The sequence below is a fragment of the Streptomyces sp. JK94 genome (assembly GCF_053613315.1).
On sequence record NZ_JBSICH010000040.1, the window covers coordinates 1 to 98,801 of the forward strand.

Genomic DNA, 98,801 nt, shown 5'->3' on the forward strand with positions numbered 1-98,801 from the left:
GCGTGGGAGTGGCGGGGCAGTTCGACGACGGTCAGGCCCTGGTAGCCGCTGGCCGTCAGGGCGTCGAGGACGGGCGGGAAGTCGATCTCGCCGTCGCCGAAGGGGAGATGCTTGTGGACGCCGCGGCGCATGTCCTCGATCTGGACGTGCCGCAGCCAGGGGGCGGCGTCGCGCACGCAGTCGGCGGGGGACGCGGGCTCCAGGCACTGGCAGTGGCCGATGTCCAGGGTCAGGCCCAGCGGGGCGGGGTCGCCGAGGTCGGTGCGCAGGCGGTGGAAGCCGGCGAGGGTGGACAGCAGATGACCCGGTTCGGGTTCCACCGCGAGGGGCACGCCGGTGTCCTCGGCCGCGTCCAGCACCGGGCCCAGGGCGTCGGCGAGGCGTTTCCAGGCGGTCTCCTCGTCGGTGCCCGCCGGGGTGGGGCCGCTGAAGCAGTGCACGGCGTGGGCGCCGAGGTCGGCGGCGACGCGGACGGCGCGGATCAGCAGGCGGATGCGTGCCCAGCGGGCGTCCGGGTCCTCGTCCAGCAGGGAGGGGCCGTGTTTGCGGCGCGGGTCGAGCACGTAGCGGGCGCCGGTCTCCACCGTGACGCCCAGGCCGAGGGCGTCGAGGCGGCGGGCGACCCGGCGGGTACGGGCGGCCAGGTCGGGGGCGAGCGGGTCGAGGTGCATGTGGTCGAGGGTCAGGCCGACGCCGTCGTAGCCGAGGTCGGCGAGCAGGGCGAGGGCGTCGTCCAGGCGCAGGTCGGTCAGCCCGTTGGTGCCATAACCCGGGCGCAGCCGGTTCATGTGGTGCTCACCTTCCGTGCCAGGCGTGCGGCCAGGGGGGCGAGCGCGGTGGTCAGCGCGCCGGTGACGGGTGCGCCGGCCCGGGCCGTCAGTGCGCCCTGGACGGTGATCGTGGCGCGGATGCCCGCGGTGACGGCCTGCTGGGTGAGGTGCGGGGAGGGGTTGAGCACGGCGTGGGCCAGGGGGCGGGCGAAGGCGGCGGCGTAGGAGGCGGCCAGGACGGTGCGTACGGCGTCGGTGGGGGTCCAGGGCGTGTGGGGGCGGCCGAGGAGCGCGCCGGTGGGGCGGCGGCCGGCGAGGGTGGCGGTGAGGGCGCCCGCGCCGGCCAGGGCGGCGAGGGGGGCGGCGCGGGAGCCTCCTTCGGCTTCGCGGCGGGAGACCAGGGTGACGGCCAGGGTGTGGCCGGCGAGGACCGTGGCCGGGGTGAGTGCGGCGCGTGGGGTGCCGGTGGTGGCGGCGGCGCCCAGCAGCAGGTCCAGGAAGCGGGTGGCGGCCATCGCCGCGGGGCCCGCGGGGGTGTGCTTGAGGCCCAGGTCGTACGCCCAGACGGTGACGGTCAGCGGGGCGGCGACCGCGAGGGTGCGCGGGCCCGCGCAGGCGGCGAGGGCGAGGCCCGCCGCGGACAGCGTGCCCGCGGCGGCGAGGGCGGCGCCGGGCCGCAGGCGGCCGGAGGGCAGTGGCCGGTGCGGGCGGGCGACGGCGTCCTCCTCCCGGTCCGCCCAGTCGTTGAGGGCCATGCCCGCCTCGTACAGGCACAGGGAGGCGCCGACGGCGAGGGCGGTGTTCCGGGTGGGCCGCCGGCCGGTGGCGGCGGCGCCGGCGAGGACGTCGCCGGGCACGGTGAACGCGGCCGGGGCGCGCAGCAGTTCGGCCCATGCGCGCAGCCGGCCACCGGGCGCGGGGGCGGGTGCGGGGCGGTGGACGGCCGGGGCGGGCGGGTGTGTCGTCGGGGCGGGCGGGCGGCGGGTGCGGTCGCGGGCGGCGGGCGGGTGGGCGCTCACCGGGACTCCCCCAGCCGTGCGGCGAAGGCGAGCAGCCGCGTGTACTGCTCCGTGAGGGCCGACTCGTCGCCGTCGGGGTCCTTGAAGTAGAAGCCGAGTTCGGGCCGGGGACCGGACAGGCCCCTCTCGTGGGCGCGGGCCAGCAGCCGGGCCAGGTCGAGGACGAGCGGGGCGGCGAGCGCCGAGTCGCAGCCCTGCCAGATGGTCTGCAGGACCATGCGGGTGCCGAGGAATCCGTCGAAGGCCACGTGGTCCCAGGCGGTCTTCCATTCGCCGAGGGCGGGCACGTCGTCGATGTGGACCTCGCCCTGGGGCGCGGCGCCGAGGGTGTCGGCCAGCACGCGTTCCTTGCCCGCGTTCTTGGCGGCGGCCGCCGCGGGGTCGGCCAGGGCTGCACCGTCGCCGCCGCCCAGCAGGTTCGTGCCCGACCAGGCCCGCACCGCCAGGGCCCGCTGGGCGAACATCGGGCCCAGCACGGCCCGCAGCAGGGTCTGCCCGGTCTTGCCGTCGCGGCCCGCGTACGGCAGGCCCGACGCCCGGGCCGCTCCCTGCAGTTGCGGGTGGCGCAGTCCCGTGGAGGGTGTGAAGTCGGCGTACGCGCAGCCCGCCCGCAGGGCCGCCGCCGCGTACAGGGAGCTGGCCGGCCACGTGCCGCGGGCCGGTTCGGGTTCGGTGGAGGCGACGTTGACGACGACCGTGCGGGCGACGCCGGTGTGCCGGGCGAAGTCCCTGAGGTCGGTGGCGAAGTCGGCGATCAGTTCCTCGGGGGTGCGGGTGTCGCCGGGGAGCGGGCCGCCGGTGCGGATGCGTTCGTCGGCGGCGGTCAGTTCGCCCTGGACGGCGGCGGGCAGCCAGTGCGGCAGCACGCCCTGGGCGGCCAGTTCCTCGGCGCGTTTGGGCAGTGGGGTGCCGGCGGTGTCGTGGCCGGCGAACACCAGCGAGGCCAGGGCCGGCAGGCCGCTGTCCGCGAAGGCGGGGGTCTCGGTGACCAGGCCGGTGGGCGGCAGCAGTCCGGCGGCGAGCGCCGCGCAGCCCGACACGGCCGTCGTGGCGACCGAACCGCGGGCCCCGACCAGCCACACGCCGGTGGGGGCGCCGGCGGCTGAGGTGGTGGCATGTTGGGTCACGGGCAGCCTCCCTGGGTGTCGAACGTGGGTGTGGTGAGCGGATGCCCGGCCAGGATGCCGAGCCGGGCGGGGGGCGGGGGGCGTCCTCCGCCGGTTGTCGAGCGGCCGCCGAGCGGTTTCCCATCCGCCGGCCGGGCGCACGAGGGCCCCGCCGGTCGCGGGGACCGGCGGGGCCTGGCCTGCGGCGTGCGCGGGGCGCGCGGCGGCGTCAGTAGGTCACACGGACCAGTTCGCCGTTGGTGCCGAGGGTGTTGTTGGTGACGTAGACCTTGCCGCACCGGTCGACCGCGAGACCGGTGGGCTGCTTGAGCCGGTCCCCGGTCGGGATCACGGAGACCGCGCCGGTGTCGGTGTCGACCTCGGACAGGGTGCCCGGCTGCGGCGGGCCGGCCAGCGCGGCGGCGCTGTAGGACAGGGCGAGCAGGTCGCCGTGCCGGTCCAGGGCCAGGTCGACCAGGTTGGTCAGTCCGGTGGCGAGGACCTCGGGCTGCTCGCCCGGGGCGATCTTCCAGACGCGGGAGGCGCCGACGCGCCCGCCGCTCATGTCGGCCACGTACACGGTGCCGTCCGCGGCCTTGGTGATGCCGGTGGGCACGGTCTCGACGGCGCCGGCCGGCAGGTCGTTCTTGGGCAGCAGGTACTGGGTGGTGGTGGTGCCGTCGCCGGTGGAGCGGACGACGGTGTTGGCGCCCGCGTCGGTGGTGAGGTAGCCGCTGCCGCTGCGGACGAGCCGCCACGGGTTGGCGTGGACGTCGCCGCCGTCGGGGTTGAGGCGGGTCTCGTGGTCGGTGAGGTCGGCCAGGACCTTGCCGTCCCGGGCGCGGAAGACCGTGCCCAGCGTCCTGGCCTCCTCACCGAGGGCCGCGCGCGACTCGGTGGTGCCGCCCAGGGCGCTGACGACGACGTAGCGGCCGAAGCGGTCGGTGACGACGTCGCTGGGGCCGTTGGCGGAGACCGGGGCGCCCGGGGCGACGCCCTGGGCGGAGGAGGCGAGGCCGGTGGCGACCCGGCCCTTGAAGTTGCCCCGCACCTTGTAGACGGACCCGGTGGCGCCCACGCACATCTCGCCGACCGGGCAGCCGGCCAGTCCGCTGCCGGACTCGGCCACCAGGACGCTGCCGTCGGGCAGCGCGGTGACGCCGCGCGGGTTGTTCAGCTGGGAGGCCACGACGGTCAGGGTCGCCTCGGTGGGGGTGTGCGTGTGGTGGTGGCGGTGGGCCTGGGGCTGGGCCTGGACGGGGCCGGCGGTCAGCGGGACCGCGACGGCGCCGGCCGCGCCCGCCGCCAGAAGTATCTTCGTCCAGGAACTGCGCGAGTTCGGCATTTCTCTCCTCGGTTCCATTGCTCCCCCCATATTTCCGGAGAGCGGATGCGAAATCAGCGCCACCCTAGGGCAGTCGCCGGGTTTACCGCGTCAAATGTTCCGCAGGAAATTCCCTGCGAACCCATAAACCACCGGCGTTCGAGCAGGCCTCGAGAATGCTTCGACCTTTTTACCTATCGTGGTAGTCCGGGTCCCTTCCGGCGGTTGGGACAGACCATGCACTCCTGCAACGGAGGAATCTCATGCCCGAATTGCCGCCCCCGCACGTCGTCCGGGAAGCGGAGAAAGCCCGAGCGGATCTGCAGCGGCAGAGCCGGGAACTCGCGCCGCCGCCGTTCGCCCTGCTGGAAATGATCATGGGTGTGATGGTCACGCGGGCGGTGCACGTCGCCGCCGAGCTGAAGGTGGCCGAGGCGCTCGCCGAGGGGCCGCTGTCCGCGAAGGAACTGGCCGGGCGGGTCGGCGCGGACGCGGACGCGCTCGGCCGGGTGCTGCGCCTGCTGGCGAGCAACGGGGTGTTCGCGACCCGTGCGGACGGCACGTTCGAGCTGACGCCGATGGCGGACGCGCTGCGCGCCGACCACCCGATGTCGATGCGCCCCATCGCGCTGCTGATGGGGCACCCGATCCACTGGGAGGACTGGAGCGGCTTCCCCGAGACCGTGGTCACCGGTGAGCCGGCGCTGCCGAAGCTGCGCGGCATGCACGCCTTCGAGTTCCTGACGCAGAACGCCGAGTACGGCCAGGTGTTCTTCGAGGGCATGGGCAGCATGTCCGCGTCGGAGACCGGGCCGATCGTCGCGGCGTACGACTTCTCGCGGTTCGGCACGGTGGTGGACTTCTGCGGTGGCCAGGGCGGGCTGCTCGCGGGCATCCTGGCCGCGTCTCCCGGGACGAAGGGCGTCCTGTACGACCCGCGGGTCGAGGAGAACGGGTCGGCGCAGTTCCTCGCCGCGCAGGGCGTCGCCGACCGGACCACGCGGGTGGCCGGCGACCTGTTCGAGGTGCCGCCGGGCGGAGCGGACGCCTATGTCCTCAAGCACATCGTGCACGACTGGCCCGAGGAGCAGGCGCTGCAGATCCTGCGCAACGTGCGCGCGGCGATCAAGCCCGGCGGCCGGCTGCTGATCGCCGAGATGGTGATCCCGGAGCAGGGCGACGAGCCGCACTCCGGGAAGCTGGTCGACCTGTGGCTGATGCTCCTGGTCGGCGGCCGCGAGCGGACTCCCGGCCAGTACGCCGGTCTCCTGGAGCGTGCCGGGTTCCGTCTGGAGCGCGTCGTGGAGACGGCGGCGGCGATCTCCCTCGTGGAGGCCGTCCCCGTCTGATCCTCCCCTGATCGGAAGGCCCCGCCGCGCGTTGAGGGACCGCGGCGGGGCCTTCCCGTGCGCGGTGGGGTCTTCCCGTACGCGGCGCGGCGCGGCCGGCTGCGGCTGCGGCTGCGGCTGCGGCTGCGGCTGCGGCTGCGGGGCATGGTGCTGCCGGAGGGGTGGCTCCCTCCCGGGGCTCTCCCGAGGGTCCTCCCGGGCCCTCCCGGACTCTTCGGGGGCTCTTCGGGGGCTCTTCGGGGGCTCGGGGGCTCGGTGCCGGTGGGGGGCGTGGTGCCGCCCCGGGCGGGGGCATGGCGTCGCCCCGAGGGGGGGCGTCCGCCTCAGGGGGGTGCGGTCTGGGGCGTATGGGTGGCCGGTGGCCGTGTCCGGTGGGACGTGGGGTGCCCCCGGCGTGCCGCACACACGCCGGGGGCACCGGGAGGGGGAGGTCAGCGGGAGGGTCCGAACCAGCGTTGCAGTGCGGGTTCCAGGCCCTGGGCCGAGGTGCCCGCCCAGGCGACGTATCCGTCCGGGCGGACCAGTACGGCGGTGGCCCCGGCCAGGGCGTCCGCGCCGTCGGCGGGTTTGGCGGCGACGGTGGCCACGTCCACCCGGTCCCGCCGGCCGGCCGCTGCCCGGCGTACCTCGGGGTCGTCGGCCAGGTCGAGCAGCACGCCGTGTCCGGTGTGCAGCAGGCGGGCGGTGGTGGTCTCGCCGTGGGCGCCGACGAGCTGCCGCGGGGGCATCCGGCGGCCCACCAGGGGGTGTGCCGCGCCGGTGCCGGTGTCGTCGGTGGTGGTGAGGTCGTAGCGGATGTCCAGGTGGCTGACGATGCCCGCCAGGTGGCGTTTGACGTCGTCGTACTGGACGAGTTCGGCCATCAGTTCGCGCAGCGGGTCGCATTCGGGTCCGCCGAGGAAGACGATGCCCTGGGCGCGGGTGTTCATCAGCAGGCGGGCGCCCACGGGGTGGCGTTCGGCGTGGTAGGTGTCCAGCAGGGCCTCGGGGGCGTCGCCGCGGATGACCGAGGCCAGTTTCCAGCCGAGGTTGGCCGCGTCCTGCACGCCGGTGCTCAGGCCCTGGCCGCCGGCCGGGAGGTGGATGTGGGCCGCGTCGCCGGCCAGGAAGACCCGGCCGCGCCGGTACTGGGAGGCCTGGCGGGTGGCGTTGGTGAAGGAGCTGACCCAGCTCGCGGCGCCGTGGCCGATGTCCTCGCCGGTGATGTCCCGCCAGGCGCCGGCCACTTCCTGGAAGGTGACGGTCCGTTCGCGGTCGGGTGCGGGGCGGCCGTCGGGGCAGACGATGATGCGCCACACGCCCTCGGACAATGGGGCGGCCATCACCATGCCGTGCCCGAGGCGTTCGCCGAGGAAGCGCGGGGTCAGTTCGACGCCGGTGATGTCCGCCAGGTACATGCCCTGGGTGGCGTCGGTGCCGGGGAAGTCGAAGCCGGCCGCCCTGCGTACCCGGCTGGAGCCGCCGTCGCAGCCCACCAGGTGGGCGGCGCGCAGGGTGCGTTCCTCGCCCTGCGGGGTGCGGGCGGTGATCTCGACGGTGTCGCCGTCCAGGTGGCCGTCGGCGAGGGAGACGAACTCCCAGCCGCGCCGGATGTCCGCGCCGAGTTCGGCCGCCCAGGTCTCCAGGACCGCTTCGGTGTCGCCCTGCGGGATGCCGCGGGCCCCGAAGTGGGCGTCCTCGAGGACGGTGAAGTCGAACTGGGCGCCGCCGAAGTGCCCCATGGGGCTGGTGGCGAGGGTGTCGCCCTGGCCGAACCGCGGCAGCAGTCCGCGCTCGTCGAACGTCTCCATGGCGCGGGCGGTGAAGCCCAGGCCGCGGGACTGCCCGGTGGGGGCGGCCAGCTTCTCGATGACGACGACGCGGGCCCCGCCCAGGCGCAGTTCGCCCGCGAGCATCAGTCCGGTGGGGCCGGCTCCGACGACGATGACGTCGGTGTCCGCCGCTGTCCCTTCCATGGTGGTCCTTCCTGGCAGTGGGGTCGGTTCGGGCCCGGCGTTGGTGGGTGGGGGGCGGCTGGTGGTGCGGCGCCGGTGCCCCGCCGGGAAGGGGCACGGCGGGTCAGCGGGGAGGTCCGAACCAGCGGGTGAGGGCCTCGGTGAGGCCGTCGGTGCCCGATCCGGCCCAGGCGACGTGGCCGTCGGGGCGTACGAGCACGCGGTCGGTGCCTTGCAGGGAGCTGCCGGGCGAGGGCTGGGCGGACAGTTCGGTGACGCGGTCCGCCCAGCCGTCGGTGCCGGGGGGCCGGCCGCCGCGCCCGGCGGTGAGGTCGAGCAGGACTCCCCCGCCGGAGCGCACCAGGCGTGCGCTGGTGACCAGGCGGTCGCGTACCCGCAGTTCGGTGCACGGCAGGCGGGCCCCGAGCAGCGGGTGGGCGGGGCCGCCGACGTCGTAGCGCACGTCCAGGCCGCTGATCATGCCGGCCAGGTGGCGGCGTGCGTCGTCCTGGGTGATCAGTTCGCCCAGCAGGGTGCGCAGCGGGCCGACCTCGGGGCCGCCCAGGAGCATCAGTGCCTGGGCGCGGATGTTGGCCAGGACCCGCCGGCCGACCTGGTGGCGTTCGGTGTGGTAGCTGTCGAGGAGGGTGTGGGGGGCTTTGCCGCGGACGACCAGGGCGAGTTTCCAGCCGAGGTTGAAGGCGTCCTGGAGGCCGAGGTTGAGGGCCTGGCCGCCGATGGGCATCTGCTGGTGGGCGGCGTCGCCCGCGAACAGGATGCGGCCGTGCCGGTAGTGGGTGAGCTGGCGGGAGGCGTCGCCGAAGGCGTTGACCCACAGGGGGGTGCCGGTGCTGATGTCCTCGCCGGTGACGCGTTTCCACACGGCGGTGATCTCCTCGAAGGAGGCGTCGCCGTGGGGGCGGTGCTGTGCGGTGGAGCCGAATTCGTGGGCCATGACCCGGGTGACCCCGTCGGGGCGGCGGGCGGCGATCGCCAGGCCGTGCTCCAGGCGTTCGAAGCGCCGGCCCGGTATGTCGATGCCGGCGACGTCGGCGCGCAGCAGTTCCCGCGTGGCGTCGCGGCCGGGGAAGTCGGCGCCGGTCAGGCGGCGTACGGTGCTGTCCTCGCCGTCGCAGGCGATGAGGTAGCGGCAGTCCAGGTGCAGGGGGGTGCCGTCGGTGCCGACGGCTTCGGCCTCGACCCGTTCGCCGTTCGCGCGGACGGCGGTCAGTTCGTGCCGGCACTGGAGGCGGGCGCCCAGGGACAGTGCCCATTCCTCCAGGATCACCTCGGTGCGGGTCTGCGGGACCTTCCACTGGCCGGGGTGGGAGGTGGGCAGGGTCAGGTCCAGGGGGATGCCCCCGAAGTGGCCGCGGGGTTCGTTGGGGGGCTTGCCGAACTCGGGCAGCAGGGCCCTGCTGTCGAGGATCTCCATCGTGCGGGCGTGCAGGGTGGAGGCCCGTGACTCGGTGTTGGGGGCGCGCCGTTTTTCCACGAGGACGACGCCGACGCCGCCGTGGGCCAGTTCCCCGGCGAGCATCAGCCCGACGGGTCCGGCCCCGACGACGACGACGTCGGTGCTCAGGCGGTCCGCTGCCACGGCTCAGGCCTTTTTCTGCTCGGCGTGGGCCTTGGCGTGGGTGAGGGTGGCGCGGCTGTTGGTGGACAGGGCGGTGTGCACGTAGGCGCGGGCGTCGGCGACGGTGGCCTGTTCGCCGAGGATGCGTGCGATGTTGGCGGTGTTGAGGGTGACGGTGTGCTGGGAGGAGGCGGTGGTGCCCGTGTCGTCCTCGGTGAAGGTCCATTCGCCGGTGTGCAGGGTCATCAGCGCGGGCAGTGTGACCTGCTTGTAGGCGATCTTGTGGTGCGGGAAGACGACGCGGTAGGACTTGGTGGTGTGCACCGAGCCGTCCTTGGCGCGGGTGTCCATCTCCAGTTCCTGCAGGCCCGGGGTGTCTTCGGTGAGGCGGACCACGGCGACGTGCGGGAGCCGCTCGGACCACAGGTGGGCGTCGTTGATGAAGTCGAAGACGTCCTTGGCGGCGCCGGTGACGTGCACGGTGTCGGTGAAGGAGAACGTCAGGTCCTCGGTGGCGGCGGTGTGTGCGGCCTCCACGTTGACCTTGAGGGCGGCCAGTTCCGAGGTGCTGTTCTTGTCGACGGCCCGTTCGATCCACAGCAGGTCGTGCGGGTCGTCGCCGAGGGCGCTGTAGTCGTGCAGCAGCCGTACCCGGGACTGGTGGTCGCCGAGCGGTTCGATGATCCAGGTGCCGCCCATGTGCTTGACGGGGGCGGCGGGGATCTCCTGGCGGAAGGTGATGGTGAGGGCTTGGGCGTCCAGGGTGCGGCGGGAGGTCCAGTCCTTGGGCTGCCCGTTGGCGGTGGCCCAGATGCGGATGCGTTCCTCCTCGCCGCTCGTCTCGAGGCGGTCCACGTGGATGGTGGGCGGGAAGATGCGCGGCCAGTTGGTGACGTCTGCGAGCAGTGCGTAGACCGCGGCGGCGGGTGCGTCGACCGTGGTCTCGTGCTCGACCTCACGCGTCGTCATGAGGCTGTCTCCTCGTAGAAGGGCGGGGTGCCGGGAGGGGTTCAGAAGTTGCCGAGGCCGCCGCAGACGTTCAGGGCCTGGGAGGTGATGGAGGCGGCGGTGTCCGAGGCGAGGTAGCCGACGAGGCCGGCGACCTCCTCGGGCGTGGAGTAGCGGCCGAGGGGGATCTTGGCCTGGAACTTGTCGAGGATGGCTTCCTCGGAGGTGTCGTAGGCGGCGGCGTAGCCCTGGCGTACGCGCTGGGCCATCGGGGTCTCGACGTATCCGGGGCATACGGCGTTGACGGTGATGCCGGTGGGGGCGAGTTCGTTGCCGAGTGCTTTGGTGAAGCCGACGACGCCGTGCTTGGAGGCCGAGTAGGGGGCGCCGAGGACGACGCCCTGCTTGCCGGCGGTGGAGGCGACGTTGATGATCCGGCCGCGGTCCTTGGTGCGCAGGCCGCCGATGGTCAGGGCGGCCCGGGTGACGCGGAAGACGCTGTTGAGGTTGGTGTCGATCACGTCGTCCCACAGGTCGTCCGCGAGGTCGGCGGTGGGGCCGCCGCCGGAGCGGCCGGCGTTGTTGACGACGACGTCGAGGGTGCCGAAGCGGTCGACGGCGGCCTGGATCCAGCCGTTGACGGAGCCGGTGTCGCGGACGTCGACGACCGCGCCGTCGACGTCGAGGCCCTCGTTCTGGAGGGTCTTGACGGTGGCGGTGACGTTGTCGGCGCTGCGGGCGCCGATGAAGACCTGGTGGCCCGCTGCGCCGAGCAGCCGGGCGCAGGCCAGGCCGATGCCGCTGGTGGCGCCGGTGATGACGGCGACCCGCTGGGTGGTGGTGTCGGTCATGGGGGTGCTCCTTCAGGCGGCCTGGGCGGGCGCGAGCTGGGCGTTGACGACCTCGATGAAGGTGCGGGGTGTGTTGGCCTCGCCGACGGCCTCCTCGTCGAGGGATATGCCGTATTCGCGTTCGATGAGGCTGCCGGTCTCCAGCAGGGCGAGGGACTCGTAGCCGATCACCTCGAACTCGGTGTCGAGGATGTCGCCGTCCAGGTCCACGCCCTCGGCGACGCCCGCGGCGTCCCGCAGGGTGCGCTTGAGGTCGTCGAGGGTGAAGGGCTTGCTGGCCATGGTGGGTCCTTTCGTCGTACGTGGTCCGGTTCGGCGGTGTCGGTCGTGGTGCGGTGGCCGGCGGTCCTCACAGGGCGCGCACGGCCACGGCGGAGTTGAAGCCGCCGTTGCCGCGGGCCAGGACCAGGGCGGTGCGCAGCTGTGCCGGGCGGGGTTCGCCCAGGACCAGGTCGAGGGGGTAGTCGGTGCACGGGTCGATGTGCACGGTGGGCGGGATGACGCCGTCGCGCAGGGAGAGGAACGCGGCTGCCAGGTCCAGGGGTGCGCCGCCGGAGTACAGGCGTCCGGTCATCGTCTTGGGGACCGTCACCGGGACGCCCCGGTCGCCGAAGACGGCGCTGAGGGCGTCGGCCTCGACGAGGTCGCCGGCCGGGTCGCCGGCGCCGTCGGCGTAGACGACGTCGATGTCGGCCGCGCTCAGGTGGGCGTCGGCCAGGGCGGTCTCGATGGCCTTGCGCAGGCCGGGCGGGCGTTGGCTGCCGGGGGCCGGGTCGATGGTGGCGCCGTAGCCGGCGATCTCTCCGTAGGGGCGGGCGCCGCGCCGGCGGGCCGCTTCGGCGTCCTCGGTGATGAGGATCGCGCCGCCCTCGCCGGGGACGTAGCCGTGTGCGTCGCGGTCGAAGGGCAGGTAGGCGTGGTCGGGTTCGTCGCTGGTGGACAGCTTGCCGCCGGCCAGCTGGGCCACCCAGCCCCACGGGCACAGGGAGGCGTCGACGGCGCCGGTGACGATGAGGGAGGTGCCCTTGCGGATCTGGCGGCGGGCCTGGGCGACGGCGTCGAGGCCGCCGGCGCCTTCGCTGACGACGACGCCGGCGGGGCCCTTCATGCCGTTGCGGATGGAGATCTGGCCGCTGTTGACGGCGTAGAACCAGGCGAAGGACTGGTAGGCGGAGACGTACTGGCTGCCCTTGCTCCACAGGGCCTGCAGTTCGCCCTGGCCGAACTCGAAGCCGCCGGCGGCGGACGCGGTGATGACGCCCATGTCGAACTCGGGCAGGGTCTTGGGGTCGGCGCCGGCGTCGGCGAGGGCCCAGTCGGTGGCCACCAGGGCCAGCCGGGTGACCCGGTCGGTCTGCGGCAGCAGCCGGCTCGGCAGGAGCCGGCCGGCGTCGAAGCCGTCGATCTGCCCGGCCAGGCGGGCCGGGTAGCCGGTGGGGTCGAAGCGGGTGATGCGGCCGATGCCGTGCTTGCCGCCGAGGGTCGCCGCCCAGTAGTCCTTCAGTCCCAGTCCGTTGGGCGAGGCGACGCCCAGGCCGGTCACCACCGCGGAGGCGGTCATACGAGGCTCCTTTCCGGGCTGGCGAGCACCATCGCGCTCTGGAAGCCGCCGAATCCGCTGCCGACGGTGAGGACGGCGTCGATCAGCTGGTCGCGGGCGACGAGGGGCACGTAGTCGAGGTCGCACTCGGGGTCGGCCGTGTGCAGGTTGGCGGTGGGCGGGACGACGTCGTACTCCATGGCGAGGGCCGAGGCGGCGATCTCGATGGAGCCGATGGCGCCCAGTGAGTGCCCGACCATGGACTTGATGGAGCTGACCGGGGTGCGGAAGGCGTGGTCGCCCAGGCTGCGCTTGAACGCGGCCGTCTCGTGCCGGTCGTTCTGCTTGGTGCCCGAGCCGTGGGCGTTGACGTAGTCGATGGCGTCCGCGTTCAGCCGGGCCTCGTCGAGGGCGAGGTTGATCGCCTCGGCCATCTCCGCGCCGTCGGGGCGCAGTCCCGTCATGTGGTAGGCGTTGGAGCGGGTGGAGTACCCGGCGATCTCGGCGTAGATGTGGGCGCCGCGCTTGCGGGCGCTCGTCAGTTCCTCCAGGACGAAGAAGGCGGTTCCCTCGCCGAGGACGAAGCCGTTGCGGGTCTTGTCGAAGGGCCGGGAGGCGCACTCGGGTTCGTCGTGGCGCGGGGTGGTCGCCTTGATCGCGTCGAAGCAGGCCATGGTGATCGGGGAGATCGGCGCGTCGGAGGAGCCGGCGATCACGACGTCGGCGGAGCCCTCGCGGACCAGTTCGACGGCGTAGCCGACGGAGTCGATGCCGGAGGTGCAGCCGGTGGAGACCACGGTGCTGGGGCCTTCGGCGCCCACCGCCCAGGCGACTTCGGCGGCGAAGGAGCTGGGCACCATGTAGTCGTACAGGTGCGGGACCGCGTAGGTGTGGTCGACGGCGTCGAGGCGGCCGCCGTCGCTGACGACGCGGTACTCCTCGTCCAGGCCCATCGTGGCGCCGACGGCGCTGCCGACGGTGACGCCGACGCGGTGGGGGTCGAGGCCGGCGATGTCGAGGCCGCTGTCGGCGACCGCGCCGCGCGAGGCGACGACGGCGAACTGCGCGGCCCGGTCCAGGCGGCGGACCTCCTGCGGGCTCAGGCCGTGCGCGAAGGGGTCGAAGTCGGCCTCGGCGGCCACCCGGGAGCGGAAGGGGGCGGGGTCGAAGAAGGTGATGCCCCGCGTGGCGGTGCGGCCGGAGCTCAGCAGGTTCCAGAAGTTCTCCCGGCCCACTCCGCCGGGGGCGATCACCTCGATCCCGGTGATCACGACGCGTCGCCTGCTCAACGGGAGGCCTCCCAGTCGTAGAAGCGGGTGGCCATGGCGTCGGCCGGCGAGCGCCAGGTCTGGGGGTCGTAGGCCTCGATGAACGGTTTGAGGTCCTCGCTGATCCCGACGAAGCGCGGGTCGGCCTTGGCCGCCTCGATCAGCTCGCCGCCGTTGTCCTCGTCGAAGTCCTGGAGGTGGAAGTACAGGCCCCGGTAGGAGAACAGCTGGCGGCGCCGGGTGCCCATGCGGTGCGGCATCTCGGTGGCGTCGAAGTCGGCGAACAACGCGGCCACCTCGTTGCTGGAGGCGGCTGCCATCCGGGCGACGATCAGCGTGCTGTGCATAGGGTTGGCTCCTCGGCGGTTGCGCGGAAGGGTTGGCGGAGCGGGCGGAGGGGCCCGGCACGCGGCCGGGTGGACGACGCCGTCGCCTTACGACGGTGCGGCCCGGCGGTAGCGCCCCGCACGGGGCCTGCCTGAGCCGTGGCGGAGCCGGGTGCGCGGTGCGCGGTGCGCGCAACGCCCGCGGACCTCCGCCCCCCGTTTTTCTCGTGCCCCGGGGGGGGGACGTCCGCGGGCGGGCCGGGGCCCCTACGCCGTCCGGTGCGCCGGGCTCACTCGCCGGCCGAGCGCGTGTGCACGACCCGGTAGGTGTTGCTGTACGGCTCACCGGCGACCACCGCGCGCACGCGGGCCACGGCCGCCTTGCGGGCCTCGTCCTGCTCCTGGGGGGCCTGGTCGCGGTAGGTCTCCCAGGCCTCCTTGCTGTCCCACTGGGAGTAGGAGATGACGAAGGCGCCCTCCAGGCCGCGGGCGCGCAGTCCCTTGAGGACGACGTGCGCGCGGAAGCCGGGCACCTGGGCGAGGAACTGCTGGCCGGTGCCGAGGGCGTCGACGGCCTCGTCCTGTCCCTGGGGGGTGACCGGGAAGACGGTGAAGACGGTGTAGTCGTCGCGGTCCGGGCCGATCTCGATCTTGCCGCCGAGGGCGTCGGAGGTCAGCGTGTGGGCGACCTCGTTCTGCATCAGGCGGATCGAGGTGGTGATCTCCCCGAACACCGGCAGGGTGCGGTGCTTGAACTCCTCGCCCGCGTACCGCTTCTCGAGGTCCTCGCCGCTGCGCCACTGGATGAAGTTGAGGGTGCCGTAGCCGTCGACACCGGAGTGGACCGTGGAGGACATCCAGCCCTCGTACGTGGCCGCGTCGACGATCTTCGTCATCTCCTCGATCAGCTTGGCCTGCTTTTCGGGAGTGTCCGTGGTGAACAGGTTCAGTACGGTGAGGTGCTTGTCCTCGGCGGAGATGATGGGCATGGGTCCTTCGCTTCCTTCGAGAGTGCGGACGGGTGTCACGGCACGGCACACCACGGCGCGGCCCGTGGGCCGGCCGGGATGCCGGGCGGGGGCCGGCCGGGTTGGCCGGGATGCCGGGCGGGTTGGGCGGGGGTCAGGCGGTGGGGCCGAACCAGCGCTCCAGGGCGGTGGTGAGGCCGCCGGCGCCGGCACCGAGGGCGGCGACCCAGGCGACGTAGCCGTCGGGGCGGACGAGGATGCCGTCCACCGGGGCCTCGCAGCCGTCGAACTCGGCGGCGACCAGGTCGACCCGGTCGGCCCAGCCGGCGGCCGCGGTACGCAGACCGTGGTCGCCGCCGAGCTCCAGGAGCACGGCGCGGCCCGAGCGCAGCAGCGTGTAGAAGGGGATCTTCTCCCCGTCGACGACCAGTTCCCGGTCCGGCAGGCGGCGCCCGAGCAGCGGGTGGTCCCCGTCGCCGACGTCGTGCCGGATGTCCAGCCCGGTGACCATGCCGACCAGGTGGCGCTGTACGGAGGTGTGGGCCCCCATCAGCTCGGCCAGCACCTCGCGCATCGGGGTGATCTCGTCGCCGCCGAGGTAGAGGATGCGCTGGGCGAGCGTGTTGGTCAGGATCCGGGCCCCGACCGGGTGGCGCTCGGCGTGGTAGGTGTCGAGCAGCCCGTCGGGGGCCTGGCCCTTGACGTCCAGGGCGAGTTTCCAGCCCAGGTTCACGGCGTCCTGCACGCCCGCGCTCATGCCCTGCGCGCCGATCGGCAGGTGGATGTGCGCGGCGTCGCCGGCCAGGAAGACGCGGCCCTTGCGGTACTGGGCGGCCTGGCGGCTGACGTCGGTGGTGGAGCTCACCCACAGCGGGGTGGCCCCGCCGATGTCCTCGCCGGTCAGCCGCTGCCAGGTACGCGCGACCTCCTCGAAGGTGATCGGGTCCGGGCCGGTGCGCAGCGGCTCGGAGCTGTCGAAGTAGATGACGCGGCAGCGGTCCGGGCCCATCGGGATGACCATGACCATGCCGCCGGGGACGCGTTCGCCGCTGAACCGGGGCCGCAGCTGGACACCGGAGACGTCCGCGAAGCGCAGCTCGATCGCCGGCTCGGTGCCGGGGAAGTCGATGCCGGCGAGCTTGCGCACGCTGCTGCGGGCGCCGTCGCAGCCCACCACGTAACGGGCGCGCAGGGAAAGGGGACCGTCGGCGTGCTCGGCCCGGACGGTCACCGAGCCGTCGGCGTCCTCGATCGCGGTGACCTCGTACCCGCGGCGGACCTCGGCGCCCAGCTCGCGCGCCCAGCCGCCGAGGATGCCTTCGGTGCGGGCCTGCGGAATGCCGCGCGCCCCGTACGAACCGCCCTCGACCACCTGGTAGTCGAGCGGTACGCCGCCGAAGTGGCCGACCGGAATGACTCCGACCTCACCGAACCGGTCCATGAGGCCGCGCTGCGCGAACTCCTCGATGGTGCGGGCCGAAAATCCCAGCGCCCGGGATTCCTTAATCGGCTCGGCAAGTTTGTCCAGGACCACCACCGAGACTCCAGCAAGCCTCAATTCACCTGCGAGCACCAGACCGGTGGGACCGGCTCCCACGACAATGACATCTGAATCGTAGAATTCCATCTGCCCTCTTCTCACTGGTGTTCCGCCAGTATGGCGAGGCATTTCGGCGGCCGTAAATAGGCGCTATTACAGGTCTTGTGCAGCGAATGCCAGAAAACCGTGCGGTACGTCAGAGCTTCGACAGGCGCTCTTGCCCCGGGTGAGCCGGATGACGGCATTCTCAGACATGACTTCCACCCTGACGAACGATCAGCCGGCAGCCGAGTCCGCCGCCGCCGGTGCGCGGGCCGAGATCGCGGGCCTGCTGCACCGCTACCTGCTCTCGCTCGACGACGGGGAACTCGACGACGCCTGGAGCGCCGGCCTGTTCACCGAGGACGCGGTCGTGGCGTTCCCCGTCAGCCGGCACGAGGGCGCCGACGGCATGGCCGCCTACCACCGGTCGGCGCTGTCGGCGTTCGCGGCCACCCAGCACCTCGGCTCCCCGGCCGTGGTCGAACTGGACGGGGACCGGGCCACGTTGCGGGCCAACCTGATCTCCACCCATGTGCACCACGCCCACCACGCACCGCCGCAGGGCGACGTGCCCCCGCTCTTCGCGACGGGCACCTTCGTCGACGGCGAGGCCCGCCGCACCGCGCGGGGCTGGCGGCTGAGCCTGCTGGCGTTCCGGCTGCTGTGGGCGGACGGCTCGCCGCCACCCGCACGGTGAGAGGCGGCACGCCGGCGCGGCGGTACCGGAAGGCTCCGGCACCGCCGCGCCGGCGTGCGAGGGGGAGGCGGTGGTGCGGGGAGGCGGGTGCACCGGCCGGGAGCGGGAGGCCCCGGGTACACCGGCCGGGTACGGAAGAGCGGGTGCGGGTGGGCGGGTGCACCGGCCGGGTGCGAGGGGGTGCGGGTGGGCGGGTGCACCGGCCGGGTGCGGGTGGGTAAGTGCTTCAGGCGTTCAGGCTGAGGACGCGGTCGACCGCGATCTCGATGACCACCCGGCCGGGCGGGGTGGGCGGCGCGGACCAGTACCGCCGGGCGTACAGCCGGGCGCCGAGTTCCACCCGCGCGGGGTCCGTCACCACCGTGGCGGTGCCCTCCAGTGTCACCCACCGGAAGCCGTCCACCTGGCACAGCGCCACCCGGCTGCCGGGCGCGGCCAGCAGGTTGCGGGCCTTGCGCGAGGAGGAGACCGTCATCACCCGCGCGAGCCCGGCGGCCGCGTCCCAGGTGAACCGCACGGGGGCCACGTGCGGTGCGCCGTCGGGCCGCAGCGTCGTGAACGCGGCGACGTGCACCGTGGCGGTCAGGAACGCCTCGACCGGGTCGGGCACCGTCACGGCGTGCGGGCGCTGCATCGGCGGCGGCATACGCGGGTCCTCACTTCCAGGGGCACGTCACGGGCGGGGCCGGCGGGGCGGTCGCCGTGCCCGGGCCAGCATGCCGCCGTCCGCTCGAACCCGGGTGGACCGGCGGACGTCCCTCGCCCCTCCCGGGCCGCCGCGTCGGCACCGCGGAGCGGACGGTGCCCGGCACGTTCTCGGCCGTCACCGTCGCGTACGGGGCCCGGCAGGGGCCGGCCGGGGGCGTCGAGACGTACGAGACGCAGGTGACGCCCGCCCCCGCCCCCGGCCGGGGCGGGCGTCAGGGCTCGCGTGGGGTCCGGCCCGGGGCGGCCCGGCCTGCCGCGGGGCGCGGGCGCAGCCGGGCCGCGGCGCGTTGCCGGGGCGCGATGCGCGGCAGCGCCTGGCCGGCGAGCACGTCCAGCACGGCGGCGGCGGTGGCCCGCTCGCCGGTGGCGGGCAGATGACGCAGCAGCCGGGCGCAGTGGTCGGCCAGCAGGTGTGCGTCGCCGTCGGAGACGCGGCTCTGGTCGTGGGCGACGGTGAAGGTCAGGGAGCCGTCGCCGCCGCGGTGGACGAGCAGGGCGAGGGGAAGGCCGCGGTGGGCGCCGCTCGCCCGCTCCGGCTGCAGGCCGACGCCGGCGTCGCCGAGTGCGGCACGCGCGCCGGCGAGCGGGCGCGGCACGCTCTCCACCGAGACCAGGCTCTCCAGCAGTTCCGCGCCGGCCGCGCGTCCGGTCCACCGGTGGATCCGGGCGGTGGAGACCCATTCGTAGGCGGCCATGTCCAGGGCGCCGTCCCGCAGCGCCGCCAGCAGCCGGCCCAGGGGCTCCTCGGGGTCGACGCGCACCACCATCGGCAGGCAGTTGCGCATCGGCCCGGGCAGCCGCCCGGCGCCCTCCAGCGCGATGCCGCGCCCGGAGACGGTGACGCCGAAGCCCACCGTGCGGGCCCCGTCGTGCCCGGCCGCGCGGTACAGCAGCAGGGCCCAGACCGTCTGCAGGGCGCTGGACTCGGGCACCGAACGCAGCGCGGCCCAGCGGTCCAGCCGTCCGGCCTCGGCCGGGCTCAGCCGTACCTCGACCCGGCCGCGGCCCCGCTGCCGGGTGCGCGGGCCGGGCCGGGCCGGCAGTACGGCGACGGGGCCCGGGGGCACGGTCCTCGTCCAGAAGTCCCGCGCCGGCACGGGGTCCTGCCGCTCCAGCCAGTCCACCCAGTCCCGCAGGTCGGGCCGGCGCTCACCGCCGGGCAGCGCGCCGCCCGCGAGGTAGGCCCGGCAGAACTCCTCCATCAGCAGGTGCACGCTCCACGCGTCCAGCAGCGCGTGGTGGAAGGTGAGCACCACCCGGGCCGGGCACGGCGGGCCGGTGTCCGCGGGGCCGCCGGCCGGGGCGACGAGGGTGACGCGCAGCGGGCAGGGGCGGCGCAGGTCGAAACCGCGCCGGCGCTCCCGCTCCAGCAGCCTCTCCCAGCCGTCGGTGCCCGCGCGGTGGTGTACGACCTCGGCGCGGGCGCCGTCGCAGAAGACCAGGTGCGGTTCCGGTTCCCGCACGAAGGCGGCCCGCAGCACGCTCTCGCGGTCGACGACGGACTGCCAGGCGGCGGTGAACCGCTCGACGTCCAGCGGCCCGTGCCAGAGCCAGGTCAGCTGCCCGACGGGCCGTGCGGGTTTGGGGTGCGCGCCGGGGCCGCGCGGCAGGTCGTGCTGCGGCCAGATGACCGGTACGCCCGGCCGGCGTGCCGCACCGGGGCGGCCCCGTACGGCACGCGGACGGTTCTGCCTGGCCATGGGACGCCCTCCTCGGGTCGCTGTCTGCTCCCGCGTGGGCTGCGCCGGCCGTGCAAGTCGCGGGGAACGGCTGTGGGGGCGCGGTGCTCCCCGGGCATCGTGGCAGAGGCGGCTGCCGGGGTCCTGACGGCGTGCTGACGCGGCTCGCAGCCTGGCGGAGAAACGCTTCTGCACTGGCGGAGCGCCGGGCAGGAGTGCAGGTGCCCGGGGCGCCCGGCGGCGTGGACGGCGCCGGCCCCGTGCGGGTACCGGGGCGGGGCAGTGCGGGGCCGGTACCGGGACGGAGCGGGCCGGGGTGGGGTGGGGTGGGTGGGGTTATCCGGGGGGTGTGTCGGGTGCCGGGTCGGCCATCGCGGCCAGGAATCCCTGGTCCAGCATGGTGCCCGCGGAGGTGTCGCCGGCGGTGCTCAGTCCGGCGTCGTGGCAGGCGACGCTGAGCAGGTAGCGGTCCATCACCGGGTAGGTGGCGAATCCCCATTCCCCGCCGGCGACGACGCTGCCGTCCGGGGCGCTGAGCCGGCCGCCGCTGAAGCCGAACTCCTTGAAGCCGAGCCGCAGTCCCTGGCCGAGGGCCTTGCTGTAGGCCTCCTTCAGGGTCCACAGGTGCAGCGCGCGGGCGCTGCGTTCGTTTGCGGGCAGGGCGGCCAGTTCCCGTGCTTCGGCGGGGGTGAAGACCTGGGTTTCGAGCAGTTCCAGGCGTACGGGCCGCTCCGCGGGTTCCACGTCGACCCCGATGCGGCCGATGCGGCTGAGGCCGACGGCGATCAGGTCGCCGGTGTGGCTCAGGCTCAGCTCGATCTGGTCGAAGCCGCGCAGGTAGGGGCGTCCGCCCAGCCGGTAGGCGAGGTCCAGGTGTTCGGGCGGGACGGCCAGGGCCGCGGCGGCGGTGTTCTTGATCAGCAGCCGGGACGCGGCGAAGCGGTAGCGCACCACCGCGTCGGGGGTGCGGCGGTAGCGCTGCCAGTCCGCGCCGAGCAGGTGGGGCAGCCCGCGGGTGGTGAGCACGCTGGGCAGCCATTCGCTCCAGGTCGTGCAGACCAGCGCGTTGCCGAGCCTGGCGAGGTTCTCCCGGACTCCGGGCCAGGGCCCGGACGGCCGTGGCACGTGAAGGGGTACGGCGCACGTGACCCGGTCCATCGTCGTCTCCCTGCGTGTGGTCCTTTGGCCGGTCCTCCCGGCGGGGCCGGGGGTGGCGTGCCGCGGCCCGGCGTCCCCCGTGGCCCGGACGTCCTGGGCGGGTGTTCGCAGCCCGTGGGTGTCCGTGCTGTTGTGCCGGTGCCCGTGCTGTTGTGCCGGTGCCCGTGCGGGCCCGGGGCGGGCCCGGGGGGCGGGGCGTCCGGGTCCGTGCCCGGTCCGTTTGCGTGTCATCGTGGCTCAGCAGGCCAGGGGTGTGCCGTACAGGTCGAGGCTGCGGCCGTGGCGGCAGCGCTCCAGTACTTCGGCCAGGACCGTCTGTTCCACGCCGGCCGGCAGGTCCGGTACCGGGGCGCCGAGTCTGCGGCCGATGCGGCTGAGGACGAGGACCGCCCAGGCGGGGTCGGCCAGGAAGGTGTCGCCGCCGGCCTGGCCCTCCCACACGCCGAGGCAGGCGGCGGCGGACAGGACCAGGGCGTAGCGGTCGGCCAGGGCGCAGGCCAGGGGGTCGACGGCGGTGGTGGAGGTGGCGGGCAGGGCCGCGCACCGTGCGCGCAGGACCCGCAGCTCCCCCACCAGGGTCCGTGCCAGGCCGGCGAGCGCGGTGTGCAGGGGTCCGGCCGCCGTCCGTCCGGTCAGGCGTTCGGCGGTGCCGATCAGTGTCGCGGCGAGCAGGTCGTCGGTTCCGCAGTGGGTGAGCCCGGAGTGGTCGAGCGGCGGCAGCGGGGCGCCCGGTGTGAACAGTGCGGCCGGCGGTTCCTGGGAGCGGAACCAGGCCGTGCGGGCCAGCGCCGGCAGCTGCGGTACGAGTACCGCCTGGCACACGGCCGTTCCCGAGTGTCCCAGGCCGGCCACGGGCAGGTCCCGGGCCAGTTTCTGGAAGCCGCCGTACAGCGGTCCGCGGTCGTATCCGCGTGCGCCGAGGACGGCGGCCAGTTCTTCCAGGTCCTCGCGCAGCAGGTCCGGCATCGTGTATTTGACGGCCGCCGCGAGCAGGTAGGCGTCCTGCGGGACGAGGCTGAGGGCGCGCAGTGCGGTGACGGCCATGGCGTCGCAGGCCAGCAGGTCCGCGAACACGCCGCTGAGTGCCTTGTGCCAGCGCCGGGCGGGCCGGCGGCCGGGCCGGTTCTCGGTGGCGGCGCGTACGGCCAGCCGCAGCACGCCGTCCACGCCCGCCAGGACCGTGCCGGGGATGAGGCAGTGGCTGATCTGGAAGCTGCGCAGGGCCAGGGTCACGCCCTCGCCCAGGGAGCCGACCAGGGCGCTGTCGGGCAGCCGCACGTCGGTGAGGCGCAGTCCGTGGAAGCGGGCTCCGCGCATGCCGGGCATCTCCACCCGGGCCAGCCGGTGCACCTTGCCTGCGGCGGGTGCTTCGGGCAGCAGGAGCACCGAGTGGCTGTCCAGTCCGTGCCGGGGCGAGGTGCGGGCGTAGACGACGAAGGCGTCGGTGCGGTCGGCGTTCATGACCGCGTCCTTGCTCCCGTTGAGGAGGAAGGCGCCGTCCGGTGTGCGTACGGCGCCGACCTCGCGGCGCAGGATGGCGTTGGCGTGGGCGACTTCGCGGTGCACGATCGCGACCCGGCCGCCGGTGAGGAGGACGTCGGCGAGGGCTGTGCGCTGGGCGGTGTCGCCCGCGGTCCACACCGAGGAGGCGGCGAACAGCGAGGTGACGCCGAAGCCGTAGCCCAGGGCGAGGTCGCGGCGGAACAGGGGGCGCAGCACGCGGGCGAGCTGCTCGAGGTCGGTCAGGCGTCCGCCGAGGTCGTGGGGGACGAATTCGGCGCTCAGTCCGTGGCGGGCGAGCAGTTCCTCGGTGGCCGCGGGGGCCTCGCGGTCGTCGTCGGCCCGTACCAGTGCCAGGTGCCCGTGCGGGTTGCCGGGGTCGAAGGGGTCGCCGAGTGCGGTCTCCAGGCGGGCGGCGCGTGCGGGTTCGCCGGTGTCCGGGGGCGGGGCGCGGTGCTGTCCCGCCGGTGGGGTGGCCGTGGCGGCGGTGGCGGTCACAGGACCCGCACCGCGCCCAGGGCGTGGCGTGTGGCGTGGGCCAGGACGTGCCGTCCGGCGTGGGCCAGTTCGTCGCGCACCCGCCGGGCGGCGCCCTGGCGGGGGCCGGCGGCGTCGTCGCTCAGCAGGACGTGGTGGCGGACGCTGACGTCGATGCCCGAGGTGTGGGGGTCGATGGTCCATTCGCCGGTGTAGGCGGCCAGTGGTCCGGTGGTGCGCAGGTGCTTGTGCACGAGGCGGCCCGCGCTCGGGAAGCAGATGCGTACGGCCCGGGTGCCGGCCGCCGACCGGCCGTCCAGGGCGAGTGTCTGGACGCCCGGGGTGTCCTCGTGCACCGCGAGGGGGCGGGTGTGGGCGAGGTCGTCGGGCCAGTCCGCGGCCCGGTAGAGGAAGTCGAAGACCAGCTCGGGGGGTGCCTTGACCCGTACGGTGTCCTCGAAGGTCACCACGAGGTCGTCCAGGCGGGTCCAGCGCTCGGCGAGCCAGGCCAGGCTGTCGAGCTGGGTGCGGCTGTTGGCTCGGGTGACGTGCCTGGCCCAGGTCACGTCGGCGGGGGTGTCGCCGACGATGGTGAAGGCGTGTTCCAGCCGTACCCGGCAGACGTCGCCGGCGGGGCGCACGGTCCACACGCCGGTCATCGACTCGATGGGGCGGGAGGGCAGTTCCTGGTGGAACTCGACGCGCCGCTGTGCGACGTCCAGGCGCCGGTGCGACACCCAGGAGCTGACCCTGTCCCCGGCCAGCGCCCACATCCGCAGCCGTTCCCTGGTGCCGTCGAAGTCCAGTTGCTCCACGTGGACGCACGGGGGGAAGAACAGCGGCCACGCGGTGGCGTCGGCGATCAGTCCGTACAGCACTCCGGCCGGGGCCGGAACGCTCATTTCACAGGCAGTACGGTGCACTCGCGTATCCGGCATCGTCCACACCCTCCGTCGTCCAAGGCGTCGCCGCCGTGCCGGATCCCTGTTCGACCGCACGCGTGCCGCGGTCCCGGGGCGGGCGCGGCGGCCCGTTGTGCTGCGGCTGTCCTCGAGCCTGTCCGGAACCGCTCGGGATGTGCACGGGCCGTGCTCGTGTCCGTCTGGAGTGCTGCGCCGGGGCTGGGGCTCCACTGCGGTTGGGCGCGTTCTCGAGGCAGGCGGCGGAGCGTGGCCTCCCGTGCGTCGCCGCCGGGTTGTCCGGGAGGGGAGCGCACCGGTCACACGAGCGATCCGGGAGGTGGCAGGGATGGAGTTCTCCCGCCTGCGCCGATTCGTCCGCGGCCTGTGGGAAGGGCTGGTCACCTACGGCAGGCTGTGCGCCGGCGGCGAGGGGACGCCCTGTGAGGAGGCGCGCCCGCAGGAGGCGCGCCCGCAGGAGGTGCGTCCGCGGGAGGTGCGTCCGCGGGAGGTGCGTCCGTGGGGGGTGTGGGGTGATCCGCCTCCGGGCCATCCGGAACGGGTGCGCGGCGATGTGCCCCTGACCGACCTGGAACGCCGTCTCGCCCGCGAGCTGAGCGGCGGGACCTCCGAGGGCCGCGACGCCGGATAGTCCCGGCCGCCCGCACCGCCCCTTTGCCTCCCTCCTCTCCCCCGCCCCCTGCCCTGCTGCGGGGGCGAGTGCGGGCGCGGGCGCGGAGGTGAGTGCGGGCGGGCGGGTGTGTGTGGGGGGTGGGTGTGGGGGGTGGATGTGGGGGGGTGGGTGTGTGTGGGGGGGGTCAGTCGGTTGTGGGGGTCTGGAGTACGGCGGCCGAGTTGAATCCGCCGCGTCCGCGTGCGAGGACCAGGGCCACGCGTAGTCGGGGCAGTTCCCGTGGGGTGGTGACCAGGTCCAGCGGGCAGTCGTCCGCGGTGTGTGTGGTGCCGGTGGTCGGTGGGACGACTTTCGCGGCCAGGGTGAGGAGGGCTGCCGCCACGTCCAGTGCCGCTCCTCCGGCGCCCAGCCGTCCCGTCATCGTCTTGGGCACGGTCACGGGCACCCCGTGGGGCCCGAACAGGGCGCACAGGGCTCGGCTCTCGGCGAGGTCGTCGCTGCGCCGGGCCGCGCCGTCGGCGAAGACCACGTCCACCTGGGCGGGGGTCAGGCGGGCCTGTGCCAGCGCCAGTTCGGCCGCTTCCCGCAGCCGTGGGCGGTGCGGTCCGTCGAAGGTGGAGGCGCAGCCGGCGACGACGCCGTAGCCGGTGGCGCCGCGGCGGGCTGCTGTGCGGGTGTCTTCCAGGACCAGCAGGGCGCCGCCCTCGCCGACCGTGTGGCCGTCGGCGGTCGCCGCGAACGGCCGGTAGGCCTGTGCGGGGTCGCCGGTGCGGCTCAGCCGGCCGTCCGCCAGGTGGGCGGCCCAGCCCCACGGGCACAGGGTGGAGTCGACTCCGCCGGTGACCATGAGGGGGGCGCCGTCGCGGATGCGCCGTCGTGCCCGGGCGAGGGCGTCGATGCCGCCGGCCTGTTCGCTGATGACGGCGGAGCCGGGGCCGTGCAGCCGGTGCTGGATGGAGATCTGTGCGGGGGCCGCGGCGTGGAAGGAGGCGAACGACTGGTAGGCGCTGACGTGGGCGGCGCCTTTGCTCCACAGTGCGGCCAGTCCGCGCTGGCCGTACTCGGCGCCGCCGGCGGAGCTGGCGGTCATCACGCCGGCCCGGTTCGCGGACGTGTGGGGGGCTGCTTCGGCGCCCGCGTCGTGGAGGGCTTCCTGGGCGGCGGCCAGGGCGAGGCGGGTGCTGCGGTCGGTGGAGGGCAGCAGCCGGCTGGGGATGTGTTCCTCGTCGGTGAAGTCGGTGATCTCGCCCGCGATGCGCACGGGGTAGGCGGTGGCGTCGAAGCGGGTGAGGGGGCCGATTCCGCTGCGGCCGTGGAGCAGCGCGTCCCAGAAGGCGGGGGTGCCCAGGCCGTTGGGTGCGACGACGCCGATGCCGGTGACCAGGGCCCGGGGTGGGCCGGTGCGGTCCGGGCGGGCCGGTCGGGGCGGGTGTGCGGGGCGTGCGCGGGGGGTCATGCCGCCTCCCTCAGCCGTGGTCGGGTGAGGACCGCCGCGGTGTGGAATCCGCCGAATCCGCTGGCGACGCTGAGGACGGTGCTGGTGCGCTGTTCGCGTGCGAACAGGGGTGTGTAGTCCAGGTCGCAGGTGGGGTCGGGTTCGTGCAGGTTGGCTGTCGGCGGCACGATGCCGTGCCGGATGGCCAGGGCGCTGGCCGCCAGGTCCAGGGCGCCGGCGGCGCCGAGTGCGTGTCCGATCATCGATTTGATGGAGCTGACGGGCACCCGGTGGGCGTGGTGGCCCAGGCCGGCTTTGAAGGCGTGGGTCTCGTGCCGGTCGTTGTGGCGGGTCCCGGCGCCGTGGGCGCTGATGTAGTCGACGTCCGCCGGGTTCAGCCGGGCCTGGTCGAGGGCGCCCCGGATGGCGGCGGCCATTTCCTGGGCGCCGGGCCGCAGGCCCGTCATGTGGTGTGCGCTGCTGTGTGCGGCGATGCCGGACAGTTCGGCGTACGGGTGGGCTCCGCGGCGGCGGGCGTGTTCCTGTTCCTCCAGGACCAGTACGGCCGCGCCTTCGCCCAGGACGAATCCGTCGCGGGTGCGGTCGAAGGGGCGGCTGGCGGTGGCGGGATCGTCGTTGCGGGCGCTGGTGAGCCGGATGCGGTCGAAGCAGGCCATGGCGATGGGGGCGATGGGTGCCTCCGCTCCGCCGGCGACGACGAGGTCGGCGGTGCCTTCGCGGATCAGGTCGGTGGCGTGTCCGATGGCGTCCAGGCCGGAGGTGCAGCCGCTGGAGATGAGGCCGACGGGTCCCTGGGCGCCGCAGTCGCGGGCGATCTGGGCTGCCAGTGAGCTGGGTACGAAGTAGTCGTAGAGGCAGGCGGCGGCCTCGGCGTGGTCGAGTTCCCAGGTGTTTCCGAAGTCGCTGAGGAGGGCGTACTGGGTGGCCAGGGCCGTGGTGCAGCCGATCGCGCTGCCCAGGCTGACGCCGGTGCGCAGCGGGTCGCGGTCCGGGTGGTGGCCGATGCCGCTGTCGGTGACCGCTTCGCGTGCGGCGGTCAGGGCGAACTGTGCGACCCGGTCGAGGCGTTCGGTGTCGGCGCAGGCGAAGCCGTGTGCGGCGGGGTCGAAGTCGACTTCCGCGGCGATGCGTGAGCGGTAGGGGCCGGCGTCGAAGAGGGTGATGCGGCGGGTGGCGGTGCGGCCGATGGTCAGCAGGTCCCAGAAGTTCTTGGTGCCCACTGCGCCGGGGGCGACGACTCCGATGCCGGTGATCACGACGCGTTTCACCGGGTGCCTCCGGCCGGCTGGGCGCCGGCGTGGTCGCGGCAGGCGCGGCCGACGTGTGCGGCCAGGCTCACCGAGCCGGCGAAGAAGTGGCCGCCGGCGACGGTGTGCAGTTCGGTGGGGCGGGTGGTCCACTGCTGCCAGTGCCGCAGGGCGGCGGGGGCGGCGAGCGGGTCGTCGCTGCCGGCGAAGACGAGGACGGGGACGTCCACGGGTCCTCCGGTGACCGGGTCCAGGGCGGCGTTGCGCAGCGATTTGGCCAGTCGCAGGTCGTCGCGGAGCACGGGCAGGAAGGTGCGCCGCCACAGTCCGCCGGGCAGCGCGGAGGCGCCCGGGGGCAGTGAGCCGATGCTGTCGAGCAGGGGCAGCAGGTCCTCGTCGGGCAGGTCCGCTCCGTCGACCAGGGCGGTGGTGGTGTGCGGGGGCGGGCAGGCCCCCACCGCCAGGAACAGCGGTGGGGCGCCGGCGTCGGCCAGGGCGCGGGTGAGGGTGTATCCCACGAGGGCGCCCATGCTGTGGCCGTAGAGCGCGTAGGGGCCGCGGTGCGCGCTGTGCAGCAGGCCCGGCAGCAGGTCGGCGAGCAGGGCGGACCGTTCGGTCAGGCGTGGTTCCCGGCGGCGTTCGTCGCGGCCGGGCAGGGGCCAGGCGCTCACGTCGACGCCGTCACCGACCGCCGTCGACCAGCCGCGGTAGCTTGCCACGCCCGCGCCCGCGTGGGCGAGGCAGTGGAGGGTGACCCGGGCGGGTTTCGGCTGGCGGGCCTTGGTACGGGAAGCCATCCGTCGCCTTCCTCGTGAGCGGCTGTGTCCCGGGGGGCCGGGTCGGGGCGGCGCCACGGTGCGGTGCCGCGCGGTGCCCGCCCCCGGCGCCGGAGGCCGGGGGGCGGGGGTGCCGCCCGGTGCGGGCGGGGGTGCTGCGAGCCTCGCCCCGGCGGCTCGTGCGGCGCTCGACCGGGCACCGGCGCCGGCCTGCCCCCCGCCGGCCTGCGGCGCCCGGTGCCCGGTGTGCGGCGGCCGGCACGTCATGCCGCGTACAGGTCGAACGTGGAGGAGCGCCGGGGTCCGGCGACGACGTCCAGCTGCGGGTCGACGGCGAGCATCGCCTGGTGCAGCCGCTGCAGTTGCGGGGAGGGCTCGACGCCGAGTTCGCCGATGAGCCGCTGGCGCAGTCTGCGGTACACGTCGAGGGCGGCGGCCTGCCGTCCGGAGCGGTACAGGGCCACCATGGCCTGGGAGTGCAGGCCCTCGTGCTGGGGGTGGCGGGCGACCAGGTCGGTGAGTTCGGCGATGAGTTCGACGTGCCGGCCCAGGCGCAGCTCGGCGTCGATGCGGCGTTCGCGGGTGACCAGGCGGCTCTGTTCCAGGCGCATCACCTCGATCTCCAGGATCGGTCCGACCCGTACGTCGACCAGGGCGGGCCCGTCCCACAGGTCGAGGGCCGTGCGGAGCACCGCGGCGGCCCGTTCGTCCTCGCCGTCCTCGAACGCCTGCCGGCCCTCGACCACGAGCCGCTCGTAGCGGAACGCGTCGACCGCGTCGGCGGGTATCTGCAGCAGGTAGCCGCCGTAGCGGGTGGCGAGCACGTCCTTGGCCGAGCCCGGTACGTCCGGGCCCATGGCCGTGCCCAGCAGGCGGCGCAGCTGGAGGATGTAGGTCTGCAGTGTGGTCATCGAGCTCTGCGGCAGTTCGGTGCCCCAGATCTCCTCCATGAGGGTGGGCACCGGCACGACGCGGCCGGGGCACAGGGCGAGCAGCGTCAGGATCTGCCGGGGTTTGCCCGCGGTGGGGACGACCGGAATTCCATTGAATTCGGCGTTCAACGCACCCAGGACTTGTATTTTCACGATTCCCTCCGCAAGTTGTCAGGGCGGTCGGTTCTGAGCCGTTGACAGAGCCATTAGATACTGTCGCGTCGTGGCTTCCCGTGTCATTCCCGCCACTCCGCGGGAAGAGGAACCGGACGTTTCTTAGATCGGTGCGCGAGAGCGGCTCGAGCAGTGCTCCTGCCGTGCCCGGCGGGCAGGGCGGGGTGGTGTGCCGGTCCGTTGCCGGTGTACCGGCCGTGGGCGGGCCTTTCGCGTGCCGGGGCGAGGGGGCGGTCGCCGGGGTGCGGTTGTTTTCCGGCCTGGCGGTGGCATCCCGGAGCGCGGCCGGCATCGGAGCGCGGCCGGCGCCGGGAGGGGGCCGGGGACCGCGCGGGGGCGGATCGCGGGGGGGGCAGGGATCGGGGGGCGGGGATCGCGGGGCGGGGATCGCGGGGCAGGGACCGCGGGGCGGGGGGCGCAGGGGTGAGGGTTGTGGGGGGCAACGGTCTGTTGGCGGGGACCGTTGGGGCACGGTCCGTGAAGGCGCGGTCCGTGAGGGCTCCACGGCCGGTGAGGGCACCACGGTCGGTGAAGGCGGGAGCGTGGCGGAGTGAGACGGGGGCGGGAGCGGGAGCGGGGTGGGGTGGGGTGGTCGTCCGGTTCCTGCCGGGTCGCCCGGTCGCGCCCGGGTGGGCGTGGCGGGTGGGGTGGATGGGGTGGGGCGGGGCTGTCCGGTACCGGGTCCGTGTCTGCCGCGGTGACGGGCGCGCCGGGTGCCCGGCGCCGCCGGAATGTGGGGGGGGGTGGGGGGTGTGGGACCCGGTGTCCTGGTGTTGTGTGAAGCGGCCGGGGCGGTGAGGGCTGAAGAATCCTCGAGGATTTTTCCACACCGGTGTGCGGTCGTCTGGAGAATCCTGTTGGGGAAACAGTGGTCGGCTAGTGTGCGGCCGGAAGGAAGTGCATCTGCTATTCGTGAGGGAATACCAGGGCCGTGATCCGGGTCGGTGGATACGGAACCGGGTGCTTCCCGGGCAAGGGCGAGATGGAGTTTCGGATTCTTGGTTCCGTCCAGATTCACGACGAGCGGGCCGGTGTGCGGATCGTTCCCAGGGGGGCCAAGCAGCGTGCGCTGCTGGGTGCTCTGATCGTGCGGGCCGGTCAGGTGGTGCCCCGTGAGCGGCTGGTGGACGAGTTGTGGGGTGCGCGGCCCCCGGCCGATGCCGCCAACGCCCTGCAGGCCCATGTGGCCCGGCTGCGCCGTCTGCTGCCGGTGCCGGTTCCCGTGTCCGGTCCGGGCGCGGTGTCCCATGCGTGGCTGGAGACCTCCCCGCTGGGCTATGTGCTGGCTCTGGGGCCGGCGACCACGGACGCGCAGCGTTTCCACCGCCTGGCCGCGCGGGGCAGGGCGCTGGCCGCCTCCGCTCCGGGCCGGGCGGCCGATGTGCTGCGGGAGTCTTTGGCGCTGTGGCGCGGGCCGGCCCTGCAGGGCAGTGGCCAGGGGCCCGTCTGCTCGGCCGAGGCGGCCTTGCTGGAGGAGAGCCGGCTGCTCGTCCTGGAGTCGCTGTTCGACGCCAGTCTGCGGGCCGACCGCTGTGCGGAGATCACCGGTGAGCTGCAGGAGCTGGTGGCCGTCCATCCGCTGCGCGAGCGGTTTCACGAGCAGTTGATGGCGGCGCTGTACCGGTGCGGGCGGCGGGCGGAGGCGCTGGGTGCCTACGACCGGGCGTGCCTGCGGCTGGCCCGTGATCTGGGGGTGGGGCCGGGGCCGGTGCTGCGCGGCCGCAGGGAGGCGATCCTGCACCGGCACACCCCCGAAGGGCCCGGGCCGGCACCGGCGGGGCCGGAAGGGCCCGGGCCGGCACCGGCGGGGCTGCTGGAGGAGCGGGGGGCGTTGCGTGCGGAGCTGGCTGCGCTGCGCGGCCGGCTGGAGGTGCTGGGCCGGGAGCAGCGGGAGCTGTCCGAGCGGCTCGCCCGGCTCACGGCACGTCATGGGTGCGGCCTGTGAGGGTGCGGGGCCCGTTCAGCGGGTGACGAGCCGGCCGCCGCCGGCGGGGGTGGCGGCAGCAGTGGGGGTGGGGGTGGCCGGGACGTCGGGGCGGGTCATGAGGATGGAGCGCTGGAGGCGGCTGAGTGCGGTGGAGGGCTCCAGGCCCAGTTCGCTCACGAGCGTGCCGCGCAGGCGCTGGTAGACGTCGAGTGCCTCGCCGCGCCGGCCGGAGCGGTGCAGGGCCAGCATGAACTGTCCGTGCAGGCTCTCGTGCATCCGGTACTGGCTGACCAGCACCGTCAGTTCCGACAGCAGTTCGCGGTGGCGTCCCAGGCGCAGGTCCGCCTCGATGCGCTGGTCCAGTGCGCACAGCCGGGCCTCTTCCAGCCGCTTGATCTCCGTGTCGATGAGGAGGCCGGCCTGGATATCGGTCAGGGCGTGCCCGTTCCACAGGGAGAGCGCGTCGGCCAGCCGGCGGGCCGCGCCGGCGTAGTCCTCGGCGTCCATGGCCCGGTAGCCGGTTCCCGCGCGCTGGTCGAACTCCCGGTAGTCGACGTGTCCGCCGCGTGTGCGCAGGCGGTAGCCGCCCGGGACGGTGGCCAGGATGTCCTTGGCGGTGCAGCGCTCGCCGGTGTCGTGGTGCAGGGCCTGGGCGATCAGCTCGCGCAGTTGCAGGACGTAGGTCTGCAGGGTGGTCCGGGCGCTGCGCGGGGGGTTGTCCCCCCACAGTTCGTCGATGAGTGCCGACACGGGGACCACCTGGTCGGCGTTGAGGGCGAGCAGGGCCAGTACCTGCCGCGGTTTGGGAGCCGTCGGCACGACCGGCACTCCGTGTTCGCGTACCGACAGCGCACCCAGCACTTGGACGTCCACGTTTCCCCCATGAGTCAGGCCGCAGGCCGGGTGATCGGCCGGTGCGTCTCCCGGTGACCGGGAGCCGGTGCGCGGCTCCAGACCTGATAAAAAAACAGCACAGTCGGTTTGTCAATGTGGATCGGATATGCCGGCCCGTGAGCGCCGCGATCCGGTCACGCGCTGATCGAACGTGTGCCCGCTCTCCTTCGCCGAGCAGGCAGTCTTGTCTTCGAGGCCGTCGCGGGTGCGCCACCGGGAGGCGAAAACGCGCCCTGGGCAGCGGAGGGAGACGTTGGCCGAAAATATTCGCCATGCCGAGCGGGAGCGGGGGAACAGCGGGGGCGCACGGAAGCACCCTTGGTCCGCATATGACCGGATCGTTTGGGTGTCAGAGAGACCGGGATCGACTGGGAACCGACCTTGCGGTCTTGATCTAGCGGGGTGCGGAGCCCTCGGCCTCCAGACAGCCGAGGAAGGAGTGCGAGGCGAGGGTGGGCAGCAGCAGCAGCCAGAACTGGGAGACGGTGCGCCGGGAGAGCCAGACCTCGTCACGGGTGCCCAGGACCTCGAACCCCACGGTGGCGGCCACCACGGCGGCGGCCACGCCCTCCTGGGCCACGTTCTCGCGCAGCTCGCCGTGGCGCGCCGCCCGGTCGACCATGGCGGTGACCCAGGCGTGCCACCGCAGGCGCAGGTCGGTGCGGGCCGCGCGGCACGCTTCCCCGCTCAGTTCGAACCCCGCCCGCAGGACCACGTCCTGCTGCAGGTGGCGGGCGAGTTCGTGCGTGGCGTCGACCAGACGCTGCAGGGTGCTGGGGGCCCTGGGGCCGCGGGGGCCGGTGATGGTCTGCAGGACGCCGGCGGCGGCGCTCTCGACCGCGTCCGCCAGCACCGCCTTGCTGGCGAAGTGGAAGTGCAGCGCGCCGTTGCTCACGCCCGCCCTGGAACTGATCAGGGTGAGCGAGGCGGCGGTGAAGCCCTCGTGGTGGAAGACCTCGGCCGCGGACCTGATGAGGGCCTCGCGCGTGCGCACCGCACGTTCCTGTCTGACCATCGCTCACTCCGTCACTGCGGTGGATTGCCGTGCTTGCGCGAGGGCAGGTCGGCGTGCTTGGTGCGGAGCATCGCCAGGGACCTGACCAGCACCTCGCGGGTCTCGGCGGGGTCGATGACGTCGTCGACCAGGCCGCGCTCGGCCGCGTAGTAGGGGTGCATCAGCTCGGCCCTGTACTCCTTGACCATGCGGGCCCGCATGGCCTCGGGGTCCTCGGCGCCGGCGATCTGACGGCGGAAGATGACGCCCGCGGCGCCCTCGGCGCCCATCACGGCGATCTCGTTGGTCGGCCAGGCGTAGGTCAGGTCCGCACCGGTGGACTGGGAGTCCATGACGATGTAGGCACCCCCGTACGCCTTGCGCAGGATGAGCGAGATGCGGGGCACGGTCGCGTTGCAGTACGCGTACAGGAGCTTGGCGCCGTGGCGGATGATGCCGCCGTGCTCCTGGCCCACCCCCGGCAGGAACCCGGGGACGTCCAAAAGGGTGACGACCGGGATGTTGAAGGCGTCGCACATCTGCACGAAACGGGCGGCCTTCTCACTGGCCTCGATGTCCAGGACACCGGCCAGCGCACGGGGCTGGTTGGCGACGATGCCCACCACCTGGCCGCCCAGCCGGGCCAGGGCGCAGATGATGTTGCGCGCCCAGCGCTCGTGGACCTCCAGGTACTCGCCGTCGTCGACGATCTCCTCGATGACCGCGGTCATGTCGTAGGGGCGGTTGCCGTCCGCCGGGACCAGGTCCAGCAGCACCTCGCAGCGGCGGGCGGGCGGATCGGTGCAGGCAACGCAGGGCGGGTACTCGCGGTTGTTCTGCGGCAGCAGCGACAGCAGGTAGCGGACCTCCGCCAGGCAGGTCTCCTCGTCGTCGTAGGCGAAGTGCGCCACCCCGGAGGTCCCGGCGTGCACGTCCGCGCCGCCGAGCCCGTTGTGGCTGATCTCCTCGCCGGTGACGGCCTTGACCACGTCGGGGCCGGTGATGAACATCTGCGAGGTGTCGCGGACCATGAACACGAAGTCCGTCAGCGCCGGACTGTAGGCCGCACCGCCCGCGCACGGGCCGAGCATCACACTGATCTGCGGGATGACCCCCGACGCCCTGGTGTTGCGCTGGAAGATACCGCCGTAACCGGCCAGGGCGCTCACGCCCTCCTGGATCCGGGCGCCGGCCCCGTCGTTCAGCGACACCAGCGGCGCACCCGCCGCGATCGCCATGTCCATGATCTTGTGGATCTTCGTCGCGTGGGCCTCGCCCAGCGCACCGCCGAAGATCCGGAAGTCGTGCGCGTAGACGAAGACCGTGCGCCCCTCCACCGTGCCCCAGCCGGTGACCACACCGTCGGTGTACGGCCTCTTCGCCTCCAGACCGAACCCGCTCGCCCGGTGCCGGCGCAGCTGCTCGACCTCCTGGAAGGAACCCGGGTCCAGGAGCAGACCGATACGCTCACGCGCGGTCAGCTTGCCCTTGGCATGCTGCGCCGCCGTCGCCTTCTCCCCCGGCCCGGCCAGCGCCTGCGCACGGACCGCGTGCAACTCCGCCACCCGCCCGCGCGCACCCGAAAGCGGTGCCGCCACCTGGGGAACGTCATTGAGGACTGTCACGATGCCTCCTCCCTCACGGCGTCACCGACCACCCCAGCATAACAAACCGCGCGTGCGGTTTTTAGGGGGGGGTGTGCGGTGCGCACATGAATCAGCCATGGAAAACGCCTGCCGGCCGTCACCCACCGGCGCGCGGCCGGCCTAGCGCCAGCTGTACGGGGAGCGGTAAAGGACGCCGAAACGCTCACCCCGCCACGACGGGATGCGCGGCGGGGCATCCCCGCCCCCCTCCGGACGGGCGGCCAGCACCGCGCAGAGCACCACGGCGACCGCGGCCAGCTCTTCCTCACCGGCCTCACCGCGCTCGATCCGCAAGACACCCTCCGACGGCCCCATGTCCGCTCCTCTCGACCTTCGGCCACCGTCCGCCAGAGAGCTACAGGAACGCTCATGCCCCGGTCGAGAAGAACCCCACACCCGGCCCACACCACACAAACCCCACAGACCGCAGACCACACCCGCCCCACCAACCCCGGAGGCCGGCCGCCGCACCACACAGAACCCCCGGAAACCCCCGGCCGCACCACCACCGACCCCGGGGACCGGCTGCCGCCCCGGAAACCCCGGCCGCACCACCAACCCCGGGGGCCGGCTGCCGCCCCGGAAACCCCCGGCCGCACCACCACACGGCCCCGGAGACCTCGTCCGCCCCACCACGGCCCCCGAGGGCCGGCCGCCGCCCCGGAAACCCCGGCCGCCGCACCACGCCCATCCCTGGAGGCCGGAGACCGGCCACCGCACCACACGGACCCCGGAGGCCTGCTTCCGCACCATGCGGGCCCCGGCGGAGGCACCGCGGCCCGCACACCCGCACCCGCACCCGCACCCGCACCCGCACCCGCACGGTCGTACCTCTTGTCAGGCAGAGGCCGCGATCCGCCCGTCCACCCCCACCGCCGGTACCGCCGGAGCCGCCTCCCCGCCACCCCGGCCGCCGCCCCAGCTGCCGTCCCGGTCGTCGTCCTGGCCGTCCCGGTCGCCGTGGTGGCTGTCGTCCCGGTCCTCGAGGAGGGAGTCGCTCGCGGCCCCCAGCCGGGCCGCCCGCTGGACGGTGATGTCGAGACTGCTCAAAACGGCGGGCACCGCGATACTGGGCAGCAGATGCCGGAAGAGCGCCACCACCCGGGCCTCCAGATCCTCACGCCCGGCCAGGATCTGCGAGTAGAGCTGGGTACCGGTCCACGCCGCGGAGAACAGCCACGCGGCCTCGGCCGGCGCCACATGCGGCAAGAGCTCACCCTGCTCCTTCGCCGCACCCAGCAGCACCTCGGACGCCCCGATCCACTGCCGGATCGCCGACGAGCCGTACTCCGCACGCAACTCCTGCTCCAAGGACAGCCGGGCGACCGCACTCACCAGCGGATCACGCCGCATCCGGTAGGCCACGATCAGCCCCGTGTCCACGAACTCCTGCAGCCTGCACGGACCCGGCTCCACCCTGATCACCGAGAACTGCTGCTCCAGCACACCCTCCGCCAGAGCCTGCTTGGAGGGGAAATGAAAATACAGCGCACCCTTGGTCACACCCGCCCGTCTGAGGATCTCCCCGATGGTGGCAGCCTCGTAACCATAGGAGTCGAACACCTCAGCCGCAGCCTTCAGAATCGACAACTGGGTACGGATCGCTCGTTCCTGCCGAGCCACGGGACCTCCCGACGGTCTTTGCCTCAGAAGCGCCGAGGCACCGCCGCTCCCTGCCAAAACAAAACCAGGGAGTCCGTATTTTCGCAAGCCTGCACGTGTCAGCATCACCCCGCACCCGGCACCCCACACCCGACCGGCCCCCCAGAACACCCCCATCACTGGCTGCAGGAACACCCGCCTCCACCCCACCACACAAAACCCACGCCATCCCCGCACAACCGGGCCCCCGGAATTCAACCACCCGAAAAAACCGGCCGCCCCGCACAAAAACAATCCACCCCGACATCCCACCCGCCCCGGCACCCGGTCCCACCCACCCCGCACACCCCCGACACGCGACTGCCCGACAGCCGCCCGCCACCCGGGCGCACCCCGGACCCCACGGCCACGGCCACGGCCACGGCCCGGGGCCCGGGACCCGGGGCCCGGGCGCCCGCACAAGGACACCGGCACAGCACCCGCCGCACCCGCCGCACCCGCCGCACCCGCCGCACCCGCCGCACCCGCCGCACCCGCCGCCAACCTGTCGGGGGTACGCGCCGGTTCCATCCCCAGGGCCACCGGGCCAGGACCCTCACCCCGGCCGGGAACCCGCCACACCACCCCGCGCAGGGACGACGCCACGGCACCACCCCGCACCCCGCGTGAACCGCGCCCCGCCAACCATGCGGGGGCACACGCCCGGTCCACGGTGTCCTACTCACAGGACTCGGCCACCGGAAACGCCTTGCCCACCCGAGCACCGGCCAGGCCGTCGTGACAGGCCGTCAGAGCCCCGCAGCCGGCTTCCCTCCCGAACCCCGGTCCTGGCTCAGACCGCAGGGCCGGTGACGCAGCATGCACAAAGACAGGACCGATGCCTGACGGTGACCTGCCACAGGGGGTGACTCATGGGACATGATGACCGGACGTTACTGCCGGCAGCGAAGGAGCCCCGAATGCGCGGACCCGGTGACGAGGTGCCCGCGTCGCCCGAGTCCAGCGAAGACCCTGCTCGGGCACGCAGCGGACGGATCATCTTCCTGAACGGAACGTCCAGTTCGGGAAAGTCGAGTATTGCGCAGGCCCTGCTGCAGATCCTTGACGGAGACCCCTGCTTCCACCTGCCGGTGGACGCCTTCCACGCGATGCGAGCTCGTCGAGAGGTCTCCTGCGAGGCAATGCCCCAGCTTCTCCGACGTACGTGGAAAGGCTTCCACCGGGCTGTCGCTGGTATGGCCGCAGCCGGCAACAACGTGGTGATGGACCACGTCCTGAGTGAGGAATGGCGGCTGCTGGACTGCCTCGGACTCTTCAAGGCCAAAGAGGTGGTCCTGGTAGGGGTGCACTGCTCGCTGGAGGAACTGGAACGCCGCGAACGAGAACGCGGGGACCGCCCGCCGGGCCTCGCAGCCCGCCAGTTCCATCACGTACACGCACACGGCCTGTACGACATCGAATGCGACACGACCACAACCAGCGCAATGGACTGCGCCCGGCAGATCAGCAACTTCCTGCCCCACCAACCAGTACCCACCGCGTTCGAACAGCTCACCGCGGCCCTGCGCCCCGACCTGCCGACCGCCGACTGAGCTTCTTCGAGCTGGCCACCGATCGGGGTGAATGCGGCTGAGCGCTTCAGTGTCGAGTGGGCGGTTGCAGCGTCCGGTGCCAGCAGCTTGGTGAGCCGGGACAAGCATCCACTCGAGCTGGCCGGCCCGAACGCCAACCCGGCGGCAAGGGCCGGTGAGCGACGATCAAGCTGTTGCCAGCCGCTGGCCCTAAGGTCGGCCTTATGACATCAGACCTGGTCCGCGACTCATGGACTCGCATCGACGCGTGGCTAGGCGAGCACGCGCCCCGCACTTTTGCCACGCTTCGGCCGCCCGCGGGAGACGAGGAGATCGCAGCAGCGCAACAGGAACTGGGGGTCACCTTTCCTCCGGACCTGGTCGCTTCACTCCAGCGGCACAACGGGGCGCTGAAGGGGCCCGAGGCCTTCCGGTTCAGTACGGGCGACCGGCTGCTCGAAGTGAGCGGAATCCTCGGGGACACCGGGTCATGCGCGGTATCGACCAGGGCCTCGACGGGGAGACCGAGGGCTACTGGCTTCACGACTACGTCACGTTCGGTTCTTACGACGTGACGTCGGACGGTCTCCTGATGGACTGCCGTACTGAGCGCGGCTCCTTCGGTGCGATCGGACGGTTCTTCGACGAGACCGGCACCAGATTTGGGCAGGCCGACTCGCTGGGTGGGTATCTGGCCGAACTGGCCGACACGCTGAGCGCGGCCAGGAGGCTGGTGTCGTCACGTTCAACGGCCGGCTGTTCTGGGAGGGGCCCCTGCCTGCCAGGCCGGAGTGCAGTGCCGACGAGCCCCTTCCCGCACCGGATGAGCAGCTGCCAGAGCTGGACCTGTCCCGCAGTCCCACCGACCTCCTCCACGTGAGCCACCTGGACGGACTTGAGGAACTCGGTGCACTGATCGCAGTCCTGCCGTACGAGCAGGTGGTTGAGGCCGCACGGAAGCAGCTGCGCAGACTGGCGGTCGAAACGGGGCTGAACAACTACCCGGAGGTCAAGGCAGCCCTGGACGCGTGGGAGCGTGGTGTGGCCCTACCGCGACCGGACCAGACCGCCCCGCTCGCCTTGCGACTCCGTGCGGTGCTCGCACAGGCCGATACCGGACGAGACGTCACTCGCAGGCGGGCCGCGGAGAAGACAGCCCTCGGGCTCTGGGGATCCCCCTACAGATCCGTGTGCGAGAGCGCGCAGACCCGGAGCCACTTCACTCTCGACTGGCGTGCGGATCTGCATGCGGACTTGGGCAATCCGCCACTGCCACCGATACCTGACGACCGATTCTGGGGGGCACTGCGCAACCCCGCCACCGACTCCAGTTGGTACGCGGCTCAGTACACCTAAGATCAGGACTGACCCCAGGGGTTTCCCATCCGCGTGAGCGCTTCATGCGGCGGTCGCCGCCAGACAAAGCGCTCCCTATGTTGTTCTGCGGAAGGTACTGAGCCCTTCGTATGGTTCACCGCCCAGGAAAGAGAACACCCCGGAAGGCGAACACCCCGCACAGCGAAGCCGGCACGGGCCGAGGCTCCCCCGTCGCCCGGGAGGGACTGATCACCCCGGGTGGCGAAGGTGCGTCCGCGGAGCCCCTCCGTCCTGACGAGCATCCAGAGGTCTTCTGCGAGGGCGTTGTCGTACGAATCCCCGACGGACTCCATGAACGCCCCAATCCCCGCCCGTACCAGCCGTGTGGTGAGCTTCACCGACGAGTACTGACAGCCGCGGCCGGCATGACGGATCAGCTGACCCGGTTCGGCATTGAGGCCGGCGACGGCAGCACCTTCCCGGCCGCCGGCCACCTCGCCGCCTACGCAGGACGCGCACCGGCGACCCGCAGTTCAGGGTCGCCGATCCGTGGCGAACAACCCTCCAGGAGAGGAAACAAGCAGCTCAAGAAGGCTTCTCCCTCTCCGCGTTCGCAGCCCTGGGCGACCCGGCATCACAGGTCTGCTACGACAAGAAGACCGCCCACGGCACACACCACCCCCAAACCCTGCCCCTGCCCCTGCCTCGCCAGACCACGGGCAGACACCCCTCTCGCGATGCTCCGCGACGGAACCTTCTACGAACCCCAGCCCGCCACGTCATAGTGAATCACCGAGAGCCCACCGTGCTCCGGCCCACAGCCGCTCGAACTCCTCCACAGTGACCCGGCCTCCGGCTGGTCCTGCCAGCCATCCACGGGACCTTCGGCGAGAACGCCGTACTGCCGTTCACAGCGGAACACCACCGCGAAAACAGCATCATCACGCAAGCGCAGCACCTCTCCCAGGAAAGGCCGCCGCCACCGGACGCGCGCCCTGCCCCGGACCTCAGCCTGCCGCGCGGCCCGGCCCTCGTGGCCGGCCTCGAAATACAGCCCAGAACTTCGTCCTCGCAGTAGGCGCGGAACCACGTCAACATGCCGCGATCCTGACCCACAACCCTGACCAAAGAGACAGAAGACACCCCCCGCCCCGGCCCCAGGACCGCCCCCGGCCACCGCCAGCATCCAACTCACCCGGGCCCGCCCGCCCCACACCCCAGGCCCCAGGCCCCAGGCCCCCGCCAGACCATGCCCCTGAACCTCACCCCGGCACGAAACGCGCTGAGCCCCACAGGAAACCGACCGCGCACCACCGGCACACGACGCCCCCCGCCCCGGTGAGGTACCGCCCCACCGGGGCGGGCCCACAGGAAACCGACCGCGCACCACCGGCACACGACGGCCGGACACCACACACCCCGCACCGGGCCGGCCCCACACCACCAGGATGCCGCCCGGACCGGTCCGGACCCGCCCGGACCGGGCGGGTCCGGGCGGGTCCGGGCCGGGGCCTTACACCCCTTCCGGCACACGCGGCCCGGGCACCGGCGCACCGGACTGCGCCGCGGACACCACCTTCCGCACCCCGCCGGCACCCCCCTCCCCCGCCGCCGCGGCGACGGCAGGAGCGGCGGGAGCGACGGCAGGAGCGGCAGCGGCAGCGGGAGCGACGGCAGGAGCGGCAGCGGCAGCGGGAGCGGCGGCTGGGGCGGCGGCTGGGGCGGCGGCTGGGGCGCCCAGCAGGACGGGCAGTTCCCGGTGCCCGTTGGAGATGAACGACTCCAGCGGCCGCAGCTCCTCATAGGCAACGGCCAGCGACAGAGCGGGGAACCGGGCGAACAGAGCACTCAACGCGACCTGCGCCTCCAGCCGGGCCAGCGGGGCACCGATGCAGTAATGCGTGCCATGCCCGAAAGACAGATGAGCACGACGCGAGGGACGGGTGACGTCGAACACGTCCGCATCCGCGCCGTGCACCGCCGGATCACGCCCCGCACCCGCAAAAGAGATCACCAGAGGGTCACCTCGGGCGATGACGACCCCCGCCACCTCCAGATCCTCCACCGCGAAACGCAGGATGCCGTTCGCACCGGGCGCCTCCAGCCGCAGCGACTCCTCCACCGCGTCCTGCCACCCCGCCACCCCCGAACGCACCAGCTCGAGCTGGTCCGGATGCCCCAGCAGCAACGCGATCGTGTTGTCCAGCAGATTCACCGTGGTCTCATAACCCGCCGTATACAGCAGGATCAGATTGTCCACCAGCTCCTGCTCACTGAGCCGCGAACCGTCCCCGTCACGCACCGCGATCAGCGCACTGGTCAGATCATCCCCCGGCTCCCCCCGCTTGAAAGCAACCAGAGCACCCATCAGCACATACAGGTCACCCGCGTTGCGCTGCGCCTGCTCCAACGACGCCGACGTGTCGAAAAAACCCAGAATGATCCGCCGCAGCCGCTCATGGTAGGCCTGCGGAATACCGAACAGCTCCGCCAGCACCCGCATCGGCAGCACACACGCGAACCGACGACGCACATCCACCGGCACCCCCGCCCGGCCACCCCCCAGCCCGTCCAGCAACTCCCCGCAGATCTCCTCCACCCGCCCCCGCAGCAACTCCACCCGCCCCGGCGTGAACGCCGACGCCACCAGCCGCCGCAAACGCAGATGCTCCGGCCCATACGCCGTCACCATATTGCGCACCGACACCCAGATCGCCAACGGCCACGACGACGCCACCCGCCCCTGCGACCACGCAGGCCAATGCCGGTACGCATCCTTGGACACACGGTCATCGGTCAACAACGCCCGGATCTCCCGCTGCCCCGTCACCGCCCACGCCCGCACCCCCCCGGGCAACACCACCGCAGCCACCGAGCCCACACCCCTCAACCGGGCAGCCTCCCCCTGAATATCCCCACCCGACGCATCCAGCACATACGGACACCCCTGCCGACCACGCATCGACCACTCCCCCACCCAGGACCCACACCAACCGGGCCACCCGAATCACGGACACCCCAAAATAAAACCGCTCACCCGGTTTCATCAATGGGCCGAGCCCACCAGAATCAGACCCACCCGAAAAGACCCGACGCCCCGCCCACCGGAACAGTTCCCCCCACTTGCCCCACCCCGCAGGCCACCCCGCACACCCCCGCCGGCCCCACCCCGCAACCGGCCCCGCCACCCACCCCCGGAACGCCCCCTACCACTTCCCACCGGCACCCCAGCACCCCCACCACCCCCCGACCCGCCCCCCGGCCGGCCCCCCGCCGCACACCCCCGCCCGCGGAAGGATCCCCACCGTTTCCACCCCGCCCGGACCCACGAAAAGACCCCCACGAAAGACACCCGATCCACCTTGAAAAGAAAACCGGTGCGTCTGTATCTTATGGCCCTCCGCACGCTTGAACCCATCCCCCACCAACCCACGTGGAGAGGCAAAAGCGATGACACCCCTGACCATCCAAAACCCCACCACCACCCCACCCACCCCCACCCCCCCAACCCCCCGCCTCACCACCACCGTCCCCCGCGAATACGTCCACCGCGCCACCCACGCCGAAGTCTTCCTCACCGGCGGCGAACGCCTCGACGACACCCACTTCACCCTCACCGGCCAATGGCCCCGCACCCACACCTTCTTCACCCACAACCACACCCACCACGACCCCCTCCAAGCCGCAGAAACCATCCGCCAAACCGGCCTCTACCTCGCCCACACCCAATACAACGTCCCCCTCGACCACCACTTCCTCATGTGGGAACTCCACATCACCACCCACCCCGACCACATGAAAATCGACCCCCACCCCAGCGAACTCACCCTCCACGCCCACACCCCCCACACCACCCGCAAAGGCAAACGCCTCACCGAATTCACCATGAACGTCACCATCCACCGCAACGGCCACCCCTGCGCCACCGGCGGCGGACGCTTCACCTGCATCACCCCCGCCACCTACAAACGCCTACGCACCACCACCCACACCCAACCCCCCACCCGCACCCACCCCCACCGCACCCTCCACCCCACCCTCGCCGGCCGCACCCACCCCCGCGACACCCTCCTCGCCACCACCAACCAACCCAACCAATGGCTCCTCGACCCCGACCCCCACCAACCCACCCTCTTCGAACACCCCACCGACCACTACCCCGGCCTCCTCCTCCTCGAAGCCGCACGCCAAGCCGCCACCGCCCACACCACCACCCACAACACCCCCACCCAACCCACCACCACCCACCCCACCACCACCCACCCCACCACCATCCACACCACCACCATCCACACCACCTTCCACCACTACGCCGAATACCACACACCCCTCTACCTCCACACCACCACCACCCCACCCACCCCCACCCACCCCCACACCACCCACCACATCACCGGCACCCAACACCACCACACCACCTTCACCACCACCATCCACACCCACCCACACCACACCCCTTTCGGCGAGTCCAGCAACTAGCTCAAACGGCACTGCGCAACGGCGCCTGGGAACGCATCCTCGTGGGTGGGGGCCGCAGGCAGGCGACAGTCCCCGCAGGACCATCTGCTCCACAGCGGGCCTGTGGCTATCCTCAGGAAGACAACTGGAGGTAGCAGGCTGCCCAAACCTGCCTCCCCTCAGCAGCCTGGATCCATGCCTGTACTCCACGGATCACATCGATTGCATCGGCTACTGCTGCTCCTGCTGGCGCTCACGCTGACGGCCGGCACGCTGGCGGTCGCCAGTCGGCCGGCGCAAGCGGAAGCGATGAGCACCACCGGTCCGGTACGCGAACTGGCACGCGTCGCGGAGCCGCTGCGCTCCACCGAGACCGGCGCCTCCGACAGGGATCTGCGCCCGCTCGGCCGCATGATCGACTCGGCGAAGATCGTCGGCCTGGGCGAGGCCACACACAGCTCCCGGCAGTTCTTCACGATGAAGCACCGCGTCTTCCGGTACCTCGTCGAGGAGCAAGGCTTCACCACTTTCGCGCTGGAGGCACCCTGGTCCACCGGCCTGGTCCTCAACCAGTACGTGTTGTACGGGAAGGGCGACCCGGAGACGCTCATGCGAGAGGAGTTCCAGAGCTCGTACCGGATATGGAACACCCGCGAGTATCTCGACCTGCTGAGGTGGATGCGCGCCCACAACGTGCGCCACCCCGACCACCCCGTGCAGTTCATGGGCGAGGACAACGGCTACGCGGGACCTCAGCTCTTCGACGCGGTCACGGACTATGTGTCCGCGCACCACGCGGAGCTGCTGCCACAGTTCCGCCGCCTCTACCGCGGCCTGCGGCCGCTGGGGAGCGTTGAGGAGACCGTCAACGAGAACATGGCCAAGCCCATCGCGGAGCGCGAGCGGACGGCCGCGGATGTGCAGCATGCCTACGAGCTGCTTCAGGGGCAGGGGCCTGACGGGGACCGGCGGGCCTACGAGTGGGTCCTCCAGCACGCCAGGGCCATCTCCCAGACCGGCACTCTCTACGCGTACTACGACTTCTCCGACCCGGAGAAGATCGCTCGGGCCATGCTCTACCGCGACCGGATCATGGCGGAGAACACGGTGTGGTGGCAGCGGAACACCGGCCACCGGATGCTGTTGTCGGCCCACAACGGCCACATCTCGTACGTGTCCGACAACCCCGCGCAGTATCCGAAGACTCAGGGGGAGTTCATACGCGAGAGGGTCGGGGCCGAGTACGTGAACATCGGTTACACCTTCGGGCAGGGCTCGTTCAACGCGATGGACCTGACGGATCCGGATGAGCCCTACCGCCGCTTCTCCGTGAAGCCGCTGGGCGCGGGCAGCAGTGAGGAGGTGCTGGAGCGAGTCTCGCGCCGGGACTACTACCTCGATCTGCGGACCGTACCCGAGCCGGCACGAGAGTGGCTGATGGGCAAGCGGTTGACCCGCTCCATCGGAAACGCCTGGCCGGAGGACCCATACCAGACCTCGCTCAGGCGTCAGTTCGACGTCCTGATACACCTCCATCGCGTCACGGCCGCGGATCTCCTGTCAACGACCCGGGACTGAAAGTCCCGGGCCTGCACAACCGGCCGGCCGTGCCCGTGAACCGGTGGTGAGGCCGCCACCTCGCAATGTCAACAACGTGGTCGGGGCGGGAACGAGCAACGGCGCACCGGCCACCGCCGCGGTCCCCCGGCCCTGCCGGGCTCCGGAGTTCAGTGGTCGAATACGGTCCTCTAGACGACATGACGGTGAGGCGCCGGCCGGCTGTCCCGAGCGTCGCCACCATGCTCACAAACGCGGCGGCTCGCGGACATCGAGCCGTGCACGCCGAGGCAATCACCACACCGGTCACAGCTAGTCCTGTCCGGCGGATCTTGTGACTCGTTCGAGGCGGGTCGTCTTCGGCTTGACGGTGGAGCGGGGAGCCAGTTGCCGGGTGCAGCTGAAAACCAGACGACAGTCGGGGCCCGGGCGTCCTAACGTCCGCAGGCATGGCACCTTCATTTGAACGTCCTCCCTTGCAGGCCGACGAGCGCACCGCGCTCACCGGCTGGCTGGATCTCCAACGGCAGATCCTGAGATGGAAGTGCGATGGCCTGAGCGAGGCGGACGCGCACCGTTCCGTCATCCCAACCTCGCCGGCGATGACGATGGCCGGGCTCATCAGCCATATGCGGTGGGTCGAGCACACCTGGCTGGAGGTGCTGTTCCTCGGCGGCGACAAGACGCAGAACCCGTCCTTTGACGAGACAGACGCGGACGCCAGCTGGCGCACCGACGGCGTCCCACTGAAGCAGCTGCTCGCGCAGTACGAGGCCCAGTGCGCCCGAAGTAACGAGATCGTGGCCACGGCCTCCCTGGACGACGTCGGCCGACACCCCGACTACCGATCCGGCAACGCCAACCTCCGCTGGATGCTCATCCACCTCATCGAGGAGACCGGACGGCACGCAGGACACGCGGACATCGTGCGGGAGCTGCTCGACGGGGCGAAGGGGTACTACTACGGCCTCGGGGAACATCGGTACAGCCGTTGGCGCTGAGATTGATCATGAGGTCTAGCTGCGGATCTCCGTGTTCGGGTGAGGCTGGGCCTGGAGGCGTTCGCGGAGGTCGATCTCCTCGGGAGTGAGCGGGTCCCCGGGCCGACGGATGCGGACGGGCTTGGGCCGCACCGGCAGGCTGTCGTCCGCGGCGGCTTCCTCAGCTTCGGCCAACGCTCGGTAGAGCGAGGCGACCGAGGGGTTCTTGCCCGCGTTCTTCCCGGTCTTGATGACCAGCTTCTTGGCGATCTCCGGGACGGGGACGCCCTTTTCCTTGAGTGCGATGGCGAAGGTAAGCATGTCGTCGTCGATGACCTTCGGCCTTCCGCCGTGGTTGCCCTTGGCCGCAGCGGTGACCTGACCTTCGAGGGTCTTTTCCCGGATGTAGTTGCGCTCGATCTGCCCGGCCACGGCGAGCACGGCGAAGAACATGGCGCCCATGCCGTTGGGGTCGTAGATGCCGGTGAGCGGGCCTGTGAGGAGTTCGAGCTGGATGCCGCCGGCCTGAAGCTCGGCGGACAGCGTCATCAGCTCGGCGGCGTTGCGCGCGAGGCGCTTGAGCTCGTGGACGGTGAAGATGACCGGCGTCTCGGGTGCGGCTTCTTTGAACTGGCGGGCCAGGGCAAGCGCCTTCTCCAGCTCGGGCCGCACCTTGATGCGGGTGCTGATCTGCTCCTTGAAGACTTTGTGGCACTCCGCCCGATGGAGAGCTTCGAGCTGGCTCGCCAGCTCCTGCCGGGCGGTCGATGTCCTTGCGTACCCGATCCGGACCGGCCGCTCGGTACGGGGCGCGGGCACGATGGCGAGCGCCGGGCCCTGCTTCCACGCGCGGCCCGGGTGCCGGTCGGCGGGGACGGGGATCTCCAGTTCTTCGCGGAGCGCGGGAACGAGGACGAAGCGCGGGGTGTGGTACTTCGCGGCGGTCTTCCCGCCCCGGGTGCGGCAGGGGCTACCGGCGGGCGCGTCACAGTTCGGGCAGTCGTGACGTTCTACCGCCAATGCGGCCTGATCGGGCGTGAGATCCATGGCGGCAGTCTCTCAGAAGTGCCTCGCACAACAAGCGGGTTTCGAGAGGGCTTTTGCGAGTGGCGACCTGCGGAAACGTGATCGCTTCCGGCGCTCTCGCAGAACTCTCACAGATGTTCATTTATGAGAATGCCGAGCAGTCGAACGCGGGCGCCCGATCGGAGCGCCTTGCCGGACGCCACGTCGCGGCGAAGGCCGCGGGCGTCCGACCTCCTGCACGTCGCCGTAGTGCTGCTCATGCATGGTGAGTGTGATGGTGGCCAGGGAGTGTCGTTGGGCTGGAGGGTCTGCCAGGAGTCGTCGGCTTCGCGGAATTGGTTAACAGAGGGCGAAGTTGTCTACCGCTCTGTCTGTGTGGTCGGAACCGATTTGTGTGCTCAGGCGGGCTGACGGAGTGCGCTGACCAGTGCGCGCGGGTCGTCTGCGTGGAAGCGGATGGTGTGGGCCTCTTCCGTTGCACCGAGCGGGCGGGTGAAAGGGAGTGGCCGGTTCAGCTCCAGGGTCACCGAGGTCTGGCTGCCTACGATGAGGTCGAGGACCCCGTCCTCGGAGAGGGTGATCAGGCTGCCTTCGGGGTAGCGCCGGTCGACCCGGACCGAGGCGACCGCGTCCGGCGGTACGGCGAGGTCGAAGAGGGCTCCGTAGCGGATCCGCAGAGAGCCGTCGGGGCGCACGACGTGCGGTCGGGTGACGCAGGCGGCGTGCAGGGCCAGCACGAGGACGACGCCATACAGGTCGAGTACCAGGATCACCCAGTGGACCACCGGCCAAGGGATGAGCAAGGCCAGGACCACCGTCTCGATGACCATCACGAAGAGCAGCCCGTACATCATCGCGGTCTGGGGCCCGGTGTACGCGGCAGCGTGGTCCCCGGGGCGCACCCCGTGCGTGCCGCGCCGGACCCACCGCCCCAGGGAGGCGAGGGCGCGCAGTTCGTGGAGGACCAGGCGGCGGACCGTCACCGGCACCGCCTCCTGCACGGCGGACCGCCGCGCCGCCCGGCGGTCCGCGCCGCGGGCGCGCGCGGCGACGTACAGCGAGCGCAGCACCCATGCCTCCAACAGCAGCACCGCGAGCACCAGCGCCTCGGCGCCCGCCAGCGCCCAACCGGGCGGCCGGACCCCAGCCACCAGGCAGGCCGCCAGGGCCAGTTCCCCCGGCAGTACGGCGGCGACCGCGACCCGCGCCGCCCGTACGCCCCTTGGCCGGCCGCTCATCCCCGGCCCCTTTCAACGAAAGCCTCCATGAGCCGGCCCACGACTTCCGCTTGCGCGGGGGTGTACTCGGCGAGCAGCGCCTCCTTGAACCCGGTCACGACCGCCCCGTCCTCGGGGATTGCAGCGAACAACTCCGCGGGGACGGCTGCCATCAGGTCAGCTGCCAGGGGTGCGATCCGCGGATCGTCGGTGGGGGCTTCGGCGAGAGCGTCGAGGCGCTCATACAGTTCGACAACCGCGGGATCGGCGACCAGCGTCCCGAGCAGCCCGAGCATCTCTTGGTTACCGGTGCTGGTGGCGTCCAGCAGCGCGAGGTACTCGCGATCCTTGGCCGCGCTTGGCGAGTCTGTTCGGGGGGCCTGTGCCAGCAGTGCGGCGAGGGCGGGTGAGACGGGCCCGGTCGCGCCGGGCGGCTCGGCGAGCAGGGCGCCGAGCCGACAGCGGCGCTCCCTGATGTCGGCTTCCTGGCGGGCCAGGTCGGCGTCGAGTTCTTCCAATATCTCGATCAGTTCGCGCCCGGCATCGTTGGCGAGGACATCGCGCACTTCATCGAGGCTGAGGCCGAGTTCGGTGAGCCTGCGCACCCTGGCGAGCAGGACGGCGTCGCGGACGCTGTAGGCCCGGTAGCCATTGGGGCGCCGCTCCGGTTCCGGAAGCAGCCCGACATGGTGGTAGTGCCGGATCGCCCGGGTGGTGAGCCCCACGAGCGCGGCGATCTCTCCGATTCGCATGCCGCCAGTAGAAACCCTGCCGTTGCGTCAAGGTCAAGCGCTGAAAGTATCGTCGGGCGCAAAACGATTCAAGCGCGTCTACACACCGGAGTGGTATGTCCTCGCCAGCGCAAGTATCTGGCCAGGGTCCACTCCCGCTACCCCTCGTCGTCCTCGTCGAGTTCCACTGTGTCCGGGTCGCGAAGCGGGCGTAGGACGCCGCCAGCCGGGGTGGAGGCGGTGAAGCTGTAGCGGCCCAGGACGTTGAGGTTGCGGTGCTTGAGCGGGGAGAGGCGGGCGATGTCCTCGTCCCGGACCTCGTGGCCCTCGGCGCGGAGCCGGGCGACGGCGGCGTCGATGTACCGGGTGGTCCAGAGCACCACGGCGTTGAGGACCAGGCCCAGTGAGCCGAGCTGGTCCTCCATCCCGTCCCGGTACGCCTGATGGATGGTGCCGCGCTTGCCGTGGCACACGTCGCGGGCCAGCTTGTGCCGGGACTCCTGCACGGTGAGCTGGCGGTTCATCTGGCGGCGGTAGGTGTCGTCGACCGGGTCGACGACGCGGAGCAGGTGCTCGGTCTTGGCGATCCGGCCGTACTCGGCGAATGCCTGCCCCAGCGGGGTCGGGTGGCCTTCGCGTCCGAACATCCGCAGCAGGTCGTAGGCGCGAACCTGGTTGGTGACCAGAGAACCGGCGACCCGGAGCATGTCCGGCCAGTGAGTGATCACCTTGTTCAGGTTGACCCGGTTGCGGGCCAGCGGCTCCAGCGGCCCGTACGTGCCTGTCTCTACTCCGGGAAGGGACGCGCGCCAGAATCGTTGGTCGTCCAGGTCCTTGAACCGGGGGCTGAAGTTGTAGCCCAGGATGCGGAAGATGCCGAACACGATGTCGCTGTACGAAGCGTTGTCGGTGGCAACCATCTCCGGCTTCACCCCGCCGTCGAGGTTCAGCAGGGCGTCCAGGATGTGCAGGGAGTCGCGAGGGGTGCCCGGCACCACCATCTGCCCGATGCCCGCGACCTGGTCGTTGACGGCGTTGAGCCAGGTGATGCCGCGCTTGAACCCGAAGTACTTCGGCGACGGGGCGGCGTTGATAGTGCGGACGGGGACGACGAACCGCAGTCCGTCGACCGAGGCCAACAGCCCGTCTCCCCAATACCGCACGATCGGCACCTGACCTTGCGCCTCGATCAGTGCGGCGTTCGCCGCGGCGATGGTGTCGGCCCGCAGGTAGAACTGGTCGACGTGCACCAGCCGGGAACGGTGAAGCGCCTCATGTGCGGGGTTGATGACCGGTGTCATGCCGATGTTGCACGCCTCCGATACCAGGAGGGCCACCAGGGAGGTGGTCAGGTCCTTCATGCGGGTTGTGCCGTCGCCCAGGTGCACGAAGGCATCCAGGAACCCGGTCCAGCCGTGCACCTTGAACAAAAGCTCCGGCAGGTCGATCTTCGGAAGCATCTTCTCCACCCGCCCCCGCAGCCACGTCAGGGACTTCGGTTCGCCCAGGGCACCGAGCTTGGACACGTTCAGCTTCGCCCGGCCGCCCGGCGGGACCTCGATGATGACCTTCGTGTCCTGCCCGGCCGTCTCCAGCCGCTCCGCCATCTGCTTCCACGCCGCATCCAGCGCCGTCACCAGCGCGGCCAGACGCTCCTCGACCGGCATGTCCAGACTCAGCCCGGCCAGGACGTCCTCCCGCACGGCCTCCCACTCCGTGCCGTCCAGCAGCCGGGCGCGCGGGTCGGACCAGCGGTGCGAGGGAGAGGCGAACACGTCCCGGCGCTGAAGCGCGCGGTACAGCTGCTCCAGCACACACACCACGTATGCGTCCCGGTCCACGGACCCCGGCGGCAGCTCGGCGTTGGCGTACACCACCTTGCGCCACGCAGCCGGCACCAGCTTGTCATCGACCTCGCGCGGCAGCAGCGGCTTCTCCTTCACCCGCCGCCGCGCCAGAGCGGGCAGCCGCTTCACCCCGGCCAGCACCCGCTTCCCACCGGTCGCCGCGTCCAGAGCCTTCGACTCGCCCAGCAGCGACAGGAACGGCCGCACCGTGTTGTACCGGGTGGCCAACGCCGCCCGCATCGCGACGGCCGCCGAGTCCTCGTCCTCCGGCACGAGCGAAACCGCCAACGCGGCCGCACTCATCACCACGGCCCGGGGCGCGACCTCCTCCAACGCCCGCCACAGTGCCGCCGCGTCCAGATCCGTGCCGTGTGCCTCGACCAGCTCCAGTTCCTCGAACAGCACCTTCGCCGCCCGCGCCAGGGTCCGCGACGCCTTCTCCAGCTGCGGCAGCGTCGAGAGCCGTTCTTTGTCGGTGGCCCGCTTCGCCGTGCTGATCAGCCTCGTCGCCATCAGCACCGAGAACAGGTCCAGCGCCTCATCGATCGCCTTGGCCTCAAGGTGGCGCATCACCGCAGTGAGCATCGCCGTGCGCTTGGGCTCCGCGGCCCGCTCCAGGCTCGCGGCCTTTGACCCCAGCCCGTACCGGGCCAGCGACGCGAGCCGGTTCGGCGGGATCTGCGACAGCTTCAACCGCCCCAGCTGGAACGCGCCGATCTCATCGACCCGCTCCAGCGACCGTGCGAACGCCGTGCCCGTCGTCCGCGTCGGAGGCCGGCGCAGCCGCTCCAACTCCGAGTACCGGCCGCCCTCCGGCGTCACCAGCGTGGCCACCAGGTCCGCCGGCAGCGCCGGGTCCGCGCGGTGAGCCGCCCTGGCCACGGTGGCGTGCAGCCGCTTCTCCGCGCTCGTGCGAACCTCCGACACCTGCCGGGCCAGCACCGAGACACCCGGCAGCAGCACCCTGTTCCGCCGTAGCCAGCCCACCGCCTGGTTGAACAGCGCTACCGGCCCCTCCGCGTGCGTCCACGCCCGGCCGTGCAGGAACGTACGGAACTTCCGACCCCACTCCGGATCGTCGTACGGGTGGTAGCCGTAGGCGTCCCGGATCTCCCACGCGTGCTCGTACGCCATCTTCAGCCTCTCGGTGTACCGCTTCACGCACGACGGGTCCTCGACACCGAGTTGCGCGGCCAGGTGCTCGACTACCGGCCACGGCACCGCCAGGGGGTCCTCCAGGAACAGCCCCACGTAGCGGACCGTGCACATCTGGAGGGCGAAGCCCAGCTGGTGATACTTCGTACGCCGCAGCGCGATCAGATCCCGGTCGACATCGTCCAGGAAGAAGAACCGCTCCAGCTCAGGTCTCGTCGGCTCCTCAGCGAACTTCCCGTACGCCTCGGCCTGATCATCAGTTAAGAACTCCACCGGCATGACGCGGACCGTAGCCAGGCCCCACCCGTGATCGACGATCTTTCGGCGAACCCCCGTTCTGGGCACGATCGCTGTGCTAGCCGACCTGATCGTTCTCAGCGCCAACGGCTGTACCGATGTTCCCCAAGGCCGGAGCCCACCAGTCCCGAGGCCGGACCACGCTGCGCCGTGCTCCTCTTGGGCTTGCGGAGCATGGTCCTGGTCTCGTCAGTGGGCGGCCTTCTGGTCGCCGCCCACTGGTCAGGTGAGGCCGGCCGTTGCGTTGTCCTCCCAGCCGTCGACCCGCTGGAAGTAGCCGTTCATGGAGCGGGAGTGCCGGGCCCATCCGCCCTGGTCGGCGATGGCCACGGCGTCCTTGCCGCGCTTGCGGGCGGTCGTGGCCAGGCCGATGCGGAGGGAGTGGCCGGTCCAGGCGAGCGTGACCCCGGCACGGGTGCTGATCCGCTTCACGGCCCGGGTGACGGAGTCGGGGACCATGCCGCCGGTGACGTTGCCGTGCCGGTCGACGCCGACGAACGCGGGCGCGTCGGGCTGTGACCAGCGCGGCTCAGCCTCGGTGGCGAGGCGGGCCCGGTACGCCTTCCACGCCTCCACCGGACAGACTCCGGGTCCTGCTGATAGTTGATCTTCGCGTCTCGGACGCTGTGCTTGGTCTTACCGGTGAGCACCGACACGACCAGGCCGCGCGGCGTCAGGGCGACGTCCCCGGCGAGGAGACCGGCGGGGTCCTGAGCACGCGAGGCGTAGTGGAAGCCGGTCAGGACGAGCGCCTTGTCCCGGGCCCCGGCGAGGGTGTCGGGACAGGCCCTCGCCATCCGGTACAGGTCGGGGACTTCGGCCGCGGCGGCCTGGCCCCGTCCGCGCCGCTCCCCCGCCTTGAGCAGCTGTACGGCTGCCGCCTCCAGTGTCGCCCTCGCCTGCGCCTGGTCGTCCCGGCCCACCTTCGCGCCACGGCGGCGCAGCTCCACGACGGCCCCGGCGAGTATCGTGCTCGCCGACGACGTGGCGTAGCCCTTGCCGTTCACTTGGCCCCGGTCCAGCAGCCACACGACGAACGCCACCAAGGCGCCGCGTGTGGCCTCCAGTTCGGGGAATCCCTGCGCCGCGCAGAACCGCGTCCAGACCTTCCACGCCTTCGCGTACGTGTCCGTCGTATTGGCCGGCCGCAGTCGCCGCTGCACCTCGTCCGCGAAGTCCTCCGCGTCCGCGAGGCGTTGGGCAACCCCCACGCCGTGGCGTTCCGCCCACTGGACTACGAGGGGGGACCGCTCTGCCGGAACCGGGGCCGCGCCGGGCCCTTCTGCCGGGGGTTCGGTGGCGGTAACCAACGGGCCCTCCTCCGATTGCTTCTGACGTCGGATAAGGAGAGGTTATCCGATGTCAGAAGCAGCCTGTCATCAGACAGAGCATTTGGTCCCCGTGGAGAATTCTGGCCAGGTTCTCCGGAGTCTGCATGGGCCCAGGGGCAGACGACCCCATACCCTCTCCATGAAGAACCTGGAGAACCGGGTAAGAATCTGACGGAAGGCCGTATGAAGATCACGATCGAGGGCGCGGACAAGAATTTCACCGAGAAGCTCGTCGCGCTCGCCGCAGCGCATCACGCGGAGCTGACTGTTGCGGCCGTCGACACCAACTGGACCGTCGAGCGCGCCACGCGCTACCTACGCTCGCTGCCCGCCGGCGCTCGAAGGTTCGCCGAGATGGTCATCGTCGACGGCGACGGCTACGTCGACGCGGACCGACTGCGCGCCGCCGTCGGGAAACTCAACGGTCCGACCGTCGCCCTGGTCCGCGCCATCCCGCGCGGCGTGCGCGAGGGCTGGTGGCCCGAGGGCGTCAGCGCGCCCATCACTCCGGTGTACGACCCGGACAACCCGAGCTGGCACAAGAACATCGCCTATGAGATGGCCAGGGAGAACGTGCCCGTCTTCCGTTCCGCCATCGCCGCCCTGGCCACCGGCCGAGGGGCCTCCACGTCACCTGAGTCACCCGCCCCTTGAAGCGAGGAGGCGCCGTGCGCCCTCGCTGTGCCACCCAGCTGGGACGACGCGTCACCGCCGGTGTCTACGCCCACGTCCGACTCCGCCTCCAGCGAGACGCCATCGACTCCCTCGGACGCGCCCTCGACCACCCCCGACATACCGTACGGCAACGGCGGCGGACACCTGGCGTTCGCCGCCGTTGCCGTCAACTACTGCCGTCAGGTGGCGACATACCGATTGATATCGGACGCGCGGCGGCTCCGAGTATTCGACATCACGAACACTCGGAGCCGCCGCTGGGGCAGCTCAGGTCACTTCATCAGTGGCCCCACCGAGTCCAAACGATGGCTTTGCCAATTCGACCATCAAGCCCAGAATGTTATGCCTTCGAGATCATCGAAATCCCGCCCGACGCGAGAGAGAACATCCGCGCGAGAGCTCTGCGAACGACAGGATCTCGATCGATGCGCTCCAGGGATTCCAGCCTTTCCGGGGCGATGTCGATCGTCCCTGCCCTTGAAGGGAGGGCCGGGGTCTGGGGCAGCGCCCCAGGGTGGTTCGCTCTTGCTGGCTGTTGCGCGCCCGGACCGGCGGGGGCGTCGCCAGCGGGGCGGCAGACAGGAGCAGGCGGCGGCCCCGCAGGGCCGGAGCGCGCGGCGGCCCGCGCAAGCGGGACGCCCTTCTTGAACAGGGCGTCGAACTCTTCGTCATCAAGGAACTTCTCGGCCACGCCCACATCGGCGTCACCGCCACCGTCTACGCCCACGTCCGGCTCCACCTCCAGCGCGACGCCATCGACACTCTCAGCACCGCCCTTGACGGCCCTGCCAATGACGAGTCGACCCGCGACGACGGCGACGACCCGCCGCTGTGCGGAGCCACCGTCCGCTGACGTTGCCGTCAACTACTGCCGTCACCGCATGCAGAAGCCCCGCCAGGGCGCACCTGGCGGGGCCTCATTTTCGCCGACGCTAACGGATCTTCTTCTTACCCGTAAGCCTCAGCGCCTGTCACTCCGCAAAAACCGGATTAAGCCAGACCGACACCAGATCACCGTTGTCGACGCCCAAGACAATTCCGCTAGCAATTTGAACGAACTTAGCATCGGCGGCATCGTTCAGACGAATGGCGACCCACCCGGAGGAAGGATCATACGAAACCCGCCACCTGTCTCCAGGAACCTCGAAAGAAACCCCAGGCTCGAAAGAGTGGTCTGACGAGATGAATACCCGCCCGGGCTTGAACTGTGGAGCAGTCAACTCGGCCACCACACCCCGAACGTTCGGGAAGTATCCCCAGGCGAACAGAACTTCCCGGGACTCAATATCGACCTCAAGTTGGAGCGTGCAGATCAGCACACTCGCAACCCCTTCCGAGCCGAGCCTCTCGCTCAACGACTCCCCGCTCTGCGCACTGAAGGAGAATCCGTACTCGGACTCGTCGTAGGTGAGGACACCCTCAAGAGGAGATCCGTCTTGAATGGAAAATTTCATTTCGGGCTAGCCTTTTGTGCTCTTGAAGAGGAAGTGGACGATTCTGTTGGAATTCGCGTCGATGTTGAGCTCCCAGATCCCGTTGCTTCCGTTCATCGCTCCGGGCGTTCTCCACTCGACAACCCCAGGAGCGCCACGGGAATCCATCCTGGGCGCAGATCCCCCCATGATCTCCCGAAGGAGCATCCCGTTATTGCCGTTCATGTAAGGACGTGCCGCCTTACCGAAGTTCGGGGCATCGACGTCCCGAGTACCAGCAATATCCCAGGTGTGATTTTCGACGGTCTTGGTCATCGAAATGTTCTCAACATCGATCTTCGACGCCAGATCCGAGACATCACAGTTGCTGTTGTGAACGAGCACTGGAGTCTCGCCCGCCAGCACATAGTACGTGTGGAGGTCATCGACGGTGAGGTTGTACGTTCGGGCTGGCTTCGTGTATGCGCGATTACCTGAGACGATGACGTGGTCGCCGTCATCGGTCAGCAGAGTCATCCCCAGGGCCAGGTCCTTGGCCGCAACCCAAGCTTCGCGGGAAGGTGACCAGAAGGGGTGCTCATGGGTCGCAGTGAGTTCCTCCACGCCGTCTTCGGTGACGATGGACAGCTCGTTGAAGTGCTTGTCGCTCTCGGTGACGATCAGGTGGGTTACTTCTCGAGTCCCGGTTTCGCCGCTTTCGGGGTCAGTGGCCAAAACCTTGTCGCCGACTTCGACATCCTCAATGTTCTTCGTCTCTCTGTCCGCCATGAGAACGTCAGTGCCGGCCAGGAAGCATTTGCAACCTGATTTCAGCGCATCAGCGACTCTGTCTGTCTGCTTATTTATTTTCGCGAGGTCGCCGAACGGAAGAAACCCAATGATAGATGCGGTGATACCCGCTCCATCACCTTCATGTAGGGAACGCGCTGTGTCGTAAGCGTCGCAGCCCACTCCGATCACTGGGATCCAACCGCACGCAGCAAGCGCGACCTCTGCGAGGGCCGACGGCCCTTCAAGCGCCGGGGATAGCCAGCTCCACACGACACGGTCGTCCCAGTAGGGGTCTTCACCCTTCGTGGTGAAGCAAGTCTTCACGACATAGCTGCAATCGGTGATCAGGCCCGGACTGCTGACCGTCTCATTGTCAGAGCTGCTGACTGCGGCTGTGCCTCCGCCGCTTTTTCCGGATCCAGTAGCAGCCTCGTTGGGCCGCCCGTTACCTGGCGAGCCGTCAGGACGTGTAGGACAGGGGATATCGAAACCCTTCCCGCACGCGAGGCCCATTCCGCTGGGATCGGAGAAGGTGAGAGGGTTCTGTGCTGCGTAGCTGTAGCCGTTCAGGGTCTGTGGCTTGTCAGTTTCCAGCAGCGGGTCGACGCTGGTGAATTGGCCAAGAGCGGGGTCATATTCGCGAGCCCCGATGTGGGTGAGGCCGGTGGTGGTATCGCGGGTTTTGCCGAGGAATCCCTTGTCGTCGGGCCAGGGGCCGTACTGGGGCTTGCCGCGGTCCGCGCCGAAGGGGGTGGTGTAGCGCTTGGTGAAAGTCAGGGCGCTGTCTCGGTTGACGGCCAGGTGGGAGGTGCCGTGGTGGTCGCTGACGAGATAGGTGACCTTGGTGGTGCCGGTCTGGTTGGAGCGCATGGCGGCGGTGATGTCGCCTGCCGCGTAGTAGCGCTGGGCCCAGGTGGTGCCGTCGGCGCGGAGGTGGAGTTCCGTGGCGCCGGCGTAGAGGACGCGTTCGCCGTTCTCCGTGGTGCGGATGAGGAGGGTTCCGTCGGCGCCGTACAGGTAGTCGGTGGACTGGTCGTCCTCGGTGAGACGGGTGAGCTTGCCCTCTTCCGACCAGGTCAGGCTCTGGGTGGTGTCGGCGGCGACGCCGGGGCGCTGGGTGGTGTTGCCGGTGGTGTCGTAGGTGTAGGTGCGTTCGGGGCTGGTGCAGTCGGTCTTGGTGGTGGTGCCGGTCAGGGTGTGGGGCTGGTTCTTGTTGGTGTAGCAGTAGGTGGTTTTGGTGGTCGCGCTGCTGGTGTGCTGGGTTTCGGTGGTGCGCTGGCCTGCGGTGTTGTAGGTGTAGCTGGTCCAGTAGGGGGCCGGACCCGACAGTGAGGTAGCGCTGGGGGTGTCGGTGCACTTCTGGGAGGTGGGGGTCCAGGCTTCGGTCAGGCGCTGGTGGGCGTCGTAGGTGAAGCACTGGGTGTCGGCGCTGCTGGTGCCGCCGAGGGTCGTGCTGTCGCGGATCTGAGTGACGTTGCCGGTCTGGTCGTAGGTGTAGGCAAGGTCTTGCGGCCGGTAGGAGTGAATCTCGTCCTGGACGTAGCTGTGGGTCAGGCGGCCTGTGCCGGTCTCGAATTCATTGGCGATGAAGAGGCTGCTGTCGCCGGTGCCCAGGGTCAGCGTTTGCGGCTGGGCCAGCGCTGAGTAGTCGATGTCGGTGAGGTAGCTGCCGATCGAGGTCAGGTTGCCCAGGTCGTCGTACTTGTACGCGGTGTCCTCGTCGGGCAGGCCCCCGAGCGCGGGCTCCCTGGTCCGTTGCACCGCGCCCGGGATGTTGTAGTCCGTCTCGTACTTGAGCGTCGCGGGTTGGCCCGCCTTGACGAACGGGTCACTGGCCGGCAGCCGCAGTTCGGTGCGGGTGGGGCGGCCCATGGTGTCGTGGGCGGTGACGGCCTGCGTGTAGGCGGCGCCGTTCTTGCCGCCGACGTAGCGGGTGGAGTCGGTGGGCCGGCCCTTGAGGAGGGTGTCGTAGGTGTAGCCGGTGAGCTGGTTCGCGTCGGTCTTCGAGCCTGCCCAGGTCCCGGTGGGGCGGCCCAGCTCGTCGTAGGCGCTCAGAATCGACTTGCCGCGGGAATCGGTGGTCTTGATGACCTGGTCGAGGGCGTTGTACTGGGTGCTGGCCTTGCCCTTGTCGGGGTCGTCGGCGCTGATCTGGCGGCCGAACAGGTCGTAGCCGTAGGACCAGGTGGCACCGTCGGGGCCCGTGATGGTCTCCTGCCGGCCGTCGAGGGCGTAGGCGAACTTGGTGGAGGTGAAGGCGGCTCCGGGTCCGGTGCCGAAGTCGGCGTCAGCGGGGCTCGCGCCGGCGTAGGAGCGGGTTTCGGTCGTGCGGCCGCGGATGTCGGTGATGGTGCGCTGTGCGGAGCCGCCGTCGAGGGCGGTGGTGGCTGTGGAGTCGCCGGTGTAGCCGGTGGTGGTGGCCCACTTCTTGACGCCGTTGACGTACATCGTGCTGGTGGTGGGCCGGCCTGCTCCGTCGAAGACGGTCTCCGTCTGCTGGGGCGCGCGGCCGTACTCGGCGCGGGTGTAGGTGCCGTTGGGTGTACTGGTGCTGTCGAAGATGTCCGCGTAGGTCTCGTAGGCGAGGCCGCGGGTGTCGTACCGGGTGTCGGTCAGCAGCCGCCCCCCATCAGGGGTCGGCGACTGGGTCTGCAGTTGCCGCAGCAGCGAGTCGTAGAGCGTGTAGCTCGTGTTGTAGGTCTCGCCGTTGGTCAGCGTCGACGCCGACACCCAGGACGGCTTGGTGTTCTCGACGTGGTAGGCGAACTTGGCGTTGGGGGTCTGGTTGGCCGGGTCCCTGCTGGGGAGCCATACCGCGGTGAGGCGGCCCAGCGCGTCGTACGTCTGCTCGGTCTTCTTGGAGTTGATGTCGTAGCTGCGGTATTCCAGGCCGCGGCGGGGTTCGAGGAAGCTGACCGAGCGGTAGCCCTTGGGGTCGGTCGAGAGAGTTCGGGTCAGCGGGCCGGAGTCGGCGGGGGTGTAGGCGGTGGAGGTGGTGCGCCCTGCCGTGTCGGTGACGGCCAGCGGGCGGCCCAGGATGTCATACGTGGTGGTGGCCGTGGTCTGCCAGCCGGACGGCATCCGCTGCCCGTCGCTGCCGGCGGTGGCCGTGTAGCCGGTGGCGCGGCCGATCCAGGTGGCCTGTCCCTTGGTGGGCTTCTGGGTGGCCAGCCAGGTCGTGGCGTCGGCCTTGTCGTAGACGGCCGCGGTGTCGGCGAGGACGTCACCGGAGGTGGCACTGGTGGCGGGCAGGTTCAGGCCGGCGTCGGTCACCGAGCACGTCTTGGCGACGGTGCGGGTCCGGGAGACCAGGCTGGTGATGCCGGCGTCCGCGTTGCGGGCGTACCAGGTGCGGGTGCAGGTTTCGTCGCCGCCCAGGCCGGCCTGGCCCCAGTCGTCGGCGGCGTACACCATGCCGAGGTCGTCGTACTTCTGGCCGGTGGTGTGGGTGCGCCAGGTCTTGGAGCCGGTGAGGTAGGTGCTGGTGTAGGTGGAGGAGTTGCGGACCCACAGGGCGGTGTGGTCGGCGGCGTCCGGCACCGTCTGGCCGGCGGTGTTCTTGTACGTGTAGTTCTTGAAGACGCTGCTGATGGGCTGGCTGCCGTTGTAGGTGACCTGTTGGCGCAGGCTTCCCTTCCAGCGGTCGCTGTCGTACGGAGCGGAGAAGTCGACGTCCGTGTCGAGCAGCGGTGGGACTGTGACGGACTTGGTGGTGCCGTCCTTCTTCTTGTCGCCGTGCATGCCCTGCAGGTACAGCGAAACGGTCTTGGAGCGGGTGCCGCCGACCGCGCCGGTGTAGGCGGTGACCTGGCGGTAGCCGCGCCAGTCCGACCAGGTCCGCTCGTCCTTCGGGGTGAACGGGTCGTCGTTGTGGTGCCAGGCGGCGCCGCTGTAGGAGTAGGCGTGCTCGACGGCGGGGTTGGCGGCGGCCGGGTCGTGGACGCTGACGGCGGTGACGCGGTACTTGTGGAACCAGTCGATCGCCGCGTTCTCGGCGCCGTTGATGTGCCAGTACTGCGGGTAGCAGGAGCGGGTGTTGGTGTCCGGTGCCGCGTCCAGGACCTCGCTGCGCTTGCACTCCGGCGAGGAAAGCGTCGCCTCGGTGATCGCGCCGGTCTCGGAGGTGACGGTGGAGAGACGGGGGCGGGTCAGGGGCAGGATGTCGTCGGTGGCGTCGACCCGGTTGGGCCGCAGCTGGTACGTGAACGAGATCGGGTCGACCGTGATGCTGGTGTCGCCGGCCTTCGCGGTCCGCTTGAGCGACTTGAGGGTGAGTACCTGGTCGGAGCTGTCGCCGATGTCACCGCCGTCCAGGTACTCCTCGGTCAGACTCCAGGAGTCCACCGGGTCGTAGGCGGTGCCGGTGGCGTTGTAGGAGAAGGTGTTGATGCCGGTCAGGCGCTTGCGCGTGAAGAAGGAGGTGCCGGCGGCGTTGCACTCGTCGTCGTCCTTGGAGCAGATCGCGTCGAACGGCACGTCGGGCCAGTTCTCCGCGGTGTCCTTGGTCAGGCTGTCGCAGTCGGATGCGGTGCAGCGTTCGGCGTAGGTGAAGGTGACCTTGGCGTCGGCCTTGTCGGTGAACAGGGCGCCCTGGCGCAGTCCGTACTCGATGCGGTTGAGGTAGCCGCCGCGGGTGTAGGAGGTGCTGGCCTTGGTGGCCTTGTTCTTCTTGTAGTAGTTCGATTCCTTGGTGTACCAGTACGTGGACGCGTTGCCGCGGGTGTCTTCGATGTAGTCGAGGTTCCAGCGCCAGGCCTGGGTCAGGGCGCGGTCGGCGAAGGCATCGCCGGCGCTGTAGCCGGGTTCGCCGGAGTCGTCACCGAAGACCGGGGCGGTCCAGGTGGAGTTGGTGCGCTGGGTGCCGGCGCCGTCGAGCTTGTTCTTGCCGAAGACGTATTTGGTGCCCTCGCCGGTGATGACGGTCCAGTACTCACCGTTGTCGTCGCCGTTGTCCGCGCCGGTGGAGCGGGTCACGGTGGAAGCGTCGTCATCGGCGAGGTGCCACTTGCCGCTGTCGTCGTCCTTGACCAGGCGGGTCGACTTGCCGTTGAGGACCAGGCTCGCGTTGTCGTACTTCCAGCACTGGTCGAAGACGTCGTCGTGTCCGTCCTCGTCGCAGGAGCCGTAGGTGCGGGTGATGTAGGACTCGGTGAGGGCGAAGCCCTCGCCCACCGTCGTGGTCTGGTTGTTGGTGGTGGCGGTGCGGCCGTCGACGCTGCCCGAGTCGTAGGACAGGGACAGGGGCGGAACGGGGCCTGCCGCGGCGGGCGGCATGGTGAAGTCGTGGGACCAGGTGAAGGAGCCGGAGCTGCCGCCGGCCTGCCAGGACGCGGACTCGGACAGCTTCGTCGCCGAGTAGTCGCCCGCGCCCTTGGGTGACTGGCCCGAACCAGCGGAAGCGGCGGTGACCGCAAGTACCGTCGCGCTGGAAGCAGCGCTCCTAGCATTCAGGAGCTGGGTGGACGTGCCGTTTTCTGCGGCCTGGGTGAGGGGGACTTTCGCTGAGACGGTCTGGTTTTTGAGGTCGTTGTCCGACGGCAGCGGTGTCTGCTCGCGGCATTCCGCCTTGTGCGGCGTTGTCAGCGCGCAGGCCGGCAGCTGTGTGATCCGCAGGCGCTGAGACCAGCCTCCGCCGATGGCCGAGGCGAACGTGGAGTAGTCGACGCTCAGGTTGGCCGTACCGGAGTTCTGCGCCGCCGCCGTCAGGAGAATGCCGGTGACGCCGGCCTTGCGGGCTGCCTTCTGGTCCAGGACGGTGATCTGCGCTTCGCCGGCCGCCGTCGTAGTGGCCGCCGAGGAGCGTTGCTTGGCGACGGTCTCCGGTTCCAGTGTGACGGGGAGACCGGCCGGCGCCGCGGCGCGCTGTGTGCCGGGCTGGAGGGCGAGGGTTGCGGCACCGCTCTTGGGCCAGGCGGCTTTCTGGTCCCCGGTCGCCTGCTTGGCCTGTGCGGCATTGGCCTTGCGCTCCGTGGCGACCTTGGCGCGTGCCTTCTTCGCGCCGGGCCCGTCGAACGCCTTGACCTTGGTCGCCTGTGTCTTGGGGACATCGGGTCTCCCCAGACCGTCCTTCTCAACGGCCTGCGCCACCTGCGCCAGGCCGGTGGGCACGACGAGCGCCAGAGCGAGCGACTGTGCCAGCAGCCGGCCGGCTCTGCGCCCTCCCCCCTCCTCGCGTCGCCTTGAGGTGCCTATGCCAAAGACCATGGTTCTCGCCCCACCCAGTTCCTGATTCTTGAAGAAGTTCCGCACGCCGATCGCAGCCCGCCACTGGGTCTGCCGCCTCTTCGTCCGGTGGGGCCAGCCGCGTCGGCGGCTGGCCCCACCGGACGCCTCGTCAGTCGCCCACGGTTTCGCCGACCTGCTCAGGGCCGGCCATCGCCCCGGCCCAGACGCGTGCCTCGGCCACGCTGGCGGGCAGGAAGTGCTGCCAGGCGTCCTTGGAGAAGCCCTTGCCGAGGGTGAAGTCGCCCGAGCCGGCCTTCGCCGTGAAGGCCTGCGGGTCCCCGTTTGCGGTGCGGCTCAGATAGAGGCTGATGGTTCCCGCGGGGGCGTCGAAGACACCGGTCAGGCGGACCATGCCGTCCATCACCGCTTCCTCGGTGGAGGAAACCGCGCTGAACGTGCCGTCGGCGTTCAGTCGGCCGAAGCGCCAGTAGCCCGTCGGCACGGTCTTCTCCACCATCTCTTCTGGATCCCAGGCGGTCTTGTCCTTGCCCCGCTCGAACCAGATGCCCCAAGCCGAGCCGTCAGCGGCACGCTGGCCCAGGACCTGACCGGTGTAGCCGACAGGCTTGGCAGCCAGCCTGGTCGAGTCGAGGGCCGCCAGGGTGGTGACCGTGAACGATCCCGTGTCGTCGACGACCGGTCCCGAGGTCGCGGCCGCGTCGTCCGTACCGTCGAACACGATCGCATCGCCGTCCAGGGCCGCGCCCCCCGTCAGGGCCAGCGACCGGCCGTAGCCCGAGGTGGTGTCCGGGACGCTGGTCCCGCTGCCGCGTTCGGCCGACCAGTCGGCGACCAGTTCCACCGCCGCGCGGTCTGGCGAGTTCATCAGCCGGGCCTCGTCGGCGACCAAATCGTCGGTCAGCGCCTGCTGCCAGACGGTGACCTCGTCGATGGAGCCGGCGAAGTAGTCGGTGTAGACGTCACGCCACAGCACTCGGCCGATCTGCAGCGGTCCCTCTGCCGCCCATGCCGCGGACACCGAGTCACTGCCCTGCAGGCGGCCGTTCACATAGAGGCTGATCTGCTTCTTCGAGGCGTCGTGCACGGCCGCAAGATGCGTCCACACACCCCGTGCGGCCGGTTGCTTGGCCGTCACCTTCTGCGCGCTGATGTTGCCATCGGTGGCGTCCATGGGTGACGTGCTCAGCGTCCACGTCTCGTCCGCCTCCCGGTAGGTGAGGTAGAAGCCGCTGTAGAAGCCACCGTCCTGACCCAGGACGGTCTGGTTGCGCGCCTCGCCGGGCTTGAGCATGACCCAGGCGGAGACCGTGTAGGAGGCGCGTGTGTCCACCACCGAAGTGCTGGTGGCGGCGTAGTCGGTGGTTCCGTTCAAGGCCAGACCCTTGTCCGTGACCGGGGACTCGAACGCGTTGTCCTGGTCGTCGTGGGTGATGAGACCGCGGCGGCCGCGGTCGTCGCGCGCGGCCTCCCCGTGGAGGGTCGCATCGTCGCGGCCGTCGACGGTGGCGGAGTCGACCGCCGTCCCGGATGTTTCCTTGAAGTGGTACCGGCCGACCGGATCCTCGCCGGAGTCCACGAGGAAGTCGGTCACGGACTGCTCGCCCCAGCCGAGGCTGTCCTTGGCCCGCACGTACACGCGATACAGCCCTCCGCGGGAGGGTGTGACCTTCGCCGTGGCTGTCGCGCCCTTCAGCTCGGCCGACCATGCGGCACTGGAGGACAGCTTGTACTGGTAAGCGGTGTTCGCATCGCCCGTGGCGGGCTTGAACGTGAGAGACGCCTCCGTTCCCGGCCCGCCGCCGGCCACGCAGGCGCTGCTGGTGCACGCGGTGTACGGGCTGGCGATGGTGACCTGTGGGGCCTTCGGCGGCATGGAGTCGACGCGGAAGTAGCAGTAGCCCTTGGAGGCGGCGCTGCTCAAGTGATTGGACCCGTAGTACGACCAGGTCCACGCGTGGTACCGGTAGAGCTTGCCGTCAGCCAGTTTCGACCAGGTCAGTGACAGGGCCCGCCCGTCGCCGACGTAGCCGGTGGAAGGGCTCAGCGAGCCGTTGCCCGGGCTGACGTCCGTCCAGGTCCTGTCGGCGTTCTGCACATCGACGTCGAAGTAGACCCGCAGCTGGGCGTCGTCCTCCCCGCCCGACTCCGTCTGCGCGGTGGCCTTCAGCAGGGGCGTGGGGTCCGACACGATCGCCGGGTCGCTCTCGGTCTCTTCACAGACCGGGGCGGTGCTGGTCCCACCTCCTTGCAGGCCCACACCGGTGGGCTTGCCCGGCAGTCCGACGAAGTCGACGGCGAGCACGGCGTCGTTCTTGAACCGCTTCCACGCCGAGGTGTCCGACTCGTCGTGCGCCCGGATCTCCAGAGTCAGCCGGGAGAACCTGCCCGCGGCGAAATCCCGCACGGTCGAGGTGAGGTTCTCGTTCGTTTCCTCGGGGTTGTCGTTGAACTCGATCGGCGCGTCCGGCGAGTCCGGGTCACACAGCGAGCCGCGGCCGGCCGACACCCACCGGTCCCCCATCCAGTCCAGTTCCTTCGGCCGCGACGACCAGGTGGTGGAGGACGAGATGTTGTTGGTGCGGACCAGGTCCACCCAGCGCGGATCGCATTGGAACGCCCACGGCTCCGTGACCCGGAAGGTGGCGTCGAGGACCTTCTTCCCCTTCAGCTGGGCCGGGGAGAACTCGAAGTACAGCTTCTGCACATAGCCGGGGCCGCAGTAGTAGCCGGCCCAGGAACCGCACTTGCCCGCGCCCTTGCCCATCCCGTCGCTGCCGTTGCCCCAGCCGTACGACTCGTAGCCGTCGCTGCGCAACAGGGTTCGTTCCGACTCGTCCCAACTCACCGGAGGGTCGATGAAGACCGGAAAGTCCGCCTCGTCGGTGGAGGTCAGCATGCCGGTGTCCGGGATGACCGACAAGGAGTCCTCGTCAACCTCGACGTCCAGGCGGGCCACCGTGTCGCCCTGTCCCGGTTCCCGGCCGGAGCCGGAGGGCGCGCTCTCCGCCGGGTCTGACGGAAGAGGCTGAGCAGCCGCTGGGCTGTCAGCAGCTTGCACAGTGACCAGCTGCGGCTGAGTGCCGGCGGTGTTGTTCTGGCCCGCGGAGTCCCACATCCGGGCCGGCGGGGACCTGAACACCGTGGTGCCGTTGCCGTCCACCGCGGCAAGGTTGCCCGCCGCGCCCTTGGTGACTGTCAGGTTCTCCGTATCCAGGGCGAAGGTCAGCTTTTCCAGTTCCTCGCTCGCCGCCGCCTCCGGGGTCCTCACCGCGAGGAGGTACTTGAAGCTTTCCGAGGTGGCGATGACCTGCAGGTCAACGTCCGGGAGCACGTCCGGGTAGACCGCGCTGGAGCCGTCCAGGCGCGGGGCAGGAAGCGTTCCCGGCCAGTCCAGGGCCAGGGACCGGCCCTCGTCCTCGATCCGCGCCAGCGGGCCGGCGTCACCACCGCCGGAGAACGACATCTGTACGGCGGCCCCCTTCGGGGCGACGGTGCCGTCCGCTCGCTTCTCCAGCGTCGGATCCGGCGCCTTCCAGCCACCGCCGGACGCCGGAACACGAACCGGCACCGCCGATTCCTCGAGCGTGAACGTGGAACCGTCCGGGTTGGCGAACACCGTCGTCCGCGCCGTGCGCTCCCCGGTCACCTCCACCCGCTGACCGGACTCCTGGGCCGCCTCGAGGGCCTTCTGCCCCTCCGACAGCGGCGGGGCGGCGGGTTCATCGCCGGCCGCGTGCACCACTGGACCGGGTACAAGCGTCGCGATCACCGCCGCGCACACCGCCGCGGTCATACCCGCGGCGGTGCTGAGACCACGTCTTCCACGAGCCTTTCCCGCACGGCCCTTCAACTCGGGCAGCACTTCCCGCCCGCCCCGCAATCGGGTCCACATCCCCGCCACACCCCACCCACAAGATTCACAAAGTAGCCAGGGGTAACTAACGCCTTAGCAGAACGCCAGGTCAACGGGCAGGAAACGGACATCAACACGCCAAGTTCCGGAAGGCCATGTGAGGAACCCGACGTTTACTCAGGGTTGTACGGAAGAAGATCACATCTCCACATCCATGCAGATACACCAAGATCAACGCGGTTACTGATCGAACAAGCGCCGTAGGGGCGCCGTCGTTCGTCAACCGGCTGCCGGCCCATTGGTGAACCGGCGACCACCATCCCGACCGCCAAGATCCCGACTGCGACAGTCAGCGCCACCGGCGGCGCGGCAACAGGCGTCGCCAGCTGAACCGACGGCCCACGGGACGGACGCGAGGGAGGGGTACCGGAGGCGGCAGGAGGGGGCACAGCGGCACCGGCGGGTGCTCAGGAGCCGCCGATACTGTTCCGCCGAACAACTACGTGGCGTCTGGACGCGTCGGCGAAGACGGTGGCGTGGGCCGTGTTGGTGCTTCGACGAGCGGCTGGTCGGGCTCTGGGGTCTGCTGTTCGGCTTCATGGCGTTGGGCATGTTCCCGGGCGGTGGCGGTGGGCTGCACTGCCGTGCTGAGCTTTCTCCAGAGCGGTCATCAAGGCGAAGGCGGGTGCAGGCTGGAATCCGGAGCGCTGTGCGGCCGGGTGGGGGGGAGATATTCCAGCCCTTCGCCCAGGAAGCCACTTCGCCGCTCCAGTCCTGCTCCGTCACCGTTGCACTCGAGCGCCGAGAAGCACCCGGTTGATCAAACTGGCGGAAGTGCTCTGAAATCCACAGGTCAGGGCGTTCTTCCTAGGTGGCTGGCCTAGGCGTGGTCTCGCGCGGCATACTCGACGCATGGCTGGCATCGAGATCGACGACACCACCGCGGACGCGCTGCGGGCTCTGGCCGACGCCGCGGGGCTGCCGCTGGACGCCTACCTCGCCCAGGTCGCCGAGGAGAAGCGGCGCGAGCGAGCGCTGGCCGACGGCGCGGAGATCTTCCGGCAGGTCACCAGCGACCCGGAAACGGCCGCCGCGTTCGACGCTGAGTACGGTGGCCCCGCGCCGGCCCGGACCGCACCGCGGGCGGCCTGACCTGTGCCTGCCGAGTACTACGTCGACTACCGGTGGTTCCTTGAACGCCAGGCTGAGCTGCTGGACGATCTCGCGGTCAACGACTACTCCGTCTTCGTCGGTCTGGCCGCCCGGCACAAGGTCGACCCGCCCCGTCACGACCAGCACCACCCGGACGCCTTCTGGCGTGCGGCCGTGATGCTGGAGGAGTGCGTCCTGCTCCGGCCGCTGCCCGCTCGCAACGAGTTGTACGGCTTCGGCGTGGCCGTGGCCTACCTCGGGATCCACGGGGAGCGGGTGAACACCAAGTTCGAGGCCTGGCGGGACCTGATCGCCGACATCACCGCCCTGCGTCTCGACTCGTTCGCCGTCGCCGAACGCCTGCGCTCACTGCGCCTGCCAACGGCCTGACCTCGCTGTCGCCCTCCCCCACGTCCCGGGGTCTCCGCGGGCGGTCAGAGGCAAAGGCACGGTAGAGGCGAGAGCCGGGGCGTGTTGCCGCCGCGAGCACGGACCATCCCCGCGGATGCGGGGCGCAGGTGACCGAGCACCCGAGCATGAGCGAGGGCGAGGGACCATCCCCGCGGGTGCGGGGAGCAGGGATCCGAGCCCTTCGGGACGAGGTCCTGCGCGGGGCCATCCCCGCGGGTGCGGGGAGCAGCAGAAGCCACACCGGCGCTGGGCCACCATGGCGGGGCCATCCCCGCGGGTGCGGGGAGCAGCATCCGCCAGGTGACGAGGCGTTCCCACAGGCGGGACCATCCCCGCGGGTGCGGGGAGCAGACTGTTTGACCTGCGTCTTTATGGCTGCGGGGGCGCGGTTTCAGCGACTTTCACGGATTCCGGCAAATAGGTCATAGGTGGCTCTGTAGCGACTTGGCGGGCCAGCCGCTCATCCTACGTCTTGAAGGGCCTTCTTCCTGGGGGCTCTTCGAGCTGCCCTTCTCAGGATCTCTCCACGGGGGCCTGCATCCAAGGTCGAACGCTCAGGCGAGACTTGCCCGGATCACGCTGTCTCCGATGCGCACGACCGAGACGAGATCTCCTCGCAGCTCGTTCGGCCGGCCCTCTCCCCCGAGGGCGCAGGCGCTCACCAGGTCACGGCAATCCTGCGCTTGCCGACCCGAGGCGATCGCGGTGGCCAAAGGGCTGGCCAAGATCTCGCGGGCCGCGTAGCCGTCCCGGGCCTCCGCCGTCCTGCGGTGGAGGTCATCGACGATGTGGCGTGCGGCAGGTGTCTCGGTGGCACCGGTCGCGTCGAGGGCCGTGAGGCCGAGGCGGGTGTCGAAGACGGTCATGCCCGGTTCGGTCCTCCGGCCGATGTACGCCGTCACCAGGTCCGCCACTTGGCGGTCGACCGGCTTCCCGGCGGCGCGGCGGCAGAGGACGGTCAGGCAGGCCGTGACGGGCTGTTCCCACGGGTCGCCGGGCGTCGTGTCGGCGAGGAGGACGGCGGCCCGGGCGGTGTCGCCGGCGGTGAGTGCGGCGAGTACCGCGGTCTGGCGTCCGTCGAGCATCCGGCTGCCGACGCCGCGATGGGCTTCGATGTGCGCTTCGGCCTCGGCCCACCGTCCCATGGTCGTGAGGGTGCGGGTGCCGTCGGCGAGGAGCACGCGCCACAGCCACGCGCGGACCTCATGACGGTCCTCGTCGGTCGCGGTGAGGTCCGACGGTACGGCGACGCCCTCGAATTGGGCGGCCGTACCCGCCTCGACCGCCGAGTACAGGTCGAGCAGCCGCTGACGTCCCTCGTCCGCGTGTCCGGCGCGGATCTGGAGGCGAGCGAGGTTGACGACGGGTTCCAGGCCGCGTATCGCGCTCATGCCGGGCAGGGGGCAGGCGTGGAGGTAGGCGGCGGCATGACGGCGGCACAGCGCACGGGCGAGGTCGGGGAGGCCGACGTCGGAGGCGATGAGCGCGGCCTGGTTGCAGGCGGCCGATGCGAGCCCTTGGTCGCTCTTCTCGACCGCGGTGTCGGCGAGTTCGACCAGGTCGCGTACGCGCTCGGGCAGAGGCAGGCAAGGAGGCCGGAATCGGGCGACGAGCGGGAAGCGCTGGGCTGTGGGTCCGTGCGGATCCATGGGTCTCCCCCGGGCATGAGTGCGAGATGGTGCCGGGACGGCCGTGCCCGTCGGCCGGCGTGCGGCCGACGGGCACCGTCCGCTGCGTGGGGCAGCGTCAGCGCCAGTCGACGACGATGCGGTTCAGCGGGGTGTCGAGAGCGAAGAGGCCGGAGCGCTGCTCGATCGCGGGGGCGTCGAGGGGCTGGATCTCGAACGTGGCCTCACGGCCGCGGTACTCCCGGTCCCAGGTGCGGATGGCCTCGGCGACCTTTGCGGCCAGCTCGTCGCCGCCGGGGCCGTGACCGATCACGCCGAACTCCCAGAGCTTGCCGCCCTCCGGTGTCTTCCGCTCCGACAGGCGCCGCGCCAGGTAGGTGACGGCGCCCTTGTCGACCGCCGCGGTCGACGAGGGGTAGGGGTCCTCCGCGAGCAGAGTGCCCTTTGCGCCCTGGGGGAAGAGCATCCGGATCAGGCCGGAGGGGAGGGAGCAGGCCACGAACAGTTCCATCCACTCGGGCGACTCCATGGCGCGTACCGTCATGCCGGTCCACTCCTCGGTGCGCGGCTGGTACAGGGCACCGGCAAGGGCGTCGGCGTCGGTGTGCTGCCCGTGCCCGGCTGGGGCCTGCAGTCGTACGGTGCCGTCCATGCTGAGCGGGATGACGCGGCGGTCGTCGTCGGCGACGCCCCGACGGAGCGGCATGAAGGTGTTCATCTCGCTGCCGAGGGACACCCACCGGCCGTCGCGCTGCTCGTAGGCGATGGAGCGGGACACTGTGCCCTTGAGGCGCTGAGGGACGAGGAGCCGGCCACCGGGCGCGAGTTGCCGCAGCCAGGCGTGCGGTACGCCGTGCGCGCCGACGGTCGCGATGATCCGGTCGTACGGTGCACCTTCGGCGTGGCCGAGGGCACCGTCGCGGGTCACCGCCGTGACGTTGTCGATCCCGGCCGCGGCGAGGTGCGCGCGGGCGTCCTCCACCAGGTCGTCGTCGACGTCGAGCGTGGTCACGTGTCCGCTCTCACCGACCAGGTGGGCGAGCAGGGCGGCGTTGTAGCCGGTGCCGGCGCCGAGTTCGAGGATGCGGTCGCCGGGCCGGACATCGAGCTGGTCCAGCATGAGTGCCACGACGCCCGGCTGGGAGGCGCACGAGATCGAGGTGCCGTCGGTGTCGTACTTGATGTGCACCGGTGCGTTGGCGTAGGCGTCCTCGAGCGACGCGTCGGGCACGAACACGTGGCGCGGCACGGTCCGCAGCGCGTGCTCGACGGCAGGCGTACGCGCGTGCCCGTCCGCGCGCAGCTGGTCGACCAGGGCGTTGCGGAGGCGCTCGGCGTCCGCCGTGGGGGTGGCGATCGTGTCGTTCACCCCGTGGGCGCCGTCCGCGTCGGTCGCTGCTTCGCCGGAAAATGCGGACAGTGCGGCGTTGTCACTCGTTCCCATGACTACCTCTCGTGCGATGTCGGACATGGCGCTCTGGTCCTCCCTGCGGAGGCCGGCGCGGTTGGAGTGGAAGATCGTGTGATGGGCGATGACTGCTCGAAGACCGCGTGTGAGGGCACCACGATCAGCGAGGGAAGCCAGCTCGGCACCCGCCCGCTCGAAAGCGGCGACCCATCCGCCGTACCCGGCGAGCGGGCCGCTCGGGCGGCACAGGCCGTGGGCGTCCACAGTCATCAGCTTGCGCATCGCGGGCACCAGTTCGGCGGCCCGCTCGGCGGGCGGATGGCCGGTCACCGGCCGGAGGGCGGCGACCTTCGCCCACACGTCGCCCTGCTCGAACCAGTCCAGCCCGGCCGCCCGCATCATCGCGCTCGCCAGCAGCACGGCGGTTTCCCGGCGCCCGAGATCCCCCGGACCGGGCTGGTGGGTGAGCAGATGGCGGCTGTCCTGGTGGAACAGCTCGTGAGCGACTTCCATGGCCTCGGTCCCGCCGAAGGCTTCGGTCTCGGGCTCATAGACGCAGGGCAGCCACGGCACGACCGTGCCGTCCTGGACGAGGTCGCTCAGCATCGCTTCTACGGCGGGTGAGGGCTCGTCGGCGCGGTACCGCAGCGGCCAGGGCTGCTTGTTCATGAACCACCAGCCCGTGAGCTGTCCGTCCTGTTCGGCGGCGAGGAGGACAGGGGCGACGCGTTCGGCGAGGGCGCGCTGGGCGCTCTCACGGTCGGCGAAGGTGATGTTGTGCTGCTGCCAGCGGTCCGGGGGCATGCGGATGTCCTTCGGTCGATGGGGGATGTCAGGCGGTGAGCAGGCAGGCATCCCAGGCGGATCGGGGCGGTGCGGCGGCGCTGGACGCGAGGAGGGCCAGCGCGATACCGGCTGCGCCGTCGAGGAGGCCGGGGCCACGCTCCTCGTCCTGGATGAGCGCCGTGACGGTGTGCACGGGGTCGGTGCCCGGCGGATGGACGGCGGCCAGGAGTGCCGGGATCACGGCGCGCAGCTGTCCGGAGGTCGAGGGGTGGGCGTCGTCGGCCGCACGGGCGGCGATGTGTGCGAGGCCGGCGAATCCGTGGCACAGGGCGTTGTCGGTCGTGGCCTTGAGCTGGGCGGGGTCGGTGAGGGCGGCCACGAGCGCGTTCTCGGCGTTCAGTCGGCGACGGGTGTCGCCGAGGGCGAGGGCGGCGAGTTGTCGGGCGCGGGCGAGACCGGCGGTGCCGTAGCACCACGACGGTCGCCGCGGCGCGGACGGGGCGGGACGGCCGGCGCGCAGTTCGGCCCGGGTGACCCAGTACGGCCACGCCGGGCCTCGGCCGGTGTCCTCCTGCCAGCGATCCAGCCATGTCAGGATCCGGTGCACCGCCTCGTCGTGGCCTGCGACGAGGGTGCCGTGCCGGGCGGCGAGCGCCAGCAACGCGAGTACACCGCCGATGCCGTGCGCCATACCGCTGTTGGCGTGTCCGCCGGGGAAGCGTTCGTCCGGGCGCCCCGAAGGACCCGTTTGCGTCCACCAGCCCGGCAGCGTTTCTCCGTCATGGGTGATCGGCTGGGTGAGGCGTACGCAATAGCCGAGGACGGCGCGCAGGGCGGAGGAGTCGGGGTCGCGGCGCAGGAGGTGGGCGCCGTAGCCGGTCAGGCCGCGGATCGTGTCGAACTCGGCGAGCGCCGGGAGGCGTCCGGTGTCGATGCGGCGGTGAGCGGCGTCGACGCGGCGGCTCGCATCGGCCGCCGTCTGCCGGTCCAGAGTGTCGAGAGCGCGCCGGTAGGCGCCGGGCAGGTGATCGGCGGCGCAGGCCAGGGCGTGCGCGAAGGCGGGCGCCCCGTAGAACGGGTGACTGTCGGGGCCGCTGGTGAGCGGTTCGCGGGAGGCGGCGGCGAGCCAGTCGTGGGCGCGCTGCCAGGGGCCGAGGCCGGCCGCGGCCCGCTCGGCGTGCAGGAGCGCGATGCCGGGGAGGCCGTGGGCGAGGTGCTGCCGATGTGCCCTCGGCAGGAACACACCGCCGGGGGTGGCGAGCTGCTCGGCTATGGCGTCGGCCAGGTCGAGTGCAGTCTGTGTGGTCACGGTGTCCTCCGAGCGGTGCGGGCGGTCCAGGCCAGGGCGGCAGCACGGGCGAGGTGGAAGCAGACCTCTTCTTCGGGGAAGTTGACCGCGATGTGCCGTACGAAATGGACGTGCAGCAGCGACGTCAGGACGTCGTCGAGGGCGATGCCCTGCGTGTGAGGGCCGGGCAGGTGACGCCGGTAGGCGGCGAGCGCCGCGTCCCGATCCGCCCACGCCGCCACGATGGCCGCTCCCCCGGGGGCGGCGCGCAGTGCCGCCCAGTCGTCGCCGGGGTCGGCCAGACGTACGGCATCGGTGAACTGCGGGCGCGGTACGGGCCCGGGCGCCGTGGGCGGGATGTGGTCGATCAGCCAGCGCATCCCGGCTTCCGTGCTGCCGAGGAACGCGGAGGCGATGGAGACGGTGTGCGCGGCCACCAGCGTGCGCCCGTGCGGGCGCCGCGGCTGGGAGAGCTGGGCCAGGACGGCGCGCGAGTCCGCGCGGAACACGTCCTCGGCCGCGTCCCATGCGGCGCCGGAGCCCCAGCGTCCCGTCTCCCGGTAGGAGGTCGGGTACCGCAGGTCCGCCAGCAGGCCGGCGCCGCGCAGCTCGTCGGCCCACGCGCTCACTGTTCGAGCCGTCTCGGCGAACGCCTCCGGAGCGGGGAGCGCGATGCGCAGGCGCACGTGCTGCTCGGGATCGCGGAAGCGGATGAACCACCACGGCGGGCCACCGAGCCGTTCGAGCAGATCAGGCAAGTGCCGGATAAGCAGCGCGTCCTGGCGGCGAGCGTCACCGTACAGCGCGGCCAGCAGCACCGACGAAGCGGCCGGGGTCTGCGTCTGGGCCATGGCGAGAGATCGAGCCGGAGTGGGGGCGGGCAGCTCCGGCCACGGCGACGGCCGGGTCGCCCTGAGCGGCACCACCACCTCGTGGGCACGGCCGTCGCACCAGCCGAACGCCCCCGGTTCCGCCGCCTCGACGAGCACGGCCTCGCGTACGCGGTCGAGGTGGTGGCGCAGCAGCGCCCGGTGGCCGGCCTCGTCGAGGTCGAGGAGGAGACGCCGGTCGTCCTCCACGAGGTGGACCCGCCGAGGCAGCCGCCGCCGGTCCCGCCAGCCGGTGAGGGCGGCGTCCCATTCGGCCCGGGGGTGTGCGCGGCCGGGCAGCTCGGACGCCTCGAGCCGCCAGCGGGCCGGGGCGAGCACGATGCGCCCGTACCGCAGGCGCGGCAGGAACGGCATCACCGCCGAGGCGCCCCAGTCGAAAACGGTGACCTGCGCGCACTGGGCGCGGGACAACTCGGTGAGGAAGCGCCCCAGCGGCGGAGTGTGCGTGCGGAGGTTCAGCGCGTGCATCCCGACGGCCTCGATGCGCCGGCCGCGCTCCGGGTCGGCCAGGTACAAGCGGCGGCCGTCGCACCCCACCGCCAGGTCCGCGGGCCCGAGGAGGCCGGCGGCGGGGGCTCGGTGCTCTTGGAGGCTGATCACCGTCGGCAGGACTCGCGGGGCCCGCGCGACGTGGGCACTTCCCGGCAGGAGCGGCGGAAAGGAGAGCTGAGCGGGCACGGTATTGCCGTCGGCGGCCGGAAGGCCGGACAGTTCGGCGGCCAGGGCCTCACGGTCCGCCGGGGCCAGGACGCCGAGGAAACGGCCCGTCGTCACGCCGGCACCGCGAGACACGCTCACGACCTCCAGCTGGAACCGCCCGCGCCGCAACTCGTCCACGTCGGCTGCATGGACCCGCACTCCCACCTCCAGGTGCGGCGGCAGGCGGGGTTCGGCAGGCCCCGCGTCCAGGGCGTCGATCAGCTCGTCGGTGAGGACCACCTCGTCACGGCCGTCGAGCGCGGCGGTCTGCGCCAGCCGTACGAGGGCGTCGTCCCGGGCGGAGAGGCGAGGTCGGCGGGCGCCGGGCGGGGTGCCCGGGTAGCCCTCCGGGTAACCGATGCCGCTGTCGGCGACGACTTCCTGGAGCGGCACCATCGTGCCGATGCCGTACCGCTCGTAGAACCGCTGGTGGTACGCGCCCCACGCCGCGGTGCCGTACGGGCGGGCACTGACCCGGGCCAGGAGCAGCGCGGCGCGCTCGATCTCGCGGGCGACCGCGTCCGGCAGTACGAGCCGCGCGTCCAGGCGCAGGTCGAGCGCGACCGGGTGGCGGCGCAGGCCCGGCACGAGGGCCCTCATCCGCGCTGCGACACTGTCGCGCCCACTGCGCGAAGTGCACTCCCTCAGCGCGGTGCGAATCTCCCTCAACTCGTGCACGATCCCAGCGACCGCGGGGAGGGTATCCGCGTCGATCACGTGGAGCTGATCCAGCAGATATCCGAGGGCGTCGGTCTCGGTGCTCGGCGCGTGCAGACCCGTGATCAGCACACGCCGCCGGATCAGCTCCGCCAGCAGTCGGTGCACCTTCTCCTGTCCGGCCTCGGAGAACTCCGCCTCGAGCTTGTCCGCGAGCTCACCGCCCCTGATCGGCTCCCGCGCCGCGGCGAGGACCAGGCGCACAGGCTCGGTCAGAGCCAGAGACGCCTCCACCGCGCGAGTCCGCTCGTCCTCGGCGTCGGACTGAAACGGCACGATGAGCCGGTCGCCGCGACGCGCCACGGTGTTGTTGACGACCACGGGCAGGCGTTCGAGGAGGTCCGGGCAGGACTCCATCCGCTCGACGACAGCGGCCAGCCACTCCGCGCCCGCATGGCCGACGACCCCGTGTTCCCCGCCCCAGCTTGCGCGCGCCTTCGGACTGAATCCCGCGGTGGTCACACCGGCGAAGAGACCGAACGGCGTCGCCCTGTACTGAGAACGCAGCAGGTAGCGGGCCACGGACAGTGCCGTACGCCGCACCTCTCGCGTGGACGGCTCAGGGGACGTGCACACGCTCCGTACCCGAGCGGCCAGAACCGGGCTGGCGTGTTCCAGGGCTTCGGCGAGGTCGCCGTCGGCCAGGACCGTACGCAGCCACGCGGCGCACGTGGCGACCCCGCCGGCGGAGCGGTCATCAAGGTCAGGGAGCGGAGGACACGACAGTGCCGGCCGGGCAACGGCTCGTACGAGAGCGGTCGCGCCGGCGCGGAACGCCGGGTACGGATCAGCCACCACTACCTCCGTGGGTGAGGGACGGGCGGCTGGTGCCGCCACGCCACACGGCGCGGCAGCACCAGCCCGCGATGAGGTGAGCCTCGGATCAGGCGACGTTCGTGGTGCAGGCGCCGCAGGTGGATCCGCAGTTGTCGTCGGTCAGGTTGACCAGGCCCGCCGGGTCCGCCACCTCGATGAGGGATACGTCCAGGTCGAAGCCGTCCGACGTCCTCACAGGGGTTCGCTGGCTGACGTGAGTGCTGCTCGGGACTACGGTGCTGCGGGTCATTTCAACTCCTATGGGGTTGGGTTGGAAGGTTGCTGTGCGGTGCTGCCCGTCCCCGGCCGTACGGCGCGGCGCCCCATGGTCGGAGACGGGGGTCTGGCGAGACGGCGGTCGTCCGTCGTCCGTCGTCCTCAAGAGGTCCTGCGGAGGCGGGCGACGGCCAGGACCGCCCGGGGCGGCGCGGAGGTACTCACCGGTCGCCCTTCGTCGAGAGTTCGGCCCAGACCTCTTTGCCCCATGGGCGCCTGTTCGGGCCGTGCAGGTCATAGCCCCAGCGGTCGGCGATGCCGTCGATCAGGAGCAGGCCACGCCCTGACTCCTCGTCCTCACCTGCCCGGCCGAGGACCGGTAGGCGTGAAGGCGCCCGGTCCACCACCCCGACACGTATCCGTGTCGCGCTCGGCCGGCCGACGATCAGGCGGATCGAGCGGCACGGCGTGTGCGTGACGGCGTTCGCGATCAGCTCCGACATGGTCAGCGCGGCGACGTCGGCGAGGTCGCCGAGGTGCCATACGCCGAGGGCGTCACGGACGAGCCGCCGGCCGGTCGCGGCCGTGGACGGCTCGCACGGGAAGGTCTGGCTGTAGGCGGGATGTCCGGTGGAAGCAGGCTGCACTGGCGTCATCAGACTCGTCATCGGGTTGAGCCCTCGCGTCGTCTCGGTGCCCGGCTCACCCCTGGGAAAGCACCAGGGGAGGCCGAACCGTCAACAGCCACCGCGCCGGGGAGCGGCGAGCGACCAGTAACCAGACAACCCGCTGCCGCAGCCGAGTGGTTAGGACGATCCGCCCTCCACTCCGAGGAAAGACCTAGGGTGATTTGACTTTCTCTTTACCTGGTGGGTGAGGGGCCGTCAGGGCTACCGTTCAGGCATGGACACCACGCGCAACGTCGTGCTTGAGGCGTGGATGGCCGAACACGGCTACAGCTCCAACAGCCTCGCCGACGCCGTGAACAGGGCCCTCGAGCGGCTGACCGGGCGGATGGGCGGCCTCGACGGCTCGTCGGTCCGAGCCTGGAAGGCAGGCCGGGTCATGTGGCCCAAATCAGCCACCCGCAAAGCGCTCGAGGATGTCAGCGGCCTGCCCGCCGTCGCTCTGGGATTCGTGCCACGGGGTCGGCCTTCGTCCACCCCCGCCCCACCGCAGCAGGAGGACCCCGACATGAAGCGCCGCACCCTCGTCGGCGGCATCGCGGCAGCTGCCGCCGTGGCAGCAGCCGCGCCCGGCACCGCAGCGCCCCGCCGCATCGGCATGAGCGACGTCGACCGCCTGAACAAGCGCTTCGCCGAGATCATCGCCAGCGACCACCGCCACGGCGGCCGGCTCGGCATCGAACAGCGGGCAGCCGCTCTCGCCGACGAGGCGCTGAACCTCCAGAACGCCGGCAGCGCCACCCAACGCGTACGCAGCAGCCTCTACGCGTCAGCGGCGGCATTCCGCTCATCGGCGATGTGGGCCGCCATCGACGGCCGCCGCTACGACGTCGCCAAGACGCACATGCGCGAGGCCCAGGCCCTCGCCGAGATGTCCGGCGACCAGGCCATCAAGTTCCGCATCTGGAGCCACACGGGCACCATGTACCGCCACATGGGCCGGCCCGCCGACGCGTTCGCCGCCAATGACGTCGCCCGCAACCTGCACATCACGCGCCGCGACCCGATGTTCGCTTCCCTCGGCATGGCCCGGCAGGCGGCGATCCACGGCGCGGCACACGACCGCACCGGCACCCGCCGTGCGTTCGACCAGGCGCAGGACGCCATGCTGCGTGCCGACCCGGGCGACTACCGGCCCGTATGGATGCTCGCCTTCTACGACCAGGCCGAGCTGCACTCCCTGGCCCTGTCCGCCCACTTGGCACTCGGCGACCACCCGACCGCCGAGTACCACGCCCACCGCTGCCTGGCCGCCCTGCGCCCCCACATGGTCCGGTCCCGGGCCATCACCACGACCCGTCTCGCACACGCCCAACTCGCGCAAGGCGCCGCCGACGCCGCCGCGACCACCGCGATGAAGGTCCCCGCCGACGCGGCCACCCAGCACGCCCGGGTAACGCGCATGCTGCAGGAGTTCGGGGCCGCGCTGCGTGCCACCGCGCCCCGTAGTTCCACCGTGCAGGCCTGGACCGAGCACACCGCCACCTGGAGGATGGCCGCATGACCACGGTTCCCGCCATCGGACTGCGCACGTTCACCACCCTGGACACCGCCCGCGGCGACCTCCTCGACGTCTACGCCGATGTGCGCGCCCCGCTCCTCCACCTGCCGAACTACGCGGTCACCGCCTTCGGCGAGCGCCTGGACCGACACGGCGGCGAGCCGGGTTTCACGGCCGTCCTCGCCTACGCGGACGGGCACCCGGTCGGTTACGCCTACGGCAACGCCATCGGACACGGCGACCGCTACTGGCAGCGCACCAGTCCAGCGCCGGCGGACGAGTACACCGAACGCCCGGCCGTGGCCCTCAAGGAGATCGGAGTCCGACCGGCCTGGCGCAAGACCGGCACCGCCCGGCGCATCCACGACGCCCTCCTCGCCACGCGCGACGAGCCGTTCGTCACGCTCATGGTCAATCCGGCCGCTGGGGACGGAAAGGTCCACGCGCTCTACAGGTCGTGGGGGTACGAGGACATCGGGCTCAGCCAGCCGTCACCGGCGTCGCCCGTCCTCACCGTGATGATTCGCGCCGTTCGTTGATCGCGGCGAGGGGGCCGAAGTCTGCACGCGCCACGGCTTCGGAGGCCGAGCACGTCATCGCCACGCCCGCAGGCCGGGCGGCGCGGCCACGGTGCCACCGTTGTCGGTGCCCGATGGCACCATCCGGCCATGAGCAGCGACGGTTTCAACTGGCACGCTTTCCTCGGCCGGTGGCAGGAGGAGTGGGTCCCGCGCACGGACGCCGACCAGGACGAGGGAGATGAACAGGCCCTCGTTCCCCTGGGCGGACCCGGCGCGGACGAAGTGGCGATAGCCACAGCCGAACGACGACTGGGGCGGCGCCTGCCACCCTCGTACCGGGCCTTTCTGGCCGCGAGTGACGGCTGGCACGTCGACCAGATGGCCGGGATCTACCAGCTCGGCGGAACCTCGGACATCGACTGGTTCCGGGATCCGCACGACATGACCTCGCTCTACGAGGAGATGCTGGGCCCCGATCCGAGCAAGGAGGAGGCCCTGCTGGCCGGGATGTGGAAACGGGCGCTGCGGCTCGAGACGGATTCCGACATGTCGTACGCCCTGCTCGACCCTGGCGACACCGATGAGGACGGCGAGTGGGCGCTCTACGTCTACCACGGCTGGGATGGTGAGGCGCCGAACCGCTACCCGTCGTTCCGCGCGTACATGGAGGCCATGTACCGCGGCTTCCACTCCGCCCGGGTGGACAGACCCGACTTCGTGAACGCCACCACGCGCGCTCAGGACGCCAACGTGGAGGAGGCCCGTCGGCTGGCCCTGCGTGGACGGTACGAGGATGCCCTGCCCCGGCTCGAGGAGGCGCTGTCCTTCGGACGGCCGCGAAGCGCCGCCCTGCTCCACCAGATCCGGCACCTCCTGGACCCGCACGGCTCCTTCGGTTACGACAGCCTGACGTCGGACCCTTGCTACCTGCCGGAGGTCCTGCCCGTTGAGGCCATGAGTCCGGCGAGCGGCGCATGGCGGCTGGGTGGGGACGACCACTGGCTGGGGATGATGGCCGCCCGTGGGGTGGCCAGGGAGACCGCAGAGGCCGTACTGAAGGCGATGCACGAGGGCACTCACCGCTACGCGCCGCCCGGCACCTGGGGCGAAGCCGTCGCCGAGGCCCGGGAGCAGGCCCTGTGGGGCGCGGGCGACGCCGCGTGGCGGCTGCTGCGGAACGCACTCCCTGCATGGGAGGCACCGGGCCCCTTGCTGATCGCCCCGATCGGGCTGCTGGCCGATCCGGTCCTGGGTCCGCTGGTCACGCCCGAACGGGGGCGCGAGCTCCTCGGAACACCGCGAGCCGGACAGACGGGACCCGCTCCCGCGCCGGTACCCGATCTCGACCCGCCGGGCCTCACCTGGCTGACCGGCCCGGACGCGAACCGGCAGCCGTTCGACGGCTACCGCTGTGTCTGGGCCGACGGGATCGACCCGACCCGCCTGCCCTCCCTGATCGGCGAGGAGGGCGCCGAACTGAGCGCACCGGTGGATCCGCGAAGGGCTTCCTGGCGGGCGCCCAAGCCCCATGAACGCGAGGGTGTGGAGCTCTGGGAGGACCGGGCCGTCGTCGCTGTCGGCCGCACGGGTGAAGGATGGGCCTTCGCATTCGACGGCCACTCCCACCACCACCTGAACGAACGGTTCGTGTCCCCCGCAGCGGCCGCGTCCCTCTCCGGCCGCGCGGTCGTGGTGTGGCGCGAGCCGGCGCCTTCTTCCCTGCCTGACCAGCCAGCCGCGTTCCACCTGTCGGTGGCCGAACACGGCGAGGAGCTCTACGCCTTCACCGTACGGGGCACGCAGATCCAGCGCTCCGGCGCGATACCGGAGGCCCTGGAACCCGCACACCTGTTCCACCCGGAGGACACCGAGCCGGACGGCGAACTGCGCGTGCTGGAGGCCCTGCACACCGAACTCGGCCTCTCCCTCCCCCGCTTCGCGCTGACCCGGGGAAGGCTCCGCACCTTCACCACCCGGTCATGGACGCGGGCGCCACGCGCGGGCGAGGGCTACGCCTACATCAGGGTCGGATGGCACCCCTCCTGAGCGCGGTGTGGGACACGGGTCCACCGGCGCCGGCGACGCCCCGACCGTGGCTCACGACTCAGGCTGATCGCGTACGACGCTCACTGAAGCCGATCACTTGGCTGAGCGGCTCGGCCACGTCCACGGCGAGGGCAGCACCGCCGGATGCGGTGTCGAAGCCATAGGGGCCGACTTCGATCCGTCCTTGACCGCACCTGCGGCCAGGTCAAAACCCGGCTGTGAGCTTTCCCTGCCCCAACGTAAACGCTGTACTGGTTGCCCATGATTCACACAGCGCTTTTTGCGCCTCCCACCAAGGCGTCATGTGGCAGGAGCCTCGCCTTAAGAGAAGCGGCGGGGCACGGCGACCTCCTTCCCGAACCCCTTGACGGGACCATCCCCGCGGGTGCGGGGAGCAGCACCGCCCCTTCGTCTCGCGGCAGGTCAGATCAGCTGCTCCCCGCACCCGCGGGGATGGTCCCACCGCTATCTACCTCTCCGGGACCATCGGCGGCTGCTCCCCGCACCCGCGGGGATGGTCCCGTCCAGGTGCTGATGCAGCTGGTGCAGGGGTCCTGCTCCCCGCACCCGCGGGGATGGTCCCAAGGTCCGGTGCGTGGACGTCGACCCGGTCACCTGCTCCCCACACCCGCGGGGATGGTCCCAGCTGTTCTTCCTCGGCGATCCGGTCCCGCCACTGCTCCCCGAACCCGCGGGGATGGTCCCAGTAGATCTTGGGGCGTTTGCCCGGTGTGTGGCCGCTCCCCGCACCCGCGGGGATGGTCCCTCTGGGCACGAGCAACGTTCCTGTTCTCGCCGCTCCCCGCACCGGCGGGGATGATCTCACCAGCGGCACGGACCCGCGGAGCGCGAAGCACTGCTCCCCGCGCCCCTGAAGGCTCCCCCCCGGCCAGGAGGCGCTGAAGCGAGCCTCGAACAGCTGGTGAGCCACCCCGTCGAGCCGCACAGCGCGAGCTCGGTATGCGCACAGGGTGCCGAACGCCGGCCTGCTCGGGTCCGCGCGAGGCCTCAGCAGCGGCCAGGTCCGCTTTTGCGCGGGATACGGCTTGCTGCGAGCACCTGAACGCAGCGCGCTCTACGCGGCCTGGTCCCAGCTGTCCGGGAGGGTGTCCTCGTCGGTCGGGTGCTGTGTGGCCTTCTCGCGGATGCGCAGGATGGCCCAGGCCGGGATGGACAGGCCGGTGAGGTACCAGGGCAGGGGCCACAGGGCGCCCCACCACGGCCCTTGCGGTGTCAGGAGCAGGTCGGTGGCGGCGGTGGCCATGCTGGCGGCGAGGCTCCAGCACAGCAGGCGTCCGGCCCGCTGCACGGCATGGATGGTCGTCCGGCGTGCGGCAGAGGAGCACCGGCGGGTGGGGTTGGAGCAGGGCATGCGTCTGCCCAGTGCGTTCATCGAGAACGTCCTTCACAGCAGGGGTGGTTGCCGCGGGCTGGGGGACCACGCATACGGGACGGGAGAAGTGTGCATTCCGTGAAGTCGTGCATGCGGGAACGTCTCGCGTCTGCCGCCTGGTCTGAGACAACTTGCCCAGACAGCGCTTTCCGTCCATGACCGGCGACGATGATCGACGGGCGACGCCCGGCAACACAGGAAGCAGGTGTGAACCTGGCCGAAAAGAAGCGGCTGCTGACCTCGCCTTTCACGGAGAACGCCCAGCTCACAGGTTTTCGGACAAGGTGCTCGCGGCGAGCGGTAACAGAATCATCAATTCCGCCCAGGTCGCACGTCGATTCGGGCGTATATGTCATGACGACGCCTGACGAAGCGGCGGGGCTCATTCCGGCCCGCACGCCCGGGACGTTTAGGGGGACGCCGCGCCATTTTGTGTGCTTCTTGTGACAACTTGTGCGTCGCCGGTGACCGTCGTGGTCGCTGGTTCTGACTGAACGTCTGACTTCCTGTGGGGGGAAGCTGATGATCTCGCGTGCTGGAAGCACGCCGTTTCGGCGTGCCCGGAGAACACACAGAACCGCTCTCGTCTCGGCGATCACCACGGCTGCCGTGGTGATCGCCGCGGCTCCCGGCCTGGCGGCGACACCGAAGCCCGAGCTACCGCAGCCGGAAAGCCCGTGGACGAAGCCGACCAAGGTGGAAGCGCCCGCGACACCGGCCGGCTCGATCACGGCGCCGGAATCGGAGGCCGAAGCCAAACCGCCGGCCGATGTCGCAGCCTGGAGGGCAGCGCAGAAGGCCCGTGCCACCGGCGAGGAACCGGCCAAGGACTCGGCGTCCCGCTCGGCGGCCACCGCTGCCGCGGCGTCCGACTACCTGCCCGAAGGCCAGGGCGAGGTGCCCTGGCACCAGATCCTCGACACCCGCCTCAACGACGCGCTCGTCGCGCGCACGAACATCTCCAACGGCAACCTGATGCTCGCCGCCACCGACTTCGACATCGCCGGCGTCGGCCAAAAACTCCAGCTCACCCGCACCTACAACTCCCTCGAAGCACCGTGGGGGAAGGTGTCGCAGCGCTGGTGGCAGGCATACGAGCGCTACCTGCAGATCAACGACGGCGAGGTCGACGCCTTCGACGCCACCGGCGCCCTGCTGCGCTTCACCGCCAAGACGGACGGCGGCTACACCACCCCAGCCGGCTACTCCAAGGACCTGAAGAAGAACGCGGACGGCACCTACACCCTCACCGACCGCAAGTCCGGCGCCAAAGACACCTACAACGAACACGGCACCCTGACGAAGGTCACGGACAAGAACAAGGGCACGATCACCGTCGACCAGCACGACGAAGGCGCCGAGCACAAGGGCTTCAAGCTCACCGAGACCCGCTCGGGTCGCTGGATCGACCTCGTCAAGACCTACCCGAACCAGTGGCAGGCCAAGGACCACACCGGCCGCACCGCCGTCCTCGACCTCGACGGATCCGGCAACCTCGCCAAGGTCACCGACACCGCCGGCAAGGCCACCGCCTACGAGTACGACTCCTCCCGCCGCGTGACGAAGGTGACCACCCCCGAAGGCACCGTCACCCTGTTCACCTACGACAGCCACAACCGCGTCACCTCCATGCAACGCGCCACAGAATCCGCCTCCGGCGGGCACACGGGCCCGACCTGGCGCTACGACTACAGCGCGGCCACCCCCTCCGACGCCGGCACCACGACCGTGACGGACCCGGACGGCGACGAGACGATCTACACGCACAACGCCGACGGCGAGGTCACCAAGGTCACCGACCCCCTCGACCACTCACGCCACTCCACCTACAAGAACCACCTCACCCAGACCGCGATCGACGCGATGGGCACCGGCACGGACGGCACCGGCGGCAACACCACCACCTACGGCTGGGACGGCCGCAACAACGCCGTCTCCCAGAAGCTCCCGCTCGGGGCGACGGCGTCCGTGACGGCGTACCAGACGGTCGCCGGCACCGACCTGCCCAACGACTTCACCACCGCGGACGGCCGCAAGGACTCCTTCAAGTACGACGCCAACGGCAACACGATGTCGGTGACGACGTCGGGCACCGCCGGCGGCACCCGCGAGTACACCTACAACGAAGCCACCCCCAAGTGCGGCGGCTTCGAGGGCCAGCGCTGCACCGCCAAGGACGCGGGCGGCAAGGTCACCTCCTTCACCTACGACGACCACGGCAACCTGTGGAAGGTGAAGCCGCCAGCCCCGCTGGGCGAGACGACCAACACCTACGACGCACTGGGCAGGGTCGAGACCGTCACCGACGGCCGCGGCATCAAAACCGTCTACACCTACGACAACCGTGACCGCGTCCGCGAGGTCTCCTCCACCAACTCCACCGTCACCTACACCTACGACGGCGACGGCAACGTGAAGACCCGCACCGACGCCACCGGCACCACCACCTGGGAGTACGACAAGCTCAACCGCGAGAAGCGCCGCACCCTGCAAAACGGCGCCCAGACCGCCCTGGCCTACACCCCGGGCGGCGATGTCGACTTCTACACCGACCCGACCGGGAAGACGGACTACACCTGGGACGCGGCCGGCCGCCTCGATCACCTGACGGCGCCGGACGGCAAGAAGACCGACTTCGAGTACAACAACAACGACAAGCGCACCAAGACCGTCTACCCCGGCGGCACCACCCAGACCGTCACCATCGACAAGAACGGCCGCCCGGAGAAGATCAAGACCACCTCCGGTACTCAAACCTTCATCGACCTCACCTACAGCTACACGAGCGCAGGCAAGGACACCACCAAGATCCGCACCCGCACCGACAACCTCACCCAGTACAAGACCACCTACACCTACGACTCCCAGGACCGCCTCACCTACGCCCTGGAAGCCGACTCCGCCGGTGCGCGGAAGGCGTCGTGGCTGTACTGCTTCGACAAGGCCGGAAACCTCACCAGCCGGGACGGCAGCAAGAACACCTGCCCCGGCGCCACCACGTACACCTACAACGACGCCTCACAGCTGACCGGCAAGAACGGGACCGCGACCGGCTGGTCCTACGACAAGCTCGGCAACGAAACCGCCGCAGCCGACACCACCCCGCGTACCGGCGAGTCGTGGACCGACTACAGCCAGCTGGCCGGCATCACCACCGGCGGCAAGACCTACGACCTGGTCCACGCCGGCACCAGCAACGCGGAGCGCACCAAGCTAGGCGACACGTGGTTCCACCACACGGCCCTCGGCCTCGCCTCCACGACCACCAGCGGTGTGGACACCGGATTCATCCGCGAACCGGCGGGCACGTTGAACTCCATGACGACTGGGGGGAAGTCCTACTACTACCTCACCGACGCCACCGGCAACGTCCTCGGTCTCGCCGACGACGCGGGCAAGCGCACCCACACCTACGCGTACGGACCCACGGGCCTGCCTCGCGGCACCACCACCGAGGCCGTCCCCCAGCCGTACCGCTACGCGGGCGCCTACGCCGACCCGACCGGCCTGTACAAGATGGGCCACCGCTACTACGACCCCACCCTCGGCCGCTTCACCCAACCCGACCCCTCCGGCCAGGAGAAGAACGCGTACCTCTATGCGGCCGGTGACCCCATCAACAACAGCGATCCGAGTGGGTTGTTGTCTCTCGGCGGAGTACTTGAAGGCGTCGGCATCGGCTTGACGCTGGGTGCGCTCGTGGCTTCGGGGCCTTTGGGTATCGGCCTTGGCGTAGCAGCGGCTGGTGCAGACATCGCAGGTGCTGCTGTCAGCGGTGCCTCCGGATCCGAGATCGCGGGAGTGGCTGTGGTCAGTGCATTCACTCTTGGTGTCGGGGGTGGCGCGTCAGCGTTGGCGAAGGGAAGCGCAGCTGCCGGCAAGGCTGCCACCGGAGTCGACGCTGGGTATGCGGCTCTCGGCTACGGAGCCAACAAGTTGATCACTAGCTAGGGAGTATGCAGCATGATCTTCGCAGCGGGTGGCGCAAGCGGCGGTAGCACGGTCATCAGTGTCATCCTGGGCATCGCCTTTCTCGTCGGAATCGTGCTGATCGTCGTGGCCAAGAATCGCAGGCGGTGACTTAAAGAGACCAGCACAGGGCGCCCCAGTCCTTATCGCGTGTCACTCAGCGCGATATGTTGGCGCTGATTCGGTGAAGCCGCGATGCAAGGGCCTCGGAACCGTTTCGAGGCCCTTGCGTGTGTCGCGTCTTTTCTCGGCAGAGCCACCACCGAGGCCGTCCCCCAGCCCTACCGCTACGCGGGCGCCTACGCCGACCCGACCGGCCTGTACAAGATGGGGCACCGCTACTACGACCCCACCCTCGGCCGCTTCACCCAACCCGACCCATCCGGCCAGGAAACCAACCCCTACCTGTACGCCGTCGGCGACCCTGTAAACCTGGTGGACCCGACGGGACTTTTCCCCACACCTGACATCCCTGACTGGCTCAAGAACGGCACGAAAAAAGTTGGGAGCGTCTTCGGAAAGTATTCGAAGCCCGCAGATGTCATCGGGTTGGCATGCTACGTGAACAACTCGGTTCGAGATGACGACCCGGTAGCGTGGCAAAATCTCAGTCGTGATGCGGGACAGGCTCTTTCCTGCCAAAGCAATTGGGCTGCCCGGAAATTCTGACTCTCACCTCTGGCAGAACAATTCGAAGGATCGGTTGCAGCCAGGGCTGGGACTGCTCCCACCCTGGCTGCGCTTCGCCGTATGCAGCCCCAGAAAGAATCCAATACGAGGACTCGCCCAGAGGAGGATAAGTGAAGAGTTTGAGCCGTGAACTTCCCGCCATCATCGGCGTTTCTGCCGCTTGGGGGGTCATTATCTTCCTTGGTGCGTTGGTGTTCACAGACGCAAGTGCGGGGCAGTCCGCCTCGAACGGAGTCGGTGGGGCTCTCATGTGGCTCGTCATCATCTTCTGCTGGCGCGCCATAAAGACGGTTGCTCGAGTCAGGCGAGAAAAGGTGGGGCGCAGAAAGCCAGATGGCGGCTGACGGGGCTGAGTATGTCGAGTTTCGCAAAATGGAAGGTTTGACCTATGGGTAACTTGGGTGGCGCGGCTAGCTACCGATATCCGGCCTGGTCTCCTGGCACGGCCTCGGGGAACATCGGTACAGCGGTTGGCGCTGAGATTGATCATGGTCAGGGTGTGAGTGCGCTGACCCGGTTCTCGTACTCTCTGCGGGCCTTGCGCTGGGCCGGAACTGCGGGGAGGCCCTGGCCGCCGTCGAGCGGCTGACAGCGAGCGAGGAGCTGGCGGTGTACGGCGGGGACGGCGCTGACGCGCAGGGTGTAGCCCTGGCCGCGCCGTACGGTCGTCCCCTGGTCAAGCGCGGCCCGCTCGGCTGGCTCCAGCTCGGTGGCGCGCAGGTAGTCGGCGACCTTGCCCGGCATGTCGAGGGTGACCGACAGCTCCAGGGCGGGGGCGCCCTCCTCGGTGGGGGTGTGGTCGGGCAGGAGGTCGGCGACGGCCGTGCGGATGGCTCCGCGGCTGACGCCGTGGTCGCGGGCAAGGGCGGCGATCGAGCGGCCTTCCAGGTACGCGGCGCGCACGTCATCGGTCGTCGTGGCCGCCACGGCGGGGCGGCGTCCGCCTTTGCTGCCCTTGGCCTCGGCGGCGCGCAGTCCGTCGTAGGTCAGCTCGCGCTGGAGGTCACGCTGGAGTTCGCCGGCGGCGGCAAGGGTCTGCACCATGAACTTCACGGTGGACAGCAGTTCGCCGGTGCGCGGGTGGCGGGCGGTGAGGTCCATCGCGGAGAACGCGCCGTCGTGGATGCGCAGCGCGACCTGGTCGCGGTGGAGGACGTCGAGCACGTCGAGGATGTGTCCGGTCCCGCGCACGAGGCGGAACATCTCGGAGATGTGCACGGTGTCCCCGGGCCGCGCGTAGTCGAGGAGCGCGCGGAACTTCGGGCGCTGGAGCGGGTGCAGGCGGCTGGAGGTGCCGCCGTCCTCCTCGAAGACGACCGGGTGCTCGATCCCGGCCTCGTCCAGAACGAGGTTCTGCCGGGCGGCCGACTGCCGGTCGGTCGAGACCCGCTTGTAGACCAGGTTCGCCACCGGGGCCCCTTCCGTACGGAGGATCGGACCCTATCTGTCGTCAAACCCTGTCAGCAATCACCATCGGATCGGATTGGATTCGCGCCGCCTCGAACCCCCGGATTGCATGGGTTCATTGGACGCGTCGGCCGCCTGTCGTCAAACGGTGGCGAGCTCAAGCGGTCAGCGCATCACCGCTGTTCAGGAGGCCAGCGTAGACCTCCGCAGGAGTGCGGTAGCCGTGGGTCTTGCGTGGACGGTGGTTGAGCTCGTGGGCGATGACGTCCAGGTCGGCCTGGCTGAACGTGCGGAGGTCAGCTCCCTTGGGGAGGTACTGCCGTAGCAGTCGGTTGGTGTTCTCGTTGGTGCCGCGCTGCCACGGGCTCCGTGGCTTGCAGAGGTAGATCGGCATCCGGGTCTCGGCGGTGATGGCCTGGTGCTCGGCTATCTCCCGGCCGCGGTCCCAAGTGAGTGTTCGACGCAGTTGAGGCGGGATGTCGAGGAGGATCCTGGTGAGATGCGGGGTGACCTGCTCGGCCTTGATGCCGTCCGGCAGCGCGACGATGGTCGTGTAGCGGCTGGTGCGTTCGACCAGCGTGGCGACTGCCGAAGGCCGGGTGCCCATCACGAGGTCGCCCTCCCAATGGCCGGGGACCTTGCGGTCCTCGACCTCGGCAGGGCGGTCGGTGATGGACACCATGCCGCGGATGATCCCCCGGCCCGTGGGACGGCGGGCGAGCTTCGGACGGCGCATTGGCCTGCCTGACCTCAACCGCTGGGTGAGGCTGCGGTCGATCGCCTGGCGCCGGCGAGGGTCGTAGAGCGAGAGGTAGATCGCTTCGTGCGAGATCTGCATGGAGGCGTCACCAGGAAACTGCCGTCGCAGCCATCCTGCGATCTGCTCGGGTGACCAGCACAGAGCCAGCTTGGCCTCCACCAGGACGCGCAGAGCGGGCCGCTGGGCGAGCTTGGCCTGCTTGGGTCGGCGCCCGCGTCCGTAGGCGGCGGTAGCGGCTCGGTAGCGGTCTCGGCCGCCGTTGCGGGCGATCTCACGGGAGACGGTCGAAGGGGACCGGCCCAGCCGCTTGGCCAGCTGCCGGGCCGATTCTCCCGCCGCGATGCCGCGAGAGATCTCCTCCCTCTCGCGGCCACTCAAATGCCGCTCTGACCGCGCCTGCGGGGCGAGGCGGACGCCGCCGCTCTGGCACAGGAACCGGCGGGCGCTCTGCATCGGCGCCCCGAGCGCCCGCCCGATCAAGCTGAACGACTGCCCCTCGCGCCAGCGTCTCCAGATCTCATCCTGCTGAGCCAGCGAGAACCCGTAGTCACGCACCTGTGCCTCCACGATCACATGATCACCCGTGGGTGGTGCGTTGATCACTTGAGGGTGCCATCGTTTGACGACAGCTACGGCCCGCACGGTCGCGGCTCCGCGAGCCCCCTCCAGTGCTGGGGCGGCGGCGTACGAATCCAGCCTTGGATCAGGCTGGTCGATCGGAGGCGTAGCGGGCGAGCGTGGTCTCTACCGCCTGCTCGACGGCGTAGCGGATGTCAGAGGCTGCGGGGTTCCAGTCGGTCAGTAGCATGCGGGGCCACAGGACGTAGTTGGCGATCATCCCGAGGAACTGGTTGGCGGCGCTCTCGGCGTCCGGGACGTCGGCGTTACCGGCCTCGTGCTCCGACTCCAGGTAGCGCTGGACCGAGGTGAAGTAGGGCAGCTTGCCGAGCTGGAACTGCATCCGTCCCAGTTCGGGGAAGCGGGGCAGCTCGGCGATGACGATGCGGAACAGGGCTGTCATACCGGGCCGGCCGATCAGGTCGGCGTAGCGGTGACCGATGGAGGTCAGGCCGGAACGCAGGTCTCCGGCCTGAGGTCGCGCGACGGCGCCTGCGGCGTCACGCTGCCAGGACTCGGTGACGATGGCCTCGAAGAGGGCTGCCTTGGTGGGGAACTGCTTGAACAGGGTGGACTTCGAGACTGCCGCCCCTTCGGCAATGCGGGCGAGGGAAGTGCCGTCGTAGCCGCGGTTCAGGAAGAGGTCCGTGGCTGCGGAGATGATCGCCTCACGCTTCCGCTGGGCGAGACGGCGGTGATGTGCGGAGAGCTCTGCTGCCATGCGTGCAGTATGCCCCAGATCCGAGGCGAGTCACTTGACTCGCCTCTTTTGGCGTGCCTACGCTGCAATGGAAAGGCGAGTCGAGCGACTCGCATCTGATGGCGGTGCCCGATGTCTCTTTGGTGCCGTGTGATGAGGGAGTAGCTGATGACAGCCGACAGGATCGCTTTGGTGACCGGTGGGAACCGTGGTCTGGGCCGGAGTACAGCTCTTGCGCTGGCGGCGCGCGGGGTGCGGGTCGTGGTCACTCATCGCGGTGATGTGGCCGGGGCCGAGGAGACGGCGCAGCACGTGCACGCTGCGGGTGGGACTGCCGCTGTCGTGCGTCTCGATATCAGCGACATCTCCTCTTTCGGAGCCTTCACTTCCGAGCTGAGCGCACTGCTGGAGCGCTGGGGGGCTTCGCGGCTCGACATCGTGGTCAACAACGCGGGGGTTGGTGTCTTCGGTCCGCTGGAAGCTGTCACGGCCGACGACTTCGACACGGTGTTCGGCACGAACGTGCGGGGCACGTTCTTCCTCATCCAGTCGCTTGTGCCGATGCTGGCGCAGGGCGCCCGGGTCATCAACGTCTCGTCGTCGTTGACTCGCCACACCAGTCCCGCGACCTCGGTCTACTCCGCCTCGAAGGCCGCCGTCGAGGCTCTGAGCCGCACTCTGGCCGCAGAACTCGGCCCCCGAGGTATCCGGGTCAACTCCATTGCCCCGGGGCCGACCGCCACCGACTTCAACGGCGGTGCCATGCGGGATGACGCCGGTATGCGCCAGGGTCTGGCCGGGCAGACCGCGCTCGGCCGCGTCGGCGAACCCGAGGAGATCGGCGACGCCATCGCCACGCTGGCGTCCGAGGGCCTGCGCTGGATGACCGCCCAGCGCATCGAGGTCTCCGGCGGCGCCCTCCTCTGACCGACCGGGCGAGCCTGTCCCGGGCCACAGGCAACGGCGCGCCGGATTCATTCTGCGCCGGTCTCGTCTTCATCCGGCTCGATCGCGTCCGGGTCGCGCAGCGGGCGCAGGGCGCCGGCGGCCGGGACGCTGGCGGTGAAGCTGTAGCGGCCGAGCAGGTTCAGGTTGCGGTGCTTGAGCGGGGAGAGCCGGGCGATGTCCTCGTCCCGCAGCTCGTGGCCCTCGGCGCGGAGCTGGACGACGGCGGCGTCGATGTAGCGGGTGGTCCAGAGCACGATGGCGTTGAGGACCAGGCCGAGCGCGCCGAGCTGGTCCTCCATTCCGTCGCGGTACGCCTGGTGGATGGTGCCGCGCTTGCCGTGGCACACGTCCCGGGCGAGCTTGTGGCGGGACTCCTGGACGGTGAGCTGCCGGTTCATCTGCCGGCGGTAGGTGTCGTCCACCGGGTCGACCACCCGTAGCAGGTGCTCGGTCTTGGCGATCCGCCCGTACTCCGCGAACGCTGCCCCGAGCGGGGTGGGGCGGCCGTCGCGGCCGAACATGCGCAGCAGGTCGTAGGCGCGGACCTGGTTGGTGACCAGGGAACCGGCGACCTTCAGCATGTCCGGCCAGTGCGTGATCACTTTGTTGAGGTTCACGCGGTTGCGGGCCAGGTCCTCCACCGCGCCGTAGGTGCCGGTGGCGACGCCGGGCATCGTGGCCCGCCAGAACCGCTGGTCGTCCAGGTCGCGGAACCGGGGGCTGAAGTTGTAGCCGAGGATCTTGAACAGGCCGAACACCATGTCGGAGTACGAGGCGTTGTCGGTGGCCACCATCTCCGGCTTCACGCCGCCGTCGAGGTTCAGAAGGGCGTCCAGAATGTGCAGGGAGTCGCGCGGGGTGCCGGGCACGACCATCTGCCCGATGCCCGCGACCTGGTCGTTGACGGCGTTGAGCCAGGTGATGCCGCGCTTGAACCCGAAGTACTTCGGTGACGGGGCGGCGTTGATGGTGCGCACCGGTACCTGGAAGCGCAGTCCGTCCACGGAGGCGAGCAGCCCGTCGCCCCAGTAGCGCACGATCGGGATGTCGGCCTGGGCGGCGATGAGCCGCGCGTTCGCCGCGGCGATGGTGTCGGCGCGCAGGTAGTACTGGTCGACGTGCACGAGCCGGGCCCGGGTCAGGGCCTCGTAGCCGGGGTTGACCACCGGGGCCAGGCCGATGTTGCACGCCTCGGACACCAGCAGCGCTACCACCGAGGTGGGCAGGTCCTTCATCCGGGTCGTGCCGTCGCCGAGGTGGACGAAGGCGTCGAGGAAGCCGGTCCAGGCGTTCACCTCGAACAGCAGGTCCGGCAGGTCGATCTTCGGGAGCATCTTCTCGACCCGCTGGCGCAGCCAGGTCAGGGATTTCGGTTCGCCGAGCGCGCCGAGCTTGTCAACGTTCAGCTTCACCCGCCCGTCGTCCTGCACCTCGATGGAGACCTTCGCCGCCGGCCCCGCCTCTTCCAGGCGCGTCGCGAGCTGCTTCCATCCGGCGTCCAGGCCCCGCACCAACTCCGCTAGGTGCTCCTCCACGGGCATGTCCAGGCTCAGGGCCGCCAGGACGTCCTCCTCGACCGCGCCCCAGTCGGGCCCGTCCAGCAGGCGGGCGCGCGGGTTGGACCAGCGGTGAGAGGGTGAGGCGAACACGTCACGGTTGTTCAGGGCCGGCCCGGTGCAGCTGCTCCAGCACGCACACCACGTACGCGTCCCTGTCCACCGCGCCCTGCGGCAGGTCGGGGTTGGCGTAGACCGCCTTGCGCCAGGCCGGCGGCACGAGCTTGTCGTCCACCTCACGCGGCAGCAGCGGCTTCACCCCCACCTTCCGCCGTGCCAACGCCGGAAGACCGCGCACTCCGGCCAGGACCCGCTCCCCGGCACTCGCCGCGTCCAGCGCCTTCGACTCACCCAGCAACGCGAGGAACGGGCGCACCGTGGCGTACCGATTCACGAGCGCGGCCCGCATGGCAACCTCGGCCGAGTTCTCGTCCTCGGGCACCAACGAGACCACCGTGGCCGCCGCGGTCATCACGGCGGCGCGCGGGGCGACCTCCTCCACCGCAGCCCACAGCACGGCCACGTCCAGGTCCGCCTCCTGGTGTTCGACCAGTTCCAGCTCCTCGAACAGCACCTTCGCTGCCCGCGCGACCACCCGTGACGCCTTCTCCAACTGCGGCAGCGTCGACAGCCGCTCCTTCTCCGTCTTGCGCTTCGCCGTGTTCAACAGGCGGGTGGCCATGAGGACCTGGAACAGGTCCAGGGCCTCATCGATCGCCTTCGCCTCCAGGTGCCGCATCACCGCGGTGAGCATCGCCGTGCGCTTCGGCTCCGCCGCCCGCTCCAGCAACGGCGCCTTTGACCCCAGCGCATACCGAGCCAACGCCGCCATCCGGTTCGGCGGGATCTGCGACAGCCTCAGCCTGCCGAGCCGGTAGGCGCCGATCTCGTCCACCCGCTCCAGCGCGCGGGCGAACGCCGTGCCGGTGGTCCGCGTCGGCGGCCGGCGCAGCCGCTCCAGCTCCGAGAACCGGGAACCCTCCGGAGTCTTCAGCGTCGCCACCAGATCCCCGGGCAGCGCCGGGTCCACGCGGCGGGCAGCGCCCGCGATGGTGGCGTGCAGCCGCTTGTCCGCGACCTTCCGCACCTCCGACACCTGCCGGGCCAGCACCGACACCCCGGGCAGCAGCACCCGGTGACGGCGCAGCCAGCCCGCCGCGTGGTCGAACAGCGCCTTCGGGCCCTCGGCGTGCGTCCACGCCCGGCCGTGCAGGAAGGTGCGGAACCGCCGGGACCACTCCGCATCGTCGTAATCGTGGTACTCGTAGGCATCCCGGATCTCCCACGCGTGCTCGTACGCCGTCTTCGGCCGCTCGGTGTACCGCTTCACCACCGACGGATCCTCGATACCGAGCTGCCCGGCCAGGTGCTCGACCACCGGCCACGGCGCCTCCAGCGGGTCGTCCGGGAGGAACCGGCCGATGTAGCGCACCGTGCACATCTGAAGCGCGAAGCCGAGCTGGTGGTGTGTGGAACGCCGCAGCGCGATCAGATCGCGGTCGACGTCGTCCAGGAAGAAGAACCGCTCCAGCTCGGGGCGGGTCGGCTCCTCGGCGAACTTCCCGTACGCCTCGGCCTGCTCATCAGTCAGAAACTCCACCGGCACGAGCGGACCGTACCCAGCCCTGACACCGGCCCAGCGATCTTTCCGCGAACCCCAGCGGAGCCCTCAACCGGTGTGCTAGCCGACCATGATCGTTCTCAGCGCCAACGGCTGTACCGATGTTCCTACCGACGCCAATTGCATCGGATGCGAATAGGCGACACCCGTCCTGGAGATTGGCCCACGACCGCATGGAAGTGGTCTCGCCAGGGACGCTGACCTCGGAACCACGGTAGCGGTCTCCTCGGCGGACGCCTGCGAGTCTCACTCCATCGAGCGATTGAACTGCGAAGACGTCCCCCGGTCGCATCTGATGCGAAATTCTCGCGTCAGATGCGATAGACGGAGAGTGATGGCGGATGGGTGGAGACGGCCTTGTTCCAGGGGCTGCTCGGCTGCACTTGGTGGACGGGCTGCCGTTGTTGCGGCCGGACGAGCAGGTCTTCGAGGCGATGATCAAAGGCTGGCGCAACCAGCAACTCGCCCGGAACCTGTCGATGGGATACGTCGGTGACCAGGAACGCACAGTCCGGGCCTTCACCCGGCACGCCGATGCGATGCCGTGGCAGTGGACGCCGCAGCACGTCGACGAGTGGTCGGCCGATCTGCGGGCCGTGCACGGCTGCGTCCGCTCCACCCTGCGCAACTACCAGGGCTCCGTACGCCAGTTCTGCGACTTCCTGACCAACCCCGCCTACGGCTGGACCGACGAGTGCCTGCGGCACTTCGGCACCCACCCGGTCCAGGTGGTCTACGACTGGAACGCCGCGGCGCACGCCGACGAGGCCGAAGGCGAGCCGGAACGACGGGCCTTCACCCGGCCCGAGCTGGAGGCGTTCTTCGACCATGCCGACGAGGAGGTGGTGCGCGTTCGCGGCAAGGGCCGCAGGGGCTGGTTGCCGGCCTTCCGCGATGCCGTCCTGTTCAAGGTTGCGTACGCCTACGGCCTGCGCCGCAACGAGACCCGGATGCTGGATCTCACCGACTTCGGCCGCAATCCGGAAGGCCGGGAGTTCGGCGAGTACGGCACCCTGCTGGTCCGCTACGGCAAGGCCAAGAAGGGCTCACCGCCCAAGCGCCGCAGCGTGCTGACTGTCTGGCACTGGACACCCGGCACGATCGAGGAGTGGATCAGCGAGGTCCGGCCTGGGATGCGGCATTCGACCAGCAGAGCCCTCTGGCCGTCCGAGAGAGGCCCGCGGATCGGGGTCCAGCGGCTGGACTCCCGCTTCGCCTCCTACCGGGATGCCGCCGGCTTGGACCCCGCGCTGGAGTTCCACTCGCTGCGCAGGTCCTACATCACCCACCTGATCGAGGACGGCCACGACCCGCTGTTCGTCCAACAGCAGGTCGGCCACGACCACGCTTCCACTACCGCGATCTACACCTGCGTCTCCTCCGACTTCCGCACCCGCTCCCTGCGTCGCGTCCTGGACGCCACCATCGAGGCCGCTCTGCGGCCGGGAAGGACCTCCTGATGCCACGCCAGATCAGCTACCGGTGGCGCCTGCGCGAGCTGATGGCCGCCCGCGGCATGTTCACCGTCGCCGAGCTCATGCCGCACCTGACCGAACGCGGCATCACACTGTCCTCCTCCCAGGTCCACCGCCTGGTCTCCGGCACCCCGGAACGGCTGTCCCTGCCGGTGCTGGCCACCCTCTGCGACATCCTCGACTGCACACCCGCCGATCTGATCGCCACCTCGGCCCAGAACCTCCCAGCCCGTCGCGCCGCCGGCGAAGAGGTACCGATCAACCTCGCTGCCCGACGACCCACGCGGGTCCGGCTGACTCCCGAGAGCTGAGCGATGACGCCGGAAGAGTACGAGCGTTGGCATGTCCGAAACTGCGCACGCTGCGGCCGTCGGGCGGCGAAGTCGGCGGAATGGTCGGACGGCCCAATTTGCCGGACCTGCTATGACCGCGCGATGCGCGTCCGCGGCTCCTGCCTCAACTGCCGAACCGACCGGCTACTACCCGGTCTGGACACCGCCGGTAATTCAATCTGCCGCGACTGCGCGGGCATCACCCGCGACTTCTTCTGCGACCGTTGCGGCTTCGAAGGGCTCCTACTCGGCGGGCGTCTCTGCGAACGCTGCACTCTCGCCGACGCCCTCGCCCGCCTCCTCGACGACGGCACCGGGCACGTCGCGCTTCCGCTGCAACCACTGGTCACCACCCTGCTGAAGATGGACCGGCCCAAGAGCCGGCTCATCTGGCTCCGCAACCCCAACGTCGTCCGCCTCCTCCGGGGCCTGGCCACCGGCACCATCCCGCTCACCCACGACGGACTGCACCAGGAAGCACCCTGGCGAACCGTTGCCCACCTGCGTGACCTGCTGATGGACAGCGGCGTCCTGCCACGCGTCGACCGACAGCTCATGCTCTATCAGCGCTGGCTGACCGAACGACTCGCCGTCATTGAGGACCCCGAACACTGTCGGCTTCTTCAGCACTTCGCCACCTGGCACCAGATGCGGCGCCTGCGGAGCAAGGCCGAGAAGGGGCCTCTGGGACGCTCCCAGACCAGCCAGGCGAAACAGGAGATCACCCAGGCAGGCGCCTTCCTCGTCTGGCTCGCCGACCGAGGCCGCGCCCTCGAACACTGCCAGCAGGCCGACCTCGACGCCTGGCACACCGCGAAGCTGGCCACCCGGCGCCCGGCCCAGACGTTCCTGCGCTGGTGCATGAAGACGAGCCGGATGCCCCGCCTCACCCTGCCACCCCAGGTCATCAACCAGGACCAAGCGCCGCTGCACCAGCACCGCCGACTCGCCATTCTCCGGCGGACCCTCAACGACGACTCCCTGTCCCTGCGGGCCCGGGTCGCCGCCGCGCTCGTTCTCCTCTACGCGCAACCCGTCACCCGCATCGTCCGCCTCACTGTCAACGACGTCATCGACGACGGGGCCACCGTCACCGTCCGGCTGGGAGACCCGCCGTCCCCGCTTCCAGAGCCCGTCGCTGACCTCATGCGGGCATACGTCCAGTCCCGCCAGCACCTGCCCTACGCCAGCAGCAGAAGCTCACAGTGGCTTTTCCCGGGCCGCCAGCCCGGACAGCCTATGAATCCGGTCAGCCTCCAAGTCCACCTGCGGAAGATCGGCGTCCCACCGCAACGCGGCAGGACCTCCGCGATCCGTCAACTCGTCCTCCAGGCACCGGCTCCCGTCATCGCGAAAGCCCTTGGCTACCACGACAAGACCGCCACCCGGCTAGTCACCGAAGCCGGCGGAACCTGGAGCCGATACGCCCCCGGCGACCACACACGCTGACGGGGGCGACATGGTTACTCTGGCGGGCCAACTTCCCGGGACCGGCATGATGTCAGTACCAGGTGGCATGCTCTGCCGCCATGAACAAAGAGCAGTTCTGGCAGCTCATCGAGGTAGCCCACAACCAGGCGTCCAACCCGAACGACGGAGAAGTTGTCGCCCGCCGGGCAGCCTCGCAACTGGCCACGCACCCGGCCGAGGAGATCGTCGCCGCTCAGCAGGTTTTGTGGGACCTGATGGCCGACTCTTACACGAATCCTCTGTGGGCCGCTGCCTACGTGATCAACGGCGGATGCTCCGACGACGGCTTCGACTACTTTCGCGGCTGGCTGATCGCGCAGGGACGCGAGGTCTTCGAGCGCATAGTCGCTGACCCCGATGCCCTCGCAGAAGTGCCCATCGTGCGAGCTGCAGCAGCCGACGGAATCGACCTCGAGTGCGAGGAGACGCTGAGTATCGTCTGGAACGCACACGTCATGGCGACCGGCAAGCAACTCCCGGACGACGCATTCACCATCCGCTACCCGGAGCTGGACCCCACCTGGGACTTCGACTTCGACGACCACAGCGAAATGACTCGCCACCTGCCACGCTTGGCAGCTCTCTACCTGGAGTAAGCGGCGAATCGCGATCACGAGGCACCCAGCGGAGGCGAGACTTCCCGGCGATCACTGTCTGTCACGCCCTGAGGGCGAGAATCGGTCTCCGCTGACGAATACGCGGCACCTCAACATGCGAGCCCACCAGTC

At 70.7% G+C, this 98,801-nt stretch carries 72 protein-coding genes, 4 pseudogenes and 1 CRISPR repeat array; of the genes and pseudogenes, 27 read left to right on the forward strand and 49 right to left on the reverse strand.

Features of this window, described 5'->3' with window-relative positions:
• The 4 genes from ACVV2G_RS28840 to ACVV2G_RS28855 all read right to left on the reverse strand — a co-directional run.
• Positions 1 to 788: sugar phosphate isomerase/epimerase family protein (locus ACVV2G_RS28840; RefSeq protein ID WP_453845713.1), on the reverse strand; the 788-nt coding region annotated here is incomplete at its 3' end.
• Positions 785 to 1,789, reverse strand: coding sequence for an SCO3242 family prenyltransferase (locus tag ACVV2G_RS28845; protein WP_453845714.1), 1,005 nt, complete (start codon positions 1,787 to 1,789; stop codon positions 785 to 787). The genes ACVV2G_RS28845 and ACVV2G_RS28840, both read right to left, overlap by 4 nt.
• The gene (locus ACVV2G_RS28850) at positions 1,786 to 2,916 is read right to left on the reverse strand and encodes an inositol-3-phosphate synthase (protein WP_453845715.1); all 1,131 of its coding nucleotides are present in this window, start codon (positions 2,914 to 2,916) and stop codon (positions 1,786 to 1,788) included. Before ACVV2G_RS28850 ends, ACVV2G_RS28845 begins: the two co-directional genes overlap by 4 nt.
• A 208-nt stretch (positions 2,917 to 3,124) precedes the next feature.
• Positions 3,125 to 4,240 carry a ScyD/ScyE family protein gene (locus tag ACVV2G_RS28855; RefSeq protein ID WP_453845716.1) on the reverse strand — a complete coding sequence of 372 codons (1,116 nt, stop codon included), beginning with the start codon at positions 4,238 to 4,240 and terminating at the stop codon, positions 3,125 to 3,127.
• 242 nt (positions 4,241 to 4,482) lie between these two features.
• Here ACVV2G_RS28855 and ACVV2G_RS28860 point away from each other — a divergent pair, with 242 nt between their 5' ends.
• Complete coding sequence (locus ACVV2G_RS28860) at positions 4,483 to 5,568, forward strand: methyltransferase (protein ID WP_453845717.1); 1,086 nt, start codon at positions 4,483 to 4,485, stop codon at positions 5,566 to 5,568.
• A 431-nt stretch (positions 5,569 to 5,999) separates the two neighbouring features.
• Here the strand turns inward: ACVV2G_RS28860 and ACVV2G_RS28865 are convergent, their stop codons facing one another.
• The 10 genes from ACVV2G_RS28865 to ACVV2G_RS28910 all read right to left on the reverse strand — a co-directional run bounded on the left by ACVV2G_RS28865 (position 6,000) and on the right by ACVV2G_RS28910 (position 16,651).
• Positions 6,000 to 7,523, reverse strand: a complete 1,524-nt coding sequence (locus ACVV2G_RS28865; RefSeq protein ID WP_453845718.1) for an FAD-dependent monooxygenase — start codon at positions 7,521 to 7,523, stop codon at positions 6,000 to 6,002.
• Between the two features lie 103 nt (positions 7,524 to 7,626).
• Positions 7,627 to 9,102 (reverse strand): FAD-dependent monooxygenase, encoded by a 1,476-nt coding sequence (locus ACVV2G_RS28870; RefSeq protein ID WP_453845720.1) that lies wholly within the window; start codon positions 9,100 to 9,102, stop codon positions 7,627 to 7,629.
• A gap of 3 nt (positions 9,103 to 9,105) precedes the next feature.
• Positions 9,106 to 10,050 carry an aromatase/cyclase gene (locus ACVV2G_RS28875; RefSeq protein ID WP_453845721.1) on the reverse strand — a complete coding sequence of 315 codons (945 nt, stop codon included), beginning with the start codon at positions 10,048 to 10,050 and terminating at the stop codon, positions 9,106 to 9,108.
• 41 nt (positions 10,051 to 10,091) lie between these two features.
• Positions 10,092 to 10,880: an SDR family NAD(P)-dependent oxidoreductase gene (locus ACVV2G_RS28880; protein ID WP_453845722.1), complete on the reverse strand. Its 789-nt coding sequence runs from the start codon at positions 10,878 to 10,880 to the stop codon at positions 10,092 to 10,094.
• A 12-nt stretch (positions 10,881 to 10,892) separates the two neighbouring features.
• Positions 10,893 to 11,162: an acyl carrier protein gene (locus ACVV2G_RS28885; RefSeq protein ID WP_453845723.1), complete on the reverse strand. Its 270-nt coding sequence runs from the start codon at positions 11,160 to 11,162 to the stop codon at positions 10,893 to 10,895.
• Positions 11,163 to 11,229: 67 nt separating this feature from the next.
• Entirely contained in the window at positions 11,230 to 12,441 is a 1,212-nt protein-coding gene (locus ACVV2G_RS28890; RefSeq protein WP_453845724.1) for a ketosynthase chain-length factor, read from the reverse strand.
• A complete protein-coding gene (locus ACVV2G_RS28895) occupies positions 12,438 to 13,709 on the reverse strand; it encodes a beta-ketoacyl-[acyl-carrier-protein] synthase family protein (RefSeq protein ID WP_453845725.1) in 1,272 nt (423 codons plus the stop codon). Before ACVV2G_RS28895 ends, ACVV2G_RS28890 begins: the two co-directional genes overlap by 4 nt.
• Positions 13,706 to 14,035 carry a TcmI family type II polyketide cyclase gene (locus ACVV2G_RS28900; RefSeq protein ID WP_453845726.1) on the reverse strand — a complete coding sequence of 110 codons (330 nt, stop codon included), beginning with the start codon at positions 14,033 to 14,035 and terminating at the stop codon, positions 13,706 to 13,708. Before ACVV2G_RS28900 ends, ACVV2G_RS28895 begins: the two co-directional genes overlap by 4 nt.
• Positions 14,036 to 14,304: 269 nt before the next feature.
• Complete coding sequence (locus ACVV2G_RS28905) at positions 14,305 to 15,003, reverse strand: antibiotic biosynthesis monooxygenase family protein (protein ID WP_453845727.1); 699 nt, start codon at positions 15,001 to 15,003, stop codon at positions 14,305 to 14,307.
• A 133-nt stretch (positions 15,004 to 15,136) separates the two neighbouring features.
• On the reverse strand, positions 15,137 to 16,651 hold the full coding sequence (locus tag ACVV2G_RS28910; protein ID WP_453845728.1) for an FAD-dependent monooxygenase: 1,515 nt from the start codon (positions 16,649 to 16,651) through the stop codon (positions 15,137 to 15,139).
• A gap of 124 nt (positions 16,652 to 16,775) precedes the next feature.
• Here ACVV2G_RS28910 and ACVV2G_RS28915 point away from each other — a divergent pair, with 124 nt between their 5' ends.
• Positions 16,776 to 17,261, forward strand: a complete 486-nt coding sequence (locus ACVV2G_RS28915; RefSeq protein ID WP_453845729.1) for a nuclear transport factor 2 family protein — start codon at positions 16,776 to 16,778, stop codon at positions 17,259 to 17,261.
• Positions 17,262 to 17,487: 226 nt separating this feature from the next.
• Here the strand turns inward: ACVV2G_RS28915 and ACVV2G_RS28920 are convergent, their stop codons facing one another.
• The 5 genes from ACVV2G_RS28920 to ACVV2G_RS28940 form a co-directional block, all read right to left on the reverse strand.
• Complete coding sequence (locus ACVV2G_RS28920; protein ID WP_453845730.1) at positions 17,488 to 17,907, reverse strand: pyridoxamine 5'-phosphate oxidase family protein; 420 nt, start codon at positions 17,905 to 17,907, stop codon at positions 17,488 to 17,490.
• A 274-nt stretch (positions 17,908 to 18,181) separates the two neighbouring features.
• Positions 18,182 to 19,669, reverse strand: coding sequence for a condensation domain-containing protein (locus ACVV2G_RS28925; RefSeq protein WP_453845731.1), 1,488 nt, complete (start codon positions 19,667 to 19,669; stop codon positions 18,182 to 18,184).
• 315 nt (positions 19,670 to 19,984) lie between these two features.
• A complete protein-coding gene (locus ACVV2G_RS28930; protein WP_453845732.1) occupies positions 19,985 to 20,806 on the reverse strand; it encodes a 4'-phosphopantetheinyl transferase family protein in 822 nt (273 codons plus the stop codon).
• A 237-nt stretch (positions 20,807 to 21,043) separates the two neighbouring features.
• A complete protein-coding gene (locus tag ACVV2G_RS28935) occupies positions 21,044 to 22,804 on the reverse strand; it encodes an acyl-CoA dehydrogenase family protein (protein ID WP_453845733.1) in 1,761 nt (586 codons plus the stop codon).
• A complete protein-coding gene (locus ACVV2G_RS28940) occupies positions 22,801 to 23,685 on the reverse strand; it encodes an aromatase/cyclase (RefSeq protein ID WP_453845734.1) in 885 nt (294 codons plus the stop codon). Before ACVV2G_RS28940 ends, ACVV2G_RS28935 begins: the two co-directional genes overlap by 4 nt.
• Before the next feature lie 346 nt (positions 23,686 to 24,031).
• On the opposite strand from ACVV2G_RS28940, the gene ACVV2G_RS28945 reads away from it, so the two are divergent.
• A complete protein-coding gene (locus tag ACVV2G_RS28945) occupies positions 24,032 to 24,334 on the forward strand; it encodes a DUF6059 family protein (protein ID WP_453845735.1) in 303 nt (100 codons plus the stop codon).
• 166 nt (positions 24,335 to 24,500) lie between these two features.
• On the opposite strand, the gene ACVV2G_RS28950 is transcribed toward ACVV2G_RS28945, so the two are convergent.
• From ACVV2G_RS28950 to ACVV2G_RS28965, 4 genes are all read right to left on the reverse strand, one after another.
• Complete coding sequence (locus ACVV2G_RS28950) at positions 24,501 to 25,772, reverse strand: beta-ketoacyl synthase N-terminal-like domain-containing protein (RefSeq protein WP_453845736.1); 1,272 nt, start codon at positions 25,770 to 25,772, stop codon at positions 24,501 to 24,503.
• Entirely contained in the window at positions 25,769 to 27,040 is a 1,272-nt protein-coding gene (locus ACVV2G_RS28955) for a beta-ketoacyl-[acyl-carrier-protein] synthase family protein (protein WP_453845737.1), read from the reverse strand. Before ACVV2G_RS28955 ends, ACVV2G_RS28950 begins: the two co-directional genes overlap by 4 nt.
• A complete protein-coding gene (locus ACVV2G_RS28960; protein WP_453845738.1) occupies positions 27,037 to 27,816 on the reverse strand; it encodes a thioesterase II family protein in 780 nt (259 codons plus the stop codon). Before ACVV2G_RS28960 ends, ACVV2G_RS28955 begins: the two co-directional genes overlap by 4 nt.
• 242 nt (positions 27,817 to 28,058) lie before the next feature.
• Entirely contained in the window at positions 28,059 to 28,880 is an 822-nt protein-coding gene (locus ACVV2G_RS28965) for an AfsR/SARP family transcriptional regulator (protein ID WP_453845739.1), read from the reverse strand.
• A gap of 1,003 nt (positions 28,881 to 29,883) precedes the next feature.
• Between ACVV2G_RS28965 and ACVV2G_RS28970 the strand changes: the two genes are divergently transcribed.
• On the forward strand, positions 29,884 to 30,846 hold the full coding sequence (locus ACVV2G_RS28970; RefSeq protein WP_453845740.1) for an AfsR/SARP family transcriptional regulator: 963 nt from the start codon (positions 29,884 to 29,886) through the stop codon (positions 30,844 to 30,846).
• 15 nt (positions 30,847 to 30,861) lie between these two features.
• Here ACVV2G_RS28970 and ACVV2G_RS28975 read toward each other — a convergent pair whose 3' ends face one another.
• The 5 genes from ACVV2G_RS28975 to ACVV2G_RS28995 all read right to left on the reverse strand — a co-directional run bounded on the left by ACVV2G_RS28975 (position 30,862) and on the right by ACVV2G_RS28995 (position 35,985).
• Positions 30,862 to 31,701, reverse strand: a complete 840-nt coding sequence (locus ACVV2G_RS28975) for an AfsR/SARP family transcriptional regulator (RefSeq protein WP_453845741.1) — start codon at positions 31,699 to 31,701, stop codon at positions 30,862 to 30,864.
• A 415-nt stretch (positions 31,702 to 32,116) separates the two neighbouring features.
• Positions 32,117 to 32,737: a ScbR family autoregulator-binding transcription factor gene (locus ACVV2G_RS28980; protein ID WP_453845742.1), complete on the reverse strand. Its 621-nt coding sequence runs from the start codon at positions 32,735 to 32,737 to the stop codon at positions 32,117 to 32,119.
• An 11-nt stretch (positions 32,738 to 32,748) separates the two neighbouring features.
• A complete protein-coding gene (locus tag ACVV2G_RS28985) occupies positions 32,749 to 34,341 on the reverse strand; it encodes an acyl-CoA carboxylase subunit beta (protein ID WP_453845743.1) in 1,593 nt (530 codons plus the stop codon).
• A gap of 141 nt (positions 34,342 to 34,482) precedes the next feature.
• On the reverse strand, positions 34,483 to 34,677 hold the full coding sequence (locus tag ACVV2G_RS28990; protein WP_453845744.1) for an acyl-CoA carboxylase epsilon subunit: 195 nt from the start codon (positions 34,675 to 34,677) through the stop codon (positions 34,483 to 34,485).
• 522 nt (positions 34,678 to 35,199) lie between these two features.
• Positions 35,200 to 35,985, reverse strand: a complete 786-nt coding sequence (locus ACVV2G_RS28995; RefSeq protein ID WP_453845745.1) for a ScbR family autoregulator-binding transcription factor — start codon at positions 35,983 to 35,985, stop codon at positions 35,200 to 35,202.
• A 938-nt stretch (positions 35,986 to 36,923) separates the two neighbouring features.
• Between ACVV2G_RS28995 and ACVV2G_RS29000 the strand changes: the two genes are divergently transcribed.
• The 5 genes and pseudogenes from ACVV2G_RS29000 to ACVV2G_RS29020 all read left to right on the forward strand — a co-directional run.
• Positions 36,924 to 37,556, forward strand: a complete 633-nt coding sequence (locus ACVV2G_RS29000; protein ID WP_453845746.1) for a chloramphenicol phosphotransferase CPT family protein — start codon at positions 36,924 to 36,926, stop codon at positions 37,554 to 37,556.
• A gap of 203 nt (positions 37,557 to 37,759) precedes the next feature.
• Complete coding sequence (locus tag ACVV2G_RS29005; protein WP_453845747.1) at positions 37,760 to 38,110, forward strand: SMI1/KNR4 family protein; 351 nt, start codon at positions 37,760 to 37,762, stop codon at positions 38,108 to 38,110.
• Complete coding sequence (locus tag ACVV2G_RS29010) at positions 38,026 to 38,415, forward strand: hypothetical protein (protein ID WP_453845778.1); 390 nt, start codon at positions 38,026 to 38,028, stop codon at positions 38,413 to 38,415. The genes ACVV2G_RS29005 and ACVV2G_RS29010 overlap by 85 nt, the downstream gene beginning before the upstream one ends.
• A complete protein-coding gene (locus tag ACVV2G_RS29015; RefSeq protein WP_453845748.1) occupies positions 38,412 to 38,891 on the forward strand; it encodes a hypothetical protein in 480 nt (159 codons plus the stop codon). The genes ACVV2G_RS29010 and ACVV2G_RS29015 overlap by 4 nt, the downstream gene beginning before the upstream one ends.
• A gap of 413 nt (positions 38,892 to 39,304) precedes the next feature.
• Positions 39,305 to 39,637: pseudogene (locus ACVV2G_RS29020) on the forward strand (transposase); the annotation flags it as partial.
• A 728-nt stretch (positions 39,638 to 40,365) separates the two neighbouring features.
• Here the strand turns inward: ACVV2G_RS29020 and ACVV2G_RS29025 are convergent.
• Positions 40,366 to 41,787, reverse strand: a complete 1,422-nt coding sequence (locus tag ACVV2G_RS29025) for a cytochrome P450 family protein (protein ID WP_453845749.1) — start codon at positions 41,785 to 41,787, stop codon at positions 40,366 to 40,368.
• A gap of 515 nt (positions 41,788 to 42,302) precedes the next feature.
• On the opposite strand from ACVV2G_RS29025, the gene ACVV2G_RS29030 reads away from it, so the two are divergent.
• The 3 genes from ACVV2G_RS29030 (at position 42,303) to ACVV2G_RS29040 (ending at position 45,868) form a co-directional block, all read left to right on the forward strand.
• Positions 42,303 to 43,331, forward strand: coding sequence for a ScbA/BarX family gamma-butyrolactone biosynthesis protein (locus ACVV2G_RS29030; RefSeq protein ID WP_453845750.1), 1,029 nt, complete (start codon positions 42,303 to 42,305; stop codon positions 43,329 to 43,331).
• A gap of 174 nt (positions 43,332 to 43,505) precedes the next feature.
• Complete coding sequence (locus ACVV2G_RS29035) at positions 43,506 to 44,888, forward strand: erythromycin esterase family protein (RefSeq protein WP_453845751.1); 1,383 nt, start codon at positions 43,506 to 43,508, stop codon at positions 44,886 to 44,888.
• A 428-nt stretch (positions 44,889 to 45,316) separates the two neighbouring features.
• Positions 45,317 to 45,868, forward strand: coding sequence for a DinB family protein (locus ACVV2G_RS29040; protein WP_453845752.1), 552 nt, complete (start codon positions 45,317 to 45,319; stop codon positions 45,866 to 45,868).
• Positions 45,869 to 45,883: 15 nt separating this feature from the next.
• Here the strand turns inward: ACVV2G_RS29040 and ACVV2G_RS29045 are convergent, their stop codons facing one another.
• The 6 genes from ACVV2G_RS29045 to ACVV2G_RS29070 form a co-directional block, all read right to left on the reverse strand.
• Positions 45,884 to 46,894 (reverse strand): recombinase family protein, encoded by a 1,011-nt coding sequence (locus ACVV2G_RS29045; protein ID WP_327286462.1) that lies wholly within the window; start codon positions 46,892 to 46,894, stop codon positions 45,884 to 45,886.
• A gap of 377 nt (positions 46,895 to 47,271) precedes the next feature.
• Positions 47,272 to 48,111 (reverse strand): hypothetical protein, encoded by an 840-nt coding sequence (locus ACVV2G_RS29050; RefSeq protein WP_453845753.1) that lies wholly within the window; start codon positions 48,109 to 48,111, stop codon positions 47,272 to 47,274.
• Entirely contained in the window at positions 48,108 to 48,842 is a 735-nt protein-coding gene (locus ACVV2G_RS29055) for a MerR family transcriptional regulator (RefSeq protein ID WP_453845754.1), read from the reverse strand. The genes ACVV2G_RS29050 and ACVV2G_RS29055 overlap by 4 nt, the downstream gene beginning before the upstream one ends.
• A 137-nt stretch (positions 48,843 to 48,979) precedes the next feature.
• Positions 48,980 to 52,102, reverse strand: a complete 3,123-nt coding sequence (locus ACVV2G_RS29060; RefSeq protein WP_453845755.1) for a Tn3 family transposase — start codon at positions 52,100 to 52,102, stop codon at positions 48,980 to 48,982.
• Between the two features lie 240 nt (positions 52,103 to 52,342).
• Complete coding sequence (locus ACVV2G_RS29065) at positions 52,343 to 52,579, reverse strand: site-specific integrase (RefSeq protein WP_453845756.1); 237 nt, start codon at positions 52,577 to 52,579, stop codon at positions 52,343 to 52,345.
• Complete coding sequence (locus ACVV2G_RS29070; protein ID WP_453845757.1) at positions 52,549 to 53,331, reverse strand: hypothetical protein; 783 nt, start codon at positions 53,329 to 53,331, stop codon at positions 52,549 to 52,551. Before ACVV2G_RS29070 ends, ACVV2G_RS29065 begins: the two co-directional genes overlap by 31 nt.
• A gap of 303 nt (positions 53,332 to 53,634) precedes the next feature.
• Between ACVV2G_RS29070 and ACVV2G_RS29075 the strand changes: the two genes are divergently transcribed.
• From ACVV2G_RS29075 to ACVV2G_RS29085, 3 genes and pseudogenes are all read left to right on the forward strand, one after another.
• On the forward strand, positions 53,635 to 54,105 hold the full coding sequence (locus ACVV2G_RS29075; RefSeq protein WP_453845758.1) for a hypothetical protein: 471 nt from the start codon (positions 53,635 to 53,637) through the stop codon (positions 54,103 to 54,105).
• 50 nt (positions 54,106 to 54,155) lie between these two features.
• Positions 54,156 to 54,230, forward strand: a pseudogene (locus ACVV2G_RS29080) (integrase); the annotation flags it as partial.
• A 410-nt stretch (positions 54,231 to 54,640) separates the two neighbouring features.
• Complete coding sequence (locus ACVV2G_RS29085; RefSeq protein ID WP_453845759.1) at positions 54,641 to 54,979, forward strand: hypothetical protein; 339 nt, start codon at positions 54,641 to 54,643, stop codon at positions 54,977 to 54,979.
• 118 nt (positions 54,980 to 55,097) lie between these two features.
• Here ACVV2G_RS29085 and ACVV2G_RS29090 read toward each other — a convergent pair whose 3' ends face one another.
• From ACVV2G_RS29090 to ACVV2G_RS29100, 3 genes are all read right to left on the reverse strand, one after another.
• Positions 55,098 to 55,580 (reverse strand): hypothetical protein, encoded by a 483-nt coding sequence (locus ACVV2G_RS29090; RefSeq protein WP_453845760.1) that lies wholly within the window; start codon positions 55,578 to 55,580, stop codon positions 55,098 to 55,100.
• A 6-nt stretch (positions 55,581 to 55,586) separates the two neighbouring features.
• Positions 55,587 to 62,534: a polymorphic toxin-type HINT domain-containing protein gene (locus ACVV2G_RS29095; protein WP_453845761.1), complete on the reverse strand. Its 6,948-nt coding sequence runs from the start codon at positions 62,532 to 62,534 to the stop codon at positions 55,587 to 55,589.
• A gap of 130 nt (positions 62,535 to 62,664) precedes the next feature.
• Positions 62,665 to 66,309 (reverse strand): laminin G domain-containing protein, encoded by a 3,645-nt coding sequence (locus ACVV2G_RS29100; protein ID WP_453845762.1) that lies wholly within the window; start codon positions 66,307 to 66,309, stop codon positions 62,665 to 62,667.
• A 972-nt stretch (positions 66,310 to 67,281) separates the two neighbouring features.
• Here ACVV2G_RS29100 and ACVV2G_RS29105 point away from each other — a divergent pair.
• Positions 67,282 to 67,521 (forward strand): antitoxin MazE7, encoded by a 240-nt coding sequence (locus tag ACVV2G_RS29105; RefSeq protein ID WP_376675340.1) that lies wholly within the window; start codon positions 67,282 to 67,284, stop codon positions 67,519 to 67,521.
• A gap of 3 nt (positions 67,522 to 67,524) precedes the next feature.
• Positions 67,525 to 67,911 (forward strand): toxin Doc, encoded by a 387-nt coding sequence (locus ACVV2G_RS29110; protein ID WP_337307846.1) that lies wholly within the window; start codon positions 67,525 to 67,527, stop codon positions 67,909 to 67,911.
• Between the two features lie 575 nt (positions 67,912 to 68,486).
• Here ACVV2G_RS29110 and ACVV2G_RS29115 read toward each other — a convergent pair.
• The 6 genes from ACVV2G_RS29115 to ACVV2G_RS29140 form a co-directional block, all read right to left on the reverse strand.
• Positions 68,487 to 69,581, reverse strand: coding sequence for a hypothetical protein (locus ACVV2G_RS29115; RefSeq protein WP_453845763.1), 1,095 nt, complete (start codon positions 69,579 to 69,581; stop codon positions 68,487 to 68,489).
• 97 nt (positions 69,582 to 69,678) lie between these two features.
• A complete protein-coding gene (fxlM, locus tag ACVV2G_RS29120; RefSeq protein WP_453845764.1) occupies positions 69,679 to 71,772 on the reverse strand; it encodes a methyltransferase, FxLD system in 2,094 nt (697 codons plus the stop codon).
• 28 nt (positions 71,773 to 71,800) lie between these two features.
• Positions 71,801 to 73,063: a lanthionine synthetase C family protein gene (locus ACVV2G_RS29125; RefSeq protein WP_453845765.1), complete on the reverse strand. Its 1,263-nt coding sequence runs from the start codon at positions 73,061 to 73,063 to the stop codon at positions 71,801 to 71,803.
• A complete protein-coding gene (locus ACVV2G_RS29130) occupies positions 73,060 to 76,005 on the reverse strand; it encodes a lantibiotic dehydratase (protein ID WP_453845776.1) in 2,946 nt (981 codons plus the stop codon). The genes ACVV2G_RS29125 and ACVV2G_RS29130 overlap by 4 nt, the downstream gene beginning before the upstream one ends.
• 226 nt (positions 76,006 to 76,231) lie before the next feature.
• Positions 76,232 to 76,414 (reverse strand): FxLD family lanthipeptide, encoded by a 183-nt coding sequence (locus tag ACVV2G_RS29135; RefSeq protein WP_386519453.1) that lies wholly within the window; start codon positions 76,412 to 76,414, stop codon positions 76,232 to 76,234.
• Positions 76,415 to 76,601: 187 nt separating this feature from the next.
• Positions 76,602 to 77,048, reverse strand: a complete 447-nt coding sequence (locus ACVV2G_RS29140; protein ID WP_453845766.1) for an ATP-binding protein — start codon at positions 77,046 to 77,048, stop codon at positions 76,602 to 76,604.
• A gap of 271 nt (positions 77,049 to 77,319) precedes the next feature.
• Between ACVV2G_RS29140 and ACVV2G_RS29145 the strand changes: the two genes are divergently transcribed.
• The 3 genes from ACVV2G_RS29145 to ACVV2G_RS29155 all read left to right on the forward strand — a co-directional run bounded on the left by ACVV2G_RS29145 (position 77,320) and on the right by ACVV2G_RS29155 (position 81,134).
• On the forward strand, positions 77,320 to 78,570 hold the full coding sequence (locus tag ACVV2G_RS29145; RefSeq protein WP_487248112.1) for an NsdA family TPR-like regulatory protein: 1,251 nt from the start codon (positions 77,320 to 77,322) through the stop codon (positions 78,568 to 78,570).
• A complete protein-coding gene (locus tag ACVV2G_RS29150) occupies positions 78,567 to 79,106 on the forward strand; it encodes a GNAT family N-acetyltransferase (RefSeq protein WP_453845768.1) in 540 nt (179 codons plus the stop codon). The genes ACVV2G_RS29145 and ACVV2G_RS29150 overlap by 4 nt, the downstream gene beginning before the upstream one ends.
• A gap of 129 nt (positions 79,107 to 79,235) precedes the next feature.
• A complete protein-coding gene (locus tag ACVV2G_RS29155; RefSeq protein WP_453845769.1) occupies positions 79,236 to 81,134 on the forward strand; it encodes an SMI1/KNR4 family protein in 1,899 nt (632 codons plus the stop codon).
• A 432-nt stretch (positions 81,135 to 81,566) separates the two neighbouring features.
• A CRISPR array of direct repeats spans positions 81,567 to 81,958; the repeat unit is 29 nt; unit sequence CTGCTCCCCGCACCCGCGGGGATGGTCCC.
• Between the two features lie 251 nt (positions 81,959 to 82,209).
• On the opposite strand, the gene ACVV2G_RS29160 is transcribed toward ACVV2G_RS29155, so the two are convergent.
• The gene (locus ACVV2G_RS29160) at positions 82,210 to 82,527 is read right to left on the reverse strand and encodes a hypothetical protein (protein ID WP_453845770.1); all 318 of its coding nucleotides are present in this window, start codon (positions 82,525 to 82,527) and stop codon (positions 82,210 to 82,212) included.
• A 609-nt stretch (positions 82,528 to 83,136) separates the two neighbouring features.
• On the opposite strand from ACVV2G_RS29160, the gene ACVV2G_RS29165 reads away from it, so the two are divergent.
• On the forward strand, positions 83,137 to 86,478 hold the full coding sequence (locus ACVV2G_RS29165; RefSeq protein WP_453845771.1) for an RHS repeat-associated core domain-containing protein: 3,342 nt from the start codon (positions 83,137 to 83,139) through the stop codon (positions 86,476 to 86,478).
• A gap of 276 nt (positions 86,479 to 86,754) precedes the next feature.
• Positions 86,755 to 87,165 (forward strand): annotated as a pseudogene (locus ACVV2G_RS29170) (RHS repeat-associated core domain-containing protein); the annotation flags it as partial.
• A 513-nt stretch (positions 87,166 to 87,678) separates the two neighbouring features.
• Here ACVV2G_RS29170 and ACVV2G_RS29175 read toward each other — a convergent pair.
• The 3 genes from ACVV2G_RS29175 to ACVV2G_RS29185 form a co-directional block, all read right to left on the reverse strand.
• Positions 87,679 to 88,596, reverse strand: a complete 918-nt coding sequence (locus ACVV2G_RS29175) for a recombinase family protein (RefSeq protein WP_453845772.1) — start codon at positions 88,594 to 88,596, stop codon at positions 87,679 to 87,681.
• A gap of 154 nt (positions 88,597 to 88,750) precedes the next feature.
• Positions 88,751 to 89,908: an IS30 family transposase gene (locus tag ACVV2G_RS29180; RefSeq protein ID WP_453845777.1), complete on the reverse strand. Its 1,158-nt coding sequence runs from the start codon at positions 89,906 to 89,908 to the stop codon at positions 88,751 to 88,753.
• Between the two features lie 148 nt (positions 89,909 to 90,056).
• On the reverse strand, positions 90,057 to 90,692 hold the full coding sequence (locus tag ACVV2G_RS29185) for a TetR/AcrR family transcriptional regulator (protein WP_453845773.1): 636 nt from the start codon (positions 90,690 to 90,692) through the stop codon (positions 90,057 to 90,059).
• 147 nt (positions 90,693 to 90,839) lie between these two features.
• Here ACVV2G_RS29185 and ACVV2G_RS29190 point away from each other — a divergent pair, with 147 nt between their 5' ends.
• The gene (locus tag ACVV2G_RS29190; protein WP_453845774.1) at positions 90,840 to 91,598 is read left to right on the forward strand and encodes an SDR family NAD(P)-dependent oxidoreductase; all 759 of its coding nucleotides are present in this window, start codon (positions 90,840 to 90,842) and stop codon (positions 91,596 to 91,598) included.
• 47 nt (positions 91,599 to 91,645) lie between these two features.
• Here the strand turns inward: ACVV2G_RS29190 and ACVV2G_RS29195 are convergent.
• Positions 91,646 to 94,781, reverse strand: a pseudogene (locus ACVV2G_RS29195) (Tn3 family transposase).
• Positions 94,782 to 95,137: 356 nt separating this feature from the next.
• On the opposite strand from ACVV2G_RS29195, the gene ACVV2G_RS29200 reads away from it, so the two are divergent.
• The 4 genes from ACVV2G_RS29200 to ACVV2G_RS29215 all read left to right on the forward strand — a co-directional run bounded on the left by ACVV2G_RS29200 (position 95,138) and on the right by ACVV2G_RS29215 (position 98,669).
• On the forward strand, positions 95,138 to 96,256 hold the full coding sequence (locus ACVV2G_RS29200; RefSeq protein WP_453845775.1) for a tyrosine-type recombinase/integrase: 1,119 nt from the start codon (positions 95,138 to 95,140) through the stop codon (positions 96,254 to 96,256).
• Positions 96,256 to 96,582 (forward strand): helix-turn-helix domain-containing protein, encoded by a 327-nt coding sequence (locus ACVV2G_RS29205; protein ID WP_093797192.1) that lies wholly within the window; start codon positions 96,256 to 96,258, stop codon positions 96,580 to 96,582. The genes ACVV2G_RS29200 and ACVV2G_RS29205 overlap by 1 nt, the downstream gene beginning before the upstream one ends.
• A 123-nt stretch (positions 96,583 to 96,705) precedes the next feature.
• Positions 96,706 to 98,052: a site-specific integrase gene (locus tag ACVV2G_RS29210; protein WP_218058165.1), complete on the forward strand. Its 1,347-nt coding sequence runs from the start codon at positions 96,706 to 96,708 to the stop codon at positions 98,050 to 98,052.
• Between the two features lie 80 nt (positions 98,053 to 98,132).
• The gene (locus ACVV2G_RS29215; protein ID WP_093797190.1) at positions 98,133 to 98,669 is read left to right on the forward strand and encodes a DUF4240 domain-containing protein; all 537 of its coding nucleotides are present in this window, start codon (positions 98,133 to 98,135) and stop codon (positions 98,667 to 98,669) included.
• Positions 98,670 to 98,801 lie beyond the last annotated feature (132 nt).

What these genes read in the sequence shown, in the direction of transcription:
- ACVV2G_RS28855 (WP_453845716.1), bottom strand. Translation starts at nt 4,240, where the DNA reads ATGCCGAACTCGCGCAGTTCCTGGACGAAGATACTTCTGGCGGCGGGC.
- ACVV2G_RS28860 (WP_453845717.1), top strand. Translation starts at nt 4,483, where the DNA reads ATGCCCGAATTGCCGCCCCCGCACGTCGTCCGGGAAGCGGAGAAAGCC.
- ACVV2G_RS28865 (WP_453845718.1), bottom strand. Translation starts at nt 7,523, where the DNA reads ATGGAAGGGACAGCGGCGGACACCGACGTCATCGTCGTCGGAGCCGGC.
- ACVV2G_RS28875 (WP_453845721.1), bottom strand. Translation starts at nt 10,050, where the DNA reads ATGACGACGCGTGAGGTCGAGCACGAGACCACGGTCGACGCACCCGCC.
- ACVV2G_RS28880 (WP_453845722.1), bottom strand. Translation starts at nt 10,880, where the DNA reads ATGACCGACACCACCACCCAGCGGGTCGCCGTCATCACCGGCGCCACC.
- ACVV2G_RS28885 (WP_453845723.1), bottom strand. Translation starts at nt 11,162, where the DNA reads ATGGCCAGCAAGCCCTTCACCCTCGACGACCTCAAGCGCACCCTGCGG.
- ACVV2G_RS28890 (WP_453845724.1), bottom strand. Translation starts at nt 12,441, where the DNA reads ATGACCGCCTCCGCGGTGGTGACCGGCCTGGGCGTCGCCTCGCCCAAC.
- ACVV2G_RS28900 (WP_453845726.1), bottom strand. Translation starts at nt 14,035, where the DNA reads ATGCACAGCACGCTGATCGTCGCCCGGATGGCAGCCGCCTCCAGCAAC.
- ACVV2G_RS28905 (WP_453845727.1), bottom strand. Translation starts at nt 15,003, where the DNA reads ATGCCCATCATCTCCGCCGAGGACAAGCACCTCACCGTACTGAACCTG.
- ACVV2G_RS28910 (WP_453845728.1), bottom strand. Translation starts at nt 16,651, where the DNA reads ATGCCTCGCCATACTGGCGGAACACCAGTGAGAAGAGGGCAGATGGAA.
- ACVV2G_RS28915 (WP_453845729.1), top strand. Translation starts at nt 16,776, where the DNA reads ATGACTTCCACCCTGACGAACGATCAGCCGGCAGCCGAGTCCGCCGCC.
- ACVV2G_RS28920 (WP_453845730.1), bottom strand. Translation starts at nt 17,907, where the DNA reads ATGCCGCCGCCGATGCAGCGCCCGCACGCCGTGACGGTGCCCGACCCG.
- ACVV2G_RS28925 (WP_453845731.1), bottom strand. Translation starts at nt 19,669, where the DNA reads ATGGCCAGGCAGAACCGTCCGCGTGCCGTACGGGGCCGCCCCGGTGCG.
- ACVV2G_RS28930 (WP_453845732.1), bottom strand. Translation starts at nt 20,806, where the DNA reads ATGGACCGGGTCACGTGCGCCGTACCCCTTCACGTGCCACGGCCGTCC.
- ACVV2G_RS28940 (WP_453845734.1), bottom strand. Translation starts at nt 23,685, where the DNA reads ATGAGCGTTCCGGCCCCGGCCGGAGTGCTGTACGGACTGATCGCCGAC.
- ACVV2G_RS28945 (WP_453845735.1), top strand. Translation starts at nt 24,032, where the DNA reads ATGGAGTTCTCCCGCCTGCGCCGATTCGTCCGCGGCCTGTGGGAAGGG.
- ACVV2G_RS28950 (WP_453845736.1), bottom strand. Translation starts at nt 25,772, where the DNA reads ATGACCCCCCGCGCACGCCCCGCACACCCGCCCCGACCGGCCCGCCCG.
- ACVV2G_RS28960 (WP_453845738.1), bottom strand. Translation starts at nt 27,816, where the DNA reads ATGGCTTCCCGTACCAAGGCCCGCCAGCCGAAACCCGCCCGGGTCACC.
- ACVV2G_RS28970 (WP_453845740.1), top strand. Translation starts at nt 29,884, where the DNA reads ATGGAGTTTCGGATTCTTGGTTCCGTCCAGATTCACGACGAGCGGGCC.
- ACVV2G_RS28980 (WP_453845742.1), bottom strand. Translation starts at nt 32,737, where the DNA reads ATGGTCAGACAGGAACGTGCGGTGCGCACGCGCGAGGCCCTCATCAGG.
- ACVV2G_RS28990 (WP_453845744.1), bottom strand. Translation starts at nt 34,677, where the DNA reads ATGGGGCCGTCGGAGGGTGTCTTGCGGATCGAGCGCGGTGAGGCCGGT.
- ACVV2G_RS29000 (WP_453845746.1), top strand. Translation starts at nt 36,924, where the DNA reads ATGCGCGGACCCGGTGACGAGGTGCCCGCGTCGCCCGAGTCCAGCGAA.
- ACVV2G_RS29005 (WP_453845747.1), top strand. Translation starts at nt 37,760, where the DNA reads ATGACATCAGACCTGGTCCGCGACTCATGGACTCGCATCGACGCGTGG.
- ACVV2G_RS29010 (WP_453845778.1), top strand. Translation starts at nt 38,026, where the DNA reads ATGCGCGGTATCGACCAGGGCCTCGACGGGGAGACCGAGGGCTACTGG.
- ACVV2G_RS29030 (WP_453845750.1), top strand. Translation starts at nt 42,303, where the DNA reads ATGACACCCCTGACCATCCAAAACCCCACCACCACCCCACCCACCCCC.
- ACVV2G_RS29035 (WP_453845751.1), top strand. Translation starts at nt 43,506, where the DNA reads ATGCCTGTACTCCACGGATCACATCGATTGCATCGGCTACTGCTGCTC.
- ACVV2G_RS29040 (WP_453845752.1), top strand. Translation starts at nt 45,317, where the DNA reads ATGGCACCTTCATTTGAACGTCCTCCCTTGCAGGCCGACGAGCGCACC.
- ACVV2G_RS29045 (WP_327286462.1), bottom strand. Translation starts at nt 46,894, where the DNA reads ATGGATCTCACGCCCGATCAGGCCGCATTGGCGGTAGAACGTCACGAC.
- ACVV2G_RS29050 (WP_453845753.1), bottom strand. Translation starts at nt 48,111, where the DNA reads ATGAGCGGCCGGCCAAGGGGCGTACGGGCGGCGCGGGTCGCGGTCGCC.
- ACVV2G_RS29055 (WP_453845754.1), bottom strand. Translation starts at nt 48,842, where the DNA reads ATGCGAATCGGAGAGATCGCCGCGCTCGTGGGGCTCACCACCCGGGCG.
- ACVV2G_RS29060 (WP_453845755.1), bottom strand. Translation starts at nt 52,102, where the DNA reads ATGCCGGTGGAGTTCTTAACTGATGATCAGGCCGAGGCGTACGGGAAG.
- ACVV2G_RS29065 (WP_453845756.1), bottom strand. Translation starts at nt 52,579, where the DNA reads ATGGTCCCCGACTCCGTCACCCGGGCCGTGAAGCGGATCAGCACCCGT.
- ACVV2G_RS29075 (WP_453845758.1), top strand. Translation starts at nt 53,635, where the DNA reads ATGAAGATCACGATCGAGGGCGCGGACAAGAATTTCACCGAGAAGCTC.
- ACVV2G_RS29090 (WP_453845760.1), bottom strand. Translation starts at nt 55,580, where the DNA reads ATGAAATTTTCCATTCAAGACGGATCTCCTCTTGAGGGTGTCCTCACC.
- ACVV2G_RS29095 (WP_453845761.1), bottom strand. Translation starts at nt 62,534, where the DNA reads ATGGTCTTTGGCATAGGCACCTCAAGGCGACGCGAGGAGGGGGGAGGG.
- ACVV2G_RS29100 (WP_453845762.1), bottom strand. Translation starts at nt 66,309, where the DNA reads ATGACCGCGGCGGTGTGCGCGGCGGTGATCGCGACGCTTGTACCCGGT.
- ACVV2G_RS29105 (WP_376675340.1), top strand. Translation starts at nt 67,282, where the DNA reads ATGGCTGGCATCGAGATCGACGACACCACCGCGGACGCGCTGCGGGCT.
- ACVV2G_RS29115 (WP_453845763.1), bottom strand. Translation starts at nt 69,581, where the DNA reads ATGGATCCGCACGGACCCACAGCCCAGCGCTTCCCGCTCGTCGCCCGA.
- fxlM (WP_453845764.1), bottom strand. Translation starts at nt 71,772, where the DNA reads ATGCCCCCGGACCGCTGGCAGCAGCACAACATCACCTTCGCCGACCGT.
- ACVV2G_RS29135 (WP_386519453.1), bottom strand. Translation starts at nt 76,414, where the DNA reads ATGACCCGCAGCACCGTAGTCCCGAGCAGCACTCACGTCAGCCAGCGA.
- ACVV2G_RS29140 (WP_453845766.1), bottom strand. Translation starts at nt 77,048, where the DNA reads ATGACGAGTCTGATGACGCCAGTGCAGCCTGCTTCCACCGGACATCCC.
- ACVV2G_RS29145 (WP_487248112.1), top strand. Translation starts at nt 77,320, where the DNA reads ATGGCCGAACACGGCTACAGCTCCAACAGCCTCGCCGACGCCGTGAAC.
- ACVV2G_RS29150 (WP_453845768.1), top strand. Translation starts at nt 78,567, where the DNA reads ATGACCACGGTTCCCGCCATCGGACTGCGCACGTTCACCACCCTGGAC.
- ACVV2G_RS29155 (WP_453845769.1), top strand. Translation starts at nt 79,236, where the DNA reads ATGAGCAGCGACGGTTTCAACTGGCACGCTTTCCTCGGCCGGTGGCAG.
- ACVV2G_RS29160 (WP_453845770.1), bottom strand. Translation starts at nt 82,527, where the DNA reads ATGAACGCACTGGGCAGACGCATGCCCTGCTCCAACCCCACCCGCCGG.
- ACVV2G_RS29185 (WP_453845773.1), bottom strand. Translation starts at nt 90,692, where the DNA reads ATGGCAGCAGAGCTCTCCGCACATCACCGCCGTCTCGCCCAGCGGAAG.
- ACVV2G_RS29190 (WP_453845774.1), top strand. Translation starts at nt 90,840, where the DNA reads ATGACAGCCGACAGGATCGCTTTGGTGACCGGTGGGAACCGTGGTCTG.
- ACVV2G_RS29200 (WP_453845775.1), top strand. Translation starts at nt 95,138, where the DNA reads ATGGGTGGAGACGGCCTTGTTCCAGGGGCTGCTCGGCTGCACTTGGTG.
- ACVV2G_RS29205 (WP_093797192.1), top strand. Translation starts at nt 96,256, where the DNA reads ATGCCACGCCAGATCAGCTACCGGTGGCGCCTGCGCGAGCTGATGGCC.
- ACVV2G_RS29210 (WP_218058165.1), top strand. Translation starts at nt 96,706, where the DNA reads ATGCGCGTCCGCGGCTCCTGCCTCAACTGCCGAACCGACCGGCTACTA.
- ACVV2G_RS29215 (WP_093797190.1), top strand. Translation starts at nt 98,133, where the DNA reads ATGAACAAAGAGCAGTTCTGGCAGCTCATCGAGGTAGCCCACAACCAG.